Raw genomic sequence first — 115,343 nt, 5'->3', positions numbered from 1 at the left:
AAATTGTAACTGCATCAACTCTTGCACCCACGCTCCAATATCTGGGTCTCGCTGTGCCCTTGCTAAACCATCTTGCAGTAATGCTGCAACAACCGGCGAGCGCTCCATCAAGGTGACTTTGCATCCTAACGAAGCAAACACAAAGCTGTCTCGCCCTAAACCTGCGGTCGCATCAATTATGTGGGGTAAGAATTTACCTTTTAAGCCAACAGCCTTTGCTATCGCTTGACCTTTACCACCACCAAACTTGCGACGATGAGCAACAGCGCCAGAGGCAAAGTCAACAGCCACAGCGCCTAACTTAGGCTCATCCAGTTTACGTAACTCAAGCTGGTCAAAGGTTAAAAATAACGCCAGCTCATCTTCGGGTAAGGACTGCAGACGAAATCCCCACTGGTGAGAAAGTTTCTCTACTTCGTGGCGCAATTCTTTGGATTCAGGGATCAGTGGTAGCACGGCAATGATTCAATCAGTAAAAGCGCCATCATACTAGTCCATCGCCAACGAGACCAGCGCCATCATCTCTATCGGCATGGGTTTACCGAGGTGGTAGCCTTGGGCATAGTCCACACCAATTTCAGACAAGCGCATCAATACTCGCTCGTCTTCTACGCACTCAGCAATGGTTTGCTTACCCATTAACTGGCTCACTTCATTGATACTGCGTACCATGGCGTAATCCATCTCGTCGTCGGCAATATCTCTGACAAACAAGCCATCAATCTTGAGGTAATCGACAGGTAAGCGTTTCAAGTAACCAAAGGAAGAAAGGCCAGTGCCAAAATCGTCTAGGGCCAATTTACAGCCCAGCTTTTTCAGCTCTTTGAGTAAATGAGATGCGTGACTAAAGTTAGCAATGGCAACCGTTTCCGTCACTTCAAAACAAATTTTGTCCAAGGGCACTTTCGATTCTTGTAAAGCTTGTACTAAGTACTCAACAAAGTCTTTGTTACCAATCGATTGGCCAGACAAGTTAATCGAACATAAATCCAGTTTAGCAACGTGGTCTGGGTGACCTGCTAACCATAACAAGGTTTTATCTATGATAAGGCGATCAAGTTTATCGGCCAGGTTGTAGTTTTCAGCGGCAGGAATAAATAAGCCAGGAGGAGCCAACTTACCATTCTCGTCGATCATTCTTGTCAGTACTTCGTAATGTAAGTACTCCTCTTCTTCCTGAGAAATGCGTTTAATAGGCTGCGCATACAAACAAAACCTTTGCTCTCGCATCGCTTGTTGTACCTTGTTCACCCATTGCATCTCACCATGGCGACGCTGTAGCTCTTGGTCGTCATGCTTAAATACGTTCACTCGGTTACGGCCTTCATCTTTTGCCGCGTAACACGCAGTGTCAGCACAACTGAGGACATATTGCTTGGTGCCACTGGTGTTATTCAGCTCAACCAAACCAATGCTGACCCCCAATGAGAAGGTCTTTTCTTCTGAAATAAAATGGTGTTCGGCAACAGCATCAATGACACGGTGGGCATGAATCAGTGCTTCGCTCGGTTCACAGTTGGTGATCAGTACGCCAAACTCATCCCCGCCTAAACGGGCTAATAACGCCGTTTGGGGCAAACTGTCCGTCAATAACGTCGACAGCTGCTTGAGTACTTCGTCGCCAGCGCTGTGACCACAGGTATCGTTGATCACCTTAAACTGATCCATGTCCAGATACATTAAGGCATGAACCTGGGTGCCTTCATTAGCCGACTCAATATAACTCTCAAGTTGCGCTTCAAAGAAATTACGGTTTTTTAAGCCCGTTAAGAAATCATGTGATGCTTGATAAGACAATTGCTCAGATAGCAGCTTTTTCTCGGTAATATCTTCACAAACTAAGAAAAACTGTTCTTTGCCTGGTACTTTACGAGTGGTCTCTTGCAGCCAAAGTGTTTCGCCTAAGCGAGTCTGATATTGGATTTGCCTCGTTAACAAGCCTTCAGCGTTACTAGCACACTGACTTAAATAAGCCATCTGCTGGTCAATGCTGGTATTGATAGTGTGCAATAGGGTGACATTTTTACCCACTAGCTCATCCATCGAGTAAGCTAACAAACGAGAACCAAAGCGGTTACAAGATAAAATCAAGCCCTGGGCGTTAATCGTCAACAGCATTGACGGATTTTCATCGTGCAATACACGGTAACGCGCTTCACTCTCTCGCAGCTCTATCTCGGCTTGTTTACTGCCGCTAATATCACGACCTTCTACTAAAATCAGTTCTAGCTGGCCATTACCATCAAACACCGGCTTTAACGACAAATCAATGATGGCGGTCGCTCCGGCGCTGTTGACCTGTCGACTTTCGTAACGAACAAATTCCCCCATGTTCACTTGCTCAATGGCTTGTTGCAATCGATGCATTTCATTTTTACTGTGCTGCCACCAAGGGGTTTGCCAAATTTTCTTCCCCATTACGTCTACTTCGTTAAGGGATAATAGGCTAAGTGCAGCTTTGTTGGTTTGAATCACCTTGGCTTCACTATCAAGCAAAATGTTGATTTGGAAAGCTTCATTAAACAGCGCGGAAAAACGGGCTCGGCTAGCACGCAATTCGGCATGAATGCGCTTTTGCTTTACCACGTTGAACTGTAACAGCGCAATGATGATACACAGACACACTATCACCGCGAGTACGATCAAAAAGTTCTCTTTGTAATTGTCGTACTCGTCTATCTGCTGATTAATGATCAACGATTCTTTGGGAAGGTCAGCGGTACTCAGCTGCCAGCGTTGCAACTGAGTCGCGTCAAAGATGTATTTGTTATCTGGCTTGGTATCGATGAGAACGGCTTCCACCGGCACCCCATTGAGGACGTCTAACGCTTTACGAGCCGCTTTTTCGCCTTGGCTAAAGCCACTGATCATTTTTCCGCCGACGACGCCATGACCTAAGGTATAGTCCCAAGATGCAAAAATGGGCACATTGGCCACATCATGCAGTGACTGCACCATTTTATCGTATTCCACAAAGTTGCCATCACGATCTCTGGAGAATGTAGTGTAGAAAATGATGGCGTCGCCTTTCACTTGCGCCACTTTTTGCTTCAACGTCAGGAAGGTTTCATCGTGCAAGACGTGCACCCTAGGGTATATTTGTGGCTCAATACGGTCTAACTCGCGTTGCAATAATTGTCCCGAGTTAGTGTCATCCACGATGACATAAATATCTTTGGTTTTGGGCATCAGAGATAAGGCTGCTGAAATGGAGTCGAGTAACTCAATAGACTCAACCACACCCGTTACCTTTTTCATGCCATCAATCAATGCCGGGGTGTAATGATTGATACCGGTAAATACCACGGGCGTATTCGGAAATAGACGCTCACCATAGTTTTTCGCCAGCATTAAGGCATTGTTGTCACTGACAATGACCAAGTCAAAATCACGATGTGCGAATTTACGGGCAAATGCTTCAGTTAACAACTCCATGTACTCATCGCTGAAATAGCGCTTACTGTCGAGGTAAGACACATACAAAGCGATATCTTGCTCGCCCAGGATCGATTCGACCCCAGCTTGCAGGTCTCGGGTCCACTGATAGCCTTGGTGATAAGAATGCAGTACCAAGACTTCTTTTTGTTTAGCATGGGCGAGCGGCATGGTCAGAATCAAACTGCAAAGAAATACACACGCCGCGCTGAACTTACCAAGGTAGGTATTAAACATTAAATAGCTTATTCAAATATCACTCTATCGGCTCACCAGACTACAGTGGCCACTAACTTAGGGTCAAGGCGCACCCCACCAGTATTTGCAACGGGTCACGTAACGTTTCACTCAAACTTAAGGCTCTGGACTCAAAGCATGATTTGCTTCCACACCCGGTAAATGTAAAGTTTGCGTTGGGAAAGCAAATTCAGCCTCATGAGACTCAATAATCGCCATCACTTTGAGCAAAATTTCTTGCTTCACTTCATGAAAATAGACCCAATCTGTGGTTTTAGTGAAGGTGTAAATGAAAAAATCCATTGAAGAAGCATTAAACGCATTAAAATTCACTATTAAGGTTTGCCTGGTGTCTATCTCTGGATGCTGCTGTAGCATAGCTTTCACCTCGGCCACTATAGCCTCAACTTTTGCACTGTCAGCAAAGCGAATGCCCAAGGTTTCGTAAATCCGGCGGTTACTCATGCGCGAGGGGTTTTCTACCGCTATGTTCGAGAAGATGGCGTTTGGCACGTATAATGGTCGCTTATCAAAGGTGCGGATTTTAGTCACCCGCCAGCCAATATGCTCTACCGTGCCTTCAATGTTGCGATCCGGCGAACGAACCCAATCACCCACTTTAAAGGGGCGGTCTAAATAAATCACAAAAGCGCCGAAAAAATTCGCCAGTAAGTCTTTTGCAGCCATGCCGACTACTAAGCCACCCACGCCACCAAAAGCAAGTACCCCTGAAATACTAAAGCCCAAGGTTTGGAAAATTGCCAAAGCGCCGATGACCAACACCGCGGCTCGCATTAGCTTACCTAGCGCTGTTACTGTGGTTTCATCTCGCCCTATCGTGATAAATCGCTTTTCAGAATGACCAATAAAACGCAGAAATCCCCAACAAATCAGGCTCGTTAGCACTAAAGTTAACGCGGTAGGGATAAATTGCTTGACCACAGATTGCTGCGCCTGTGCGTATACACTGGCGACCATGGCCAAGCCTAAAGTTAAGATGGCCCAATTAATGGGTTGCCATAACGCCGCCCAAATAACATCATCCCAACCGTTCCGCGTTTTGGCGACAAGGCGTGTCATGCGTTTGGCAAACATGCGCCAGAAAATAAACGCAACGCTGGTAATACTCAGAATGATGGTTACATCAAACATCCAGTTATTGGTTTTAAAGCTCTCAATCAGCTGTGACACCCATTCCATTTGTCGCACCTTACCATCAAAAGTCGTTGTTTATTGATTTCACAGCAAATACTAACCAATAACGCTATAAAAATCATTGCGCACCATAACGAAAAATCCCCGCACATGGCGGGGATCCGGTGTTATCGGTCAAGTAATACGGTTAGCTTAAGCAGTAATGCCACTGTGGCGTAATAAAGCATCCACGCTTGGCTCGCGGCCCCTAAATGCTTTAAATAATGACATAGGCGACGCCGAGCCGCCTTTCTCTAGAATATTAGTCATAAAATCGGCGCCCACTTGCGGGTTAAAGATGCCCTCTTCTTCAAATCGAGAAAACGCATCCGCCGACAAGACTTCGGCCCATTTATAGCTGTAATAACCGGCCGCATAGCCGCCTGCAAAAATGTGGCTAAAACCATTTTGAAAACGGTTATACGCTGGTGGTATCGCTACTGCCACTTCTGCCCGCACCGCGTCTAACACTTGCTGCGGGTTCGTTTTCGCTTCAGCGTCGTATTCCAGGTGCAACTTAAAGTCGAACAATGAAAATTCTAATTGACGTACCATCATCAAGGCTGAGTGATAGTTCTTTGCAGCTAACATTTTATCAAGCATGTCTTGGGGTAGCGGCTCACCCGTTTCGTAATGACCGGAGATAAACGCTAACGCTTCAGGCTCCCAACACCAATTTTCTAAAAACTGACTCGGCAGCTCTACCGCATCCCATGGCACGCCATTAATACCAGATACGCCAGAGGTTTCTATTTTGGTCAGCATATGATGAATGCCGTGGCCAAACTCATGAAATAACGTAATAACTTCATCGTGGGTAAACAACGCCGGTTTGCCGCCCACAGGCTTATTAAAGTTACAGGTTAAAAATGCGATCGGCTTTTGCAAACTGCCGTCCCCCCTGCGACGACGGGTTTGTGCGTCGTTCATCCACGCCCCGCCTCGCTTGTGTTCACGGGCATATAGGTCGAAGTAGAAGCTGCCTCTAAGCTCACCACTGGCATCAAAGATATCGTAAAAAGACACGTCTTGATGCCAAGTATCCACGTTTTCTCGCGCGGTAATCGTCAAGCCAAATAGTCGTTTGACCACCTCAAATAAGCCGGACACCACTTTTGCTTCAGGGAAGTAAGGGCGCAGCGCCTCATCTGAGATGGCGTACTTATGTTGCTGTAATTTTTCACCGTAATAGGTTAAGTCCCATGCCTGTAGGTCTACCGAGCCATCCAACTCTTCGGCATAAGCTTTTAGCTCTGCCATTTCTGCGGCAGCCTGAGGTTTAGACTTTTTCGCCAAATCAGTAAGAAAACCAATCACTTGCTCAGGGGTTTCAGCCATTTTTGTGGCCAAGCTATCGTGCGCAAAGCTGTCAAAGCCCAGTAAGCTGGCGGCTTCTTTTCTTAATGCTAGGGTTTCGGCAATGATCTCGCTGTTATCCCATTGATTGGCATTAGGGCCTTGGTCTGACGCCCGAGTCACAAACGCCTGGTACATTTCTTGACGTAAACTGCGGCTATCCGCATATTTCATCACGGGGAGGTAACTAGGAAAGTCCAACGTAAACAAATAACCGTCTAGCTCTTTTGATTGCGCCAGTTCTTGCGCCGCTTGCATCGCACTTTCAGGCAAACCGACTAACTCAGCTTGATCAGTAATGTGCTTTTGCCAACCTAATGTCGCATCTAATACATTATTGCTAAATTGTGACGCTAATTCAGACAAACGCATTTTTACCGCAGCAAAGCGTTGCTTGTCCGCATCATTTAACGCAATGCCTGATAATTTAAAATCTCGCAGGTTATCTGTAATCACCTTTTGCTGTTCGCCGCTTAAACTCGCGAACTCGGCGCCTTGAGCAATCGACTGATAGGCTTGGAATAAACCTTCATGCTGACCAACAAAAGTGCCGTATTCTGACAGTAAAGGTAAACAGGCATCATGGGCAGCGCGTAATTCATCATTGCTAACAACGGCATTCATATGGGAAACCGGTTGCCACGCTTGAGAAAGCTTGTCACCCATATCGTCCAAGGGCTGCACAAAATTTTGCCAGGTATAAGTGGTTTGCTTAGCCAACACCTCGGCAATGAGGGCCTTACTGTCTGCAATTAGTTGCTCTATGGCTGGCTGAATATGGGCCGGTTGTATTTGGCTAAAAGGCGCTAAAGCTGTTTCAGTCAGTAATGGGTTACTCATATCGAAGATTCTCTTGATGAACAATTATACTTATTAACATGAGGTAGCCAGGTCCAGTTATCAAGGCTAAGGTACAGATAAAGACAAAATTCATTGTAATTGCCCCGTTAACTAACAAATTGATCTTTATTGATATATTTTTAAGGTAAATGAAAATCGATGAAACTGGTTTTCAATTAGAATTAACCTTGTAAATGCGCGATCTAACGCAGAATTCAGGTCTTCAAGGGGCAATAACTGTGTTACCCAGCTGCGGGAGCAGATATATTGTTTCACAGGTCGCCATTTTGCGATGAATGACTAAACTCCCACAGAGGCGTTAGTGATTTTTACTGCAGGAGGCAGAACTCACGGTGGTGACAGTTCAATAGTTACTGCCACGCCAATAAGCACTTGGTTGATGGATTAAAGCACCATGCTAAACGCATTCTCAAAACTCAAACAGTCAGCATCTCAAAATAGTCTCTCGTTTCGACTGCTGTCTTATATCTTACTGTGTAGTACTGTGCTCGCGGTGGTTATTACCATGGTTCAATTATTGTGGGATTACCACAAAGATGTGGGCCAAATTGAAGACAGTATCGGTCAAATTGAAGCCAGTTTTTTACACCCCATAGCCGCCAGTTTATGGAACTTAGACGAAGAACAAGTCCAAGTGCAGGTCGAAGGCATTATGAACCTGCCTAACATGCAATATGTGCTTATCAAAGAAATCTTAGGGCCTTCCGAGGTGCCTTTAATTGAAAAAGGCATGCAGAAAAAGAAGTTTGATATCAGCCGTGAATTTGACTTGGTTTACCAAGGGGAAATTGTCGGTAAACTCTTGGTAGCGGCGTCGCTGAATGAGGTTTATCAAAGGCTTATAGAAAAATCCATGATCATACTGATCAGCCAAACCATTAAAACCTTAGTGGTGTCTGTTTGTATCTTGTTGATCATATATTACGTAGTGATACGCCACCTCAATCGCATTGCTGAGTATACTCGCACGCTCAACCTCGACACCATCACCAAGCCTCTCGATCTAGAAGGTCGAGACGATAAACCCGCCAATCCTGATGAATTGGACGCCCTCGCCTCTACCTTTAACCAGATGCGAGAAAAAATATATGCCGAATTAAGCGCTAAAGAACAAGCTAATAGCGAATTGGGCAAAGAGCGCGACTTCTCAGCCACTATCATTAACTCATCCACAACGGTGATTTGCTGTTTAAACCTGCATTTAGACATAGAGTCCATCAACCCTGCGGGTGTTCTGCTTACGGGTTACAGCCAAGATGAGATGGAAGGAAAGAGTTGGCTAGAACTGTTTGTGGATCCAAAACAGCGAGACAATATCAAAGAGTCATTACGTAAATACCGTGAACAAAAAGACCTAGAAATCGCCATGACCGACCAGCTTGGTGAAAGTAACACCTTGCTCTGGAACTTTGTCCCCTTTTATCAAGGCGAAACATTTAAGTATCTGATTGCTTTTGGTTATGACGTTTCTAGCTTAAAACGCATTGAGCAAGAAATTAAACGCCTCAATGACCAGCTGGAAGAAAAAGTGGTAAAACGCACCGCCAGCTTAGAGCAGAGTAACAACCAGCTTGTGGTGGCTTTCGATGAATTACAAAAAGCCCAACAGACCTTGGTTGAATCAGAAAAAATGGCTTCTCTGGGGAGTTTGGTAGCCGGTGTTGCCCATGAAATTAATACCCCGATAGGCATCAGCGTAACAGCCTCTTCTTACTTGCAAGACCAAACCCGTAAACTTAAAAACAAAGTGGCTGACGGCCAACTTTCTCGTAGCTTTATTGAAGAGCTCACCAATAACATGGAAGAGTCCAGCGAGTTACTGATTAACAACTTACGTCGCGCCTCTGATTTAATCAGCAGCTTCAAACAAGTGGCGGTAGATCAATCCAGTGAGGCCAGGTATGCCTTTAGCTTGCAAGAAAACCTTAACCAAGTGGTAACGTCATTAAGTCACAAGCTTAAAAAGTCACGCTGTGAGGTCAATACTCACTGTGACCCAGATTTAAAAATGAACAGCTTCCCAGGCAGCTTTACCCAGATATACTCCAATTTGATCATCAATAGTATCAAGCACGGCTTTGAAGATTGGGACGGTGAGCGCGAGATTTCTGTGTTTGTCAGCCTGCAAGGTGACCGCTTATTGATTGATTACCGAGACACGGGGCGCGGTATTGAACCAGACATCGCTGAGCGTATTTTTGATCCTTTTGTCACCAGTAAACGCGGCCACGGCGGCAGTGGTTTAGGTACCCATGTAATGTATAACCTAGTGGTACAACTGCTCAAAGGCTCAATCGAATACAGCAGTAACGGAGAGCACGGCGTGCATTTCCATATCGACTTGCCATATATTCCAGCCTAACCCCAGCCAGAGCAAAATCGCTGCCAAAGCGGTTTTGCTTGTCTTTCCCAATTGACTCCCTACAATCAGTAAAAAACAGCGATGGAAACGTATCATGACAACACATTTTGACTATATCTGTATTGGCGGCGGCAGCGGTGGCATTGCCTCTGCAAACCGTGCGGCTATGTATGGCGCCAAGGTTGCGCTAATTGAAGCCAAAGACTTGGGCGGCACGTGTGTTAACGTGGGCTGTGTTCCTAAAAAGGTTATGTGGCACGGCGCGCAAATTGCTGAAGCCATTCACCTTTACAGTAAAGACTATGGTTTTGACGTTGAGCAAAAAGGTTTTAATTGGCAAACCTTGGTAGACAGCCGTGAAGCATACATTGGCCGTATTCATCAATCTTACGACCGTGTTTTAGGCAACAACAAAGTTGAAGTGATTAAAGGCTTTGCCAAATTTGTGGATGCCAAAACCGTTGAAGTAAATGGCCAACAATATACCGCAGACAATATTTTAATTGCGGTGGGCGGCGCGCCAACGATTCCTGATGTGCCAGGTGCAGAGCACGGCATTGACTCAAATGGCTTTTTTGAACTCACCGAACAACCTAAACGAGTAGCCGTTGTCGGTGCAGGTTACATTGCGGTAGAAATTGCGGGTGTACTGAATGCACTTGGCAGTGAAACTCATTTATTTGTGCGCAAACACGCGCCACTTCGAACCTTTGATAACATGATCACCGACACCTTGGTGGAAGTGATGGCCGCAGAAGGCCCTCAGCTGCATACTGACAGTACGCCAAAAGAAGTGGTAAAGAATGCCGATGGCAGCTTAACCCTTTCATTTGAAAACGGTAACAGCACCACGGTGGATTGCCTAATTTGGGCAATCGGTCGCCATCCATCCACCGCAGCAATCAATTTGGATAAAGCCGGCGTTGAGACTAACACGCAAGGTTACATCAAGGTAGATGAATACCAAAATACCAATGTGCCTGGTATTTACTGTGTTGGTGATATCATGGAAGGCGGCATTGAACTCACACCCGTTGCAGTTAAAGCGGGCCGCCAATTGTCAGAACGCCTGTTTAATGGCAAAACTAACGCCAAAATGGATTACGACTTAGTGCCGACCGTGGTCTTTAGCCATCCACCGATTGGCACTATTGGCCTGACGGAGCAAGAAGCGCAAGCCAAATACGGTCAAGACAATATCAAAGTATACACATCTGGCTTTACCGCCATGTACACCGCCGTTACCGCACATCGTCAGCCTTGTAAAATGAAGCTGGTTTGCGCCGGAGAAGAGGAAACCGTAGTGGGCTTACACGGTATTGGTTTTACCGTAGATGAAATGATTCAAGGTTTTGCGGTAGCCATGAAAATGGGTGCGACCAAGGCCGACTTTGACAGTGTTGTAGCTATCCACCCAACAGGCTCTGAAGAGTTTGTGACCATGAGATAAAGAAATTGTGTAGGAACAACTTCTTGCACACTCATCCATCTGGAACATCATCAATCACTGACCACACCTCCGCGGTCAGTGATTTTTTCATTGAGCTTATCTCACTCATACCATCACGGCAGGTCTATCATCCTACAAGACCAAACGAGCGATCTCTCTGTTTTAATTAGTTAATATACTTATTGAAAAATAGCCCTATCTCTTTTAATGCATCTTCCGACTCTGGCATTTCAGTTACTGAGCCAATCATATAGTCAGCATGCGCTTGGCCGTCATAAACGTGTAATTGAGTATCCACATCTGCCGCTCTGAGTTTACGGTGCATTCTGACGGTGTCACTCAACAACAAATCTCTCGTACCAGAGATAAAAATCGTAGGTGGGAATGTTTTAATATCTGCGTAGACAGGTGATATCAATGGGTTATCTAGCTTTTCACCTCCTGCATAAAGTTCAAACGCAGCGCTCAATGCGCCTTCTCTCTCACCTAGCGGATCTAACCCTTTAAGTGTGTGCCACGAGTCTGATGTCTCTTTTAAATCCACCGCAGGGGTGCCAACAAAAAGTGCTCCCGGTGTCGGTAAGCCGAGTTCTTGTAGTTTGAGCGCTGTGGCTAGCGTGATATTGCCTCCCGCTGATGTGCCAAAAATAGCGGTCGACTCTGCACTCTGTGTTTTAGTAAGCGCTTTCCAAACCGCGACCACATCGTCAATAGCGGCTGGATATGGGTGTAATGGCGGCTTGCTATAATCAATCGAAATCACTTTAGCGCCAATGCCATCAGCCACCCAACTTGCTTCACGTAAAGCCGCTTCACCTCCACCCAATACAAAAGCACCACCGTGGATATGTATCAGCCATTTATTGGCATATTCTGGTGCGATGGTTTCAGGGGTAACAAAAAAGGTGTCAACACCCGCATATTGTTTTGCTTCATAGCTGATGTTTAAACGCTCGACGACCTCTTTGGCGGTTTCAATTGCGGGTTGGTCGGCTATTACCTGTGCCTCTAGCCATGCTTGCGTATTCTTTGGCACTGGTACATGAGGTGGCATCACTCGGTTTTCAATGATGTTAGCAAGCTCAGAAGAAATGCCAACGGGTGTAGGCACTTCTCTTTTTTCAACCTTTGAATTAGCCATCGCTACTGTGCTAATGCTTGTAAGAATCAACGCTGGGAGTATCTTGTTTAGTTTTTTCATTTTCATGAGTTTTCTCACTGATCAAGTTAAATAAAGGAGCTTAAGACAAGCTGACTCTATGAATGAGAATCTCAATAGTATCGGTGTACTGAGCGCCCATCGTTTAGAGGCTAAGAAGATCTTTAACCACGTATGGTCACCAATCACTCCTGCTTTGTGTGCTGAGTAGTACTTTATAAAATGCTATTTTGTAACTCAATGCATTTGAATTGATGCAATATTGCATCGCATTTTGCATGCTCAAGCAGATTTAATAACCCTTTCAAAAAGGGCCAATGCCCACCTTAATTTGGAATGAGCAAGTAGCCCTGCAATGAAAGCCCCAATAAAACCCGGGGCTAAATATTACTGCTTCAAGACTGGCGGTATTTGCCATTCTCCATTGATGGCGGCATCATTAGGCGCATAAAGGCGCAGCACCAAGTAGATGTTATCCGCTGGCGCTGGTAACCAGTTTGCACTTTGTTCAAGAGTGCTTGGTTCATCATGTTGCACATAAACCGTTAACGAACCGTCGTCAGCATAGTGCAACCCTTTTGTGCGATCACTGACATTGACTCGCTCTAGCGGGTTTGGATACATCGCACCGGTGTTTGCATCATAGACGGTCAGCGACCAGAACCAGTTAACTGGAGGTAACTCGCCTTTAGCAAAGGTAACGGTATAGCCAGTAGTGCCCACTAATTGCTCTCCACTTGCATCCCTAAAGGTTTGCCCATAAGCAGCATGTGCTGGATCGTTAGGATAGATGTTGCGTAATGCAATGGCAGCGCGCAGTGTATAGTCAGTGCCGAAGCGACTTAGATCTTCCGCCCCCGTCCAATTCCAGCCGTTGAAATCTTCAGTTAAGTCTTGCGCAATTTTTTCCATCTCTTGATCAGCTTCTGCAATGCCCGCTTTCATCGCCGTCACAATCTCTGGAGACAAACCATCCGCAGAAAACGGCTGACCCGGCACCACTCCAATTTTTGAAAATCTTGCCATTAGGTCATTCTCATAGGTGGCAGCAGGGTGCCAATCAAGGCTCATGTTGATGTAGGAGAACACACCTAAACCACTCGCAGCCTTCTCGTCCCATGGAATAAAATCAATTGCTTCAGGCTTAGCTGGCGCTTCTTTGCCGAGAAATTCGCTAAGAGGCTGCATCACCAAGCCGTCTTGAATGGCGAATACAGGAGCAAGGTCATCAGGGTCGAACACAATTGTCCTGCCGAGCATCATAATCAGCTGACCGCGTGTGGTGATCACGCCATCAAAATGTTCTGCCTCAATCAGTCCCTGATAATCAGGTCCCACCAGCACATAGTTACCTGCCTCGTTGTTTGTCGTGACCGAACTAATATAAGGTAAGGTCTCGGTGGAGGTATCTCCCATCTGCAGCATGTAAGCCTGACCATCTGGCACTTGTGGTACTGAAATCACCACAGGCTCACGCCTCAGGTCAATCACACCGACGGAATATACGGTGTCCTGCTGCGCCGTATCTGGTGTGTCTGCTGGAATAAGCGACTTCATATGTGCAAACTCGTTAAAATCAGCCCCCATCATCAATGGGTCCTTTGTTAACAAGCGATCAATAAAGACACGGTAGTTGGCGACAAAAGGGAAGCCAAAGGTATAAGCTTCTTTGGCAATTTGTTTGGCTTGCTCCGCAGTCATTTGCGTCACGGCATTTGCGTCAGCTTGTTGAGTATCTTGTTGTTGACCGCAACCTGCCACAAATAGCGCTAATAATGGAATGAAGGCCATTTTAAATATTTTAGATTTCATTATTTAATCCTTCTTACTGTGGGTGTTGACCAGTTTTCGTATTTATCGAGATCAGGGATGTATAAGCGCATTTGTGTATTCATATCGATATCGCCGCGCTGAATAGGCAGCCAATTTTCAACGGGTACATCCTCGGGGCGCTCTGCTGAAACCACAATGCGGATGCCACCATTTTCATCGAGTTTGTAGCCAGCATTTTCACCTACGCTGTATTTCTTTTGCTCGTTAGGGATGAAAAAACCGTTTTCCAAGTCATACAAGGTCAGCGACCAAAATGCTTTAGCGGGCGGCAGCTCGTCGGCCGTCATCACTATTTCGTAGTCGTTCATGGCATTCATCACTTGCTTATCTTCAGTAATAAGTTGCGGGTACAAGGCTTCTTGAGCCGGTACGCCAATGGGGCCGACAACGGATAGTAGTGCCAACAATTCAGGACTGATTTCTCCTTTTGGCAGAAAGATGTCATCAAGGTTGTTGGCAACGAATTGCGCATCGCCTATTTTTGCTAGGCTCGATGTTGCAAAACGTTGTGCCGCTTTACGCAGGGCAACCCCGTCGATGGCTGCGGCATCTTTTGCATCAAAGATATTACCCGGCTTGACTCCTAAGGGGGCAAGCGCCTTGAGCAGTGCCTGATCGGCGGCGTCATTTGCATCAAAGGTAGTGTGGTTTACGACAAACTGCATGACTTCCACAAACCGCTGTTCAAAGATCTCAAAATCAGAACCGAAGTTAGGGAAACGCGCCTTATCTTCTTCTAAGCTCAGGGGGTTAGTGGTGACGTCTAGGGGCGACGATGCGGTAACAGCACTTTGCTTATCGAGAAATTCAGGCAGTGTTTTAAGACTAACGCTGGTGATTGCAGCTTGGTTTGCTGCTAGGCGATCAGGCTCCACCATATGCGGCATCACACGCAATGCAGCGCTAATAAAATCACCCGACACCTCAAAAACCTGATCGATCCCCTCGATTGGCGCGCCATCGTAACCTGGTGTACGTTCGCTGTAGAACAGGATATTAGCCGGCTCGCTGAAATCACCTTGTGATACTGACATCGGAATATTGACGTAGTGATCATAGGCGGTGACCATCAGTGATACATAGTTAGAGTCAAACGCTGGAAATTGCATTATCACCGGCTGCTCAGTCACGTCAACCATAGCAACCCCGTAGAGTGTGTCGTTGTTGGGTCGCGCAATCGCTTTTAAAGTGTGATCGGCCAGTGTGGTGTTGGCATGGTATTGGTTATACCCGCCAGTAGCTAATGGATTGCTTTCATCCAGCGCAAACTTATTATTAACATTGAACATGGCAACGTACGGGTAAGCACGCATCACCAAGTTGTCCATCTGTTTGCTGGTTAACACAACAGGCTCTGCAGCTTGCGCCAACCCAGTGAAGAAGATGCCAGACGCCAGTGTCAAAGTGGTGGTAAATTTTTTCATGTCGAACTCCTTTTATTGGCCACTAACGGGCTTGATGTCAGGGAAGGTCCAACTGCCGTCGAGAATTGATTGTTGTGGTTGATAGGCGCGAATATTGTAGTTCCAGCCTTCAGTGATAGGGATACAGTTAACCCTGCCGTCATCACAGCCTCCGAAATTCAGCGTAATGGAGCCATCTTCGTTGGCTGCTGCGGTAACGTTGTTGTAACTATTACGTCCTAGCTCATTGGCCTCTAAAAAACCCTCTTGGTTGTAGACAGTGATCGACCAGAATGCGTCAACCGGCACGTCTTTTACGGTAAAGGTATGCGCAGTGACACCATCGTTGGCATCCACTGTGCCAAGTTGATACAACGCAGCAGTGCGCGGGAGTCCTGCCCAACCTGCGCCCGTGCCAATCAAATGATCAATTGCTCGAACTTCCTCTTTGCTACCAAAGGCATAGTGGCTGCTCCAACCAAGTTCTGAAAGGCTGTTTAATGCCTGACGCGCTTTTCTAATATCATCAAGGTCCCAGTTGGGCGCATCGTACGGCCCCTCGCCACCGCCTTTGACAACAATTGAGTCCTGTATGCGATGCACTAACGCGATATCGTCAGGATCATTGGCATCAACAAAGGTGCGAAAAGCAATTAACGCAAAGCGGGTACCGACAAGCTCTTCGGTCAATATATAACTCCCAGACTCATGCTCTGCGAACATGTAGTGGTCTTGGTTAACAATATGCATCGACATGTAGCGGTCACCGATATCAGGCATGATCACTTCAACCGGCTGGGATAAATCCAGTACGGTGCCAGAATAGAAGGTGTCTTGGTTCATCCGAATGACTGGGTTGTTATCCGCTGTTACGGGCGTTCGTGTATGGGTCATTTCCATGATATCGCCGCCAAATGACGCGATAACACTCTGAATCATATGGTCGCTTTCTGCGCGCACATAAGTGTCGAGCGTAACATTGACAGTTGGTTCATCGGCGAGCACAGCGGGCGTCGTGATGGTGCATGCGGCAAGTAGCGCTGCTGCGAGCGCGTGGGGTTGATTCATTTTTTATTTCCTCTCAGTACTGAGTAATGCGTCGTTTTTGATATCGATTACTTTCTGAAAGTCACTTTAATTGATGCAAATATGTACAGCAATGCATTGCGTTTAATGCATATTCGCATTACACATTAGCGCGTCATAACCAAGCGGCAGTTAAAAATGCAGGGCAAGTTAATGTGGGAGGTAGCAGTAGCGACTAACCAAAGGGCAGAAATACAGAATCTGTCTGCAACATTGGCTATTTGAAGTAAGAGTGACGCTAGCTCGGCATATACCGAGCTCGCGTTAAGCGACTGAAAACGCGTTTATTCTTGCATGATTTCAATCATTTTCTCATCTAAATACTGGTAAAGCGCTTGCTCGCGTAGGCTGTTTGGGTAAACGCTAAAAATACTCAGAGGGGGGCCTTCTGGGAACTCTTCTGGCGGCGGAAAAGACTGTAGCATAGGATCTAAGTTAGCAAAAAAAGGGGAACCATTGGTAAATATGGCGTCGTCATATTTGAGTAAATCAACCAGAGCATGGGCATCATCGGTTTTAACACATATTCGCTCGTCATAGCCTAAGTTGTGTAAAGCACGCTCTACGAGCGAGCTTTCAAGAGTATTCACCTCTGGCATGTATAACCGCACCATCGGATAAGCACTCATTTTTTCCACCGTTATTTTACCCTTAAAAGCAGGATGATTTTGTCGCGCAATAATGGCTGTTTTAGTTTCGCATATGGTCGTAGTGTGCAGGCTTTTGGGTAACTTCATTAAATTGAGCTGAATACCATAGTGATACTCTCCTTTAAGAAGCTTCTCTTGTGACGCGCTATTCCAGCTAACAAAAGCAAAATCAACCTGTGGCAGTGCGCGGGTTAATTGCAGCGCCAACTTTGCGCCGTAAACCGTTTGAATGACTTGATTAACCACAATGTTAACCGTGCCTCGATACGTTAAAGGATCAAATTGTCGATATTGGTTTTCAACATTTTTTAGCTGGTCGAGCATCTGGTCAATGACCGCGGCCATGTCTTTGGCCAACGGAGAAGCTTCAAGCCCATGGGGGGTACGCTGAAATAAGCTATTTCCATAGGTTTCTCGCAACCTCTTAAGGCTACGGCTGACGGTCGATTGATTAATGCCAAGTTGACGAGCACTACTATGAGTCGAGCCGGTATGAACCAGAGAGCATAGTATTTTCAACAAATTGAAATCGTATTCTTTTAAAAATTGTTGCATCAAAGCTGCTCGCTGTCACCGGTATAAGGCTTTTGATAATACCAAGTGTTTACCATAGATGTAACGCTATAGAATGTTAGCTCTAGCACAAAGCAGTACAACGGGATACTTGCGGTAATGCTCCTTTAAACCATCAACATATATAGCTGAGCGGCAAATCACATGTAATCCCTCAAGATGGCCAGGTCATCATACTGTAGCGATAACTCTCCCCAGCTACAGATTTCTATGGAGTACTATAAAAGCTTAAATTCACTTGAAATAGGTAGCCATGCAAAATGGCGTCATACCTCGCTGACCACGTTTGGCTAGCAAGTATCCTTTAAACCGCCTATTTGGAGTGCGCCCGATGAAAAAGTACCTTATTGCCGCCATGATTACTCTATCAAGCCTTTGCGCTATGCAGGCACAAGCCGCCTCTATCATTCCTATCAAGCGCACCATTCAATTTATGGTCACCGCAGCAAAATTCAACATGAATGAGTTCGAGACCATCACCACCAAAAATGGCGAAACCTTTCACCTTCATGCCTCGCTGGAGAAACCTAATCGGGTATTGATCATGGACACGTCTTGGTCACCCATTGCCGAGTTCACTACCACCATGAATGAAGATAAAGGGCGCGCAGCAGGACTTGAATATGCTAAAAACCTAGGCATAACAGTTGAGCTGGTGAAGCCAAGTTATTATTACCACAACGGCGCTTATGGTTACGCTTTCACCGTTAAAGACCTGGATAAAGCAGACGGTTAACTACTATGGTTTGCCTGTCACGCGGCTGAGTTATGCTTGTTCCTGGCAAAGCATAACTTGTTGCCATTATGGGATTTTTCGCTTATTTAACGAGACTAAAGTAAGCTTAATATATGTACTCAACTCAAACACATAGACCACAGCCAATAATAAGGCATAAGCGCCAGACAATTTGATCCCATGATTCACACAGGGCGTAATAGATAAGTAATGAACGCAAAGGATGCTCAATGAAAATGTTTCTTTACAGCGCAAGCTTGCTACTGGTAATAACTGTTGCCTTTTTCGCCTTAATCTATTGGCAAAATAGCCAAGTACCAGTACTTGGGGTGCTAGATGGTCAGTTTAAACCATTGAAAAACAGCCCAAACGGCGTCTCTACCCAAGCTACCGACACCAGCAAACGCGTTGCTCCTTGGCCATGGAAAAGCGACTCAGCCACCACTATGAAAGCCATCCAAGCGAGTGTGCAATCACTGGGCAATGCACGCATTGTCCAACAAGAATCGAATTATTTGTATGCGGTATTTACCACTCCGACAATGAAGTTTCATGATGATGTCGAATTCTGGCTGGAAGCTTCTGACAAGACGGTACAATTTCGCTCACAAAGCCGGGCTGGTAAAAGCGATTTGGGGTTAAACCAGCAACGCTACCAACAGTTAGAAGCACAATACCTAACACATGATTAAAAAAACAGCATCGTGAGCACGCTCGAAACACCTCAATCAAGCAATCACTAAGGCAAGGTGATATAAACGCTCGCATTGGTTCTCTCCATTCATTAGGTTTTTCAGTATTAAATCTACTTCACACCAAGGCCGTGTTGACCTTTCGCGGTTTAACTTTGTTCGGGATAAAGTTGTTTTCATCGGGCCAGCACTATATAGCCTAGCTATTCAAGCAAACATGACTGCGCAACAAAAGTAAAACGATGTCAGCCGTCCCTGCGGCAGCGTTGCTTGCTTATAGCTAGTGCATTGCCCCTCTTTTAGATGGAATAGCAACACCTGAAAACCTCTGGCCTTGTATAAAAACCCAGCAAACTACCGCTGAAATCAACTCAAAAGGTCAACACGCCCTAATAGTTAGACTCAAATGCGCCAATATCGGGTTTCGAGCCATGGTAAGGCAAACTAATACCCTGGCCATAGGTCCATGATAGGGGTTGATCGAGTGTTAATTGGTTTGAGTCGTGCTCTATGTGAAGCACTCGAGCTTGCGACGAGGTCCCCTCCAGTTGAATCGTGTCTCCGGCATATACGGGACTATTCGCGACAAAATATCGCGTGTCATGAACATTAATAGTATGCCCAGATCCTGTCGAACTTGCTGTCGTTAAAAAGCTAGCGGCATCAATAAGCGGACTCGAAGGAGATAACCTGAAGTCATAGCTAGCTGGATCTACCATCAATGAAGGCACACCTAAATTGTCAGTAAACACTTGCTGATAAGGTACTTCAGGTGACTCTATGCTATAGGAAACCTCAGGTCTTGGAGTCTCATCATTAGGATAAATTCTCACCACGTCGTAACCATTAGTAGGAGCGTTACTATATACATTATTGGTCATAAAACTCACGTCCGTTGACCGAGCAACAATTAGCTGTACAGGCTTACCATCAAAGTCCATCCAAGATAAGAATTCTCTTCGATGATCCTGAAAGTCATTATCCTCGAATAGATTGTTCTTCATTATATTGTCTTGAAATTGATGCGCTTGATTGCCAGAGACAGTCATTCCACCAAAATGGTTTTTGTAAAACACATTATGATAGATACGATTCCTACTCGTGAAAGTGGCCTCATACTGATAACTCGTAAGCTCTATGCCAGTGCCTGCATTTTGATAAAATACATTGTTGCGAATAACCCCGTCTTGGCCGGCATATTGAATACCTTGATAGGGGTTATTCGACGAAGCTGGCGTATAAGCAAAAACGTTGTTTTCAATCACGTTAAAGTGAGCGTCATTGGTGGATGTAAGGTTAAAGAATGGCTCATCTTCACCGTAAACAGGATCATTCGCGTCCATTACTTCACCGATTTTTTCGAGTTCATTATGAAAGTAATTATTACGAATGAAATTATGGTTGCCGCTCTTGATCGTCCAAAGCGTGTGTCGACCGCTTTGAATATCATTACCAGAAATATCATTGTGATCAGAAGCCAGTAAAAAGACATTGTCGTGACCACGATGAATAATATTGTCTACAACGGCATTATAGTGGCTATCAATCAGCTTTATGCTGGCGCGATTTCCGGGTGCACGTGCATCCAAAAAGCGATTATTTTTCAGAGTAATATGATTAGCACGAACAAGGCGAGCCCAAGCATCCATATCTTTGAAAGTGATGCCTGAGATATGAATATACGATTTCTCCCAAATGTAAATTCCGACCTTTAACCAAGACATATCATGATATTCACCAGCAGGTAGCACCTTCATCATAGCGCCAGACAATTCACCAATCACGACCGATTCCTGCTCATAAGCACTGTAGGTAATTTCTTTTCCGGGAGCTCCCGAGCGCTGCGGCATAATGGTTTCAGAATAATGCCCTTGGCGAATGCTGATTTTATCTCCCGGCTCTGCCCACTCAGAAGCAGAGAAAATGGTTTTAAAAGCGGTCTCTTGACCACTCGCACATTGACGGGTTTTAAGGTCATATTGGTTAAAACAGTCAGCACTTAAGCTGCCATCAACATAACGCTCTCGTCCATCAAATGGGGGACTTGGTGGCACAGGAGCAGCCGAAGGCTTAGTTGGCTCAGGAGTAACAACCGTTTCACGCCGAGCCGTCTTACCTGAGCTGGCATTGTAAGGGATCACTTGAAACACATCCTGCTCAGTCACTTGCGTTAAATCGACTTCATATTGATCCACATTTCCTAGGATTGCCAATAACGTGTTGTTCTTATAGATGTAATAACCATTAACCCCTTGGTTTTGCGGATGCGGAGCCCAACTCAAGATGCGCTTTTTATTAACCGTTTTTACTTGTACCGCGTCCAGGTTTGCAAAGTAAATCGGTTCAACTTCCAAACCTAACCAGGTCGGCGCCGACGGTACATTCGACTCAACAACTGCGCCATTTACCACCTTGAACTCATAGCTTTTACGCTCTGCGGTGAGTTCCGCAGACATGGAAGCCGCGAGACTGAGAGTGTATACATCATCGGCCAAGTTATCAGTCAAGATCTCAATGGTACCAATACTGATATCATAGGGGTTATCAATCGAATTCAACTGCTGATATACAACCGGTTCGCCACCGCTATTTGTAAGGGTAAGGTTGTCTAATGTTCGGTACACGAGGTCACGTCGAGCAGAGTTCGTTTTGGCATTGTTAGCCCGAAGCCAAATATTAATTCGGTCGATATTTTCCACAGTCCCAGGCAAAGGATAAACAATATCTGTCCACGGTTTTTCTTGCGCCAAATCCAAGCCACTGTCTACCACGGTGAAATTTAGATTAAATGCCGCTGAAGTTGCGCCATAAATATCAACACAGGTCGCGGCAATAGTATATTCACCAGGAGGCACTTTATCCTCTTTGAACTGGATCCCTGTAAACATGAATTCACTGCCAAAAGGTAAATATCCACGCGGTCGCCAACCACTGTGTTCTCCCGAAATGCCGGCCTGCCTAAGAGATTTTCCATTCCAAGTAACAGCCATTTGATTATAAATCCGACCATTGCTCACGCCACTATTATCTTTACAAAAGAAAAATACGTCCCGCACTTTTTCGTATTCAGCGCCGTTAATAATATTACTGCCAAGAATAGTCGGAGCCATTGCAGGTATCACATCCAATGTGACACTTTTAGCGACTTGATGTACGCCATCACTGGCCTTGACCGTAATCGGATAACTGCCGAGGTCAGATTCAATGACAGCGCGTTTGGTACTCAATGAAATACGTCTAAACTGGTTAACGCCAGCAGCATTGGTTATCTCGTTAACTTGCAAAAATGTGGGTAAACCATCAACAGAGAATTCAATCAAATCATTGATATCATTATCTTTAACCTCAAAATACAGGTCATTGTAAGTCGCCTGAATACTGCCACCGACTTCCAACTTATATTGCTGCTTATCTATTTCTATGTATCCAGATTCAGCTTTTGCCTTGTATTGCTTAATCACAGGCGAATGCTTACCACTGACGGATCGATCAATCACAAGGTCTTTAGTAAAAGGCGCAAACTCGCCCGTAGTGCGGTCACTTTCAATGTACTTAACGGTTACTTGAGATTGGTTTATCGCCACATGGGCGTATTTTTTGGTTGATAAAATATATCCGGGTTCTAACTCGTAAACAGCAGCGTAAACGCCTGAAGGATCCGCTACCCACGTTTGGCTTGAAGTATGGTTGTGCCCCATCATGGTGGCTGTTACTTGGTACTTAGCGAGAAGAGTCCAAAAACGATCACGCATTGGTCGAGTATTATCAGGCCCGCTATTACCGGGGGCTTTTGAATTATCTAAGCTGTCTCCAAAATGACGCTGACCAGGAGGTGGAAATGCGCCTTCATGAAAAAATATGAACTTATGTTCTGCTTGTGTTGTGCTCAAGCTTTGTTCAAGCCAAGTTAACATGTCTTCTGAAACATGAGAAAAAGGGCTATATGAATAAGGGTCAGTTCGGTCGTGAAATTTACCATCGCCGGTTGGTACATCTTTATCACGAAAATAGCCGTTAAGAACCATAAAGTAAGCATTTTGGTAATCAAAGGAATAAGTTAACTTAGTATCTTTGTACCCGTTCGCATAAGTATCGTAGGGCCCTTCTAAATAATTTCGCATACCCGGTAAAGCACTTGCCACTTGCTCACCCAGTACTTTAGAGGCGTAGTGAACATCTGTAGGGACCTCTATATCATGATTTCCTAAGCCATTAAAAATTGGAACAAAGCGAGAGTCTGCCGTTGGGTGATTCATCCAAGCATTTGTATAGCTTCGATAATTATCGGCTAAACCGGAACCCCAGCCATTATCGGGAACCGTAAACACCATTTTTAAATCATCAATGCTCTTTCTCGCATCTGCAATCGCAGAGTGCCCTTTATGGCCATTATCATCGCCCATGAAAATAAATGAGAATTTATTTTTTGTGCCAATATAGTCTTGATTACTGAGTTCAAAATTAACACTGCTGATTGACGTGTTTGCAACCAGTTCTAATTTATACTTCAACTCTGTTAGCGGCATTTTCACAGGCATATCGAAGATCGCGTCATAGCTATTCGTCAACAAGTGCCAGCGTTCATTTTGCCAGACTGAAACCTTTGTTGAGCCGGGACGAGTCTCGTCGATATTCACTTTTAGCGTATTATATGCACCATTCTCGGCATTAGATTTTGGAAGTGGAACTGCCTTGTAAACCACTTCACCACGATAAAACGCCCCCTGAAAAATCTCTTGCACTTTTTCAGCACTCAGCGCTCGCTTGTAAACTACTAATTCATCCATTGCGCCATAATAGTGGCCAGAATTGGTGCTCGGCGTTGTACCTACAAGTAATGAGACGCCCATACCCTTTACGCCAAAGGGGGAATCGGCACTCACTGAGGCTTCTAAGTCACCATTAAGGTAAATCTTTGAGCTTTTCGAGACCGGATCATAAACAGCGGTAACATGCTGCCATTGATCTGACTTTAACGCTGTGGTGCCTGTAACAGTGACAGATGCACCTTCATCAGAAGCATATGAAAATGATAAGACACCTGAGCTTAATATTCGTAAGCTTGTGGTGTGTCGGAAATAGGCTCCAGAACTGATAAGTCCAGCTTCGACTGACAAATCATCAGGCTTTACCCATACCGAATAACTAAAACCCGTTTTTCGCGCTTCACCCACTTGAAGGCCGTATAATCCCTGTCTTAAAAAACCACCGGAAAAGGTTAACCCGTTACCTTTTTTACCCGCTCCAAGATTAATCCCTTCTGGGTTTGAGGCTTTTGCATTGTCAAAAGCATTAACTAAGTTATACGTTTCGGTGATGACTTTTGGCGCACGCTGATAATTGTATGAATTGGTATCGTATGCGTTCATAGGAAGATAGGAAATAACATCAGGATCTTTTGTGAAATCATAGTCTTCAATTAATTTCACTGCGCTTATCAAAGCCTTCCCTGCGTTAATTTCTACGCCAGCCTCAGACTCCATAGCGGAAGCCTGAGAAAAAGCCATGTCTAAGCTAACATAATCCGTTTGCGCAGTGGCATTGAAACAAAGGGTTGAACAAGAAGCCAATATTAAGGATTTAAGTTTTAAAAGCACGCAGCAGCTCCATCTCGATCTAGGTGGCATAAAACTAAAGAATCATGACACTTGCTACATATTTCCTATTGAGTTAGGAAACTAGTCACAAAATGATCGAAATAGAGTTTTATATTTATTTTATAATTTGTATATTAAACAAATATAAATATGAACTTAAGTTATCTGCTCTATTTTTGAGAGATGAGGCAACTAAAGAGTTTTTATACCTTAGCCTTTTAACCCTAAAAAAGTGAACGAAATACATGTTTTCGCGCTCCTCATACCTCAAAAAAACAATATTACTGTTGGCTGGCCTGACTCTTCTCGCTTGTACCGAAGAATCATCAGAAAATAACACTTCAGATTACATAGCTCCCAGCGCCAATGACTTAGTCCCCGAACAAGAGGCCCAACCCGGTGAATCATCTGATTCACCGAACAGCCAACCAACTGCCAAGCCCAGCAATACCGAAGCAAGCGAGCCCACGCCAGCGACTCCCGTCCCTGAGTCAGACAAAAATAATGATACCTTCAGCCCAGAGCCAACCTCAATTCCAGCAGAGCAAGGCGCAACGCTGCCCCCAACAGTAGCGGTAACTGAGCCTCCTTCAACGGCACCGACCGCTGCACCAACAACGTCACCTACCGCTGCACCAAGCGATAACGTCATTGTCATTCCAACCTCATTACCGAGTGAGGGAGCTTCAGGTTTAAAAGAGTTTACCCGCACAGAAAATAGAGATATTACGTTAACATGGCAAGATAAGTCGGATAACGAAATGGGGTTTATTATTAGCCGTAATAGCAATAAAGGTGAGTTTTCCGAAATAATAAAGTTACCAGCTAATGCTACAAAATTTACTGATAGAGAGTTGCCAACAGAAACAGAATACTGTTATAAGATTAGTGCCTATAACATGACAGGCTCTGCTTTATCAGAGAGTTACTGTGTATTTTTAGCTAGCGTATTCACTGAGTAGTTGGCTTTCTTTTAAGGTAAATATTTGAAATATATTTACCCAGTTTTAATGGTGAAATATTAGAAATAACCTCATCATTTATCTAATATGCCTGAATATTTCAAGCCGAATTAAAGAAGCAATTTTATCCTTAAATAATCGCCGTAATTGCGCAAAGGGGCTCTGGAACCGCCCCCTTTACCCACTGTGCTCCTTGGAAGATAATACTGACCGCATTTAAGGTAATGGAGCCCGAAGCGTATCCGCGCTCCATGCAACTATCATCAAGATTGCTGGTTAACCGCATTTAAAATGGCGGGAATGACTTTATGAAATATCCCCAATGCCATTCGCGGTGTTTCTGTTTGTGGGTAGCCACCATTCATCGCAATCACTACGCCAGAAGCCTTATCCATGGCAACCACTTGACCGTGGATCCCCACCATAGCTAAAATTTGATGGTCGGCAACATTCAGTACTCGAAACTGATCAATATACCAACCATCAGCCAACGCAGCTTCTTTGCTTAATTTCCAAGCCGCGCGCACCTGATCATTACCTGCCAGCATTTGATCGATAAACGCTTTGGGTACCACTTGCTCACCCAAATAGTTTTTACCATCGTTTAACAGCATTTTTCCTATTCTTGCTAAATCACGGGTCGATGCGTTTAAGCCCCCACTTGCCATGGCACCACCAGCATGATCAGCCATCAGGTAGGCATCATTTTCCAAGCCGACTTTTTGCCAAAGTTGTTGTTCATACAAATCGGCTAACTTTTCCCCCGTGGCTGATTCCACTACTTTGCCAAGAACTTCAGTATTGGCACATTGGTAATCGTATTTATGCCCCATGGGGTGATTAACATTTTTTACCAGAGGCAAGTAATCACTGATCCCTTTGGGATAATCAGCCACACCCGTATCTGTGTTATAAGATTGTGAGGTGGTCATTCGGTCATCCCACGATGCATGAGGCGGCGTATCTATAATCAAAGAGGTTCGCATGTCAGAAACCTGTTGTACCGTAGCCGTGTGCCATGCGCTGCCTTTTAATTCAGGCAAATAATCTATCACCCGCTTACGCATATCCAGCTTGCCTTGAGCCACCGCGATCTGTGCCACCAGAGAAGTAAACGACTTAGTGACCGACATGTCTAAGTGCAGCGACTGCGGGTTCATATTGTTCCAATAGTGCTCATGCAGCAAAGTATCGCCTTTTAGTACCACCATGGCATGATTTTTAAGGCGATCACGCAAAAACACATAGAGGGGAATATCACCTTCAATGTCTGAAGTGCTGATCGAGGCGAGATCTAACTGACCTCGCTTAAACTGCTCAGGCACAATCACGTCTTGGTCACTGCCAAGTAAACCGCGACTGATTCGGTAACTGTGAGTGAATTTATAAGCATGGGGAAACGTGGAGGCCGAGTTCTCAGCAGAGTCCCAATCATAAATAGAAATGGCGTGTTGTTGCGCAGCCTCAACAAAAACCTCATCTCGGCCTTGAAATTCCGCCGCCTCTGCGCTGACAGCGAGCCCCATGCATAAGCTAAACGCTAATAGTGTCTTTTTCATGAAAATACCCTTGAGTTTACTTCAATAATCCAATCGCGATAGCTTGCAACTTAGTTGCTAAGGACCATCACGCCAGCAATAAAACTTACAGTGAAGGATGACAAAAAAGGGATTTCTAGGCTTTTCTAAGTGAGATAACAATGCGCCTAAATGCTCAATGCAATAACACTTGATGATTATTCAACAACGACCAACCTATTCCACCAAAATATAACTCTTACGCATATCTAAAGATTAATCGCTACAAAGCTTTTCTATAACCGAGCATTACACTCAATTAAATCCATCTATAATAAATCAACAAATAGCATAAAAAACATATGGTTAAACTTAAGTATTAGAGATCTCGGTTACAAATTATGTTGTTTAACATTACTTCAAATAAAAATATTGATACCCTTTAAAACTCAAAAAAACATCAAAAGGGATCATGATGAAAAACTTCATTTTATCTGCTTGTGCGGCTTCTATTTTAATAACAACAGGCGCAACAGCTCGCAATAACACCGAGTACTCTCACCAAAATGGTTTGGTAGAGCGTATTCAAGTCTATGGCGAGTCGCTAGAAAACAACGTCACAGGGGCGTATCCGAGCCGTGAGGTAATGGTTTATCTGCCGCCTAGCTACTACGAAAATGACGAAATTGAATACCCAGTAGTTTATGCCTTGCATGGCTTTGGCGGTGACGCAGCCGATTGGTTTTATACCGGTAATGTGCACCCAGATATTGATGCAAATATGGATAAATTAATTGCTTCAGGTGACGTCAATGAAATGATCATTGTTGCTTTAGACGCTAAAGACGCCATGATTGGCAGTTGGTATCAGAATTCAGAAATTACCGGTAATTGGCAAGATTATATCTTACAAGACCTGATTCCTGCGATTGATGATAAATTCAGAACCATAGATGACGCTGAGGGCCGTGGCCTAATTGGCTTCTCAATGGGCGGTTACGGCGCCATTACAACCGTGCTCGAAGCGCCAGAGATGTTCTCAGCCGTTGCGGCGCAAAGCCCGACTGATTATGTGCTCGACAATGATGCGACCACTTGTGGTTACATATATTTAGGCACAAGCACCTACCTTAATTCTGGCGAAATCATTGCAGGGTTTGACGTCTTTAAAGACTTTACATACCTTTATCGCAGCATCATGTCCGTGACGTCTGCTGCACCGAATAACCCGCCAAGTTATGTCAAATCACCAGATATGCTCTCTTTTGCAGACTTTATCCAATGCGACAACTTTGACTTACCTTCTAAGATCAAAATGGTTGATTCAAGCTCAACAAGCTTTGAACACATTGCACTTCGTACAGAAGTGGGCAACTTAGATTTACCAGGATTTGGGTTAGTAGAAGCAACGGCCGCGGTAACAAGCTCTCTCGGCCAATTAGGTATGCACGCAGAATTCCATGAGTTTGATGGCGGCCACTTAGATAAAAGAAGTGAAACCATTGACGCAAACCTTATCTTCTTAAGCAAGCACCTCGCGGCGCCGCAACAAGACGATTAATAAACCAACCTCTCACTTATAGCGGCTTACTTAAGCCGCTATTTTTTTAACCAAAAACAATATAAAGGAATATTACATGGCAAAGATCTTACTGCTCGCCGGTGATTTTGTTGAAGATTACGAAATCATGGTGCCCTTTCAAGCGCTACAAATGGTAGGACACCAAGTGGATGCAGTCTGCCCAGATAAAGCTGCCGGTGATACCATCAAAACCGCCATTCACGACTTTGAGGGTGACCAAACTTACACCGAAAAGCCTGGCCACAACTTCACCCTCAATGCAGATTTTTCAACGGTACAAGCCTCGCAGTACGATGCTTTAGTCATTCCTGGCGGCCGCGCACCTGAGTACTTACGTTTGAATCCAGAGGTGCTGTCACTGATCCAAGCGTTTCAGCAACAAAATAAACCCATTGCTGCCATTTGCCATGGCGCACAATTACTTACCGCGGCAAAAGTGGTGCAAGGTAAAGCCATATCTGCTTACCCAGCCTGCGCCCCAGAAGTTGAAGCTGCCGGTGGCCGCTACCAAAACATCGAGATGGATCAAGCCCATACTGACGGTAACCTAGTGACGGCTCCAGCTTGGCCGGCTCACCCTGCTTGGTTAGCGCAATTGTTAAAGCTGTTGTAACAAGGTAACAGTGCCCCTTACAATGGCGGTAAAGCGATTGTAAGCGGCACCCTATTGGCAAATGGCTTTCAGTTATGTGTCTTGCTGCCGCTTGCCACTGTCAACATAGCAGTGAATAACTCATTCAAAGGATAAGTGGCCTCAGGCCATTTCACCCACAGCAAAGAACTGGCCCATGATACGCTTACTGACCTTAAACCTGCTTAATTACGTGGCACCGCCCTATGCGGCATACGAATTTGAAAATATTCTTGAGCCAGAGCAATGGCAAAAAAAGCAAAATTGGCTCAAAAACACCCTGCAACAAGCTGACGCCGATATCATTGCCATGCAGGAAGTGTTTTCAGGGCCCGACCTTAAACAACTTTGTTTCGATCTTGGTTACCCTTACTTCGCCTTTACCCCAAGTGCTTTAGAGCCCGAAAGTCATGTCTATCGCAAACCTGGGTTGGCCATTGCCAGCAAGCACCCCCTGCAGCCATGTGACATAGACGAGCAATGCGCTGCTACGTTTAGTCGCGCACCATTGCTGTGCGAAGTTGTATTGCCTCATATTGGCCCCACTCACATATACAGCGTGCATCTTAAATCAAAGCGCCCGCTATTAACCCCAGAGCAAGAGGCGGCGCCGAAAGAGCTAGAGTGCTACCTTGGCCGCTGGGCTTCGGATAATTTACGTCATCAAGAGATGGCGGCGTTAATGGCTGATATTTGCCAACGTCGCAAGCAAAGTAAATTGCCCGTGGTCATTATGGGAGACTTTAACGACGACCTGAGTAAAAATGTATTGCCGTTAGCTTTTGTTGTTCCTGAGCCCAATCGGCAAGACAGCGAAAGGCTCTGGCGCTTACACGACGCTTTTAACCTGAGCCTTTCTAATGAAGACCGTCCACCCAGCCACTATTATGGCGGTCAAGGAAATGTTCTGGATTACATCTTATTGTCGGCGGAATTTAGTCCCGATTATGATCAACAAATCGCAACGGTTGAGCAGTATCAGTGTTTTGACCGCCACCTAACCCACGCCAATTATGCCACCGACAGCCAAGCTAGCGATCATGCTGCCATTGTCATAAACATACAGCCTCGAGGCTAACTCAGCCAGGTTTCGAAGCACGCCGACAAAATATATTTAGAAAGGAATTCTTGCATGAAGAAAATAGCAGTAGCCATTGGCTTAAGCCTCGCCATTACAGGTTGTGCATCGAACGAAATTGAAAGCGTAACTCGTGGTGCGGTTAATGGCATTTTGGATTCAACAGGTACTAGCACAAAATCATCAGCGATGGATGTGCCAACGATTGGCGAGACTACAGTGTCTCGAGGCAGTAAAGCTGGCCGTGAGAAGATCAGGACTTCCTCCCCTACCCGCTCTAGTCGTGATTATGGCACAGTGACTGTCGCCGAAGTGGTTGCTAACCCTGAGGGCCTAACCAAAATTGCCTTTCGTAACTCCACGCATTTAGACAGCGGCGGTAACTTGGAAGGCACTATACACTATTTCCCAGTGTCCCCTGAAGGCTTTCTTATCAAGGATTCAGAGTGGCTGAGAAATGGCTGGAAAGAGATCGCCAATAGCGGTACCTACTATATTAAAGCCAAGGCAACCGCCACCAAAGCCTACGCCACCGGTGAAGTTACCCTTACCCGAGGTAAAACCAATATTATTGACGTTATTTTAGAATAGTGCTGCTTAACATATCGCAGACTTATTTAAAGAAGGCTTACCGCAAGGCCTAGCCTTCTTCATTTTCCGCAGTTTCTGCATCCCTATTTTATAACCTTAAGCTTGCCGCGGTTGCGGTTTATCGTGTTTGGTACATTTCTACCTTTATCTTTATCTTTATCTTCAGCAACTCTCAGTTTTGCCGCTACCAACAATGACGAGCCTCTTTTATTTACAGCCGTATTTAGCTTATTTAAGCCCCTTGCCACCTCAAGTTATAAACACTATCAGCAAGGCCATATTTTCCTGTCTATATTTGTATTAGTAGCGTCATTACTTGCTGGCAAGGATTAGTTAATCAGTATTTAAAACCATTATTGATTTAAATATGACTCTAAAACACCACTTAAAAAGCCTTTAGCAGGTGATTTTTTCTACCATCTATATAATAATTAGTTATCTAAACTCCATCCCTTATTCCAATATTGGATGTTGATATAACTAATAACACTTCAATCATAAGAGACTGCATCCCATGAAAAAACTGTTTACCCCTTTTATTGCTGGGCTGATTGCACTGACTAGCTTACTGACAGTGCCCGCATTCGCCCAAGATGTTGTCAAAGTCGGTATGTCTGGCCGTTACTTCCCTTTCACTTTTGTGCAAAAAGGTGAACTGCAAGGTTTTGAGGTTGACGTATGGGATGAAATAGCCAAACGCCAAGGCTTTAAAGTGAAATATGAAACGGCCAATTTCTCAGGCCTGTTTGGCATGCTTGAAGCTGGCCACATCGACACTATTTCAAACCAAATTACAGTGACCGATGCTCGCCTGGAAAAATACAACTTTGCCAACCCTTACGTGGTTGACGGTGCTCAAATTGTGGTGAAAAAAGGCCGCACAGATATTCAAAGCATTAATGACTTAGCGGGTAAGAAAGTGGGCGTAAACCTCGGCAGTAATTTTGAGCAACTACTAAGGGCCCACGATAAAGACAAGCAAATCGACATTGTTACTTATGATTCCGGCTTTGAACAAGACGTGGTATTGGGTCGAACGGATGCGTTTGTCATGGATCGCGTATCATCGGCCCAGCTAATCAAGAAATCAGGCCTGCCTTTACAGCTGGCTGGTGAACCATTTGAAACCATCAAAAATGCCATGCCATTTGTGAAATCGGCTAAGCAAGACACCCTGCGTGAAAAAGTAAATGCCGCCCTTAGCGAAATGCAAGCCGATGGCACGCTCAGCAAGATTTCTCAAAAATGGTTTGATACAGACATTACCCAATAATGAATGATTTTGAAGTAAGCTTCGACTTTGCTTATACCCTAGAATTACTGCCGACGTTACTCAAGTATCTCGGCGTGACCATGGAAATGGCGTTGCTTGGCTTCGCCTTTGCGCTGGTATTGGCGGTGGTTATCGCCATTATTCGGGTATTTAAGCTGCCAATTTTAGACCCGTTGAGCCAGCTGTTTATTTCCTTTTTCCGAGGAACGCCGCTACTGGTACAACTTTTCTTATTCTATTACGGTTTGCCTCGCTTGGTGCCCTTTCTGGTCAATATGGACGCCTTCACGGCTGCTGTCATCGGCTTGTCACTGCACTTTTCCGCTTACATGGCAGAGAGCATACGCGCCGCTATCTTGGGCATAGACCGCAGCCAGATGGAAGCCAGCCTCAGCATTGGCATGACCAAGCTGCAAGCCATGCGACGGATCATTTTGCCCCAAGCCACGCGTATCGCCACGCCGTCATTGATGAACTACTTTATCGACATGATAAAAAGCACCTCACTGGCCTTCTCCCTCGGCGTAGTAGAAATGATGTCAGCCACGCAAATGGAAGCGTCTTCCAGCTTTAAATTCTTTGAAAGCTTTGTCGCAGTGGCGCTCATTTATTGGGTGGTGGTCATCATCTTCACCCGGCTGCAGTATATGCTCGAAACTTACTTAAATAAGGCTTATGTAAAATGATAAAGGTGAGTCAGTTAAGTAAAAAATTCGGCGACCTAACCGTACTAAAGCAGATTTGTTTTGAAGTGCAGCAAGGTGAAATCGTCGTCATCATTGGGCCATCTGGCACCGGCAAGTCGACCTTGCTGCGTTGCCTAAATTATTTAGAAGCCCCCACTACTGGGCAAATCACTATCGGTCCGGCAGAGGTGGACGCCAGCCATGCCAGCAATAAACACATTCACCAGTTGCGTAAACAGAGCAGTTTTGTATTTCAAAACTACGCATTGTTTGCCAATAAAACGGCATTAGAAAACGTTGCAGAAGGCTTAATGACAGTATGGCGCGAGCCGAAAGCACAAGCCATGGCCACCAGCCAAGCTATTTTGGAAAAAGTCGGCTTAGGCGACAAACTTGGCCAGTATCCTGCGCAGCTTTCAGGCGGTCAACAACAGCGAGTCGGCATTGCCCGCGCCATGGCGGCGAAGGGGGAAGTCATCTTATTTGATGAGCCAACCTCGGCGTTAGACCCTGAGTGGGTCGAGGAAGTGCTTGCCGTAATGCAACAGTTGGCGCAAGAGAAACAAACCATGATAGTCGTCACCCATGAGATGCAATTTGCCCGTGAAATTGCTGACAAAGTGATTTTTATGGAGGGCGGTGTGATTGTCGAGCAAGGCCCACCGGAGCAAATCTTTGAGCAACCACAAAGCGAGCGAACCAAAGCGTTTGTAAGCCGAGCGACTAAGCCACTATAGCACCGCGATTGATAGTGCTAGTAAAGCTCTATCAATTTATGATGTTCAGGCAGGCTCTTATACTTTACGGTGCGCCACATAGCACCGTGGGGTTTGTCTCCATCATACTCGGAGCATGCTAAACTCGGTTCATGATAGCGGCCTTCACGCAGCAGCAATGGCCGACTGGTTTCTTTTGCCGCCATCACAATCCACAGCTCGTCTTGGCGAAAACGCAGCCGACAAATAATAAAGCCGGAAATATTGGCACGCACCGAGACAATTAAGCCGCGCTCTTCTCGCACCTTTTTCAAATACACTTGGTCTTTGCTAAAAGGCTTTGCCAACACAGCAAAACTCATGCAAACCATCATTGCGCTAATCAAGAGTCCTTTAAGCCGTTTCATTTGCCGCCTTTGTGCCCTCATTTTACGCTACTGAAAATGGCAGTTACTTGCATGTTTTACTCGCCGTTACAATGGATCTTGTATACTGTAAACGCAGACAAACATGACGCTTAGCCTGCCAAATGAAAAATGTCGATGACAATCAAACCGGCAACACGTCATCCTTATTCATAGCATAAGCAATAGTGAGCATGAGCGATACTTTTGGGTTCGGTTTTACAACTTAAGGTGCAAAGATGGAAAAAACGTGGTTATTAGCAGCAGATCTCGACACCCTCGACGCTCGCTTATTGCAAAAACTGGACGTATTCACTCCACCCAACGCCGTTGAGTGCCTACATGTGGTAGAGCCTCACTTATTAGAATCTGTGCTACATCGCCAACAACACGCATGGCAAGACGCTGAGCCAAAGCTAAAACAGCAACTTGAAAAGTCGGCACTGCCTATTTCGCTGCACCACATTGAGGGCAAAATCGTGCCCAGTATCCATGCTCGCGCAGCCGCCATCAATAGTTTAGGTATTATCTGTCACCACCGTCGCCACAGTGGCCTGCACCCGCGTTTAAGTGGCCACTTAGTGCACCTTATGCAAGACCTACAACATGACTGTTTAGTACTGGGCCATAAAACCGGAGTGTTAAGCCCCAAGTCTATTTTGGTTGCGCTGGACATGACAGAAGTCAGTGAACACGTGTTACAACGCGCCAAACAGTTAGCCAAACGCTTGCACTGCCCGTTGGAAGTTATCACCATCATCGACTTGCTACAACATGCCGAAATCAGTGATGAGCTAATGTTAGAGCAAGAGAAATTACAAGCTCAACTGACCCTTGATGCAGAAGCCAAAATGGCGCAGCTGATCACAGACAGCAAAGCCAATGTCAGCAAGGTGCATTATTTTATCGGCCAACGGGATCAACACTTGTGCCAACAAGTATTAGCGAGCCAACCCGGCCTTGTAGTGATGGGCCAGCACATCCATCGCGAAATTTTAGAGGGCAACAGCCCAGACCATGTATTACATAAAACAGACGCCGACCTGTATTTGGTTGCGCCTCAATAGCACAAGGCGATTACTCTGTTAACTGAAATGGCCAACGAGCCAACTCTTGGCCATTGCAGTGTACAGTGAGCAAGTGCTCACCGGGATAGTATTTACGGGTGCTAATGGCTTTAAACGAATGCTGCTTGCCCACACGCATTTGCTGTCCTTGTTGTAAGTGAACATTTTTCAACTTAAATACCTTAGGGCTCAACTGGCCATTCGCTTTGACAAAATGAATGCAATAGTCAATCACAGCTTTTTGCGAAGGCGCAAGCCCTGTTAGCGCAAATGAAAACGCCAACCCTTGACCCATGGCCACGTGATTATCCGCCTGCCAAGCAGACAACTCAATTTGCGGCTGCTCGCTGTAACCTAATAAGCTGAACGCCGCTGGCATCCCCTGCTTCACCAAACTACGACAAGCATGCCTGATTAGCCAGTCGGTCTGATCTTGCTGCAGCAGTTGCCATTGCTGACACAATTCAATCACACGTTGTGGGTGATCTTTACTAATGTCATTTAAGTTATTAGCGACCGAGCGCCGCACGTACAAACTGGGATCCGCATTAAGCTGGGTCAAAATCGGTATGATAGGCTCAGGATCTTGCACAAACTGTTGCAACCGTAACCCCCAGGGCAAACGAGGTCGACAGCCTTCCGAAGCCAAGCGCCTTACATGCTCGTCTTTGTGCTGAGTCCACTGCAGCATTTGAGCCAGCGTCTGCTGTGGGTATTTCTCAATAAATGGCCGCACCGCAAACTCAGCCGAAAACATACGGGTTAAGGTCGCCAAGGTGTCTAACGCAACTTGAGGGTGCGCTAAGCCATAATCGGCGACATAATCTATTAATGGCCAAGCGGCAAATCCCGCCATTTTATCCTCTGCGTCAGCCACAGGAAACGCTGCAGGAGCTTGCTGTAAAATCGCCGCAGCTTGCAAGAAATCAGCGGGTAAGCAGTGATGAATGGCTGCTATCAAATGTTTGACCCGCTGCTTTAACGACAGCGCTTCTAACCCTGATAAGGCTTGCTGCTTGAAACTAACGGCATCAAAAGGATGCCCGCACTGCTGTAAGAAAGCACCTTCAAGTCTTTCAAAACACTGACTTATTCTATTAACTGCAGTCTCTGATAAATGCTCTTTAAGTGCCGTAGCCATATCCCCTCCTAATGATTCATCTTCAGCATACTCAATAAGTTCCAAGATGCGACCACAATCAACATTGAATTAAATTCATGTTAAACCCAAAAAATATGAGTTTGATTAAACTGAGTAATTAAACAAGAATATAGCCATCTAAACGGCTAAATATTCAAGGAACCAATATGGCTCAGCTAAATAACTTAGGTTACCCACGTGTCGGAGACTTCCGTCAGTTAAAATTCGCACAAGAAAGTTACTGGGCTGGAAAATCTAGCCTCGAAGAACTGCAAGCAGTAGGAAAAAAAATTCGTCATGACAACTGGCAAACTCAGCAAGCCGCTGGGGTGAACTTAGTCCCAGTGGGCGACTTTGCTTGGTACGATCACGTGCTGACGTTATCAGCCACTTTTGGCGTTATTCCAGCGCGCCACCAAAGCAAAGATGGCAGCATCAATCTTGATACCTTGTTTGCGATGGCCCGTGGTACCACAGGGGAGAGCAGTGAGCACAGTTGCTGCGCACCGCAATCTGCGGCATGTGAAATGACTAAATGGTTTGACACCAACTACCACTACTTAGTGCCAGAGTTTAGCGCAGACCAAACATTCCAACTTAGCTTTAGCCAATTAATTGATGAAGCCAAAGAAGCCATTGCCGCAGGTTATCAAGTAAAACCTGTATTGCTTGGCCCAGTAACTTACCTTTGGTTAGGCAAAGCACAAGGGGACTTCGATCGTCTGTCTCTGCTGGATAGCCTGTTACCCGCCTATCAAGCGCTGCTGGCAGAATTTAAGGCCCTAGGCGTAGAATGGGTCCAGCTCGACGAACCCGCGTTAGTACTCGATTTACCAAAAGACTGGCGCGATGCTTACCAAGTGGCGTATCAAGCGTTGAGCAACTCGGGCCTTAACATCTTACTGGCCAGCTATTTTGACAGCCTTGCGGACAACCAAAGCTTAGCATTAAGCCTACCAGTAAATGGCCTGCACATTGATTTAGTCCGAGCGCCGGAGCAGCTCAAACCCGTTTTAGCTAACCTGCCAGAAGGTTGGGTGCTCTCTGCCGGTATTATTAATGGTCGCAATATTTGGAAAACAGACCTGCGCAGTGCGGCCGCAAAACTAACAGGAGCCGCCGCTCAGCTTGGCGAAAACTTGTGGATTGCACCTTCTTGTAGCTTATTGCACAGCCCTGTCGATTTAGATTCTGAGCAAAAGTTAGACCCGACGATAAAATCATGGCTGGCGTTTGCGAAACAAAAGCTCAACGAGTTAGGCCAGTTAAAAGCCATCATTGAATCTCCCTCTGCCAGCGAGAGCCAAGCAGCCTTGTTAGCCAGTGATGAAGTGGTCACTTCACGGGCAAGCTCGGACAAAATTCACCGTGAAGACGTCAAGCAACGCGTCGCCAACTTAACCAGCGAAGCGAGCCAACGCTACAGTGACTTTGCCAATCGTATTAAGCAACAACAGGCTCACTTAAACCTGCCCGCTTACCCAACCACAACAATAGGCTCATTCCCACAAACCCCTGAAATTCGCCAAGCCCGCGCCGCCTTTAAGCAAGGTAAGCTGAGTGAGCCTGAGTATATTGCGGCCATGCAAGAGGAAATACGCGACGTAGTTAAGGCCCAAGAAGCCCTAGATTTGGACGTATTAGTTCATGGTGAGCCAGAGCGTAACGACATGGTTGAATATTTTGGTGAACGCCTAGACGGCTTTACTTTTACCCAGTTTGCTTGGGTACAAAGCTACGGCTCTCGCTGCGTTAAGCCGCCGATTATCTATGGTGACGTTAAGCGCAGCCAAGATTTATCCGTCAGCTGGACCGAGTTTGCTCAGTCCCTCACCAATAAACCAATGAAAGGCATGCTAACAGGCCCTGTGACCATCTTGTGTTGGAGCTTTAATCGTGACGACATTAGCCGCGAAACCTGCGCTAAACAAATTGCGCTGGCCATCCGTGATGAAGTGGTGGCGTTAGAGCAAGCCGGTATTAAGGTGATTCAAATTGATGAGCCTGCGCTGCGTGAAGGGCTACCTCTCAAAGCCTCACAGCAAACCGAATATTTAAATTGGTCAACCGAAGCATTCCGCATCAGTGCCAGCGGCGTCAAAGATGAAACGCAGATCCACACTCACATGTGTTACTGCGAATTCAACGACATTTTACCGTCTATCGCGGCGATGGATGCAGACGTAATTACCATTGAAACATCGCGTTCTAACATGGAGTTGCTCGAAGCGTTTAATACCTTCAGCTACCCAAATGATATAGGCCCTGGCGTGTACGATATTCACTCGCCAAACGTACCTGAAAAGGAATGGATGGTTAACCTGATTAAAGCGGCGGGTAAACGCATTAATCCAGAGCGACTATGGGTGAATCCTGATTGCGGCCTAAAAACACGCAAATGGCCAGAAACCAATGCCGCCCTGAAAAACATGGTCGAAGCCGCTAAGCAGCTGCGCCAAGAACAAGCTTAACCAAAGCTCTCTTAACAAGGCCACTACACAGTGGCCTTTTTTATTGCTAAATCACCCCCCTATTAAGGCGTAAAAAATTGCGTTATTCGCCCTTGCTCAACCAAGTAACAATCCATGCCAGCGGCTTTTGCTGCCGCTACACCGGTGGCGGTATCTTCGAAAACCACGCAGTCTTTTGGCTCAAGGCCTAACTGCTTGGCGGCCAACAGGAAGGTATCAGGCTCGGGTTTATGAGCTGAAACTTGGTCTGCATGCACAATCGTGTCAAACCAAGGCCCTAGTGCTAAGGTGGAGACAATAAAATCTGTGGTACGGCCATCGGCCCCCGTGCCTATCGCCAATTTTTTAGCACCATGATGCACTTTCACCAGCTCAAAAGTGGCGTCAATGATACTGACTTGATGACGAATTTGGTCAAAGTACGTGCGCTTTTGTTGCACTAGCTGCTGCGGGTCGAAATTGGTACCTTGACGAACATTTAACTGCTTAGCTATGCCCAAAGTGGGCGTGCCACCTTTGCTATAAAGCCAATCGTGCTCATAATCAAAACCAAACTGCTGCGCGGTGAGTTGCCACGCTTTTAGGTGCAATGGCATGGAATCCACCAAGGTGCCATCCATATCAAAAATAATGCCTTGGTAGCGCTGTAAATCAATCTTCATAAAAAGCCTATTGAAAAGAAAACGGCCCCGCTACGCTATCATTCACTGTCCTCTTCATACAATACCGTTTGATTGCGGCCGCCATTTTTTGCTTGATACAAGGCTTTATCCGCAGAGTTGATTAAGTCGTCAGGGCGATTATGTTGATAAGCAAAGCTGACGCCTATACTCACGGTGACCGACATCGCACCACCCGAGACGATATATTCGTAACGCCCTATGGTGCTGCGTAAACGCTCAGCACAATTAGTCACAATATCGGCATTGTCGTTGGTGATAAATATCATGAACTCTTCACCGCCAATACGACAAGCAATATCTTGCTGGCGTAAACACGCTTGAATTTGCTTCGCCACTTGAATCAAAACCTGGTCGCCAAAACCGTGGCCATAATTATCATTAATGCTTTTAAAGTGATCGATGTCTAGCGCCAAAACTGCAAAGCCTTGCTGTTGACGATGCTGCCATAAACTCACCAAGGCCAAATCATAATGGCGACGGTTATACAGCTGAGTTAACGGGTCTAAGCTAATTTGCTGGCGTAAGTGGGCACGACCTCTTATTACCTTGATGAGGTAAAAGGCGCCGCCTAATAGAAAAATACTTAAAATAAACATGGCAAAATAGAACCGCTGCTTTTGCCGCAACGCGCTTTCAAGCTCTAACTCTTGCAAGCGATTATTCTTTCTCAGCAGCTCGGCTTCAAACTCACCTCTTTCGACCCGGTAGCGCACCTCTAATTCGGTGCGCACTTTATCGAGTTGGCTGTGCTCATCAGACAAATAGAGTTTGATAAATTTATCTAAACTGTCGTAAGCCGATTTATACAAACCTAAAGCCGCAAAGACTTGGCTTTTGGTTTGATAATATTTTTGCCAACGCCCTTTCTCATCGTCTGGATTAGCTTCAATGATGTCGTAAGCCTGCTCTATATGCTTTAGGGCCACATTCACTTCAGCTTGATGCGCATAAGCCTGCGCTGCAATGTAGTGCATTTCCAAGGCGATATTATCGCCTGAATCTTTTGGCTGCATCATGATCGCTTGATTGATATCAAGCAACGCTTGATGATAGGTTTTTTCTGATAAATGAAACCGGGCTTTAGCCATGTAAGAATAAAATTGCTGGGTCGGGGAAGCGTTTATCTGACTTTGTAACAACATGTTAATCAGCGCTTCTTGAGCCGACTCCATATCGCCTTGTCGAGCGTAGAGAATGGATAGGTTGTGATAAATTTTATGTAATAGAATCTGATGGTTGACTTCTTTCGCCAGCTCTAAAGCCCGCAAATACGACTGCTGCGCCAGCTCAGGTTGTTGCGTTTTCAGGTAATAATTACCGAATGAGTTTTCCAACACGGCAAGCAAGGGCGAGTTCAACGCTTGCGCTTCTTCGTAAGTAGTTTGTAGCAGCTCCAAGGTACCTAATAAGTCTGGGCTAGACATTTTCAAACTGATAAGATCAGACAGCGCGAGGAAATAGTGATATTGCAAACCGCTGCGCTGGGCTAAGGCAACTGCTTGACGCAAAATGCCAAGACTTACCTCAAATTCAGTCACCATTCGAGACTGAACAATTAAAAAGCGAAAATGCCCAAGGTCGGTGGTCAAAGTGCTTTGCTCTACTGAAGAAAACAATTTTTTCGCGGCTACGTGGCGGCCAATATCATCATAAATTTTCGCCAGAAGTAACACTTGGCGTGGATTCGGCCGTGGTTCGCTCTGCTGGACTACCGACTCCAACTCTTGCACTTTTTGTTGCGGGTTTTGCCACCAAAATTGAGTCGGCTCAGCCAGTACTGAGCAGGCAAATAACCAACAGCTAAGTCCCCACAAAAATCTCAACACGGCAGCTCTCTTTTTCAGTGTTAAGACTCACTATACCCAGTGAGCCATGCAAAAGTGAAATAATCTCTCAAAATTTAGGCGATGGATCATACTGATAGATAAAATCATGCTCTGGCAGGATTTACCTTACTTCACCTATTTGTAAGCGTAGTCGCTCTAGGATCAAGTTGTTGTGGTATGTTTAATTCTCTTTTTCATCTACGTGCAAGCTCATGACTCAAAATGCCTTTGACGTAAAACGTCGCTTTATCATTAAGTTGGGAACCGCACTGCATACTTTTGGTACGCCAGCCTATCGCCTTGAAGCACATTTGCGCAAAGTGGCTTCAACCATAGGTTTGCAGGGCTCTTTTATGGTCACGCCTACTATGCTGACATTTGTCTTGTGGCAACCCGGGCCAGAAGAAGACGACGATAACCAGCAAGAAAGCACCCATATTGTGCGTGTAAAACCCGGTGAGATTGACCTTGGTAGCCTAGCTCGAACCAATGAACTGGTGGAGCAAGTGTTGCAGCAGGAAATGAATTTACCGCAAGCATTGGCCCGCTTAAAAGAGATCCAACAAAAGCCAAACCCTTACCATCAAATTTGGGTCGCCCTCGCCTTTGTCAGCAGTGGCGGCGCATTTGCTATGTTGATGTCGAGTAACTGGGACACCACGCTGTGGGCAGGGGTATTAAGTTTAGTCGTCTATTACTTAACCGCTCGCGCCGAGCGTTCGCGTCGAATAAGTGAATCTCTCGAGCCTTTAGTCGCGATCATTACGGCCTTTCTCGCCATGGCGGTGGCCACGTTTGAGCCTAACGTAAACGTCTCCGTGGTAGTACTTTCCGCCATTATTATCTTTATACCTGGACTATCACTCACCATGGCTTTGAGTGAGCTGGCTTCTCGCGAACTGGTCTCTGGCACCGCCAGGATAATGGATGCCAGCATGGTCATGTTTAAGCTCTATTTTGGCGCCGTGCTTGGTATGTCTCTGGGCGCTATGGCATGGGGGCCGGCGTATCCGCCCGAGGTTTTCAATATGCCTATTTGGGGTAAGTGGTGCGCCGTTATGCTGTTATCTTCTGGCTTAGCCGTGGTGTTTAAAGTCCGAAAAAAAGACATTATTTGGGGAGTCATTGCCGGCTTACTCGCTTTCAGCGCCAGTTCGTTAGGTAGCCATTACTTGGGCGAAGCGCTGGGTCCCTTTGTTGGTGCGTTTGCTGTCGGGGTGTACGGTAATTTATACGCCAGCATTCGTAAATCTCCGACTTCGGTGGTGTTACTGCCCGGCATAATATTACTGGTGCCAGGCAGTAAAGCCTACATCAGTTTAAACAGCATGGTGCTTGGAGAAGCCATCGTCAACGTACCTAACTTGGGCTCACAAACCTTTTTAATCTTTATGTCGTTAGTGGCTGGATTGGTCTTTGCCAATGTTGCCATTCCGCCTAAAAGCACCTTATAAGCCTCTATCCGTTATTCCACCCATCTTGCGGCGACGCTTTTCGCCGCAATCCCGCCAGGCTTGCGCTAGATCACAAAGCGGTAACAAAAGCCTAACACCAGCTTCCATACTGGCCTGCGAGTAAATATATAAACCATTGAAATAAAACAACATAATCAAGATTCTCCTGAGGTTATATGTAACCGCCCAATGACACTAAAGGTTTTCCCCAACTATAAGCCTGACTCCCCATTTATATAATCCCAAAGAGATAGGCAATAGCACCAATAACAGCCTGCCGGAACATAAAAAAATTCAATAGCGTCCCAAGTGGAGGACTTATGAAAAATGAGATAACCGCAAATACAGACCTCAGTGCCAATACGTCAGAGAGCACTGAGCTATCTGCCCAGACGTGGAACAAGGTCGATACCACTTGGGTACTCAGCTTGTTTGGTACCGCAGTAGGTGCCGGCATTTTATTCTTACCCATTAATGCCGGTTTAGGAGGGTTTTGGCCGCTCGTGATGATGGCCATCATTGTCGGCCCCATGACTTATCTCGCACACCGGAACCTCTCTCGCTTTGTCCTCTCTTCTAAAAATCCAAATGCTGATATCACTGATGTAGTGGAAGAACACTTTGGCACTGGCGCAGGCAAACTGATTACGCTGCTTTACTTCTTTGCCATTTACCCTATTTTGTTAATTTACGGTGTCAGTATCACCAATACGGTAGAAAGCTTTATGATCCACCAGCTTGGCATGGCCGCGCCAGCACGCTGGTTGCTCTCTATTGTACTGATCATGGGCATGATGTCGGTGATGATTGCAGGTGAGAAGCTGATGCTAAAAGTGACGCAGTTTCTGGTTTACCCTTTGGTTGTCATCCTTGCCGGCATGTCTTTATACCTCATACCAGGCTGGAATTTTTCGGCCATTAGCCAAGCGCCTTCAGCGTTTGATTTCACCACGACCTTGTGGCTCACCATCCCAGTATTGGTATTTGCCTTTAACCACTCACCCGCGGTCAGTAGCTTTGCGATGAAACAACGCGAGCAGTACGGTAAAGACGCGGTCGCAAAATCTGACGCGATACTGAAGCGCACTTCAGCCATGCTGTTAGGTTTCGTTATGTTCTTCGTATTCTCTGTGGTATTAAGCCTTACGCCAGAAATGCTGGCAGATGCGAAAGCACAAAACTTGCCTATCTTGTCTTATTTGGCCAATGTGCACGGCAGCCCACTGATTGAATACTTTGGCCCTATCGTTGCATTTGTTGCCATAGTGTCTTCTTTCTTCGGTCACTACTTAGGCGCTCGAGAAGGCATGAACGGCATCATCATGAAGCAAGCAAAAGCCATGGGTAAAAAAGTGGATGAGAAGCAAGTTAACCTGTTCACTATTGGCTTTATGATTGTCACGCTTTGGATTGTTGCCATCATCAACCCAAGTGTACTGGGCATGATTGAAGACTTGGGCGGCCCAATCATCGCAACCATCTTGTTCTTAATGCCGATGTACGCCATCAAGCGTGTTCCTGCAATGGCTAAGTACCAAGGCACCATTGCCAACGTGTTTATCACTTGTATGGGCTTGGTCGCTATCTCAGCCATCTTGTTCAAACTTATCGCTTAACCCGTCAGCAATCACGATAACGGCTACCGGGCCAGTCAACAGGCTGGCCCTATGATGAAGGAATACATTATGTACAGTGCATTTGATATCTTTAAAATTGGCATCGGCCCTTCAAGCTCACACACGGTGGGCCCAATGAAAGCCGCTAAGCAATTTGTTGACGAATTAGATCAACAAGCACTACTGCTTAAAATAGATGCCATCACGGTAGACGTGCACGGCTCGTTATCTCTTACAGGCAAAGGCCATAACACCGACAGCGCTATATTGCTTGGCTTGGCAGGGTTTAGCCCAGATAACGTTGATATTGATGCGATTCCAGCATTTCTGGCCAAAGTCGCCAACGAAGCGGTATTGCCCATTGCCCTCAATAAACATCAAGTGCGTTTTCCGGCTGCGGCCATGAACTTCATCGACGCGGTCCTGCCACTGCACGAAAACGGCATGAAAATCCACGCTTGGCAAGGTGCTAACTTGGTTTATAGCAAAACGTACTACTCTACTGGTGGCGGCTTTATCGTTGATGAAGAGCACTTCGATCAGGTGCAAACCAGCAAACACACGGTAAATTACCCATTCAGTAGCGCGCAAGAGCTTATTGATCAGTGCGTTATCAACGGCATCAGTATTAGCAAGCTAATGATGGAAAATGAAAAATGCAGTCGTAGCCATGAAGCCATCATGACCGAGTTTGGTCAAATTTGGCAAACCATGAAAGAAGGCATCGATCGAGGCTGTCGTACTGAGGGCTTATTGGCTGGTCCCCTGCGTGTGCCGCGTCGAGCACCGGCTTTGCACCGCCAGTTAGCAACCGCGGGTCAGTTAGCCAGCGATCCTATGATCATCGTGGATTGGGTCAACATGTTTGCCCTCGCGGTAAGTGAGGAAAATGCTGCTGGTGGCCGTGTAGTGACTGCGCCCACTAACGGCGCTGCGGGTATCATTCCTGCGGTATTGGCTTATTACGACAAATTCATTGAACCTGTTGGTGTCGAGCAATATTCGCGTTTCTTCTTAGCGTCTTCTGCCATCGGCATTTTATACAAGCGCAATGCATCCATTTCCGGCGCTGAAGTCGGCTGCCAAGGCGAAATTGGCGTGTCTTGCTCAATGGCTGCGGCCGGTTTGACCGAATTGATGGGCGGCAGTGCCATGCAAGTCGCCGAAGCGGCTGAAATCGCCATGGAACACCACTTAGGACTCACCTGTGACCCTGTAGCTGGCCAAGTGCAAGTGCCTTGCATTGAACGTAACGCTATTTCTGCCATGAAAGCTATCAATGCCTCCCGCATGGCTCTGCGCCGAAACTCTGAACCACGGGTTTCTTTGGACAAGGTAATTGAAACCATGTACGAAACCGGCAAAGACATGAACGCCAAATATCGCGAAACGTCACAAGGTGGATTAGCCATTAAAGTCGCTTATACCTGCACCTAAGCTGTTCTTAATTCTCGCCTTATCATAGCCAAGCTAACGCTTGGCTTTTTTTATACCTTTTAATTACTTTATCAATTTCAAAAGCTGTACTTAACTTAATAAAAACTAAACAGATTTGAAATTTGCATTTGGAGTTTTATCGCTAGGATAAAAATTATTTGTTGTTCATTTTTGCAACCTAGTTGTAGTTTTCGCTTCGACAAATACACCCCATTAATCAGGTAACTTAATAGGCAAAAATATGCGCATTGCAATCCTTTCACGTAACGAAAATTTGTACTCTACTCGCCGCTTAAAAGAAGCGGGCGAAGAACGGGGCCACCAAGTCGATATTATTGATACATTGCATTGCTATATGGACATCACCAGTAACTCTCCTAAGGTGCGTTATAACGGTGAAGATTTGCCACTTTACGACGCAGTGATCCCACGCATTGGCTCATCCATCACCTTCTACGGTACCGCGGTGGTGCGTCAGTTTGAAATGATGGGCACCTTTTGTGTCAATGAATCTGTCGCCATTAGTCGCTCTCGAGACAAGTTACGCTCGTTGCAACTCTTGTCGCGAAAAGGCTTGGGGCTTCCTCGAACTGGCTTTGCGAGCCGCCCTGATAAAATTCAGGATTTAATTCGCAACGTTGGCGGCGCGCCTTTGGTCATTAAATTACTTGAGGGCACGCAAGGCATTGGTGTGGTACTTGCTGAAACCAATAAAGCAGCAGAGAGTGTCATTGAAGCTTTCATGGGCATGAAAGCCAATATCTTGGTGCAAGAATTTATTAAAGAAGCAGGCGGCGCAGATATTCGCTGCTTGGTGGTCGGCAACAAGGTGATTGCGGCGATGAAACGTCAAGCAGGTGAAGGCGAGTTTAGGTCGAACCTGCACCGTGGCGGCACTGCCCAGTTAGTACGCCTTACCAAAGAAGAGCGGGCGACGGCGATCAATGCTGCCAAAGCCATGGGTCTCAACTTTTGTGGCGTCGATATTTTGCAATCGAACCGCGGCCCCGTGGTAATGGAAGTAAACTCATCGCCCGGACTGGAAGGCATTGAAAACGCAACCGGCAAAAACGTCGCGGGATTGTTGTACGAATTTATTGAAAAGAATGCGAAACCCAACGCAAACCGAACCAAAGGGCAAGGCTAAATGGCAAACCTACTTGAGATTGCAGGGATAGAAATAGCGCCAGGAGAAGAGCGTCAGCTAGAAATTCCAGTGGCTAAGTTGTACACAGATACGCAAGTCTCAATTCCCGTGCACGTTTACCGTGCCAAGAAAGCCGGACCCACAGTGTTTGTTAGTGCTGCGGTGCACGGCGACGAGCTCAATGGCATTGAAATCATTCGCCGCCTGATCAAAAGCAAACTAAAGCTGAAATCAGGCACCTTGATTTTAGTGCCCATGGTCAACGTGTATGGCGTGCTTAACCAAAGCCGTTATATGCCCGACAGACGCGACTTGAACCGCTCTTTTCCGGGTTCAAGTAAAGGCTCCTTAGCGGGCCGAGTGGCGCACCGCTTTTTAAAAGAAGTGGTCAGTCACTGTGATTACGGCATCGATTTACACACAGGTGCGATTCACCGTTCTAACTTGCCGCAAATACGCGCCAATTTAAAAGATGAAGAAACCAAAGAGCTGGCAACTGCGTTTGGCGTGCCAGTGCTACTGAACGCAGACATCCGCGACGGTTCATTGCGGGAGTCTGCGGTAAACAAAGGTTGCCGGGTATTATTGTACGAAGCAGGCCAAGCATTGCGTTTTGATGAACTATCCATTCAAACTGGGGTAAAAGGCACGCTTAAAGTATTGGCCGCGCTCAACGTTATCAGTAAACGCCGCGCACGCAATAAAATAGAGCCGTTTATCGCCAACCGCAGCGAATGGCTCAGAGCCAGCGCCAGCGGCTTTGTGCAAGAGTTTGTAAGCCTTGGCCAAATGGTTGAAAAAGGCGATGTTATGGCAGAGATTAATAGCCCCTTAGGAGCCTTGATCGACCAAGTTGTTTCGGCTCGCTCGGGCATTATCATCGGTAAACAAAACATACCGTTAGTGCAAGAAGGCGACGCCATGTATCACGTTGCCTACTTCGGCGATATTGACGATGACAGCTTGGTCGAAAACATAGAGCTAATGCATGATGCAGTGAGTGATATCACGCCGTCGGCAACCTTCACTGAACAACCAAAGTAAGGGAAAATAAGGTGGAAAGAACAATTATTGGCAACCTTGAGGTTGCGGCATTACCTGAGCTTGGCATCAGCAACTTAGAAGTGCGCGTAGACACAGGGGCGAAAACCTCTTCGCTGCATGCTGATAATATTAAACGCGTGCGTAAAGCGGGTAAATGGCATGTGCAATTTGATTTGCACCCAGACATTTATCACCTAGAAAAAGTGGTTAAGTGTGAAGCGTTAATCATTGACTCCAGAAGGATCAAATCTTCCAATGGCGTTACCGAACAACGTTATGTCATCCGCACCGAGTTTCAATTAGGCAAGCTCAATTGGCCAATTGAAATTACCCTTAGCGATCGCACCGAGATGACTTACATGATGTTACTGGGTCGTGAAGCTATGGGCGACAGAGTTTACGTTGATCCGAGTCAGGCCTTTCTGTTGGATTAAGTAAATTATGTCGGCATAGAGGGACTTTTCTTCTATGATTACAAAGAAATAAAACCAGTAACAGCAAGGACTTAAAATGGACGTAAAGGTTTTCCAAACCTTTTTAGAGGTGGCCAAAGAGCAACACTTTGGCCGCGCTGCCGACAACTTGTATATCACTCAAGCCGCCGTCAGTGCCCGCGTCAAGCAATTAGAAAGTTACTTTGATAACAAGCTGTTTGAACGTCATAAAAACAACATCCGCTTAACCTCTGCGGGCGAGCGTTTAGTCAGCTATGCGCAAACCATGGTCAGTACCTTGCAGCAGGCTAAAGCCGAGTTAGCGATGACGGAGCAGCACAGATTACAACTGAGTATCGCCGGCAGCGCCAATATCTGGGACGCCTACCTGCACCATGCTTTACTGCAAATTACCAAGCACTTAACTGGCTACGGCTTAATTGCCGAATCTCTCAGCCGCGAGCAGGTGAATCGACAATTACTCGATCGTACTTTAGACATGGCCTTGTCGATGGACCCACTCAAAGCCGATGAATTTTATTGTCAAACCATTGCCGAGCTAGAACTGGTGTTGGTCAGTACCGTATTAGGGGAAGGTGCCACGCAAGTGCCTTATGTGTTTGTTGATTGGGGCACTGCATTTGCGCACGAGCACGCCAAGCGTCATCAAAACAGCTTAACACCGTTTATGCGTACCTCCACCGGGCGCATTGCGTTGGATTATATTTTACAACAAGGCGGTTTTGCGTATTTGCCGCGCTCTATGGTGCAGCCATTTATAGACGCTAAGCAGCTATTTTATGTGGCAGATACTAGCAATATCATCAAGCCTATTTACCTTACTTATCGCCGCCAGAGCACGAGCCAGCAAGCGATAGAACAAGTGCAACAACTGCTGCAGCAACTCAACCCGGCGGCGGCTTTGGTATTGCAGCAAGCGGCTAATCAAGGGAGTGAGCAGTAATTTTTGCCTCTACTGCTCAAGCGCGTCGCTCACCATCTTAGCGAAAGACTCTGCTGCAAATGGCTTTGCCAGTTTTTCCCGGTAACCCGGCTCAGCGCCGGGTTCCGTCTGCTCGTGACCGGTCACGGCTACCACGGGCAGGTCATCTCGATATTGCTTAATTAACTTAATTAACTCCGCCCCGGTGACTTTTGGCATCATTAAATCGGTCACGACCAAGTCAAACGCTTGCGGTTGCTGCTTAAAACTCTCTGCCGCCGACACGCTACATGAATAAGCGCTGACTTGTGCTTGGAACGAAGTCAACAGCTCTTCCATATACTGCAAAGAACCTTTTTCATCATCGACCAATAAGACGTGTTTGCCACTTAAATTTGGCACGTTGAAAAGAGCATTAACCGCTTCACTTGGCTCAGCAGCCATCGCCACAGGCTCGGGTTGCTGCACTGGAAAGTAAACATGGAACTGACTGCCATGGCCAACTTGACTGTGCACACGAATATGACCGCCCAGATTATGCACTAAGCCATGGATCACTGATAATCCCATGCCAGTGCCCTTGCCAACTTCTTTGGTAGTGAAAAACGGTGAGAATATCTTGCGTATAGTGGTTTCTTCCATACCTTGGCCGCGGTCTTTCACTATTAGCTCCAAATAATCACCAGCAAAGCTCTGGCGACAAGAACGACACTCGATCTCTTCAAGATGCTCAAGGTGGCGCAAATGCACTTGGATTTCACCTTTACCCTCCATAGCATCACGGGCATTGATCACCAAGTTCATCAAGATCTGGTGGAATTCCGTGGCCGAGATCTTCGCGTATACGTCATCTCCTGCGTCTACTTGATGTTGCAGCGACACGTCAGGCCCTAACGTAGTCGATAATAAATGACAGCCCTCATGCACGCCCATGGCTAAAGACAGACAAACGGGTTCATCAGCTTGTAGATCCTCGGGTCGGCTAAAGGCCAACATTTGAGAAATCAGGTCACGGGCTCGACGCCCTGCCACCACCACTTGGTTGAGGTAATCAGTGACTTTAGGCTGGGAATCGCCTAGTTTCATTAACGACAGTTCACTGAAACCTAATACGCTGGCCAAGATGTTATTAAAGTCGTGGGCAATACCCGCCGTTAGCTGGCCAATGGATTCCATTTTTTGCGTTTGAATCAGCTGAATCTCAAGCTGTTGCTTGCTGGCAACGGTCTGGTGATGCTGGGTGGATAAACTGATATCAATGCCCAACTGAGTGAATATTTCAACGTCATCTTGGTCAAAATAATGGGCCTGTTCAGAAAACAAACACAATACGTCCGTCACCCCGTCGTCATCTTCAAGGGGAATAATTAACAGGGATTTATACCCTAACCCTAACAACTGATGGCTCGCAGGCAAGTTCAAATAATTGTTAAAATCATGCACCACCTGAGTTTTACCTTGGCGGCGAGCGGTGTGGTAAGGCGGCATATTTTTATCGTAATCTACGCACATTAATGCCTGTTCAGCCAATGCTTGCTGGTGGCCTCCGCAAGCCAATAGCTGCAATTGCTCATGCTCATCAAAACGGGCAAATAACACCAAAGAAAACTTCAGCTGCTCACCCAAGGCACTGCAAATATCACGATATAACTGCGACAAATTGCTCGGGGCCACCAAGGTGCGATGAATGGCATTAAGGCCATTCAACGTATTCACCTTTTTCACCAAGGCTGTTTTGGCTTGCATCAGCTCAGTCACGTCGGTCGCGACTTCTAGCGTCATGCCTTGATGGCGACCGGACTGCACATAGCTAGAGCATAAGATCTCATGAAATACTTGCTGACCTTGTCTGGTCTGATACTCGCGTATTTCGCGCAGCGTTTCACCTTGCTTAACCTTGGCTGCCGCGAGCACCGCCTGGGAAGTGTGCGATACTTGTTGCAAGTTTTCTAATTGCGCCGTAAAACCGCGAGCCGCTTCGTTCTCCAAGTTCAAGCGATGCTGTTGGTCACGAATACTGATTAGGTGCGGAATGCTGTCAATTAAGTCCAGCATGGTCTTTTGCTTGTCTTTGATGGTTTGCGCTTGTTTCTTCAAGCGGATTTCCGCCTCCACCACTCGCGCAGCCAATCGCAATAAATTAATGTGGTCGCTAAAGGTACCTGAGGTTTCACTCATGGCACACAGAGCAGCCGTAACTTGACCACTGCTGTCAGTCAAAGGCACGGCAATAAACTGCTGTAAATTGACACTCTTGATATATGGGTCATGGGCAAATTTATGTTTACCTTGGGGACCTAACAATATCTCGTCGCCATTGTGAAACAAGTTATACAACGGACTGTGGATAAGCTCAGCGTCACCATGGAAATACTGTCCTTCGCAGCCCGCTAACAAAAACAAACGCTGTTCTTTTGGGTCTTTTTGCAAGATATAGACCCAAGGCATATTCAACGCTTGAGCTAAACGATTACATAACTGCGGCAGTGCGTCAGCGGTCCAAGAGACTTTTGCTAGCTGAGCGATAGCTTGCTGTAAATAGCGCTGTGCTGAGGTTTCTTGTAGGCAAATGACGTACTGGCTAGCGCTGTGTAAATGCGCCGCTAAATGCACCACGGTGCCGCGAATGTATTTGCTGTTTTGCTGATATGAATGACTGATGGTATCTTCAAACGTCATCGCCACGTGGCTAATTTGAGCTTGTTGAAACGCCTCATATAGCTGGCCTGACAAGCCCGGCAGGTGACTCAAGTTAAAGCTGTTAAGCGTTTCGGCAGAATAATCTAACAGCTCGCAGGCTGCAGCATTCGCCGCAGTGATCTTGCCACTGCTGTCCACCCATAAAATGGCCTCGTGCAATACATCATGTAACGACTGCTGATACTGCCGAGTTTGCTGTTGCTGTAATCTGTCTAGGTACTGCTGCTGAACCAAGCGATTAACCCCTTGGCTGATGTCTTGTAGCTCGGCAACACCTTGTTCTGTCAAAATTTTACGACGCTGATTATCGTCTTGTTGTAAAGCTTGTCTGACTTCGTCAAACGGCCTTAATAAGTACCAATACAGGCCTAATCCTAAGAGTAATGGCGGCACACAAATGAACCACCAAAACTGTTCTAAATGCAACCAAGCAAGCTGCCAAAAACCCGCCTCAGGGTTGAGATGCTCGTATTCAAAATACACGCTGATTTGATTAACATTGCCCGCCATCGGCAACTGATAGCTACGCACATATTGCAAAATGTTGTCATTTTGGTTCAACAACAGCTGCTTACGGGCACCTTTCAAGTTAAGTTGCTCTAAGTCTGGGTACTGCACTTGTAAATCAGCCACTTTTAACCCCAACCAAGCGCTGTTATTGGCATAAATAGCGGTTTGGTGTAGGTCAAAAATAATCAATTTACGTAAGCCAGAGAGCTTCATGGTTTGGCTGATTTCAGCCTTTACCTTGCCCGGATAGCCATTGTGATATTGTTGTAAAGCTTGCTTGAGGTTTTCAGCTTCGCTGTTAAACAAATGTAACGGTCGAAAATAATCAGACTGATGCTCTTTGGCAACATCCGACAATAAACTGAAGGCAAATAAAACCAAAAAGCTCATCACAACGATGAGCCCTGATAAGGTTTTTAAACTGACTAACGGCTTCATGAAGAGGTTACTGCAGTATGAATCCTTATGCGTGCGCTTGTTGCGTAAGCGGCGCTAAAATGGTGCGTAGAGCAGCAAAATCGATTGGCTTGCTCAGGCAAGTTTCAGCTCCAGCTGCCAAAATACGATTCACATTATGCTCAGAGCTGTAACCCGTCATAGCTACTACTTTGATATCACGGGTTTTGTTATCACGTTTGACGCGTTCGCAAACTTCAAAGCCGTTCATGCCCGGCATCATTAGGTCAAGTAAAATCAAGTCTGGGTGAACCGTATGAAGTAACTCACCGGCGCGGAATCCGTCCTCAGCTCGGTATACTTCCAATTCACTGTCTAGCTCACTGATAAACTCTTCGAGCAAGTGGCCAAGTTGAGCATCATCTTCTACGATTAATACTCGCTTGGGACCTGACTCTGAAGTCGTTAGATTGATACCCGAAGTTTTGGCAAATTCTTCGATATCAGAAGGTAGGTAACGACGATGTCCACCGGGTGTCGTTTGGCACTTTAGTTTACCACTGCTAGACCACTGTCTAACCGTGATAGGTGATACTTTAAACATATCTGCCACTTGTGTCGGCGTCAGATATTGCTGTTCACCACTTTTTTGAGAATTTCGCATATTCATCCCTGATCAAAATCTCGCTGGTATTAGTACATTAGTATAGTTAATTTCCAAATTATGTTTGAAGCATTAGTCTCTGTTTTTCCGACCTGCTGCACAGTCTTAGCCTTATTGATACGTAACAAAGTGTTTTCTTATCTTAACCTCGTCGTCATAAAGCGGTAAACTTGCCGCCTCGCGTAACCTTGCTATTACGCTGCTATTTACTAAGGATCTGTAGCATGTACATTCAAGTTCCCAACATTGTGCCTTTGGATAATATTCTGCCTGACGAACCGTTATTGATGATGGGTGCAGGACCTGTGCCTATTCCGGCTAAAGTGGCTTCGGCCAACTCTATCGTGATCAACCACCTTGGTAACACCATGGCGCAGATCATCGAGCAAGTAAAAGCCATGGCCAAATACGTGTTTCAAACAGAATCTCAACACATTCTTGGGGTGGCAGGTCCAGGCTCTGCCGCAATGGAAATGGCGGTGGTTAACTTGGTTCAGCCAGGCGATAAGGTACTCAGTATCAGCAACGGCTTTTTTAGTTCACGCCTTGCTGATATGGCTAAACGTGCAGATGCCGACGTGCACGTATACCAAGTTCCCAATGGGGAATACGCTGATGTAAGTGCAGTAAGAGCCTTGCTAGAGCAACACCAGCCTAAAGTATTAACGATAGTGCAAGGGGAAACCTCTAATACGGTTTACAACCGCAGCCTACCTGAAATTTGCCAGCTGGCAAAAGCGCATAATTGCTTGGTCATTGTCGACGCGGTTTGCACCTTAAGTACCATGCCGCTGGAAATGGACAAATGGAACATAGACGCCGTCATCACTGGCGGTCAAAAAGGCCTGTCGTCAATTCCAGGCGTGTCTTTGGTGGCCTTTTCTGATTTGGCCTGGCAAGTGATCAGTGAGCGTCAAGATACCTTGCGCCACTGGTGTTTAGACGCCAAACTGGCCGACCAATTTTGGTACAAAAAATCGTATCATTACACCGCACCGGTCTCAGGTATCTTGGCGTTACATGAAGCATTGCGTTTAGTGTGCAATGAAACCCTGCCCAAGCGCTTCGAGCGCCACCTGATTTGTTCATTAGCCTTGCAGGCCAGTATCGAAGCCATGGGCCTTTCTTTATACGTGCCACAGCAAGCACGCTTAAACTCTGTAGTAGGTATCAATGTACCGGCAGAGCTGAATGCGATGGAGTTACTGAACTTTATGTCAGCCACGTATAAAGTCGAAATTTCGGGCTCATTTGGCCCGAACATAGTACGCATAGGTCAAATGGGTGAACAAAGTCGTGCCCATAACTTATTTCGCACCGTACACGCGTTCGGCTCTAGCATGAAAGCCTTAGGGGTCAATGTTGACCTACCTAATGGTGTTGCAGTGCTAGAAAGTCAGTTGCAACAATTGAGCAAGCAAATACGCGGCTAACCGTTATTGGTTACTTACTGATGACAAAGGCGACCTCGCCTTTGTCAACGTTAACTCAGTAACCAAAGGCGCACGCTTACTGTAAGTTTGCTTGTCGCAATCGCGAATATCCACGCTCATCGCGGCGACATCAGGAAAGCTCTCAGTCAATAAAGCCAAAATGGCATTCGACAAAGTTTTCTTCTGACTAAAATCACGCCCTTGCCACATCACTACTTCGACATGAATAAATCGACTGTGCTCTCCACCTATGATGGCGTGGCAGCAATCACGCATGCGCACTTTGATGTCTTGCGGTTGAAACAAATCACTGCTGACTAACACTTGATGAACGTCACTCATTAACGCGGCGTGACTCAGTTGTGATTCCAGTTGTTGTGAATATTCGATAAGCACGTGGGGCACAAGTATTTCTCCGGCAATTGGGCTGACAATATGCTGCGCAGTCAATAAGACAACTTGATGGCAGTTCAATTAAGGATAGACGTCATTAGCAGCACCACACTGCAGATAATTGCTGAAAAAAGAGGGGCTCAGTAAACGGCTACAAGCAGAGTTTACGTGCTCAAGTAACGCCTATTGTTGTTGCAGCACTTTAATACGTTGCGCACCTTGGTGATACTCAGGCAAGCTTGAGGTGACCGCGGCATCATCCATGCAGCCTTCGCACGCATTCAAGCAAAGTTGCCAAATTGCCTGTTTCGATTCTGCGTCCAAACAACGGAACTCGGCCGCGCACAACGCACCTTGCGAAAATAACCGGGCCAATACTGCCACAGGAATATCTATTTGCACCCGCTGAGATGCATGACTGGGGGAATTCATCATTAAGGTGCTCCAAAGCTAATAAAGCACCATACTAATGATAATAATTATCAGTTACAAGTTAACTTTGACGACTCAGTGCGGTCACGTTGAGCCACAAGTTACCTCCGGCTATCAACATATTGATACCAAACATGACGCCAATCAACCAGGCTGCGCCACTCGCGCCAGACAAGACTAACACAAGGCCTAACACCGCGGTTACTAGGTGCGTAAGCTTGTACCATAACGAACCATTGATGACTCGGCGTTCAGCCAACCACCCCATGACCCCAGAAAAAATCATGCCGCCACCGATGATAAAACCGGCCACGGTTAAGGTCAGCTGAGGCATAAACAGCAGTAAAGCGCCTAACACTACGAACAACCAAGGAATCATAGTGCCTGTTACCGACACGCCTTGATTACGTAACTGTTTAAAGTACAACACCCCTAACAGGCCACTACACAATACCGCGACGCCTAAAATCATCACCGAAAAAACTGCGAAATAGAAAGGCAATAAAATCGACAACGCGCCAATAAACATCATGGCGATGGCAGCCCCTTTGGCCTGACCTCGAAATTGCGCAGGTACGTCCGCTTGCAGTTGCATTAAAAGTCCTTGTGAAAATGAATATTCAAATTAGCTCAAAAACAACTCACACTGTGCGTCTTGCACCTTGATAATGAGCGCTTGCTTACCAGCTTGCTTGGCTTGTTTTAACCAGTTTTTCGGCAATACAAACGAATGGCCGTCATAACCAAATAATTCCGCTTGTTTGTTTAACATGGCTTGACCATCACTGGGCTTGCAACCCTCGGCAAAACAAATCATGCCACGTTCGATGGGAGAAATGTCACCTGCCACGTTATTGATAATGTAGATACCGTGTGGGCCTTCAGCCATTAATATTAGCTGAGGCTTGATTTTGTTAGCTTCAATTTTTTGCCAATCTGGCCAGAATTCACCGCCATTTAAGACCACTTCGGCTTCGGTTTCCCCGTATTCATTCAGCAGGTCACCGTCGGGATAAAGTTTTGCATTCCACAAATCGTCATAAGTGGGTGTTAGCTGTTTAGCTTGTTGGGCTTCTGCAGCCATGGTTTCTAGGCGGGTTAGGTCAAAGGATAACTGGCTCATTAAGTGGCACCATTAATCAAATAATATGGCCAAATTATTACAGAAAAAGCCACACTTAACAGCCCGAGAATTACAACAAATAGTCGTCATGTGGATCTTTTTTCAACTGCGGAGCACTAAAGCCATTAAAGATGGCAAAAAAGACCCAAAACAAGACAAACAGTATGATCAAAATACCTTGCCAGTTATGGCCAATGGCTTCTACCGGGGCGCTGAGTGAAAAGTCTTCAATTTTGAGGTTTTGTAGTTGCGGAAAGAAACCGCTAATGAAAATAACCAAGGGGTACCAGAGGCATAAATAAAAGAACAATCGACCCGACCCAATAAAGCCAATCACCAACCCCAGTACCGCGCCAAACATCAGGGCGTACACACCGGCGGTGACGCTGGTAACCAGCCAATACATGGCTTGCTCTGCCATCAGGCTATCAAGATACTGGTTAAAGAAATTTAACAAAGGTTTGTTAGTCACAAGCCACACTTGCACTTCTTGTACATAACTAATGTCGAGGTATGCATAGCAATACGGCAAGGCGATACCAGTTAATAACGCCAGTGCAATGACTATCGCATTTCGGACTATAAACATACGCGTGACCTTTATTTTTGCTTGCCTTCATTGAAACAGTTTTTTTTCTTTAGGTCATTATTTCAACCGTTTAGGCGAAGAATTTGTGAACCATGCCGCGATTATTTTTGCCATTTTGAGCACCGCGAATACTTGATAAAACAATCATTTATTTACATCAATATGTTCACAAAAGTGTTAAGCCTATAAGCTAAGGTTAGTTAATTATAAATCAAAGTCACAATCATTAAGAAAAGCTCACTCTGAGTTCAGGCCTTAGAGTGACTAATATCAAATAACTTTTATACTGAAAATTGTATAAAAATAACTTAGTTATTCCTTTTTTTTCAAAATACAGGCGTCCTAATGAAATTCACCTCCCCACATCCACTGATGCTGCTACTGTTTGCCTTGTTCGGTATGACAGCTTGCAGTAAGCAAGAGCCCCCTCCGCCAGGCCCAGATTTCAGACCGGTAAAGGTAAAAGAAGTCTTATTAGGCGGGAAATACCAAGAGCGCGTGTTACCCGGTGAAGTACAAGCCTCAGACAGGGCTGTATTATCCTTTCAAGTAGCCGGTGAAATTGAAAGCATCCTTGTTCGTCCGGGTGATGAAGTTAAAAAAGGCGACGTTTTAGCCCAGCTAGACGACGAAGTTTACCAACAACAGCTCGAAGTGGCACAAGCCGAATACAATCTGGCAAAAGTATTGTTTGAGCGTTCAGCCGAGCTGGTCAAGCGCGGCGTTATCTCGAAAAACGATTTTGATAAAAGTAAAAGTAACTACACGGTTGCCACTGCCGCTCGCGACCGTGCTCAGAATAACTACGACTACACCAAGCTTTACGCCCCTTATGATGGCTTGATTTCAGTTCGTCACAAGGAAGAGTTTGAGTTTGTGCAGGCCAAAGAAAGCATCTTAGGCATTCAAGTTGAAAATCTGGTCGATGTTAACTTCCAATTACCTGAACAATATATCGGTTCCTACCAGCTGAGAATGCAGCACCAAACTGCGGAGCCGCATACGGTGCATGCTCAAGTTAACTTTAGTGGTAAAGACCATTGGTTTGACGCCGTAGTCACCGAGCTCAGTACCGTCGCCGACAAGAACACCGGCAGTTACACCATGGTATTACGCTTACCTATGCCAGAGCACATTAATGCATTTCCCGGGATGACGGCAAAAGTCAAACTGCAGGTGCCAACCAGTGACCATACACAAACCCCCGCAATTCATGATAGCGCCTTGGTGGAAGAAGATGGTCAACAGTTTGTATTTGTGCTGCGACCCGATCAAAAGAAAGTGGAGAAAATCGCGGTAACCGTCACCGATGGCAAGCTGCAAAGTGGGCTTAAAGACGGCGACCTGCTGGTGATTGCCGGCGCCGCAGAATTAGCGGATCAACAAAGCGCAGTGCGCTGGGTCAAAGAGAGAGGCCTATAATATGACATTCCTTAAAACACTCAGCCTGCCCTTACTTTGCTTGTCTTTATTTGCCTGTGAAAAGGTACAAATTGACGACAAGCCAGCGACGCAAATCAAAACCTTTACCTTGCCGGAACACACCACAAGCAGTCAGCGAGAATTTCATGCGGTAGCCCGAGCTCAAGATTTGACCGACTTGTCGTTTCGTGAAGAAGGCAAAATTGCCAATATTTATGTCACCAATGGTCAAGCCGTCACACAAGGGCAATTATTGGCGGTGCTAGACAAACGCGACTATCAGGCGACGTTGAACGACCGTACCGCGCGTAAAGAAGCCAGTTACAACCAATATCAACGAGCCACTTCCATGCTAGAGAAAAAGCTCATGGCGCAGTCTGAATTTGACCAAATGAAAGCACAATACTTGGTAGACAAAGCTCAGCACAGAATGGCCGAGTTAGGAGTTGAATACACTGAACTGCGCGCACCGTTTGACGGCGTAGTGAGCGACGTTTACCTCGACTCATTTGAAAATATCCTACCCGGTTCGCCTATCTTGAGCATGCACAAGTTGGACTTCATTGAAGTGGACGTGCAAGTGCCAGATTCACTGGTTGCCGTCGCCAAACGCAGAGAATACCGTGAGAAAAAGCGCGAGTATAAAGTTGTGTTTGAAGCTTACCCAGACAAAGAGTTTATGGGCACTATTTTGGACCTTAACTCAGAAAAAGACCCCAGTACTCGTAGCTTTATCGCCACCTTAACTGTGCCCCTTAACCACCAATTCAAGGTACTAGAAGGCATGCCAGCACGGGTTTTTACCGATTTAAGTGACGTTACTTATACCCATGATGATCATTTCTTGGTACCACTGGAAGCCGTCGTAGCCATTGACGGCTCAGTGCTTGATGCTGGCCCTGCTAGCGTTTGGATCTATCATCCAGACACGCAAACGGTCACCTCGCGAGCGGTCAAAGTAGGCGCCATTATTGGCACCCAAATCGAAGTCCTTGAGGGCTTAAAAAATGGCGAAATCATCGTCACAGAAGGCACCAACCGCCTGACTCAAGAGCAACCTGTCAAGCTGATGCAAGGATAATCAATCAACATGAATATTGCTGGATATTTTATTAAAAACACCGTTATCAGCTGGATGTTCTCTCTGATCTTGCTGATTGGTGGTAGCTTTGCGTTTTTAGGCTTGGGGCAATTAGAAGATCCTCCCTTCACCATTAAAGACGCTGTCATTATTACCCTCTACCCTGGCGGTACCGCTACTGAAGTAGAAGAAGAAGTCTCCTACCCAATTGAAAAAGCCATTATGGCACTGCCTTACGTGGACGAGATCCGCTCTTTAAATACCTCGGGATTGTCGCAAATCACGGTGACCATGAAGAACATTTATGGTCCGGAAGAGCTGCCACAAATCTGGGATGAACTGCGCCGCAAAGTTAACGACATGCAAAATCAGTTACCACCAGGAGCCGGTAAGCCCTTGGTTAATGATGATTTTGGCGACGTCTTTGGCATCATGCTGATGGTCAGCGGTAATAATTACAGCTATAAAGACTTATCGGACTACGTCGATTATGTGACCCGAGAGCTTGAACTAGTGCCGGGGGTCAGCAAGGTGTCTGCAGCCGGTAAGCAGCAAGAAGAAGTGTTTATCGAAATTTCTTTAAACAAGCTGGCCAGTGCCAACATCGACCCTAACCTCATCATGCAATTGCTTAACTCGCAAAACATGGTGGCAGAAGGCGGCGATATTCGTATCGACCGTCAAAACCTTAAGCTGCGCCCGAGCGGCGCGTTTCAGTCGGTTGAAGAACTGGAGAATTTAATCATTCCTGGCACCGCTGGTAACAAGCTTATATACCTTAAAGACGTCGCGGAAGTCAGCCGTGGTTATCAAGATATTCCGACCAACTTAGTCAGCTTCAATCAGCATGAAGCGATTAACTTGGCCATCTCATTTACTTCAGGCGTTAACGTCGTAGAAGTAGGTAAAGCCATCGACACCAAACTGGCAGAAATTGATTTCGCTCGCCCAGCTGGCATGATCATCGAAACCATGTATAACCAGCCCAATGAAGTCGACAAATCGGTCAGCAGCTTTGTCTGGAACTTGGTTGCAGCGGTAGTGATTGTGGTCGCAGTGTTGTTGGTCTTTATGGGCTTTCGCAGTGGCGTATTGATAGGTTTGATTTTATTTCTCACCTGTCTCGGCACCTTCATGCTGATGCTGCAAGCTGAAATCGAGCTACAACGTATTTCACTGGGCGCCTTGATCATCGCATTGGGTATGCTGGTTGATAACGCCATCGTGGTGGTAGAAGGTATTTTGATCGGCCGTCAACGCGGTCAAACCACCTTAGAATCAGCGCAAGCCATCGTCAAACAAACCATGTGGCCGCTGCTAGCTGCGACCGTGATTGCCATTGCCGCTTTTGCGCCTATCGGCCTATCACCAGACTCTACCGGTGAATTTGCCGGCTCTTTGTTCTGGGTATTATTGTTCTCGTTATTCCTTTCTTGGATCACTGCAATCACCATCACGCCATTTTTTGCGAGCCTATTCTTTCCTGACAAACCGGGTCAAGGCGAAGTAAAACAAGAAGCAACAGACAGCACCGATAACCACGACCCTTATGGCGGTGCTTTTTTCACCGCTTATAAAGCCCTCTTAAACGTCTGCATGCGTTTTCGTTGGTTCACGGTGGCAGTGGTCTGTGCGGCTTTTGTCCTCTCTGTTCTGGGCTTTGGTTACGTAAAGCAATCTTTCTTCCCGCCTTCTACCACACCCATTTTCTTGGTGGATGTATGGATGCCTGAAGGCACGGATATTCGCCAGACCAAAACCACGGTGTCAGATATGGAGCGCATGGCCACAAAGATTGACCAAGTCGAATTTGTAGCGACCACCGTAGGTAAAGGCTTCCAACGCTTTATGCTGACGTATACGCCAGAAAAAAACTACGCCGCTTACGCGCAAATTGCGGTGCGAACCGAGTCGTTTGAGTCCCTCGGAGACGTGATGCAAACCTACCGCGAAATGGTAGAAGCCGCTCACCCTGAAGCGCAACTGAAGTTTAAACGATTGGAGATAGGCCCTTCCACCGACGCTAAAATTGAAGCGCGTATCATAGGCCCAGATCCGGATGTTTTACGCCGCATCGGCGCGCAATACATGGCCGTCTTTAATGCACAGCCTGGCACGGTGAACGTTCGCCATGACTGGCGCGAACGAGTGAAATACATCGAGCCTCAGTTTAACGAAACCCAAGCTCGTCGCTTAGGCATCAGTAAAGCGGACGTAGAGCAAACCCTTAACTTTGCCTTCTCTGGCGCGCAAACAGGGATTTACCGCGATGGCACGACGTTACTGCCAATTGTCAGCCGCCTGCCAGATGATGAGCGAGTGGACATCGAATCACTGGCCAGTTTACGCGTCTGGAGCCCGGCCCTAAGCGCATATATTCCACTGCAACAAGTAGTAGATAACTTTGAAGTGAAATTTGAAGATCCTATTGTGCAACGTAAAGACCGTAAGCGCACTTTAACCGTGTTTGCTGATGCCGACTTTCAGTATGACATTTTACCTGCGGCGTTATTTGTGCAGCTAAAACCTCAAATAGAAGCGGTTGAACTGCCCGCCGGTTATGAACTGCAATGGGGCGGTGAATACGAGTCGTCAGGAGATGCACAAGCCGCATTATTTGCCAGCTTGCCGCTGGGGTACTTGTTCATGTTCTTGATCACCGTGTTCTTGTTTAACTCAGTGCGTAAACCTTTGGTTATTTGGGCCTGTGTGCCTCTGCCATTGATTGGTATTACCATGGGTTTATTGGTGTTAGACAAACCGTTCAGCTTTATGGCCTTGCTAGGTATGCTGAGTTTGACCGGTATGTTAATTAAAAACGGCATCGTCTTAGTGGACCAAATCACCATTGAGATAGATTCAGGCAAAGAAAAGTTTGAAGCCATTTTTGATTCAACCGTAAGCCGGGTAAGACCTGTGTGTATGGCAGCGGTAACCACTATTTTAGGTATTTTACCTTTGATTACCGACGCTTTCTTTGAGTCTATGGCGGCGGTGGTGATGTTTGGGTTAGGGGTGGCAACCATTCTCACCTTGATCATCATCCCTGTGCTTTACACCATTTTCTTCAAAGTGAAGTATCGAGATTATAAGACGTTTGAATAAACCTTAACGCCTTCTCCATAAGCAAAAGCCAAGGTGACGACCTTGGCTTTTTTTTGGCTGATAAAAAAGAAGGTTATTTCAACATTCTTAACTCAACCCGTTTATTGGCAGTTTGACCTGGTAAGGTGTCATTAGTGGCTACAGGCTGAGTTTCACCAAAGCCTTTAAGCGTTAAACGCTCAGCCAGTACACCTTGTGACACCAAGAAAGCTTTGACCGCTTCCGCTCGCTGCTGCGACAGCAACAAGTTAGCCTCTGGGGTACCAGTATCAGAAGCATGGCCTGCGACTTCTATAGCGTTGTCAGTTTGTACTAAGCGCGCGGCGACGGCTTCTAAAATGGTTAAGGCTTCAGGGGTTAGGTGAGCAGAGCCTTCTTCAAACACCACCGCGGGCAATAGCTGCATTTCTGCATAAATGCTGTTGATGTCATTTTCAACATGCTTTAGGCCACTCGCCAAATAATCATAACGTGCGCCGCAGCTTGCATCTACTTCTGCCCGAGCCGCTACAGCCACTTCAGCCGCTTGCTGGGCTTCGGCATAATTGGCTTTATTCATTTTGCCATTTGGCGCATTTGCCACTAAACGGTCGGCGTAAGTAATCGCTTCCCCGGCTTGATGAACCGCAAGGATACAAGCACCTTGTTGGTCTGCTTTAGCGGTGGCTACTTGCTCAGCAATCGGCTCAACACTTTGCGCTGAACAACCGGCTAATACAGCTAATGAAATGGCAGTAAGAATAATTTTTTTCATTCGGCTCTCGCTTATTTTGATTATTAATAGGTGTCGCTGCGGCGCTTCCCCCTCAGCTGATAATCAAACTATACAAAAGCCACTCACCAATTAGTTACCTTTTTGCGACAATGTAAAATTAAACTCAATAAAGCTTCAACATCTCAACAAATAATTGCCTGCAAAGCTTCTGCTCAACATCATTTTCAATCTCGCTACTTTTTGCCGTCACAACGACCTAAAAACATCCCATGTCCACTCTCTGAGGCACAAAAAAGCCAAGCGAATGCTTGGCTTGGAATAACAAATAGGCACACTTGTGATTAACTGGAAATCGTTACTAATGGCAAACCATCACGACCACCGGTTTCGGTTAACGAGAACAAGATCATCAAGAAAGCAAAGGTGCGTTTGGACTGAAAGTCGGTATCGTCAATCCAAAACCAATAGTCTTTGTACTTGATGGCAGAAAAAGCATCCGCTGGCTTTTCTTTACTGTGACGAATGTTGATCAACCGATCACTGTGGTTCGCTTTAGAAGCAATGTTAGCCACCGTTCGACCTTCGTCAACATGCACCTCTGGTACGTTGACCTTTCCGGCTAAAGTGATCATCAACTGCAACATAGAGCGAGTCAGCATGGCAAGCTCTCCCTCATTGCTGGCAATCAGACCATAACGAATGGTTAGCTCGCGCACGTCCGGGTTAATACGCAGTAAGGCATTAAGTTCTTTGGTTTGCTGCTCTACTTCAGGCTTAATCAAGTCACTGTGATAAAACATTACCGTGGTATCACGTTTCGCACCTTGTCCTTCAACGATGCGCATGCCCACCGCCCCTGAGCGCTGTATGTCTGTGAGCAAATCAATCGCTCGATAATACGCGTCATCACCTAAGCGAGCGCCATTACCCGCGCTTTTTTCAGCTCGTAAGCCATTGATAGAATCCACGGTTAAGGGTAAAACTAAGTCCGCTGACCAGCCTGATTGCATCATAAATAAAATGGCTTGAGGCGGAATGGGGGTCATAAAATTTTTGTTGAACTGCTGACCGGTTATGGGCGTGTAAGTAATAGTTGGTCGGTCAGTAAACTTACCTGACGCACCTGCGGAAGCAAAGTCACCCGGAATGTCGGAAGCCAAAGTGCCCGATAAGTTGACTGAGCTTTCTAACGAGTAACCATTAACAATCGACGCCACTTCCACAAATAAAGGCATATCGGCATAGCGCAGCTTAACGATGTTGAGCAAGGTTTGCTCTTTCCACGAGTCTGCAATAGCGGTGTTGTAATCAAACCTGTCTTGCGCCACCGTTTGTGGGCCAATACTGGTACAAGCTGAAAGCGCCAACGTCGCGCTTAATACGGCGGCTTTCGCCATACACGTTAACTTCATTGTTATCCTTGTGGTCTTTACCTAACCCGCGCTACGACTTTTTGTTGCGCCAGAAATCCCAAATATCGTCCTCGGTCACCGCAGCTTGCGCTTTTTTACGGTGCTTCTTACCGGTTCCTGCTGGTTTAGCCTGAGGTTTTTCTTGCCTTGAAGGGCAATCCTCCGGGGCTTCATCGTCTGCTTCAAAGCCGGCGATTTGTTCGCGTTTTAAGCGTACCTTATTCTTTTTCTCTATCACTTTAAAGTGGTGATACTCATCGTGTGAGATCAGCGACATTGCCAAACCGGATTCGCCGGCGCGGCCACTGCGACCAATTCGGTGCATGTAATCCGCAGGGCTGCGGGGCAACTCAAAGTTAATCACCACTGGCAGTTTTTCAATATCGATACCCCGAGCAGCAATGTCGGTGGCAATTAATACTTGGGTTTGTCCCTGCTTAAAGCCGTCTAAAATTCGCTGACGAGTCGCCTGCGCCTTATCACTGTGGAACACTTCTGCGGCAATACCGGCCTGTTTTAATTTTTTCGCTAATCGGTCACAGCTGCGCTTAGCGCTGGCAAAAATTAATACCTGACGCCATTGATATTGCTCAATTAAATGCCGTAACAAAGCGCCTTTTTGGTTCTTATTTACCGTGATAACCCTCTGAGTTAAGGTACTTTCTTTGGCACTTTGCAATTCTACTTGCAAAGGTTGATGCAATAAGCCGACCGCGAGATCAGCCACTTCTTCCGGGTAGGTAGCGGAAAATAAAAGGCTTTGTTTGCGTTTGGGCAGTAAGGCCAATACCTTGGCCAACTCATCGGCAAACCCAAGGCTCAACATGCGGTCTGCTTCATCCAATACTAAATGTCTAACACGCTTTAAGCTGATCGCATTTTGTTGTACCAAGTCCAATAATCGACCCGGCGTAGCCACCAGCACGTCACAACCGCTGCGCAATGCCAACATTTGTTTATTGGTTGAAACACCGCCATACACAGCAGTGACCTTTAACTGGCCAGAAAATGCCGCCGCATATGACATACAAGCGTCGGCCACCTGTTGCGCGAGCTCCCGCGTAGGCACCAAAATCAGAGCAAATGCCGCATTACTGCGATCACCATAATCGTGTTCGTGTAAACTTTGCAGCACTGGCAAAGCAAATGCTGCGGTTTTGCCTGAACCAGTATTGGCGCCGGCCAGTACATCTCGCCCTTCTAGTACCGCTGGAATTACTTGGGCTTGAATTGGCGTAGGCTGCTGATAATTTAGGTCATTTAGTCGCTGCAAAAGCGCTGGCAATAACCCAAGACGAGAGAAGTTGCTCGAGGCCGGTTTAGTCATGACATTGTCTGATGGTAAATAATGACCCTATTGTACTGAAAACCCCACGACTGCACGACGTTATTTTAATGGCCAGTGCCATAACCAAGCTGCTAGGAACGAAAATTGCAGCGCAATGATGAGATAAGTCAGCGCCAAAAAGCGCCACTTACGAATTTTATGACGAAAGTAATATTGCGCAAATAACGCTCCTAAACAGCCACCCAATAACACTAATAGGTATAAATAGCGTTCAGGAATGCGCCACTCACCGCGCTTTGCGCGGCGTTTGTCGAGGCCATAACAGGTAAAGCATAATAGGTTTATGAGCCATAAATACGACACTATCACGTAGGCCGTCATAACCATTGCGCCGTGCTAATGCGAGCAAGAAAAAGCATGATCCAAAACCCTTATCAGTGGTGACAGTAAAAGCAAATTATTGAATACTAAAAACATCATTAATTATTAACGGCAGGAGGCAAGCATGCATCTCAAACAACAAGGGTTTACCTTAGTTGAGCTGATCATCATTGTCATTGTCTTGGCAATACTCGCTGCCTTTGCCGTTGAAAAATTTGTATCGCTGCGCAATGACGCCGAAATCAGCCAAGCCAGAGCCCTTAGGGCCGCGTATCAACAAAGCGTCGATTTTTCCCATTCACGCTGGCTCACATTGGGCGGCCAAGGCTCACAAAACGACATGCCAGGATTTGCAGGCGGCCAACTTGATATAAATTTGCAAGGCTACCCCCTCGGAATCGATAAACGTAGCCCAATGACAGCACCCAAAAATATTGGACGCCGCGACAAAGCGTGCGTTGAATTGTGGCAAACCCTGCTCGACACAGCTGAAACAGTAAGCTTGAATGACGACGGCAGCGATTATCAAGCCTACCGCCATGAAGCCCCTGTAAACCCAGACGGCATAACTCATTGCAGCTATGTGCTGCGCAGCCTCGGCGATGACAAAGGCAGAGAACAAGCCGACCACGTTATTATTTACGACTCGCGAGAAGGCACCGTAAATTTTCAGCAAAATTAATACCGCCATCAGCGTGCATTACGCCTGCAAATACAATCAAGCAAAATTCTGAAAATTTGCAGTAAAGTTACGGTATTGCTTGATTTGTAATCAGTACAAACTAGATTACACTGAAAATTAGGCCTAACTCATACTTTATCGTTATAAGTCATTAAGTATTTCAGAGGGATGCCGATATTACTTACCTAGGGATTAGCACCGTTATCGGTCATGGACTGGCCACACACAGGAATTGTTAGATGAAATTTATACACAAAATCGTTGCGGCCAGTGGTGCGATTATTACCGCTTCGCTGCTATTTGTCGGTGGTTTCCAGTACCTACAATTTAATAATTATATTGATGACACCCTAGCCACCAATATGCATGAATTAGGCGAACAGGTGGCAAACCTGGTTGATAGTGAGCTTCAAGGCAAGCTTGCGGTTGCCAATTTAGGCACAGAGTTAGCCACTTTAGACACTTCAACAGGAGCGCTGCAGACACTTTTTGCCAGCAAAACCTTCAAACAAGAATTTGTCACCTCAGGTTATGGCGCCGAAAGTGACGGCGCTATCATCCACAATGACTATGGCTGGACGCCTCCAGCGGATTGGGACTCTCGCACACGACCTTGGTATAAAGACGCAAAAGCCAGCGGTAAAAACGTAATCACAGACCCTTACGTGGATCAAGGCACAGGGGCGGTACTGATATCCATGTCGCAACCTGTGGTGAAAGACGGTCAAACCGTCGGGGTCACCTTTTTTGACGTCAGCTTACAGCAGCTTTCTGAACTCATTAACAACGTTGAAATCAACGGTGGCTTCTTATTTGCTGTGGATAAAGACGGTAATGTCATATCTCACCCTAATGGCAAGCTAAATGGCAAACACATGAGTGGCTTTTTGGGTGGTTTCAACAAAACAGCAGCCAAAGCTGAAGTCATTACCGTGGATGGCAAAAAATACTTCCTGAATTTTAGCCCCACTCAAACGTCTGATTGGTTTGTGGGTGTATTGATTGATTACGACGTAGCGCTTGCAGCGCTGAACGAGCAAGAAACCAAAGCATTGATCCTGATCCCGGTTTGCTTAGTGCTGACCATTTTAAGCATGCTGTTTATTATTCGCTATCTGATGCGACCTTTGGACGAACTCAGAGACGCTATGAAAAATGTGGCCTCTGGTGAAGGCGACTTAACCAAGCGCCTCGATACCAACTCTGACCAAGAGTTTGCTGAAATCGCCCAGTACTTCAACCAATTCACGGAAATGCTGCAAAACATTATCTCTGAAACGAAACGTTTGTCTGATGAAGTACTTAAGGTGACCCATGCTGAAGCAAAAGCGTCACAAGAATCTTCGCAGCGCCTAAACATGCAGGTGCAAGAAGTTGAGCAACTCGCGACCGCGATGAACGAAATGTCGACCACAGCTCAAGACGTGGCAGGTAACGCACAAAACGCGGCACACTCAACTCAAGACGCAGATAACGCGGTTGAAGAAGGCGTGGGCATCGTTGCGAGTACCACCAGCTCGATCGCCACCTTGTCCGACCAAATAGACAACGCGGTTCGTGTGGTGAAAGAACTCGAAGACGCCTCTGACAACATTGAGTCTATCTTGTCGGTAATTACAGGCATTGCAGATCAAACCAACCTACTGGCCTTAAACGCAGCAATTGAAGCCGCTCGAGCCGGTGAGTCTGGTCGAGGTTTTGCGGTGGTAGCGGACGAAGTTCGCACTCTAGCGCAACGCACGCAAGAATCCACCACCGAAATTCGCCAAATGATCGAACAACTGCAAGCTGGCACACAATCGGCAACCTCGGTGATGCAACAGAGCAAGGAGCTCGCCAACGAAACGGTTGCGAGCGCCACTTCAGCCAATGAGTCGCTAATGCGTATTCGTGAAGCTATCAGCCTGATTTCAGACATGAACTTGCAAATTGCTTCTGCCGCTGAAGAGCAAAGCTTGGTGGCGGAAGAAATCAGTGGCAATACGGTTAACATCAAAGACCTGTCTGACTTAGTGGCTGAACAAGCCAATAGTTCAGCCGAGCAGATGACGCAACAAGTGAGCCGAGTAGAGCAACAAGAGACATTGTTAAGCCGCTTTATCGTATAGTTCACGCGTACCCTTCAATAAAAAGGCGGACTATTTCATTAACGCATCCACTTGTTGCTGATATTTTTTCACTAAGCTTAAGTCTGCGGGCTCCACGGCTGATAAACCCGTTTTGGCAAGATCATACGCCTCGAGCACCTGCTTTTTCATTTCTGGGTCTATCATATCGTTAGCCTCAACCATGGCTTTCATTTGTTCCATCTGCGCTAACTCTTGTTCGCTTAATCCGGATAACTTTTGCGCCAAGTAGGCCTTGGTAATACGCAGTTGCACTTCCATAAAACGCTCAGCCGACATGCCGCTTTGTTCCATCGCACTGAGCAAGGTTTTTGCCTGCGCGGATTTAGACAACTGAGCAATCGCCTGCTGAGCACTTTGCTCTGGCGGTAACTTCATCAACTCAGCAAAATCAATGCCGTCTAGCGCTTCATCTTGTATTTTGTCAAATTGTGCTAATTGTGGCATGGTTTTTAACCACTGTTGCATTTCTGTGTCCGTCACTGCTGCGGCATTGGCCCATAGGCTGGTCATCAAAAGACCTGCGGCTAACATCATCGTTTTTATCATCACTGCACCTTTTCTTGAATAAAAAAGCGGCTCATTGCCGCTTAATTTTATAGTATTGGAGCAAAAGCAAGCTTATGGTTTGATGAAGTGCCTAGCCAGACCTTCACCTAAGAAATACAACCATATTTCACTTGTCACACTACTCCATTACATCCAATTGTTGCTGGTATTTTCGCACTAAGCTTGCATCTGTCGGGTTTACTTCTGCTAGACCAGCGTTCATCATCTCGTAGCTTTTTAAGATTTCCTTTCTTAGTTCAGGATCCTTCGTATTGGCTATTATTTCTTCGACTTCTGCCGATTGTTGTGCTCTATTACCCTCAAACTGCTGCGCCATCTGCACCTTAATAATGCGAAAAAACACTTCCATAAAACGTTCTGCAGACATGCCATTTTGCGCCATCACTTTCAGCGCATCTTTTGTCGACGGCGATGCTGAAATATGAGCTATTGCCTGCTTCGCACTTTGCTCTGGCGGTAACTTGAGTAGCTCGCCCATATCCATACTGTTCAATACGTCATCATGCTTATCTCCAAGTTGCGCCAGTTGCGACTGGGTTTTCAACCACTGCTGCATGTCAGCATCCGTTAACGGCCCGGCATTGGCCCACAGGCTAGTCATCAACAATCCCGCAGCTAGCATCATTCTTTTTATCATCACTTTCCCTTTGTCGAATAAAAAGCGGCACTTTGCCGCTTGTTTAAAATTATTGGAACTAAAACAGCCCAAACTTAAAACATATAAGACACACCCAAAGCTAAGCCACTGGACGCCATATCAAAAATCAGCTTATTCGACTTGTAGTCAATATCCAAGTAACGATAGTTGTATTTCAAGTACCAATTTTCGCTGAGCTTATGGTTTAAGGTCGTGCCTATGCCCCAAGAGAAGTCTGAGCTGGAGCTTAAGCCAAAGCCCGCCATGTCGAATTGCGTGTCTAAATAAAACGTAGAGTTTATTTGCCAGCGATTTTTAATGCCCAGTAAAGGGTCCACCCAGTCATCACCAAAGCCACGGTTTTTATAGCGATTATCTGTGGTGGTGGTCAGGCTATTATCTACATCAGCAAACCGAGCACCAAACACGCCATACCAAGCCATATTACCTTGGTTATAAAAACGGTATGCCGCCGTCACGTCTATCAGGTTCTGTTTGCCTTCTACCGTGGCACGGCCATTATTACCAATGTCACCTTCGTTTTTAAGCTTCATGTAGACGTAGTTAACTGAAAAGGCCCAATCCCCCTTCGAAGCTTTAGCGTCCATCAAAAATGCGCTATCAAGGTTGTCCCAAATATCACCAAAACTCATGTCCATGTCGGTGATAATGTCGTTACCATTGTCGGTTTTAAAGCCGGTTTTACCGCTTTGACCCACAGCCCAAAGATACGGGGAAACTTCAAAGTGCCAAGGTTCAGCTTGAACCAAGGTTGGTAGGCAACAAAGACCAGCCGAAGCCAAAGATAAGGAGCGAATAAATTGCATGTATCCTCACGCGCATTAAATTGATGACTTTGATTTTAGGTCAGTTTATCGATCTACTCCAATCGCAAATACAAATCTAACGCCGCAACACAGCTCTCATCATCACAGAAAATATAACACCAGACTCAAACTGAACATGCTGACCACGCTAGACAATAAAATACTACTCGCAATCGTTGCCGCCACTTGTTGGTATTGTTGGGCAAAAACGTATGCGCTGAGCCCCACAGGCATCGCCGCCAGCAGTAAAATGGCTTTTGCCCAAATATCGGGCAGTTCAAAAATATAAAACGCAAACACGCCAACCAAAATGGGCAATAGCACCATATTCAGTAACATCAGCAAAACTGCGGCGGGCACTTGGCCTCGTAACTGGTATTGTGACAACGCTGCGCCCAAAGCAAATAACGCCAACGGCACGCCCGCTTTGGCTAATAGCTCAACGCTAGCCAATACTGGCGGGTACCAAGGCATGGCAGTGATATTAACGATTAACCCCAAGAGCAAACTGGCAGTGATCGGCGTTTTGATGAGTTTTAAAAAAATTTGACCCAGGCTGGATAACAGCTTATTCCACGATAAACGTTGCCGCTCAGCCAGCACAAAGCCCAGGCTATACAACACCAAATTATGCACCGAAATGATGATCAGCAGCGGAAATAACGCCGCCTCCCCTAACGCAAATACGGATAAGGGTATGCCGACTATGGTGACATTCGAGTAGCTCGCCCCCATGGCAAAAACGCTTTGCTGCTGTGGCTGATACCCAAATACCAATTTGGCAACTAACCAAGCCACGGCAAACACCATAAGCACAGGCACAAAATAACTGGCTAATAAGCGCCAAGGCAAATGACTGGGTAACTCGGCTTTAGCGGTACTGATAAACAACAGTACCGGTAAAATAATATTAAATGCGAGTTTCCCTATGACCTTCACTTCGTCATGCTTGAGCGCCCCAAGGCGGGCTGCGCCATAACCAATGAGGGCAACAAATAGGATGGGTAAAACGGTACTCAGCACGTCCATGAAAGTCGGTTATTTATCAAACTTGGCAATAAATAGCAGTCTACCACTAATTAGGTGGCACGGCCGATAAACCGCATCAAGGGCCCACTTAAAGTGCAAGTAGGCCCTTTCCCTTTAGCGTAATCGAGGCATCAGCTCGATCAAGGTTTGGTTATTGGCATTATCAAACATGTCTTGGGTGGCGGCTATTTCTTGCTCGGTTAAATCGAGATTAAATACCGCTGCGGTCATCTCATAGCCGGTGATTTTAAAGGTACTAGGTACCGCACCAAGGTCATATACCTTGTCCAAATAGTGCACTGGGTCAACGTATTTACCCATCAAGCTATCTTCAAGGATCACTGGCGTAATACCTGCCGCTAACAGCCTGCGTGTCGCACGCATCAATTCAGACTGGGTCACTACACCGGAAATAATGGCTTGATTTTTCCCCGCCTTCCTCATGCCTTTAATAACCTTGGCAATGTTGTCTACCGATTGCAGGTTTGCAGCTTGCTTAAACTCTGTGCTCACAGGTTTGTCAGCCGCGTTCAAGTGAAAAGTCGCCATCCCTGATGCTGGCGCAAATGCGTAACTCACGTAGTTGGTCCACTGGCGGTTGCGGTATGTAACCGCTGCTTTGTTATCGTGCTCAGCCTGCTTTAAGTTTTCGGTATCAAAGTTAAACGTTAGAGCTGCCATTTTACGACGATCGCCTTGATAAATGTCGGCGCGACTTTGAATCGCGTAACGCGGGCTTAAAGTAACTTTGTGGCTGCCATTCATCGCCGCCATCACCTCATCCGCTTTTGCTAAAGCGACACCCGCTTGCTGCAAGCGTTTAAATGATGGTCGCGTATAATGTTCCGTCGAAAACACTGCATCACTCACCACGGTGACGTCAAAGCCCATTTTCTTTAAACCCAGTACGGTTTGCAGTACACACACGTCCGTCTCTGCCCCAGCAACGATCACTTGATGAATGCCTTGCTGTTGTAATTGTCGCATCGCCTGCTCAATACCGGTTTCTTTGGTAGCATTAAAATACGCTTTAAAGTGACGCAAGCTAGCAGCACTTAACTCTTGTTCAATCGATGCAATCATCGGTGAGTGAAACGCTTCCTCACCTTCATAAGTAACTTGAGTGGTAACCTGCTTTTCCTTTGCTAGTCGCACCAAGTCGGCGATGCGTTGTATTTTATTACCCATCTCAGGATCCACATTCTGCACTGGGATGGGATACTCAGGGAAAAACACCGTTGGCCAAAACTCAGGGGTACCGGGCACATAAGCTTGCTGTGCATCAATCACCAACAATGCCGTATTTTGCGCCGTAAACGAGACATATTTTTCTACCGCTACCTGTTGAGAGGCCGACTTGTGATACCCCCAAGAGGCATGCTCTGGGGCATTTGCCATCGCAGTGCTACTGGCAAATGCGCCAGTCATAACCATTCCTGTTAATAAGGTTTTAATGGTACCTTTCATGTTTTTACTCCTTGTAAGTTAACCGCACTCAGATCATTGAGTGCAGTTAATAATTACCAATAAACAAGGAGTTGGACGTTCAACCTTATAAAGCTGAACCTTTTAATTACGATAAACCCAACTTAACTCATGACAACCTTCGCTAACGCCTGCTTACGAAACTGCGATGGCGTTAATCCGGTGTCTTTTTTAAACGCAGTGTTAAAGGTCGACTTACTGTTAAAGCCATTGGCAATAGCAATTTCTAAGATGGTGATTTGTCCAGCTTGATGACTTTGCAACTGTTTTTTAATTGCCGCTAAACGGTGACGATTAACATAGTCAAAAAAGTTACATTGATAATAATCGTTGATCACTTGACTGATATAATGACTAGGTAAATCGACCTCTTTTGCCAGCTGAGGTAAGGTTAATCGAGATTGGCGAAAAAGCCCCGCCGCCATCTGCTGTTCAATCAACTCCGCAATGCTGCTTTGTTGCTGCCGACTGAGCTTATTATGCTGATACTTTTCTTGTTGCGTCTTCATAGGCCGGCGCAATATCTCACCAACAACAGGTTGCGATTCACTCAACGTGCTTTGCGAGGGGTGACTATCAAGATCCTGCGCTGCGGTGCTTGCATCTCGCGTTGTTATCTCAGCTAAGTTGTGGCTTTGCGTTAAGCTTACGTGACTTGCTGATTGCGACCGAGTATCGTGGCCGATCGCCAACTGCTTTAAGAAGATTAAACTGAGGTATGCCACTAGGTTAATCCAAAAAACCGTGGGCAGGTAGCTCACCATATATAGCAATACAGGTGGCAAAGGAATATACACTAAGCCAAAAATGACCGCGCACCACATCAAGACATGTAACCCCAACATACACTTGAGCCAGCCAAGTCGTAAGCTGGGTTGAGTCTGCTTTTTAGCCTGCCAATAAAATAAGTACGCCAGTGCTAAAAGTGTGTATAAAGTAGGATACCAAAGCATCAATGACTGTAAATGCATCACTTCGGGTGTGAAACTCACCCATTGACCATGATTCGCAAAATCACTAATAGCCTGAGCTTTTTCGTTTGCGTCAAAGTCCCACACTTGGGGCAGTAACAAACACCAGAACAGCATTGCAGGAACAAAATGTAAAATATGCCACCGCGATAGCCCCTGCTTTGAGGTCAGCCTTAACACCCATAAAAACAGCAATGGACCATACACCACGTCAAAGGTGATCCAAAAACCAAACCATTGGCTTATCGATGGCCAGATGCCAAAGTTAAGTAATACCTTGCTGCTGATTTCGACGGTAAATAAAACCAACCACAACGCCAAATAATATTGCCGCTGACGCAGCGTGGCTATCGCAAAAAAGCTGGCTTGCACCGCGCCTAACGACAGCAAGGTGCAGGCGATAATTTCAATGCTGATTAATTCATCCATAAATACAATCAGAAAAAATAAAATCGCATTATTGGTTGCGGCTTACCATAGCTCAATCGCGGCAATGGAAAACCCTACTTTCGCCTGAGCTCGATTAGGGATTATCGAGATCTTGATCAGACCATACCGCTAATTCATTGCCACTGGGCTCAATAAAATGAAACCGTTGACCACCGGGAAAATCAAAGATAGGTTGGCTGATACGACCACCCGCTTGCTCAATTTGCGCTTGGGTCTGGGCTAAATCATGGCTGTATATCACCACCAGACAGGCGCCTTGTTGACTATTTGAGCAAAACTTAGACAAGTAAAACCCACCAGCCAATCCCGCCCCAGAAAATGCGCTGTATTCATTACCAAAGTCGCTAAACTGCCATTGAAACACAGTATGGAAAAACGCTTTGGTAGCAGCCAAGTCTTGCGCTGGCAGTTCAATATAGTTGATTTTATTGTGGTTATTCATTGTAATCCCTAAAGCCTATGAAATTATCATAGTCTAGGTCAGATACTTTTTCGTAACCAGCGAATATGGGTTGCCATTCCCACGCTTTGATAGAAATGCCGGGCAGCTTGGTTAAACTCCCACACTTCTACAAAAATATCAGTCGCTTGATGCTGCCGGCATAATTGCTCAAACTCAGCCACCAGCGCCTTACCTATGCCTTTGCTCTGATGCTTAGGCTCAACGTAAAGCTCATCAATGGAGCCGATTTTTCGTTGCGCAGAGATGGGGGATATCAGGTCACGAATATGACACAACAACATGCCAATCGGGCGCTCATTTAACTGGGCAACAAAGCCAAAGCACATGTCTTTTTTACCGTATAAAGAAATGTCTTTTTGTTGCCTGATTTCTGCGGCCGGTTTGAAATACTCAGGCACGGCTTGATGGTGTAAATCATTTAAGCGGTCTAAAGCGGCCGTCAAATAAGGCAAGTCTTCGGGCGTGACCGTTCGAATAGAAAAAGGCATAACAAAACCCTGCATAATACAAAGCCCAAGTATGCAATAAAGTCAGAGCCATCATTGTCAAAAATAGGCACAAAAAAAGAGCTAATCAGCCCTTTTTTACCTGCCAACCATAACGATTAGCTTTTACCGCGGTTTTCTACCGGTTTAGCGTAAGACGCCAGCACTCGCTCCGTTAACTCGGCCGGAATGTTGGTCATATAAGCTTGAAACGCCTGTTTATCCGCTTCAGACAATTGTTCAACGGCAGGATCTTTGGCCGCAATCAAGTTTGAAGGGTGTAAGTGGAAGTTTTGGTAGATGCTGGCATCAATGGCCGCTGCCACGCTGTCGGCATCTGCAAAATCCGCCGTTAGGGGTTGGCCAAACGCCACGTGCACGTGGCCTTTTTGCCCCACAATGCCTTCAACGATACTGGCAATGTCTTCAAACTCTGCCTTTTCATATTCGCCGTGCTGCTCGGTGTGCGCCAACTCTTTGGCTTTGGTCGCGGCGCCCGCGTCAAACTCGTACGAGATAGCCACGGGTACAATTTGTAATTGCTTAATGTAATCCGCAAAACTTTGCTTTTGCTTTTTGCCGTTCATGTAGAACATTTTGATGATGGCCGGATCGGTTTTATCAAAGCCGTCTTTGGCACGGCCTTCTTTTTGTGCAATCCATATATTCTGGCCTTCTTCAAGAGAGTGCTTGATATACGCTGATAATTTCGTAAATGCCGCCATCATGGCGCGGGGAGCAGTCGCTGAGCGCTTAACAATGAAGCTTTTATTTAGCTTCATTAGGTCGGTAACGTATGGCTTTTGCAATAGGTTGTCACCAATGGCAATACGCACAGTATTGAAACCATTGTGGTACAAACCCCAGTTAACAAAAGCCGGATCCATGGCAATGTCTCTGTGATTAGAAACAAACAAATATGCTTTGTCTTTACTCAGTTGGTCTAAGCCAGAAAAAGTGACTTTAGTGGTGGTATTGCTCACCATCTTTGCCATGTATGAGGCTACTTCATCCTGCACGCTGGCCACAGAGTCGAGCTTTGCCCACTTACGCTGCAATACACTTCGTACTAAAGGTTGCACTAGCCAAGGTGTCCATTGGCTTAATCGGGGAAAGCGAATTTTGGCCATGGCCTCAATAAACTCGTCGTCAGCGGTAATCCGAGTGATGACCCCATGGATCTCGGCGTCGTTATACGGCCGAATATCACTGTAGATATCGTCTGATTGTGGGTTTTCTGTTGCCATTTTTACCTCTAAAGCCCTGACATGCGTGCAAAAAATCGCCGCATTCTACCTTAAATCGGTTTTTGGGGCTAATCTTTCTGTATTTAATCCCGACGTACTCTCAAGCAGCGATCTCGGGTTGACCAAATAACGTTGCAGTAAGTTTAATAGCACGCCGTAAAACGGCAAGAAAATCAGAATACTAATCACTAGTTTAAAGGCGTAATCCACCGCTGCAATTTCCAACCAATGCTGCGCCATAAATGCATCGCTGGAGCGAAAGAAAGCGACAAAGAAAAACACCGCAGTATCCAGTAAGTTACCTATCACCGTCGAAGCCACAGGGGCCACCCACCAAGCAGGTAGCTGACGCAACCGGTGAAAGATTTTAATGTCCAGCAATTGGCCTAAGCAATAAGCCAAGAAACTGGCTAATGCAATGCGCCCCACAAAGGCATTAAAGCCTAATAAACCCGTTAAGCCTTGGTATTCACCTTGGTAAAAGATCACCGACAAAACATAGGAAATGAGCAAAGCAGGCAGCATCACTAAGAAAATGATTCGTCGTGCTAAGCTGGCGCCAAAAATGCGCACAGTGAGGTCAGTCGCTAAGAAAATAAACGGAAAAGTGAATGCCCCCCACGTGGTATGCATACCAAAAATAGTAATAGGTAGCTGCACTAAATAATTGCTAGAAGCAATCACGAGGACGTGGAAAACACAAAGCGCCAATAAGGCGAACTTTGCCTGAGCAAGAGTATGAGTGGTCATATTGTACCTTTTTAGTTGGTTTGGGGTGAGGGAACCCAAATTTCGAGGCGCTATTATACAAATTCGTTACCGTGGCACAATCAAATTCGTATAAAAAATACGCACTCTAGTGTTTAGCTTAAACTGCCTTGATTCGACTCTGCCAGTAGCCCAGTCAGCAGTTCTCTGAGCCAAATATGCGCCGCACTGCGCGTAGTACGTTTATGCCAAATGAGGTTATGCACTACAGGTAAAGTGGTAAAAGGCAAAGGTAACACCTGTAACCCCAAAGTGTCGGCAAACTGAGCCGCCGTTACCTTGGGCGCTAAACTCAACACTTGGCTATTGGCAGCCAAAGCCATACCGGTAAATAAAGAATCGCATTGCAGCGCTACCTTGCGCGCTTGCATCACCTCGGTGCTGAGGTAATTGATCGCATGGTGCCCTGCCCGGCGTAGCGTCAACGTCACATGGTCTGCTTGGTAATAGGTTTCTTGGTCAATGCTGCCTTGTACCTGCGGGTGATTTTTAGCACACACCATCATCATGGTGTCATGGTGCACCGGCTTAACCTGAAATGAATGATGCTCAAGCTGGCCGATGTCGATAGCTAAATCGGCCTGCTGCATGGTGAGTTGGTGTAACATTTCTTGCTCTGTTGGCGGGCTTTGCACCAGTTGCACGCTGCAATTACCAAGCTTTGCCGAATGGTCTAGCTGCGGCTGCAGCAATAATAACATCGGCTCTGTCACGACCACCTTAAACGTTCTGGCTTGGCTAATATCAAACGCTTTTAAATTATCCAACGCAGACAACACGGTATTCAGTGCCGGTTCAATGTCACTCGCTAGCTGGATTGCAGCTTGTGTCGGCACTATACCACGGCCTTCCCGTACAAACAGTTGCGTATCCAACTGCTCACTGAGGCGCTTCAATGCACGGCTCACACCCGGTTGGGTTGACTGCAAAGTATCTGCCGCCAAGGTGATCGAGCGCAAGCGGTAAACCTGCATGAACACCTCAAGTAAATTGAAATCCAGTTTCTGTTCCATCGCCACCACCAAACATAACAATTTGTCATGTTAAATATACCAACCCATCCATATATTGTCATGTCTCTATATCCAATAATAGCCCCATCAAAACGCAAACTTACTTCATAAAGGTGGAACCCATGAGAACATTTGCCAAACTATCTTGCATTACCGCAGCGATGATTTTCTCAACCTCAACGCTTGCCGCTGATCCTATGACGCAATACAGAACTCAGCCAACCAAGCCCGACCTAGAAAAGGTCAACAAGTACGAATATCACGAAGGTGAAACGCTCAAAGAATACCTCAGCCAACAACCTAAAGGTAAGTTGTACTCAAATGAGCAAGAAATCCTCAGCGTACTGATGGGCGGCGTGAACAATGGCGACTACCGCAGTAAAACCAACACAGGCTGGAAAGAAGGCTTAATGTTCGAAGGCATCGCCCCGTATGGCGACCACATGGTATCTGGTGCCAACTGGTTCCCCCGCACCGAAGAAGTACAACCTGATGAAATGCGCGTGACGTTTATGGGTACCTCACCGATGATCCGCCCAGGTCAAGCCAATACCTCTATTTATGTTGAACTGGGTAATGGTTCAAACTTTGTGTTTGATATGGGTGAGGGCTCAATCGCAAACTACGTAGGGGCCGGCGTAGCACTGAATGAACTCGACCATATCTTCATTACCCACTTGCACGTTGACCACTATGGTTCACTGCCGTACCTGTACCAATTTGGTGGCTGGAACGGACGTTGGGAAAAACCGCTGAACATTTATGGCCCAAGCGGTGCCACCCCAGAAGACGGCACCCGCCACATGATTGAAGGCATGCAACAAATGCTGCACTGGCATACCGATGCGTTTGACGTATTCCCATCCGGCAATGACATCGTCGTTCACGAATTTGATTTCCGTGATGATGGCGGTGTTATCTACGACCAAGACAACGTTGAGGTGATTCACTGGCGTCGCAGCCATGCTAAAGATGGCGCATCGGGTTACCGCCTAAACTGGACGCAAGACGACGGCCGCGTACTGTCTTTTGTTTGGACCGGTGACGGCCGCCCAACCGAGCTTGATTTAAAATACGCCAAAGGCGCTGACTTATTTATTACCGAACTGCAAACAGAGACCTTTGGTGTTTCATCCATCATTCAAGGGGTACCGCCTTTCTTAGCGCGCTACACGGTTGATACGCACCATACTCCTGCTTATGCCGCCGGTTACGTTGCTAACGAAGTGCAGCCGCGTCTGTTTATGACCACGCACATGGCTTTCGACCCTTACTTAAATGAAGAAACCGTGGCAGAAGTACGCCATCACTGGAAAGGGCCATACCACTTTGGTGCGCCAGACGGCATTGTTGTGAACATGACCAAAGATAACGCTTGGGTACGTGAAGGTATTTTACCTGACTTCCCGAATGCCAGGGCGCCGCAGTTTGATATGGCTGACGGTTCAGAGTTTAGAATTCCAATGCCGAAGAATCGCCGCGAGGATATTCAAGAGCAAGAAATTCGTGACTTAGAGTTGGATCCAAAACTTTACTACCCAGAAGGCTACCACCCAGAACTATTAACTGAGTGGCCAGTAGACAGAGACATCGTCATGCCTGCTGAGCAAGTGCCAGAAGCCATGAAGCAAGGCATGAACACCAAGCAAGAATATGTCGACCGCGTACGTGAACACCATGGCTTAGAGCGCAAATCGGTCACCCGTCCAACCGAGCCAGGTGAAGGCTCAGGTACAGACAAATAACCGCCAATGAACGCAAGGTGCAGCAAGGGCTTACTCCCTTGCTCACATCAGCCACCCCTTATTCAATTTAACGTTTTGGAGTTCATTATGAAAAAGCCCATTATTGCTACCCTCATCTTAGGCTTAGCTGCTGGCTCAGCTTTAGCAAACAGCCAAACCCCAGGGCAATCAAACGCCCACGACTACCACCCAGGCGCCATTAACAACACCGAGCGTTTAGGTGAAATTGACCCCAATTATCGCCTAACCCTGCCTTCTGAGCGTGACGGTTACACCGCTTACGACAATCCCTACATGGCAGAGCAAGGCACGTATTCGGATTACCACAAGCCAAACCCCAGTGACCCTGCTCACGTGGCCGACCCGGGTTCGATTAAAATCACCCATGGCCCAGGAGGCTTGGTGTCAACGGAATACACCATCAAAAATGGCGAGTTTAGCTTCTCAGTGATGTGTGGTTACACCTCTGGCCCTGCATATTGGAGTGATAGCAAGCCTGCTGAGGTGTGTCAGCAAGCACAGGCCATGGCAAAAGATTTAGAAGCAAAAGGTAAATGGCATGAGAAGCGCATGGCTTATACGGTGGCCCCCGCCAAAATCAAGGTAGATACCTCATCTTAATCTGCCACTCACCGCGCTCGGGGTAATCTGTTACCCCGAGCATTAGAACAACAGACCTCTGGGCAAACCGCAGCGAAATATGCCCAACGGGTCCCCCCATAATTAGGTGGAACTATTATGAAAACAGCAACATTTAAGACTCACCAAAAAGACATAAAAAACGGCACGTTGGCGTACGCTAAAAAAATATTGATAGGGCTCGCAGGTGCGTTATTGCTTAGCCCCAGCTTTGCAACAGCGGCAGAGCATAACCATAATCACAATCACTTTAATCCGGTACTAGAAGCATTGGGCAATGACATCATTGGTCTCACCGTATGCTACCGCAACGGTTATTTATCGGAACAAGACCAAGAACCCGCCTTCCAAAATTTAATTAACTACGCTGGCGTCGATGGTCAAGAGTTAGGCATGTATTACATGAACAGTTTGGGCGCTGAAGCAGAAAAAATAATGAGTGATGAACAAGACCGCGCGTTATGGACAAAAGACTATTGCGAGGAATTAACCACGGCGTACCTCTATCCTCACCACTTGATTCGTTGGCAACACAAAAACCATGACCACGACGGCCATGCTCATAATCACGCAGATATCTCTCCAGAAGTGTTGCAACAAGACATTGAGCGCGGCAGATTATTGCGCATCGAATGATGCCACGATTCCACCCAATGGGGGGCGGCGCTGCGGCGTTGCTCCCCATTTTTTATCGCAAGCAAATTAACCGTATTGCTGCTGTAAATACGCGGCAATATCCGCAGATTCAGGCATCCAAACATCGTCTTGACCAGCACGAGCAATGCGCAATACCGGCACAGTACCACGGCCTCTGGCAGCCAATAAGTCTTGTTGATGTTGTGGCTCGGCACGTGTATCGCGCAGCTCTACCTCAACGTCTAATTGCTCAATCACATTCATGACCATGCGGCAGTAGGGACAACCGTGGAAAAAATACAGGGCCAACTTTTCAGGCGCAGACATAGGTATTCCTTTTATTAATGATTAAAAATTCTCATAGCGTGTTTTCTTAATACTGGTTAAGCCAAGCCAACAATTGAGTAAGTAAAGCCTGATCTGGCTCACGAGTGACACTCAGCCAACAGCTCTGACTCATTTCTTCATAATTAAGCAAGAAAGTAGTGCTGCGCCATTCAAACACCCAGCAAAAGCTATCTGCCGCCGCATCTTTTTGCATAATGCGGATATCTGGGTGGTCTAACCAGCCCAAAGCAAATTCAGCAAACACATCATAATACAAAGCATCGGGGGACTTAGCTTGCCACAATAAAATGGTTTCTTGCTGCGGCCCTTGTTGCTGCCACTTTCCTTTAAACATTTCCGACATAAGGTTTCTTTTTGTTTGTTATCAAGTGTTTTCAGCTATCAAAATAGCTATCAACTCTGCCCTTGTGGGCTGATTCACTTGCAGTACTAAGGTGACATTAGCCATGCCATGTTCAAATCGGCACTGAGCGTGCATTGCAATATTGTCAGCAACTCCATAGTTATCGAGCTCAAGCAAACGCATCTCGGTGCAACTTTGCATTTTTCCTAGGTAAGCTGATTGCTGCATCAGCTGAGTTAAAGTGGCTCGATTAGCCGCAAAGTTACCAGGCGTCATCCACGCCTCAATGCGCGACAACTGCCAATCTTGGGAGATATCCGTCAGCAGTTCGGCAATATCAATGCCGTATTCCAATGCGAGCTGAACTTGACGAACCTGTTGATATTGCTGCCAACCTTTATAACCAACCCCAGTAAGCAGCAATCCCAGCAGTAGTGCTATCAGCCACTTTTTCATGGTTAATAGCCGTCTTGGTAATTGGCAATCGCATCTAAAAATGGCTCACCGTATTTGTCGAGTTTGGTATTACCTACGCCACTGATGGCCAAGAACTCGTGTTCATTGCGGGGCTGTAAATCGGCCATTTCCGCCAAAGTGGCATCACTGAAGACCACATAGGGTGGCACATCCGCGTCATCTGCAATGGCTTTTCGTAGCTTTTTCAAACGCGCAAATAAGGCTTTATCGTAATTCATAAAGGCCAGCTTGCTGCGGCCTTTGCTAGTGGTTTTACTGCTGAGCGGCTGGATCCTTGGCACGGCTAATTGTAAAGAGACTTCCCCTCTTAATAAGGGGCGTGCTGCCTCGGTGAGCTGCAACACAGAGCCTCGCGTAATATTTTGATGCAGTAAACCACAATGGATCAACTGACGTAAAATACTGAGCCAATACTCGGTGGATTGCTGCTTACCTAAACCAAAGGTCGACAGTTTGTCATGGCCGTGATCTTTTACCCTTTGATTCATCGAACCGCGCAATACTTCCACCACATAATTTAAACCAAAGTTCTGGCCGACACGATACACGCAAGATAAGGTTTTTTGGGCTTCTTCAGTGCCGTCAAAGGCTTGGGGCGGATTTAAACAAATATCACAGTTACCACACGGCTTGTCTTGGTGTTCTCCAAAGTAGTTCAGCAATACCTGGCGACGACAAGTTTGCGCTTCGGCAAATGCCGCCATAGCATTGAGCTTGTGCATCTCTACTCGCAGTTGGTCGGGGTTATTATTCTTCTCTAATAAGCCCCGCACTCGCGCAATATCGGCTGGGTCATAAAGCATCATGGCTTCCGCCTCCAAACCATCGCGCCCTGCTCGTCCCGTTTCCTGGTAATACGATTCTATATTTTTAGGTATGTCGTAGTGCACCACAAAACGTACGTTCGGTTTATTTATCCCCATGCCAAATGCAACGGTAGCAGCAACAATATCCAGCTCGTCTTTGATAAACGCATCTTGTACTTGTTGACGCTCGGATAATTCTCGCCCAGCGTGGTAATAGTCTGCTTTGTAACCTTGCAATTGTAACTTCAGCGCCACCTCTTCGGTACGCTTACGGCTGCCACAATAAATAATGCCACTTTGGCCTTTTTGTTGTTTTACATAAGCCAATAACTGACTGGTGGGCTTATATTTTTCAATCAGGTTGTAACGAATATTCGGGCGGTCGAAGCTGCTGATATTAATGTGCGGCTGAGCGAGGTTTAGGCGCGCTAAAATGTCTTGTTGGGTGGCATGATCGGCCGTCGCGGTCAAAGCAACCACTGGCACCTGTGGGTAACGACTTTTTAATTGTCCTAACATGGCGTATTCGGGCCTAAAGTCATGACCCCACTGAGAAATACAGTGAGCCTCGTCGACCGCCAATAATGCCAGCTCAATGTCAGCCAATTTGTCCATAAAATCTGGCTGCATCAAACGCTCTGGCGCCACATACAGCAGCTTTACTTCGCCATAACGAATTGCAGCCATGGTTTTCACTTGCTGCTCACGGCTCAACGTTGAATTCAAATACGCCGCCGGCACACCACATGCATTCAAAGCATCAACTTGATCTTTCATCAAAGAGATAAGGGGTGAGACCACTATGGTTAAACCCGACCGTAACAAGGCTGGAATTTGATAACACAGGCTCTTACCGCCACCGGTAGGCATAATCACTAAGCTATCACCGCCAGCAGCAAGGTGATCAATCACGGTTTGTTGACCCGGCCTAAATTGGTCGTAGCCAAACACCTGTTGTAACACAGCTTGACTTGAATCTGGCCAGGTTTGATTTTCGGCTAAAGTAAAAGCGTTCATGGGAGCTCAGTCGTAGTTTGAGCTGCGCATTTTAATCTGCTGACGCTGAATTGGCTAGGGCGGGTTACAGTTTCACGGTTAAATTATGCGCGTAGTCACTGCCGAAAAAAACTCAATACAGCCTCAACCCGCCATCAATTGCGTGCCGTTGATGGCCATAATGCCGCAGCTGCTCAGCCAGTGTCTTGCCTTGTAGAGCATTACAAGACGTTACCTATTGCCAGTAACAAAAAGCCAACAATAAAACAATAATTATATCGACAATCATTCTCAATTGCGGTTAAAATGCGCCGAATCAAATCTAATTGACAACCATTCTTAATTCCATTTATGGGGTTTTATAAGGGAATATGATGAAAAAAACGATCATCGCCATGCTTACCGCATCAGCATTTACTAGCTCAGCCGCTTGGGCTGTTGAATCGAAAGACGTAGTGAGCAACTACGCAGACATCGTACACGCTGTGTACGAAGATGCTGAGACAACTGCTAAAGCACTTGATAGCGCGATTGACGCTTTAATCAAAACCCCATCTGCTGAAACCCTTGCTGCTGCCAAAAAAGCCTGGTTAGCTGCACGAGTACCATATCAACAAAGTGAAGTATTCCGCTTTGGTAACAGCATTGTGGATGATTGGGAAGGCCAACTTAACGCATGGCCGTTAGATGAAGGCTTGATCGACTACGTTGATAGCAAGTCTTACCAGCACGAACTGGGTAACCCTGGTGCCACGGCAAACATCATCTCAAGCGCATCAATCCAAGTTGGTAACGACAAAATTGACGCCAGCAAAATCGCCCCAGAATTACTGGCAGAGCTAAACGAGCTCGGCGGCTCTGAAGCTAACGTGGCAACGGGTTATCACGCCATTGAATTCCTACTTTGGGGCCAAGACTTAAACGGCACCAATGCCGGCGCTGGCGCACGAGCTTACACAGACTACCTGCAAGGCAAAGGCTGTACCAACGACAACTGTGATCGTCGTGCTGAGTACCTAAAGTCAACATCTACTCTGCTGTTAACTGACCTTGCTGAAATGAAACAAGAATGGTCAGCCGGTCAAGACAACTACCGTGCTGAACTGACCGCGAAACCAGCAAAAGATGGGTTGCGCATTATGCTATTTGGCATGGGCTCATTATCACTTGGCGAGCTGGCCGGTGAGCGCATGAAGGTGGCTTTAGAAGCTAACTCTCCTGAAGACGAGCACGATTGTTTTTCTGACAATACCCACAACTCTCACTTCTACAACCAACAAGGCATTAACAATGTTTGGTTTGGTCAATATACTCGTGTAGACGGTTCTAAAGTATCCGGTGCCAGCTTAGAAGAGTTAGTTGCAAGCAAAGATAAAGCGGCCGCAGAAAAAGCATCAAAAGCAGTAAGCGCAGCCACCGAGCAAGTGAAAACCTTAGTGGTTTCAGCAGAGAACGGTCAAGCGTTTGACCAACTTATCGCACCAGACAACGCCAAAGGTAACGCCTTGGTGAACGAGTCTATCGTGGCACTGGTAAAACAAACCGGTGAGATTGAAAAAGCGTCAAATGTATTAGGTATTTACAACCTAAACCCTGACACAGCTGACCATGAATTTTAAGTTCTAGTCGCAAATATACCCATGCGCTAGCTAGCGGAGAAGTCACTTCTCCGCTTTTTTCGTTTTTACAGGAAGCAAATAAAAGTCGAAGCCAATGAAGAAATTTACCCATAATTGCGCCCTAATAACCCTATTATCTATAAGCTTTTTTGCGTCGGCTAACCCTGCCAAACCGGGCGGTGGCACTACCACTAGCAAGCAAGGCCACAATGCTTTCTCGATGCCGGCCAGCAACCTGGATATGCTCAAACGCATGGACTTCAGCGTCGGCAACAGCTTCTTTCGTAACCCTTGGGTCATTGCCCCCGCAACCACGGATGCCCGTGACGGTTTAGGCCCCCTTTTTAATACCAACGCTTGCCAAGGTTGCCATATCAAAGACGGTCGTGGTAAGCCAAGAGAAGAAGGCGACAGCAACGCGGTATCCATGCTGGTGCGTTTGAGTATTCCTGCCACTACGCCAGAGCAGAAAGCAACACTGGTCCAGCAAGGGGTTATCCCTGAGCCGGTTTATGGTGGCCAACTGCAAGACATGTCAATTCCAGGCGTTGCCCCAGAAGGCCAGATTAATATCAGCTACACCGAACAACTTGTCACCTTCGCCGATGGCACTGAGGTATCGTTACGGCAACCCAAGCTCACCATTGAAAAGCTGAACTATGGCCCGATGCACCCAGACGTCATGATGTCGGCACGTGTGGCTCCTGTCATGATAGGTTTAGGCTTACTTGAAACCATCAGTGAAGCCGATCTATTAGCCCATGCTGACCCCGAAGATAGCAACAAAGACGGCATTTCAGGTAAGGCAAACCGGGTTTGGAATACAGCAGAAAATAAAAGCACAATCGGACGTTTTGGTTGGAAAGCCGGACAACCAACCTTGATGCAACAAAATGCGGGCGCATTCGCCGGTGATATGGGTTTAACGTCAAGTTTTAACCTGGCAGACGATTGTACTCCAGCGCAAAAAGAATGCTTGGCAGCGCCTCATGGCGGTAAACACGAAGCCAGTGAGAAAGTGCTTAAATTTGTGGAATTTTATACTCAACATCTCGCGGTGCCGGCCCGCCGAAATATGAAAGACCCACAAGTTCAACAAGGCCAAGCGTTATTCCAACAAGCCCAGTGTCAAAGTTGTCATGTTGCCAGCTATACCACGGCGAAACGCGACGCCTTGCCAGCCTTATCAGAGCAAGTCATCTACCCTTATTCAGACTTGTTATTACATGATATGGGACCTGGCCTAGCAGATAATCGCCCTGAGTTTTTAGCCAATGGCCAAGAGTGGCGTACCCCGCCGTTGTGGGGTTTAGGTTACTTACAAGAAGTAAACGGTCACACTTTCTTGCTGCACGATGGCCGTGCCCGCAATATTATGGAAGCGATTTTGTGGCATGGTGGGGAAGCAGAAAGCGCCAAGCAAGCCGTGTTACAGTTTGATAAAGCTGAACGCGATGCGCTTATTCGCTTCTTAGAATCTTTGTAGGAGACGTGATGAAACGAATCGTACTACTGCCTTTGCTTGGGGTGAGCTTCACTGCATTAGCCAGCGAGGCAGCACCTGACGCTAGCCAAATAAGCCAGCGTCTTATCACCCTTAAGCAACAGCAAAGCCAACAGTTGGCGCAAACCAGTCGGACTCTGGCGCAGTTAACTCAACAGGTTTGCCAAGCGCCCAAACCTGCCAGCAGTAAAAAATTACAGCACGCTTGGTTACAAACCATGACGGCTTGGGTACCCTTTCAAGGCGAAAAACAAGGCCCGATACAACAGCTGGATGTAGCTTGGTCAATGCAGTTTTGGCCTGACAAGAAAAATCTCACCGGTCGCAAAGTGCAATCATTGCAGCAAGCAGATATTGCGCTTACGCCGGAAATTATTGCCCAGCGTAGCGTTGCGGTAAGAGGCTTAGGGGCCCTTGAATTACTCATTTATGAAGCGCCATTAGACGCTTCCAGTTGCCGACTCTTACAGCCTATTTCAAGCTTAGTGGCCGAAAATGCAGCAAAAATTCAACATCAATGGCAACACGACTACCAACAAGCCTTAACCGTAAGAGCGAAAGACCCACAAGCTGCTCCCATGGTCACAGGACAAACGGTGGCTGAGTTATCCCACCAGCTCAGTTTTATCAATAAAAAATTCTTTATGCCCCTTGGCAAAGGCAAGTACCCTAAGCCTTATCAAGCCGAGTCTTGGCGATCGGAAACGTCTTTATTACAGCTCAAAACCAGCTTTAGCGCATTACAGCTGTACTTTAACACCATAGTAAAGCCGTTTCTTCTGAGTAAAGATCAAGCGCCTTTGGTGGCAGACATTGAACAAGCGTTTGTCAATCTGCTGCAAAACTGGCCCCCGCAAACCAGCTTGAAAGCCATGCTAGGGGATGATAAAGGCTTGGCTCAACTGTACCGTTTGCGCATTGACATCGACCAACTCAGCTACCTGATCCAAGACGTGATGCCAGTTCAGCTGAAAATTGTGGTGGGGTTTAACGCCACCGACGGCGATTAACCTATGGCCTGGCAAAGACGTCAATTTTTGCAAGGCCTTGGCGTATTATCCTTAGGCATGGCGCTGCCTCAAACAGTATGGGCCCACACTGGGCCATTATTGCTCAGCTGCGCTCGTCAAGGTGATTCAGACTACTTAGTTGCGCACACGCTACAAGGCAAGCAAGTCAGCCAGTTTAAATTACCTCATCGAGGTCATGGTTTGGCACCAATACCCGCCAAATTTGCCACCCAACAGGTTGCCAGTTCGCTGGTCTTTGGTCGCCGTCCCGGCCGCTATATTGCTCATGTTAATTGCCTCGATGGCCAGCTTATCGATCAATATATGTACCCAGAAGATCGCCATTGCTATGGCCACGGCACGTTTGATGTGCGAGGTAACTTGTATGTATGTGAAGGGGTAAGTGCCTCCTCACAAGGTGTCATCGGCCTTTATCAATTGCAACACGGTAAGCTGAAGCGTCAAGGAGAGTGGTTGCTACCGGCGGTTGGCCCGCATGAAATTATTGTGCATCCAGACCAACGTCATTTGATCGTAGCGGTGGGCGGCATTCATACTCATGGACGTAATAAACTCAACCTTGATACGATGCAACCCGCGTTATTTTACCTTTCACTGAGCACCGGCCAAATTCGCCAAAGCGTGCACATTCCTGCCCACCAGCTCAGTATTCGCCACCTTGCTGCAACTCGCCAAGGCGACGTGGTTTTTGCATGCCAAGATCAAGCGGCGGACAACGAAATGCTTCCTTTGTTGTACCGTCATCGCTTAGGCGATACCAAGGCTGCTCCTTTACAAGCTGAGCCGGAGCAATGGCTACGCTTTGCGCAATACGTTGGCTCCGTCGCCATTTTTGAACAGCAAGTATGGGCCAGTTCGCCAAGGGGTGACTGTGTCGCTTGTTGGAACGTTCGCAGCGGCAAAATGTTGAGCCAAACCGCAATGGCCGATGCGTGTGGCCTTACCGCAAGTACCCAAGGGGTGAGTGTAAGTGCTGGCAATGGCCAACTGCGCCACCAACAAACATGGCAAACTCCCTGGCACTTCGACAATCATATGGCTCAATGGGGTTAACTAAAAGGTAAAGCGGTACTCCAACGACCATATAACTTAGTGGGATTAACGAAGAGGTAAAACGTCACTATGCCACTACCGACAGTCATATAACTCAATGGGATTAACTAAGAGGTAAAACGACACCTCGAGCACGCCTATCATCGCACCACTGAACCACAGACGGCACTACACTCTGCAACAAAATAACGGCCACCTTTCCCTTGGCTATACTGGTTCTATCATCACAGTGAATGCAAGGGACGATATGATTATCTCTAACCTGAGAATGGAACGTGATGACCAAGAATGCCGTATGGTCGCAGATATAACGTTTGAACAAACTGAAAAGCCCGATTTAAGTGTTTTCTTTGCCTTGCCTTTAGCGCAGCAATCTCTGTTAAGGCCGAGCTATGACGCTTTTTTATTTGCCGCCTGCCCCGCCGCCTTATTTTGTGGTGAACACAGGGTAGCCATTATCGGCAGCATTTGTCCTGAAGCCCTTGCTAACGTGCAAAATATGCTGTCACTATTTCAACTTTGGTACAAACACAAACAAGTGCCCACAATCGAGTACCAAAGCCTCGCCACCGAAGACATGGTTCAACCCAACCAAGCCGCATGCTTTATGTCTGGTGGCGTCGATTCAATGGCTAACTTTAGTCGCAATTACCTGAACTACAACGCAACGCACCCGCACCGGTTTCATTATGCTATTTTCATTTACGGCATGGACTTAGGTGATCCTAATCTGGCAGAGAACAAGGCGACCTTTGATCGTACCGTCACCAGCATGGCGCCTTTTCTCAAAGAGCACGAGTGCGAGTTGGTTCCCATAGCCACTAACATTCGTTCACTCGAGCCCAACTGGCGCTTTTATGTGGATTACCAATATGGTTCTTTAATGGCTAGCGTGGCCCATGCCTTATCCAACGGTATTTCTGAGTTTAATATTGCTTTAGATAACCAACTTAAGAACTACGTAGCTCGCGGCTCTCACCCTCTATTAAACAAATACTTCACCAGCAGTTACTGCCAGAGTGTAGGCGTATTTGAAGCATATACTCGGCTGGACAAATACCAGTTTATCAAGCAACTGCCCAGCACAGTGCCGCTACTAAGAGTGTGCCAGCAACCTCCCAAAGACAGCGATTACTTAAACTGTGGCGTGTGTGCAAAATGTGTGCGTACCAAGCTAGAGCTTTTGGTGAGTGGGTTATTGGAGCAAACGCAAACCTTTGCCAACAAATCTCTGGATGCAGCGCAATTAGAAGCCGTGAGTTTAGGCAGTGTATTGGAGTTTGAGTTTTATGAGTCGTTAGAGCCCGCACTGCGCCAATCTGGCCATATTGAGTTTGCCAATATTCTGCAGCGAAAACTGAAGAAACGCTGGCTATTACGCTTTAAGTACCGCTTTTTGCAATTTGATAAGTTGTACCTTAACAACCGCATTCTAAAAACTCGGTTGTGGCTTCAACCTCGACTATCGTTTTAGCTGGGCACCAAAATGAGATGAAAGACGGGTCATATCGCAGGCAAAAAAAAGGGACAATACTCTGTGAGTATTGTCCCAGGTAGTCGTAACATCTTATCCTTGATGTACTAGTGCTCCCTGCACTCCTGTGACTAATAACCTAATCCTTAGGCTTTTTCCGCTTCCCATTCCTTTGGGGAGTCCTTACTTGACCATCCTGGTCTAACAAATCATCCTGATTTGCTTTCTATCTCCATCCTGGAGGTGTCCCTTTGCTACATCCTGTAGCGGTTCCTTTTGTCATCCTGACTGCCAGACATCCTATCCGACATTGAGACCCAACATCCTGTTAGTGCCTCGTTGCTTCCTAGCGGGGTTAAATATAAGGATTTTCATTGCCGACAAAAGCGCTCACAGCAAAAAAAATATGGGTTTTCCAGTACGCCAACTCTCACCAAAACAATAAGCCATTGATTTAAAATACAAAAAAGGAAATGGCGCAAGTAAATACAACAACACAAAGCATATTTATCTTAGCAATAAAATGCAGGGAGATTACATTAGCAATGGTCAATGTCTCACACGCCATTTTAGATTCACCAAGCAAATCACACCATTTATCGCCAATATCGTTTATTTAGCGCGAAAATCTACCGTTAATCAGATAGTTATAAAAATACTTTTGTGATCTGTGTCACTCAAAACATGGTTTTGCTAACGCCGTAATAAAAGCGTGCGAGATTGTGAGACTTTTGTGACAACTGTGTGACCGCCCTGCCACAGTTTCCTTCCACACTGGGTATAAATCAAATGCCAACCTGTGATGCGTAAGGAGAACACCATGAAACTATCAACCATTAGCCTGCTATTAGGTGCCAGCATGACGAGTCAGCTAGCTTTTGCTCAGGATATTGATATTAAAGTGCAAAATCTCAGCCAAGGGTTATATTTCACCCCGCTCGTTATTGCTGCCCACAATGACAGCGGCTATTTATTTGAATTAGGCCAAAGCGCCAGTGGGGAGTTACAAGCGATGGCTGAAGGCGGTGACATCAGCGGTTTAGTCAACATCGCCAATAGCATTGGCGCCAACGTCATCGAAAACCCTGCCGCTGGCCTATTAGCGCCGGCAGCTCATACTAGCGCGAGCGTAATGACCACTGATGGCAATATGTATTTGTCGGTAAGTGCCATGATTTTACCGAGTAACGATGGCTTTGTTGGCCTAGATCGTTGGCCAATCCCTGCCGCCGCAGGTACCTACCATATTTATCTTAATGCTTACGACGCCGGCACTGAAGCCAACAATGAGTTAGTGGTCGACGGCAGTGGTGCACCAGGAGTGCTAGGCATACCAGCAGCTCCAGGCATGGATGCAGGGAGCGGTGGCTCAGGAGTTACCAGCACCGAACAAAACACCATGGTACACGTTCACCGCGGCAATTTAGGAGACGATGACTTAACTTCAGGTCACAGTGATCTAGACAATACGGTACATCGTTGGTTAAACCCGGTTGCCAAACTTACCGTAACCGTGAAGTAAGGAGGCAATATGAAAACTTATCATCCCCTCATTCAACCCGCTCTAGCACTAGCCTTTACGGGCTTGCTGCTAGGTTGTGGTTCAGACAGCAGTGACACGCCAACGCCAGTCAGCATAAGTACAACGGCTAGCTATCATATCAGTGCCACTAACCTGACCAACAGTCAGCCCTTATCGCCTTTTTTAGTCACGCTGCATCAATCTGGAGGCTTGTGGCAAGTGGGAGAAACCGCGTCCAATGCGTTAGAAATATTGGCAGAAGGTGGTGACAGCAGCGCCCTTGCAGCCAACGCAGAAGTCATGGCCAGCGTTGCAGATGGCGCACCATTAATGCCCGGAGAAAGCAGTGAGCAAGTATTGTCATATCAAGGCGAAGCACATTTATTTTCTTTTGTTGCCATGTTAGTGAATACAAATGACGCTTTCACCGGTCTTACCCAATTAGACCTTCAATCGTTAGCGGTGGGTGACAGCATTGATTTGCAGTTACCCGTATATGATGCCGGTACCGAAGCCAATACGGAGCGAGCAGGCACCATACCAGGGCCTGCCGATGGCGGTGAAGGCTATAACGGAAGCAGGGATGACAAACTCGACGTGGTGACAATGCACCCAGGGGTGGTCAGTGCAGATGATGGTTTAAGCCAATCGGTTTTACTGCAGCAACATAAGTTTGCGAACCCTGTCGTTACATTAACCATCACACGACAAGAGTAGCCAGGCACTCGCCTTGCTACCGTGAGGCGAGACCATGACAGATAGCGTATTAGTAGTAGAAGATGACTTTGATATCGCGGGGCTGATCAAGCTGCATTTACAAGAGCTGGCGTTGCAAGTAAAGCATGTTAGCCATGGCGAACAAGCGTTAGCGCAGCTGGCCAATAATCAATACAGCCTGGTCATTTTAGACCTGATGTTGCCTGACAGTTCAGGCCTCGACATTTGCGCGCAAATTCGGCGGCAACGGCCTGAGCAAGGCATTTTAATTTTGACCTCTCGAAACTCAGAAACCGATCGCGTTGTTGGGCTGGAGCTGGGCGCAGACGATTACATGTGTAAACCCTTTAGCGCCAGAGAACTGCAAGCGAGAGTTCGGTCATTATTACGCCGAGTCCACCTTCTGCAAGACCAAGCGCAAGCCTCAGCCGCAGAGCTAAATGAAGTATTACGCATGGGAGCGCTAGAAGTAGACAAAACCAAACACCGCGCGCGCTACTGCCAGCAAGCACTTGATTTAACCGCGACAGAGTTTGAGTTGTTGCATTTTTTAACCTCCAAGCCAGACCGCGTATTCTCGCGCTCGCAGCTACTTGAAGCGGTATGGGGTTATCAACATGAGTGTTATGAACACACCGTCAATTCACATGTAAATCGCTTACGTAACAAACTGGAACGCAACCCGGCCAAACCCGAAATCATTCAAACAGTGTGGGGGGTGGGTTATAAATTCAACCCAGCAGGAGTATCAGCGTGAAATTGTCTTTATTCAATCGCTTAGTGCTAGCTTTTGTGGTGACCTTTAGCTTACTGATCATGTTGTTTTATCATTGGTCAGCTTATCTTGAAAGTTCAGTGCGGCTGGAGTCAGAACAAAGCTTACACCTTAACCTTGCCAAACATCTGGCTGCCGATAACCCCTTGTTACAAGATGAAAAGTTTGCCTACCAAGACCTAAGCAATTTATTTCATACCTTGATGATGCTTGGCCCTAACTTTGAATTTTATTTCGTTGATCCAAAAGGAAAAATCTTAGCCTTTTCTGCCGACCCCGGAAAAGTGAAATCCGAATTTGTTAATCTAACTCCCATTACAGACATGATAGCGCAGCAAAAGCCACTGCCCATTTTAGGAGACGATCCGCGCCAACCGCTGCAGCAAAAAATATTCTCTGCCGCACCGGTTTACAAAAACGAGCAACTCACTGGTTACCTCTACGTCATTATTGGCAGCGAAAAAGCCGCCAACCTTATCGCGTCATTAAAAGCCAATAAACTCAGGTGGCAACACTTTTTAATACTCGCCACCATATTACTGTTTGTCGCCATTAGTATGTTATGGGTGTTTTACTTGGTGACTAAACCCGTGAAACGTCTGGCCAAAGCGTTGAGCAATATCGACCCAACACAAATTGAAATGGCCGCCCTGGCGCCTTGGCTGAGTCACTCACACCATGAAGTCAATCAACTGGGCCATAGCTTCGCCAAGTTACTGCAGCAAAACCAAGCCTTGTTAGTAGAAAACCGTCAGCAACTGCAACAACTCGCGCAAATAGATCAACAGCGCCGCGAAATGCTCGCCGGTTTATCCCATGACTTACGTACACCGCTGGCCTCACTGCAAGGCTACGTAGAAGTATTGTCACAGTCATCGTCCTCACTCTCATCGCCACAACAACAGCAATACCTTGGCATCATCGACCGCAATAGTCAGCAGCTTAAAGACTTGATAGACCAAGTGTTTGAATTGGCTTACCTCGAAGGAGGCCAAGTGCAGGTACAACAAGAGCCTTTGCTACTGTGTGAATATTTGCACGATATCAAAGCAAAAATGCAACTCAATGCGGAACGAGCGGGTGTGCAACTGCATTTACAACACCAAGGTGACGACATTTTGGTAACCACAGACGTCGCCAAGTTAGAGCGTATTTTGACTAACTTAATTGAAAACGCCATCCGCCACACCCCACAAGGCGGTGATGTATTTTTGCAAGTACGCAAAATAAACGAACAAGGTAATCAGCTCCATTCGTCCATAGCACTCAGTATTGCCGATACCGGCGTCGGCATTAGCCCAGATCAACTGCCGTATATTTTCAACGCTCGTTATCGCGGCGCCAGTGCCAAGCAAGGGGAACCCTATCGAGCAGGCTTAGGGCTCACCGTGTGCCAGAAGCTGGCGCATTTACTGGGTTCAGACATCCAAGTGAGCAGCGCACCGGGACAAGGCAGTCGGTTTATGCTGCAACTGCCAACCGCTCCCTTAACTTGCTAACGACTTCAATAAAGCCATTGATAAGCCTTGAGTTAATAGTGAAAAGCGATATTATCCATTATCGCTCTTATATTTTAACGGTGAGCGGCCCTTAACGTACTGCAAAGGTCGCTGACTGAGTTTACTCAATCATATGATTTTTAGGCTTCATACAGGGTTATTAGCGTTACTCATAAGCGCCAGTAGCTTCGCACAAACACAACTATACACTGAGTCTTTCGCGCCTTTTTCTTATCAACAAGACGGCGTAATAAAAGGCAAGGCAGTGGCTATTGTGCGTCGTATGGCTGATGAAATTCAAGAGCCATACCAAATCAAACTATGGCCCTGGATCCGCGCTTACACTAAGGTCAAAAACACCGCAAATACGGGCTTGTTCTTAGTGGCAAAAACGCCGGCAAGAGAAAAACTGTTCAAGTGGGTTGGCCCCATCATCGAAGACCACATATACCTGTGTCAGCGTGCCACAGCCTCACCTTTGCCATACATGCGCTTGGATCAACTCAGTAAGCGAGCCAATATAGCCATTACCCGTGGTTTTCCAGAGCAAGAAATCCTTCAGCGACATGGGTTTAACAATCTAAAGTTAACCAAAAACCCCCTGCACGCGTTACAATTACTGCACCGGGGCCATGCCGATTATGTGTCTTGCACACCCTACACTTTGCCACAGCTATTAAAGGCCGCGTCGTTGCCTGCTGAGTCGTTTCAATATACCTCTATGAAGGTTTATCAAGCTGAGCTGTACTTGGCTTTTAACCAGCAAACTCCTGACGCCCATGTAGAAAAATGGCAACATGCGATGTTAAAGTTGCAGCGCGAAGGCAAGCTGACCAGCTTAACTCCGGACTATATACACCTCGAAACCCCACTCGAAAACGGCCATTAGCAAGCTCAGCCGGGTTAGCAATGCTCAGTCTGAATAGTATCGTCCGTCATCATTGCAAATCATAATCTTCGCCCGCCACAATCATTTTAAAGCTGGTTAACGAACTGCCTTTATAAGAATAACTTCGACCAAAAATAAACGCCTTGGGCATAAAAGAGTATTGATAGCCATAACTGTCGCACTTAACTTGGGTACCATCGGTAAACATGATGGTCCGCTCATAGTCACAACCTTCAAAAGCGGAGTCTTCGGTGCCATCTTCATCGATAAAGCCGCTGACGGTTTTAACCGATATCAGGGTCCAGCCCTCAAAATCTTCTAGCGTATTTTCTGAAATATCTGCGTAAGAAGGCATTGATACGGTCAGTAATAAAGCCAAAGCAGCAAGCGGGTAATTCTTCACCTTGGGCACTCCTGTTTAAAAGAAAAAGTACTCTAAAACAAAGCGGTGCAGAAGTAATGTCGAAAAAATAATCAAATCAACGGATAATAGTTAAATAAATCAGCAACCCTGAATAGGCCACTGCAACAAAGCGCGCAGTATTCGCTTGATTGACACTTAAATAACACTGACGTGCAAAGACAGCAAGCCCAGCGTGCGGTCGGGAAAGCTATAACGATTTAGGCTTGGGCGGTTTAGGCTTTGAAGTGCGACCCCAATTGAATCGCGCTAGCAACATTACGGGCGGTTTGCATGACGTTGTGCTTGGCTTGCGCCAAAGTAGCGGTTAGAGGCTGCACTCGCGGAACGCAAGAAAAGGCGGCGGAGATATGCTGATACACGGGCGCTATATCGGCACCTATGGCGCCGGCTATCGCAATAACAGGAATTCCTTGCTGCTGCGCCAATTGGGTAATACCCCAAGGTGCTTTGCCTTGCAGCGTTTGCCCGTCCATTTGACCTTCGCCGGTCACCACCAAATCCGCGCCTTGTAGCACACGGGCTGCGTTTAACAGTGCGAGCATCATCTCAATACCTGACACTATGGTCACATTAAACGCCATATTCAAACCAAGCGGTGAGCCTCCCGCAGCGCCAAAACTGGGACTGTTACTCTTGTCTAATCCAGCAATGTCGGCGCAAACCTGAGCGAACTGACGTAAACCTGACTCTAACTGAATGATTTGTTGTGGACTGGCGCCTTTTTGGGGCGCAAAAACCTGGCTGGCTCCTCGTGGCCCAAGCAATGGGTTACTGACATCACAAGCCAGCACCATTTCTACTTCGCTACAGCGGGCGTGCAGCTGACTAAGATCAATGCTGGCCAGCGCAGATAAAGCGCCTCCCCCTAGCTCAAGAGGCTGGCCTTGTTTATCAAGCAGCTTTGCCCCTAAGGCTTGTAACATGCCGCTGCCACCATCAGTACTGGCAGAGCCGCCTAAGCCCAAGACGATTTTTTCAGCGCCTTGCTCAAGTGCGGCTTGAATCAGCTGACCACAGCCATAAGTATGGGCAACTAAAGGCTGCCGCCGAGCAAGAGGAAGTTGCGCCAACCCCGCGGCCCTTGCCAATTCAATGTAAGCCGTCGCTTTTGCTTGCTGGCGATGAGCAGGCAGCCATAACCAGGAGGCAGTGACAGGCTCGCCAATAGCATTTAGCACGACCGAACTTTTTTCTTCACCAGACAAACATTGCTGCAGCACCGTCAATGTGCCTTCGCCGCCGTCAGCTAAAGGCAACAAATGATATTCGGCATCAGGAAAGCAATAGCGAAAGCCCTGTTCCATCGCTTGCGCAGCTTCAAGTGCTGACAAACTGTGTTTAAATGAGTCTGGCGCAATCACTATCTTCAATTACAAGTCCTGTTTCAATGCTGTCCGCAGTACAGACGCCAAGCCACGTCATTCACCTTGGGCGGTGAGTTGCCTACTCGAGCAAGTCTTCCATGGCAAAGAGCTTGACGTAGTCTTGTCCTGGCGTCACGCTGATTTCAAAGCTAAGTACTTGACGACAAACCTCTTTAAGGTGGTCATCCATTTTACTGTCATCAAACTCGTCGACCAAAGCAATCAACTGCTCACTGCTGTGTTGGCCGGCTAACCCGTCTTCACACAACACATCGATAAAGCTGGCCACTAAACCATAGAGATCTTTTTCTGCATCGCCTTCTAATTGCCACAAGTTAGGATCTGCGTACTGCTGCGCATAGTTGCTGGCCGCAATATCCCAGCCTATGCCAAAGTTTACCAATACCGCTCGTACCTGATTGATGACGATGTTTTTGGGGCAAATAGCACCATGGAAAATGTCTAAACTGTGCAAGTACTGCAAGCCCGTTAATAACTGAGCGAACCAGCGAGCGCCTTGCCCTTCTTCTACTTGCTCGACTTCATCTAAACTGCAACCCGGGATCCAAGCTCGGGCGATATAGATGTCTTGGCTATCTCCCAATTGGCCAAACGCAATCACCCGCTCCGTGTGGGGGTGGTATAAATTTGATAAGCTGCGAAACAAGTTGCTGAGTTTAAACCATTGGGCATCAACATTGCGGTAAATAGACAACGCGCTGTCATAGCGGCCTTGAATATGGCGCGCTTTCCACAACTCAGTATCTTGAGTTTTGTTAAGTAGACGGCACAGTTTATAATGGTGATCGATGACCGCCCCTGCTTCGGCTTTGACTGAACCACTGTCAACATCTGGAAAACGGCGACGGTAGGCTATCACTGCGCCGATGTCTGAGCGCACCGTATCGAGGTCAACCTCATGACCCGCTGCAGCTTGCTTGAACCATTGCCGAATGCGCGGTTCAAGTACAGCTTTTGCAATAGGATAAAACAAGGCCGCAAATGCGGTAATATCTTCGGCGAATGACAAGCTGTCTTTGACGTCGATAAACTCCACCGCGCCATCTTCAGCAACAAATACGCAATTTGCGTCCCAACCTGCTACGGTCATGCCTCGGCGATGAATTTGCTGCAATGAAGAAACGCCACAACGCAAAATTTCTAACAGTTCATTGGCAGGCATATCGGCAATGTCTAACGCAGCAATGGCTTGCCCTTTTGGCATGCGCACCGGCAGCACTAAGCGCTCACCGTCTTGTATCAAGGGCGCGCAATAAGGCACGCCAGAACAGCCTGCAAGGGTCTGTAAGCGGTAAAACTCTTTTCGCAGTAAGTTTTCGTGGTGTTTTTGGCTGGCTTTGTCATCAAAAGAAGACGGCACAATGATTTTCAGCAACCAAGGTGCGCTCCAGTCTCCTGGGCTATATTGTGCTTGCCATACTTCCAGACCATGCTGTAAAAATAAGCACTTCTTTTTCTCAAAATCTTGAATGCGGTTATTACGCTGCTCAACCAAAGCGACTTGGCCAAGGGTATCCAACACCATTTGCTTTTGCTTGGCTGACACCGGGTATTTGCGCGGCGCGGTTAAGCCCCACTCCTTGGTCAACGCTGCAATAATCTGCTTAGGGGTGTAAATAGACAAGGCACCGTCGGTTTTTTCTAACTCGATTTCACTGCCCTTTCGCCCAGTGACAAACACCATGCCCTGACACCATGGCGCATACACCCCCACCGGAACCTTGTGCTTGATTTTGCCAGCCAGCACCCGTGCCACATAATTGGCCTTTGCGAGGCTGTTATCAACGTCACGCCCATCCAAAGCCCAAGCATGTTGGCCGGCTTCCAAACAACCAATATAGCCTTTTACGTCAACAACATATATTCCCCACTCACCGACTACTAACGCATCGACTTCTAGCGCTTGGCCCGAGGGGGTGGGGATCTCAATATTGGTTAACAAGGTATAATCGGCTGGCAGTTCTTCTGCCAGTAATTTAAAAGCCCAACGCTCAGCGTCATTTACCGCTTCGCCAAAGGCAATTAACTTCGCCATAGTCACAGCATCCATGTGTCAGAATAAAGCTTAATACTAACCAGTTTTGATATTTAATTAAGCCTTTTAGCGCTATTTTTTGAGCCTGACGCCACCTTGGTGAAATTATCAACGTGAAGGTAATTAAAGCCCTTCATAATTGAGAATATCTGCCACGCCCGGCAAGGTTAATGCACTCGCGACATAATCTCGGATAATACTCTGAGGCGTAACAATACTCAGGTCATTTTGCAGTCGTAAGCTGTAATGCAAAGTCGGCAACAAGATAAAATCTGCAAAGCTTAAACTGTCACCAGCAATGTATTTATGCTTGCTCAGCTGACGTTCAACAACAGCAACAACAGCAAGGGCGTCGGGCTTATTACGCATCATTCTGGCGAAATCAGGCTTTCCATTTTCACCCGTTGGCATCACCAGCTCTAATAAGTAGCGGCGAATAATACCACGGTCTATTTCTTTCGCGGCCAATAATGCCCATTGTAACTGCACCGCTTGCTGCTGGGGATCATCGGCAATAATACGTTGCTGTGGGTCTTGCAGTGCTAAGTATTGGCAAATGGCAACACTTTCTGCCAATACAAAATCGCCTTGCAGCAAAACCGGCATCCTACTAAAAGGGTGAATGGCTAAATGTTGCTCGCTTTTCCACTCGATATCTTTGCCTTGGTGTTGATGGCCAATCTGGTACGTGACGTCAGTGAATAAACACGCTAGCTCTACGCTGCGTACAAAATTACTAAACTGTTGTCCGTAAATCGTTACGTCGGTCATTATTTGCTCCTTAGAAAACCGTTTAACTTGACTCCAGATTATCTCGCGCCACAATATGTTCAAGATCATATTTTGACTTTTTATTGAGGTGGCAATTTTGGCTTGGGATCCCGCACATAAATCGCAAACGCGACAAAAAATCTTACGCAGCGCAGGTGAGCTTTTTACCCTTAAGGGCTTTAAGCAAGTTTCAATTAATGATGTCATGACCCATGCAGGGCTCACACGAGGCGCATTTTATGCCCACTTTGATAATAAGTCCGAGCTATACGCCGAAGCCATTGTGTTCGCGGCCAAAGACGCCAAAAACCAACGCTTAGGCCAAGCGCAATGTGATCAGGCCAGCGACACCATGGCCAAGTTGCTGCAAGCCTATATCAGTATAGAGCACGCTCAAAAGGCGCAATCTCCCTGCCCTTTAGCGTTCTTAATTTCAGACATCGGCATTTCGCAACCACAGGCGCAGGCCAGCTACGCTAAAGTATTACGGGGCTTAATTGAGCAATTAAGCAGCAGCTCTGGGCAATCAATGCAACAAAGTATGCAAGCAGCCATCGCCATGATTGGCGGCGTTGCACTCGCCCGCGCAACCGCGGATAGCGAACTGAGCCAACAATTGATTGACGCTGCGTTGGCAAGCGCCAAAAGCGCCATTAACGTATGAACACGCCCAAGTAGCTAGCTGTGTAGCATGGTCTCCATGCATGGATGGCAAGAAAAGATAAGGCGAATAATGAATAAGTAAAACTGATATATAAAATCAGTTTTACTTGGTAATAAAATTACCGCTTTATTGACCTAGACAGGGGTTTTTGACGCCCCATTTTGAAAACGGTAACTAAGCAACGAGCTAAACCAACAAAAAAGCCCCGATTTTCAATCGAGGCTTTGGCTGTTATTTTTCGCTAACTGATTAAATCAATTTAGGAATACCAGGTAGCATACCTACCGCAGCCATGGCTACAGTACAGATAACAAATGCCAGGCCAGGGACCACAATACGGTCAGTAAATGACAAGGTTTTGGCTCTGTCTTTGTCGCCAATCAGACCGTTATTGTCCAATAACATGGTCAATGCCCATGCAAATACTGGGTTAGCCACGAATGCTGCAAAGATACAAATACCCGCAGACTGACTGCACTTGGTGTCTTTCACCATTTGCATACCTGCTTCCAACAATGGCAAGAATACACCCACCAATAGCGCAATTGACATTACAGGACGCCACACGGTGATATCCATCGGATAGCCAATGATAGCCACTAAGATACACATTACACCCAGTAAGATGGCGCCGGCTGGAATAGGACGCTTCGCAATCGCCGCAGGGATCATGTAAGTACCCCAGCTTGAAGTAATGTTACCACCACCCACAGCGGTACCAACAATCTGACGGAAAGAACACGTGGTCATGGTATCGTCCACGTCCATCAGTACTTTTTCCGTCTTTCTTGGGTAGTTAAGCTCTTGGAAAATACGGTGACCTAAGAAATCAGGTGACCACATCGCAACCGCTAAAATCGCAAAAGGTAACGAGGCAATAAAGTGCTCCATGTTAGGTAACCCTAACATCCAACCTTCGTCGGTAGAGCCCCACCAGTACACTGGGTTAAGGTTTGGCAAGCCAGGTTCAGTGACAAACTTAAGGTCTAGACCTGCACCTAAACCAAGGGCAATCACGATTGCAGCAATCGAACATAAAGGAATGGCTAACCAACGCTTACCTATACGCGCTAAGTAAGCGTACACCACAATGTTCACAGCCAAGATAATAAAGGCGACGTGACTGAGGCTGTAATCGATCGCGTGCTTGGCTTCTAAGCCTGCAGACCAATCAAATAACGACGTGATTTGGCTCTTGGCCCCCATGAACCCGAGGAACACCAGCAAACCGCCCGCAACCCCCTCACTGGTGAGGTTAACCAGTTTTGAGCCGCCTTTAAAGTAAGCTAAGAGCAATCCGAAAATACCCAATAATATGGCCAGGGCAAGTGGGTGAGCACCGGCCAGAGCAATGGCGCTAATCAATGGGATCATTGGGCCGTGGTTGCCGCCTAAGTTAGCGCGAGGGTTGATAAAACCAGAACTGATAATACAAAACAGCAAAGCAGGGATCAGCATTTCAACACGTACTACTTCAATCGCAAACTCTGCGCCTAAGGTAACGTGATCCCATTTCTCGGTTAAGCCTGCGGCCCACGCCTGCATGACCGCGGAATACATAACGGTAATACCAATGGTGCCGGCAATAGCGGGGACTAGATCCTCCCACTCAAAACGAAAATCACGACCCGGTAAATTCAGAGCCCAACGCTTGGGTTCCATAATCTGCAGTTCGTGATCAAGATAATCTGAGCGACTCTTAAATTCAGAAGCCGGTCTGTGCCGCTCCTGGTAAGAGCTTCCTTGAGCCTCTTCAGGCTTTGCTGTATCAGTCATAACATCCTCGAGATATTTAAAGATAAAAACTGTACTATCGGTAACTAATTAAAGTATGTTGCTAGCTTAGTTGCAAAATCCTTTGCCGAACCGATATTAATAATGAGCAAGACTAAGGAGATAAGGTAAACTAGTTAAACCAGTTTTAGTTATTTAACTTATCAATTTTTCTTATATGAAGTTTTCTCTTAAACAAATCGCCATTTTTGACGCCATTGCCGATACTGGCAGCGTGAGTGCCGCCGCCACTCAGATAGCCATTAGCCAATCTGCTGCCAGTATGTCTCTACAACAACTTGAGCAACAATTAGGTACCAAACTGTTTGATAGGCAAGGGAAAAAGTTGGTTCTCAACTCATGGGGTCTATGGCTGAGGCCAAGAGCCAAAGCCTTACTTCATGACGTGCAGCAAATCGAACTGGGTTTAACTGGCAAAGATTTGCTCAGTGGCCAATTAAGTTTGGCTGCCAGCCAAACCGTCTCGGAAAGCTTGATCCCTCGGCTGATAAGCAACCTCGACGCCAACTTTCCTAAAATGCAGGTAGAACTGAGCATTCATAACAGCCAGCAAGTGATTCAAGACGTTCGCACCTTCAAGGTGGATCTCGGCATCATTGAAGGTCGCTGTGACGACAGCAAACTTGTACAAGAGCAGTGGTGCAAAGACGAACTCATCATCGTCGCGGCTTCTCATCATCCTTTTGCCAGCCAAGGGGAAGTTTCTTATCGTCAGCTTGAAGCAAGTCAATGGGTATTAAGAGAGTTAGGTTCAGGCACTCGAGACGTGTTCGACGCGGCTATTTCAGGAAAGCTAGAGCATTTAGACGTCATTAAGCAATACGATCATTTACCGACCTTGATAGCGTTAGTCAGTTCGGGCGCGTATTTGAGCTGCTTACCAGCGCGAAGCTGTGACTTTGCAATAAAACAAGGCCAGTTGAAGCAGTTGAAAGTAACCGGGCTCGACCTTACCCGTCATTTCTCGTTTATTTGGCATAAAGACATGGCAGAAGACCCACTGAAAGATTGCTTAATCAAAGAAGCAAAAAGATTAGCACGCTAGTACTTTTTTCTTTAGCTATACAATCCAATTACTGCCATGTATCAAAATAGTAATGATTAAACTAAGTAATCCAATAACATACCTTGTTGCTTATTTTCTGTTCCTTGGTTAAACCATGCTTGTGATTGCTGAGTAGAATACTGTTTAATTGCAAATTGCATCTCCACGACCAAATCATCGAGCTCTTGCTGCAAAGGCGCTAACATGGCCTCTTTGTCACCCGGCTTGATGTCGCGACTAAAACGGATCGCGTCTATTTCATCTTTGACGCGTTGCATGCCTTCAAGAATGGTTTCTTGCTTGGGCGGCTGAGTACTTTCGCTATCTTCGTCCTTGTCTTGTTCATCATCCTTGTCAGACACTTCCGGCAATGTCACGGCGCCACCCGGCAAAGACGGCAAGGTTTCAGCGGCAACGTCCTGCTGCTTGTCCTCTTCTAAAGTCGCTTGCTCTTTGTTGAGTTGGCTCAATGCGTATGCGTTATAATTGCCTAAGGAATCAATATTCATAATGTTTGACCGTAAAATGCTTCAATCCCATGTGCTGGCCAGACGCTGGTCATCACAACGTAGGCGGTTGCCTACGTTATTTGTTCAATGCATTTAATATGCCACTTATATCACTCTCAACAATTTAATTTTGATGTTATCAAGTAAGTTCTCTCTTACTTTTTCCCAGCAATTAAACGTTTTGCGCTAAATGCTTAATTAATAAAAGCTTGATACGCCCGTTATAAATACTTCCCCCTATTCTTTGGATGAGCTTTGCCTCGTAGACTTCTCGGTATTGTAAATATTTGGAAGCCAAACATGAGCAAACGTCTTGTCGCCATTGCCGTATTAGCCTTATCTACAGCCGCTTACGCCTTTGAACACCAGGGCAATGCATCGGTGCATATATACCATCAAGGGCACCAAGGGCATATGGTCGCCAGCATCGACATGAGTGAAGACGGCCACCAGCGCCTTTACACCATCATTGACTTTCCAGGCCGAGACAGCTGTCGTTTAGGCCAGGATGCCGGCTTGCCGAGTGTTGCTAAATTCAACGGTCAACACGTTAAAATGCACAGCTTTTGTAATCACAATGGTCAATACAGCTATATTTCCGCAACACCTGCCAGTCCTCAAGGCATTCAATACGTGGTCAATGAATTTAAACGTAAGTCGCAGGTGCAGATTGAGTTTGCTGATTTTAACGTCGTGATGCCAGCAGCAGGGTTTAACCGCGCTTGGGGCCATTATGGCGGTGACGCAATATAACCCTTTTACTTGTAAGTGAATAAATAAAGGGTAACTTATGCCTTTAATGCCAGTGTGTTACACTGAATGCGCATAAGCATGGTCACGAAAGGTTCGTTATTTGGCTGTTATCTCCCTCAAGCAACATGAAAAGTTGGCAATTAAGCTCAGCCATCGCACGCCTCAAGGTTGCAGCCGCCGGCTTGATCTGTACTTTTCTCTGCCCAAAGAGATGAGCATCAACAGCAATACGCTATCTGAACACGAATACTTCAATGCCGGCATCACGGGTCGCCGGGCTTATTACACTCAAGGCTTGCATCTGCCCTTATTGCATACGCGTTTTGCTAGCCGAATGAAGCGTGGTCCAGAAGAATATAAAACCAACCTCAACCAATTTGCTTACCAATACATAGTCGCGCTTGATACCGATATTAGCGAAGCACTGCAACTTGATGACAGCGAGCAGGGTTATTATTTTTATGACGCCGCCTTAGTGTTAAGTGCAAACAGTTTAAAAATATTGAAAAAAATGCGCCGAAACGCACCCGATGACGAAAAGCTACAAGCCTTGTTTGCCAACGTTGATAACTACCTATCTTGGTATAGTGAGCAAAGCTTACTGGCTATGCTGGCTAAAAAACCTCGCCAAAGCGAGTTCGCCGATGAGCGTGCAGAACTGCTGGCCATGTACCAACAAGAGCATGACTATCGTCTTAGTAAAAACTATAACTCGGCAGCTACGCTCAAAGACCCCAACCGTATCGCCAATAAAATGCGCTTATTGCGCCGGTTAATCGAGCATAGCGTAATTTTCCGGGAGCAAACCAAAGCCTTGGGCACCATTCGGCGCAAGTTGGTCACAGGGGTGGCCACCGCGTTACTGATGATGCTGATTCTGACCTTAATCATTGAGACTCGCGGTGCCTTGCACAACCTTACCGCGCTGATGATCGTTGCGTTAGCCGGTATTTATGGCGTACGAGAAGTGTTTAAAGATGATTTAAAAAACATGTTGTTGCGATGGATCAGCAAAGGCAAACCTAAGTGGTCGAGACAACTCAAAGACAGCTTAAGTAAAGCGGACATTGCTCAACAGCTGGTGTGGCTTGATTACATCAGCTCCAAGCAATTACCCGCCAAAGCCAAAGAGTTACTGGCCAGGCGTCATAGTCAAAACAAACAAAGTGCGCAATTGCTGCATTACCGCAATGAAACCCGTGTCAGTCGCAAGCAAAAATTTCAAGCCGGGTATGAAACCATAGAAGAAACCTTAATTTTCAGCTTGCGGCCGTTGGCCCGGTATATCGAACGCGGCAGCGGCAAAGTGTACGACCAAAATAATCAACGTATTCATAAAACCACCATAGAGCGACGCTATCAGCTGAATATCGTCGTGGCGATGGATCAAGGTAGCACCCACGAAAGCTTTCAACGTTTCAAAGTCACCTTAAGCCGATCCGGCATCGTCGACATAGAACAAGCACGCACGCCTTCAGCCTGGTCGAAAAGCCAATAGCGATAGAGTCACTGTAGGTTTTTAGACTAGCATACTTGGTATTTTGGCCATCCTTATCTTCCACCGCAACAAACCAGCATTTGATAACCAGCAGCAAACTTTATGAGCGCAGTTTTAAGCTAAAGAGGGTATTGTTTTTGACCAATTTTTGATATTATCGCCACGCTTTATAGTTAAAGCTAGAGGTTAAAAATGACTTAGCCTTACGCAAGAAGTAGCATGGATAGACAATGACAAATTTAAAACCAAGCATCATCGCATTGACTTGCGCTTTTGCTATCACAGCATGTGGAGGTGGCTCTAGCAGTAATGATTCAACTCCAACGGAAACGCCACTCCCGACGCCGACAACCGCTCCTGAATTAACCGAGCAAGTGCTCAATATTACTGTTATCGATGGCTACCTTAATGGTGCGCAAGTATGGCTAGATCTCAACAATAACTCGGTCCTTGACGCCGGTGAGCCAAACACCTTCTCTAGTGAAGGAGGCATCGCTCAGTTAGTCATCACGGGCATTGAGAATGTGCAACAATTTCCAATTGTAGCCAAAGCCATTGGCGGACAAACGATAGACGAAGATACCAACCTGGCAGTTGCTACCGACTTTTTGTTAACCGCGCCTGCTGGAAACTACCTTCTCACTCCTATTACCACGCTGATCCAACAAGGCATCAAACAAGGCTTGAGTATCGAAGAAGCAAGTTTGCAAGTTGCCTCTCAGCTCCAACTGCCGTTAGAGCAATTGTCTCTTGATTATATAGCCCTAGAATTAAACGACGTTGCAACCGTTGCGAGAACACTCATTCGCCTTGGTATTATTCCTAGCACCTCAGCTCAAGCAGAATCAGAGCAATGGCAGAATAAGCACCAAACAACTTTAACAAAAGTTGGATCATTGATAGCGGAAGTAAAGTCATCGCCTACAAATATTAGCTTCAAACAAAAGACCATCATCATCAATCAGGATGGACAGCCAGAACTGAAAGATGATCAGGACGGCGATGGCCGCTGGGATTACTACGATGAAAATGATCAATTATATAGCGTAGATAACCCACCCAGCGTGTGGCCGGATCAAGCAGATAGGCACCCAACAGAAGCAGATGCTTGCTCCCATGATACTTGGAATGGCAACAACTGGAATGAATTAAAATGGAATTAATCAAGGATAGTTTAGAAATGAAAACTGCATTCAATAAGATGGTTTTAGCAATGAGCTTTGCAAGCTTTTCAAGCCTTGCACTTGCTGCTGAAAATGTGCCTTACGAATTTAAACCAGGTACGCCGGCAAAAGCAGATGAAGTAAACGCCAATTTTAATCACAATACCGCTCTTGCTAAAGAAGCATTAGCCATCGCTAAAGCTAATACAGGGTCGAATGGCGCGTTAGCAGCAGACAAAACGGTTCCCCTAGATTGCGCCGCCAATGCTTATGCACTTAAAGATCAAGTAAACCTTAGCCACGGCGCCCTTAATGTTAACTACCTTATTACCGGTGCCTGTCATGGCCCAATCGCGATCCGCCGTGATGGAGTAAGTATTACGGGTGACGGTAGCATAGTATTTGATTCAGCATCGGCAGATTCAGCACTGACAGGCCTTATCACCGCTTGGTCAGTTAATAGGTTGACAGTTAAAGGCGTGACCTTAGAAACCGCAGGCAGTGAGCTTGCGGGTGTTGCCGCTCATAGTTCAGGTGTTGCTCTCGAAAACCTCACTGCAACGTCTATTACTGCTAGAGCAAACAGTAGTATTCAGCTTGTTGCCGGAACAACGCTTTCTTCTGCACTTATCGCCAGCAGTTCAGCACTGACCAACACCGTGCCTTTAGGGCATTCTATTCAAAGCCTTACGGTATTAGATACGTCTTCTGTAGTACTTGAGGGTGTGACAATTACAAATTTGGTTGAAGCATACGGTAACGCAACCGTCATGCTCTCTGAAAGCTCTGTAGCCGCTTTGTCTTCAGGTGGAAATGCTATCATCAGCGTTTATGGTGGCAGCATCTCAGGTCCATATAACTTATGGAGTCGTTCTATGCTCGACAGCAGAGACACCACAATTCAGAACTGGTCAACCACAAGTGATGTTGGCTTAGCTGCCTCATATGGAGGCAAAAACATGACTATTGATGGCGAATATCGAGACGGATGGGGCTGGGGCAATGACAATATAGTAAATGCCCAGTATCAATTCGATAGTTTGAATAACCGGGTGAATACGTTAGAAGCAGCTAAATAAACTATCGTAAAATGCCTGCGCATAAGTCTCATGAGGCTTGTGCGCAGTGATACAGCAATTCTATCCTCCTCAAGTAACTCAATTCTCTAACTTTGACCTGACACAGGGTTTTTACGCCATAAACTGCTAGTGTTGATTTATCTCTTTATGAATGAGGAAACATAATGAAAGGCGCAGAGCTTATTTCCCCTGAGTTAGTAAATGACTTTAAAATTCTGTCTTGTTTCAACACTGATAACCACGAACAAGGTATCAAAATTCACAGTGAATGTGCCCCAGAGTTGATAGATGCTGCCAAGCGATTATTTGATAAAGGCTTGATTACCCGTGACGATGGTGGCTATTTAACCGATATCGGAGCCAAAACGGCCGAGGATCTCGAAGCACTACTGATCAAATTAAGATAACCTGTCCACCTAGTCGCCCTGAGCCCAAAGCTTAGGGCAAATTAAACGCACTCGTTCTTTTCACTTCACTTTGTCGTCGTAACTGATTGAGTTGCCTATTTTCCCCCTTCTTGTTTACACTTTACACTTCCACCTCTCTAGGCCAGCATGACGCAAGGAATCACAGTGACAGTGTTACGCCGTATCGCACTCGCATTGAGTTTAGTTTGCTGCCACAACGCGGCTGCAAGCGTATTTGATCAAATGATCGACCCACAAGACGGTCAGCTCGACATGAGCCAGTGGATCCTCAACAATGCACACGGTTTTATGCCGGTGCCGTTTCTGATTACCGACCCTGCTGTTGGCACTGGCGGCGGGGTGGCGTTAATCTTTTTCCACGAAACCCAAGAACAAAAAGACTACCGCTTGGCAAACCCGACTAAACAGGGGCATATCCCTCCCAGCGTCTCGGGAGTCGTAGCAGGAGGTACCGACAATGGCTCTCGCCTGGCTGGCGTGTTTCATGCGGGTAATTGGCAGCAAGACAGCATTCGTTATATTGGCGCGTTATTTTCAACTTCATTTAACCTGAAGTATTACCCCGAGCAGCGACCAGAGCCGAACAAATTCAATATTGAAGGTTTATTCTTTTACCAAGACATTGACCTGAGAATTAAAGACAGCGGTTTTTTTGTAGGGGCCAACTACACCTTTCTCGACACCGATACCCAATTCGATTTGTCTGATAACTTACCTGGCATCGATCCTTTCAGCCTCGACAGTCAGGATGCCTCACTAGGACTCAAACTCAGTTATGACAGCCTCAATAACAAGTTTTCTCCCAGTCAAGGCATTAAGGCTAAGCTGGAGACCAAATGGCACCACCCGAACCTTGGCGGCGACTTTGATTATCGAGAAATCAACGCATTAATTTTTCACTATCAAAAACTCAATCACGATTGGGGGTTAGCACTCAGGGGCGACGCTAAAGCCGTAAGTGATGACGCGCCATATTATGCCAAACCTTTTATTAACCTGCGCGGCATTCCAGCTATGCGTTATCAAGCGGAGCAAACCGCGCTCGCGGAATTTGAATTGAGTTACGCCTTGGCGCCACGCTGGGCACTTTTAGGCTTTGCCGGTAGCGGCAAAGCAATAGCAGAAAGCAGTAACTTTGCCGACAGTAAATGGCGCAGCGCAGCAGGCATGGGCTTTCGTTACCTCATTGCCAATAAACTGGGTTTATTGACGGGCTTAGATTTAGCAAAAGGACCTGAAGAATGGGCCTTATATATTCAATTTGGCACTGCTTGGCGCTAAGCTGGACGTTAATGATCTAAAAACGTCTGCCCACGTACCTCTACTACGCCCAAAACAAGGTAATCGTATTCATGAAAAAACTCTTACGCCTTTGCAGTACTTTTGCGCTTAGTTCATTAATGCTAGCTTGCACTGGCTTACCAGAAGGTGTCACCCCGGTTAGCAATTTTGATAGCCAACAATACTTGGGAAAATGGTATGAAGTTGCCCGGTTAGACCACTCTTTTGAGCGCGGCATGAGCCACGTAACCGCCACTTATAGTATGCGAGAGGACGGCGGTATCAGGGTACTAAACCAAGGTTACGCGCAAGATGACAGAAAATGGCAGCAAGCTGAGGGCAAAGCTTACTTTGTTGATAACGAAGACACCGGTCACCTGAAAGTTTCCTTCTTTGGTCCATTTTACGGCAGTTACGCAGTATTTGATTTGGAAAAAGACTATCAATATGCCTTTATTGCCGGTAACACCACTTCTTATCTCTGGCTATTAGCCCGCTCGCCACAAGTCAGTGAAGCGGTGAAACAAGACTTTATTCAACAAGCCACACAATTGGGTTTTGCTACCGAAGAAATTATTTGGGTAGACCAAAACCAACCTGCGCCGCAATAACGCCGCAGATTATTACGCCGGGCACCCTTCTAATTTATAAATGGCAAAGCCCTGGCGTTTCACTTCATCAGCAAACTGCGGCAAACTCGCCGAAGAGTAGCAAAACGCATACACGCTGCCACTGTATGTGGTAAGGCTGTATTTGTCTAATGGAGCCACACACTGAATTGCAAGACAATACTTGTCAGCTCAATGAGGTGAATGATGACTCAGAAAAGAGCTGATAAACGCTACTCGATAGAATTTAAAGAAGAAGCGGTAACTTTAGTGCGGGAACAAGGTTATATAACTTACGGCAACGAGGCCAAGGTCTGGTATTACACAATGACAGAGGCTCTTAATACTCGAGTAAGCAATATCGTAAGTTGCTACAAGCGTATGGCATGCGAACCATTATGGGGGATGCTGGAGCTTGCTGGAATAATGCTGTAGTTAAACGCTTCTTCGAACGCTTAAAGCATGACTGGCTATTGAAGGTTCATCAGCCAACCCGATAGCACATGAAGAAAGGCTTCATTCGGCGAATGATAATATCTCGCCGGTTAGATATGAAAATTATCTAAAGGAGGTGTGGTTGGAATTGACCAAAACACTTTGTTGAGCGCGGGCCAAACTCGCCACTCAGTAATCTTAACGCCATTGCTTTTCCATTACAGGAACAAAGCTACCTACAGGCAAATTTTCACCAACTTCATAACCTACCAGGTATGACGAAATACAGACATTAGCTTCATAATTCAGTGAGTTAAATGTCATTTCACCTTCTTCTAAGTCAAGCTTTTTAGTCCGCCCACGAGAACGGGAAGGAATAGACATTAATTTTTTCTGCTCTGCTTTTAACTGCTCATCATTCAAATGCCTGTAGTGCTTTTCACAATACCCCTGTGTGCCTCTCGGTGGGGTATCGGCAAAAATACCGGTGCCATTTCTCGCATCTTGTTTATGCAACATGGGGCAAAGCATGCTTTTATTGCCTTTACACGCCGCTTTAATCTTGCCTTCAATGGCTTGATCATACTTAAGCTGATAAGGATCAATGTAAGGCTTTATATCTTTCATCGCAGCTTGAGCTAGGCTAGGCAATAACAATGCCCCTAAGAGTAGTGATTTCATCTTCATCCCTAAAAGTTTGAAAAACTTAATGTGTTGTCTGGTACGTAAGCCGGTGCGCTATACTCAGCATCTAACCGCTCAACTTCTTCCTGCCAAGCTATAGCCTCTTTTGCATTCACATCATTGGCTAACTGATTATCGTGTTGCAGCATGATATTCATTTGACAATTTAACAGATTGACTTTATTAAACAAAGCTGTATTTAGCACCATCATACATGATTGCCAACTCGCTGTTGTCTAGCGTTCATATCATTAAAGCCCTCGGGAGCTTTAGACTGTGCCGCGCTCAATTGTGATTTTCTGTAACCATCCGAAGGTATTGATTGTGTCAATCCGGCAGCATCTTAAGCTGGGATACCCGCTGACACATTCGTAGCAGATAAAGACAACACCCCTGATAAAAAATACGCTCCCTGTTAGGACCTTCCCTTATTGACCTATTTAACTACAAGGTAGGTCGGTACTGCAAGGTGGGATTGTTAAGTTTCGCTCAATGATGTTTTTCTTTGACAGTTTAAAAACCGCATTATCATTTAGCTCTGAATGCTTTGTAATGTGTCCGTTGCACAAGTGCTCAACAAAACCACAAAGCTTAAGAGTAATTTCATGGTCACGGCCCCTTTGTGAATGAAACAAGCTTACTGTTATCATCGACAATCAAATAACTTTATTCACCAATTAAAACTAGCTAGAGCATCGAATATAGTCATCGCCAATACTGGTCAGCCATTGCCTAGCACAAGCGATCGCACGCTGTTCATCTTTTTCAGGCAGCAATACATCAAAATGTAAAATACGCCCGCTGCCACTGTATGAAAATGTATCAAAAACATGCAACGTCATTACGCTATCCTTATCTGTCATAAATCTTGCTTCATTTACCCTAAAGTAAGATGTGCCTGCGGCATTTAATAGGCGTTGTTGATCAAATAGTTTTCAGTGCGACAAAGGCTCATGCTGTTCACATTTCAGACCGCTGATTTTCTTTCAG

100 protein-coding genes and 1 pseudogene (1 of these 101 running past the window's edge) are annotated in these 115,343 nt (G+C 46.4%); 50 read left to right on the top strand and 51 right to left on the bottom strand.

Annotated features, from left to right (window positions below; translation table 11 throughout):
• The 4 genes from D1Z90_RS12510 to prlC all read right to left on the bottom strand — a co-directional run.
• Window positions 1-447: the 5' portion of a class I SAM-dependent methyltransferase gene (locus D1Z90_RS12510; protein ID WP_198419167.1), read on the bottom strand. Its footprint begins 303 nt before the window's first position; 447 of the gene's 750 nt are visible here — the first part of the coding sequence; it begins with the start codon at window positions 445-447; the stop codon falls past the left edge of the window.
• Window positions 448-489: 42 nt separating this feature from the next.
• The gene (locus D1Z90_RS12505) at window positions 490-3,672 is read right to left on the bottom strand and encodes an ABC transporter substrate binding protein (RefSeq protein ID WP_119911106.1); all 3,183 of its coding nucleotides are present in this window, start codon (window positions 3,670-3,672) and stop codon (window positions 490-492) included.
• A 117-nt stretch (window positions 3,673-3,789) separates the two neighbouring features.
• On the bottom strand, window positions 3,790-4,872 hold the full coding sequence (locus tag D1Z90_RS12500) for a mechanosensitive ion channel family protein (RefSeq protein ID WP_119911105.1): 1,083 nt from the start codon (window positions 4,870-4,872) through the stop codon (window positions 3,790-3,792).
• A 147-nt stretch (window positions 4,873-5,019) separates the two neighbouring features.
• A complete protein-coding gene (gene prlC, locus D1Z90_RS12495) occupies window positions 5,020-7,062 on the bottom strand; it encodes an oligopeptidase A (protein WP_119911104.1) in 2,043 nt (680 codons plus the stop codon).
• A 415-nt stretch (window positions 7,063-7,477) separates the two neighbouring features.
• Here prlC and D1Z90_RS12490 point away from each other — a divergent pair, with 415 nt between their 5' ends.
• Together D1Z90_RS12490 and gorA are read left to right on the top strand one after the other, a co-directional pair.
• Window positions 7,478-9,445, top strand: coding sequence for an ATP-binding protein (locus tag D1Z90_RS12490; protein WP_119911103.1), 1,968 nt, complete (start codon window positions 7,478-7,480; stop codon window positions 9,443-9,445).
• A 94-nt stretch (window positions 9,446-9,539) separates the two neighbouring features.
• Window positions 9,540-10,895 carry a glutathione-disulfide reductase gene (gene gorA / locus D1Z90_RS12485; RefSeq protein WP_119911102.1) on the top strand — a complete coding sequence of 452 codons (1,356 nt, stop codon included), beginning with the start codon at window positions 9,540-9,542 and terminating at the stop codon, window positions 10,893-10,895.
• A 166-nt stretch (window positions 10,896-11,061) separates the two neighbouring features.
• On the opposite strand, the gene D1Z90_RS12480 is transcribed toward gorA, so the two are convergent.
• The 5 genes from D1Z90_RS12480 to D1Z90_RS12460 form a co-directional block, all read right to left on the bottom strand.
• Window positions 11,062-12,036, bottom strand: a complete 975-nt coding sequence (locus D1Z90_RS12480; protein ID WP_232525255.1) for an alpha/beta hydrolase — start codon at window positions 12,034-12,036, stop codon at window positions 11,062-11,064.
• A gap of 405 nt (window positions 12,037-12,441) precedes the next feature.
• Window positions 12,442-13,866: a DUF1254 domain-containing protein gene (locus D1Z90_RS12475; RefSeq protein ID WP_119911100.1), complete on the bottom strand. Its 1,425-nt coding sequence runs from the start codon at window positions 13,864-13,866 to the stop codon at window positions 12,442-12,444.
• Window positions 13,866-15,311: a DUF1214 domain-containing protein gene (locus D1Z90_RS12470; protein WP_198419162.1), complete on the bottom strand. Its 1,446-nt coding sequence runs from the start codon at window positions 15,309-15,311 to the stop codon at window positions 13,866-13,868. The genes D1Z90_RS12475 and D1Z90_RS12470 overlap by 1 nt, the downstream gene beginning before the upstream one ends.
• A gap of 12 nt (window positions 15,312-15,323) precedes the next feature.
• On the bottom strand, window positions 15,324-16,358 hold the full coding sequence (locus D1Z90_RS12465) for a DUF1214 domain-containing protein (RefSeq protein ID WP_119911099.1): 1,035 nt from the start codon (window positions 16,356-16,358) through the stop codon (window positions 15,324-15,326).
• A 302-nt stretch (window positions 16,359-16,660) separates the two neighbouring features.
• Window positions 16,661-17,581, bottom strand: coding sequence for a LysR family transcriptional regulator (locus tag D1Z90_RS12460; protein ID WP_119911098.1), 921 nt, complete (start codon window positions 17,579-17,581; stop codon window positions 16,661-16,663).
• 349 nt (window positions 17,582-17,930) lie between these two features.
• On the opposite strand from D1Z90_RS12460, the gene D1Z90_RS12455 reads away from it, so the two are divergent.
• Window positions 17,931-18,335 (top strand): hypothetical protein, encoded by a 405-nt coding sequence (locus D1Z90_RS12455; RefSeq protein WP_119911097.1) that lies wholly within the window; start codon window positions 17,931-17,933, stop codon window positions 18,333-18,335.
• 230 nt (window positions 18,336-18,565) lie between these two features.
• Window positions 18,566-19,027, top strand: a complete 462-nt coding sequence (locus D1Z90_RS12450) for a DUF1499 domain-containing protein (protein WP_198419160.1) — start codon at window positions 18,566-18,568, stop codon at window positions 19,025-19,027.
• A gap of 389 nt (window positions 19,028-19,416) precedes the next feature.
• Here D1Z90_RS12450 and D1Z90_RS12445 read toward each other — a convergent pair whose 3' ends face one another.
• Complete coding sequence (locus D1Z90_RS12445; protein WP_158587127.1) at window positions 19,417-24,624, bottom strand: LamG-like jellyroll fold domain-containing protein; 5,208 nt, start codon at window positions 24,622-24,624, stop codon at window positions 19,417-19,419.
• A gap of 245 nt (window positions 24,625-24,869) precedes the next feature.
• Here D1Z90_RS12445 and D1Z90_RS12440 point away from each other — a divergent pair, with 245 nt between their 5' ends.
• A complete protein-coding gene (locus D1Z90_RS12440) occupies window positions 24,870-25,586 on the top strand; it encodes a hypothetical protein (protein ID WP_119911095.1) in 717 nt (238 codons plus the stop codon).
• A gap of 263 nt (window positions 25,587-25,849) precedes the next feature.
• On the opposite strand, the gene D1Z90_RS12435 is transcribed toward D1Z90_RS12440, so the two are convergent.
• Entirely contained in the window at window positions 25,850-27,145 is a 1,296-nt protein-coding gene (locus tag D1Z90_RS12435) for a serine hydrolase domain-containing protein (RefSeq protein WP_119911094.1), read from the bottom strand.
• Between the two features lie 433 nt (window positions 27,146-27,578).
• On the opposite strand from D1Z90_RS12435, the gene D1Z90_RS12430 reads away from it, so the two are divergent.
• The 7 genes from D1Z90_RS12430 to D1Z90_RS12395 all read left to right on the top strand — a co-directional run bounded on the left by D1Z90_RS12430 (window position 27,579) and on the right by D1Z90_RS12395 (window position 33,681).
• Window positions 27,579-28,664, top strand: coding sequence for an alpha/beta hydrolase (locus D1Z90_RS12430; RefSeq protein WP_158587126.1), 1,086 nt, complete (start codon window positions 27,579-27,581; stop codon window positions 28,662-28,664).
• Between the two features lie 76 nt (window positions 28,665-28,740).
• Window positions 28,741-29,298 carry a DJ-1/PfpI family protein gene (locus tag D1Z90_RS12425; protein WP_119911092.1) on the top strand — a complete coding sequence of 186 codons (558 nt, stop codon included), beginning with the start codon at window positions 28,741-28,743 and terminating at the stop codon, window positions 29,296-29,298.
• A gap of 175 nt (window positions 29,299-29,473) precedes the next feature.
• A complete protein-coding gene (locus D1Z90_RS12420; RefSeq protein ID WP_119911091.1) occupies window positions 29,474-30,394 on the top strand; it encodes an endonuclease/exonuclease/phosphatase family protein in 921 nt (306 codons plus the stop codon).
• A gap of 54 nt (window positions 30,395-30,448) precedes the next feature.
• Entirely contained in the window at window positions 30,449-30,985 is a 537-nt protein-coding gene (locus tag D1Z90_RS12415; RefSeq protein ID WP_119911090.1) for a hypothetical protein, read from the top strand.
• 514 nt (window positions 30,986-31,499) lie between these two features.
• Entirely contained in the window at window positions 31,500-32,258 is a 759-nt protein-coding gene (locus D1Z90_RS12405; RefSeq protein ID WP_119911088.1) for an amino acid ABC transporter substrate-binding protein, read from the top strand.
• Window positions 32,258-32,944: an amino acid ABC transporter permease gene (locus D1Z90_RS12400; RefSeq protein WP_119911087.1), complete on the top strand. Its 687-nt coding sequence runs from the start codon at window positions 32,258-32,260 to the stop codon at window positions 32,942-32,944. The genes D1Z90_RS12405 and D1Z90_RS12400 overlap by 1 nt, the downstream gene beginning before the upstream one ends.
• On the top strand, window positions 32,941-33,681 hold the full coding sequence (locus D1Z90_RS12395) for an amino acid ABC transporter ATP-binding protein (RefSeq protein WP_119911086.1): 741 nt from the start codon (window positions 32,941-32,943) through the stop codon (window positions 33,679-33,681). Before D1Z90_RS12400 ends, D1Z90_RS12395 begins: the two co-directional genes overlap by 4 nt.
• Before the next feature lie 17 nt (window positions 33,682-33,698).
• Here D1Z90_RS12395 and D1Z90_RS12390 read toward each other — a convergent pair whose 3' ends face one another.
• On the bottom strand, window positions 33,699-34,067 hold the full coding sequence (locus tag D1Z90_RS12390; RefSeq protein ID WP_119911085.1) for a hypothetical protein: 369 nt from the start codon (window positions 34,065-34,067) through the stop codon (window positions 33,699-33,701).
• Between the two features lie 236 nt (window positions 34,068-34,303).
• On the opposite strand from D1Z90_RS12390, the gene D1Z90_RS12385 reads away from it, so the two are divergent.
• A complete protein-coding gene (locus D1Z90_RS12385; protein WP_119911084.1) occupies window positions 34,304-35,131 on the top strand; it encodes a universal stress protein in 828 nt (275 codons plus the stop codon).
• 10 nt (window positions 35,132-35,141) lie between these two features.
• On the opposite strand, the gene D1Z90_RS12380 is transcribed toward D1Z90_RS12385, so the two are convergent.
• Window positions 35,142-36,272: a DNA alkylation repair protein gene (locus tag D1Z90_RS12380; protein WP_119911083.1), complete on the bottom strand. Its 1,131-nt coding sequence runs from the start codon at window positions 36,270-36,272 to the stop codon at window positions 35,142-35,144.
• A 167-nt stretch (window positions 36,273-36,439) separates the two neighbouring features.
• On the opposite strand from D1Z90_RS12380, the gene metE reads away from it, so the two are divergent.
• Entirely contained in the window at window positions 36,440-38,743 is a 2,304-nt protein-coding gene (metE, locus tag D1Z90_RS12375) for a 5-methyltetrahydropteroyltriglutamate--homocysteine S-methyltransferase (protein ID WP_119911082.1), read from the top strand.
• 62 nt (window positions 38,744-38,805) lie between these two features.
• Here the strand turns inward: metE and D1Z90_RS12370 are convergent, their stop codons facing one another.
• Together D1Z90_RS12370 and D1Z90_RS12365 are read right to left on the bottom strand one after the other, a co-directional pair.
• Entirely contained in the window at window positions 38,806-39,405 is a 600-nt protein-coding gene (locus D1Z90_RS12370) for a beta-phosphoglucomutase family hydrolase (RefSeq protein ID WP_119911081.1), read from the bottom strand.
• Between the two features lie 38 nt (window positions 39,406-39,443).
• Complete coding sequence (locus tag D1Z90_RS12365) at window positions 39,444-41,252, bottom strand: GGDEF domain-containing protein (RefSeq protein ID WP_119911080.1); 1,809 nt, start codon at window positions 41,250-41,252, stop codon at window positions 39,444-39,446.
• Window positions 41,253-41,464: 212 nt separating this feature from the next.
• Between D1Z90_RS12365 and D1Z90_RS12360 the strand changes: the two genes are divergently transcribed.
• The 7 genes from D1Z90_RS12360 to D1Z90_RS12330 all read left to right on the top strand — a co-directional run bounded on the left by D1Z90_RS12360 (window position 41,465) and on the right by D1Z90_RS12330 (window position 49,348).
• Entirely contained in the window at window positions 41,465-42,706 is a 1,242-nt protein-coding gene (locus D1Z90_RS12360; RefSeq protein WP_119911079.1) for a threonine/serine exporter family protein, read from the top strand.
• 320 nt (window positions 42,707-43,026) lie between these two features.
• Window positions 43,027-44,322, top strand: a complete 1,296-nt coding sequence (locus D1Z90_RS12355; protein WP_119911078.1) for a serine/threonine transporter — start codon at window positions 43,027-43,029, stop codon at window positions 44,320-44,322.
• 69 nt (window positions 44,323-44,391) lie between these two features.
• Complete coding sequence (locus D1Z90_RS12350; RefSeq protein ID WP_119911077.1) at window positions 44,392-45,759, top strand: L-serine ammonia-lyase; 1,368 nt, start codon at window positions 44,392-44,394, stop codon at window positions 45,757-45,759.
• A 241-nt stretch (window positions 45,760-46,000) separates the two neighbouring features.
• Entirely contained in the window at window positions 46,001-46,906 is a 906-nt protein-coding gene (rimK, locus tag D1Z90_RS12345; protein WP_119911076.1) for a 30S ribosomal protein S6--L-glutamate ligase, read from the top strand.
• On the top strand, window positions 46,907-47,950 hold the full coding sequence (locus tag D1Z90_RS12340; RefSeq protein WP_119911075.1) for a succinylglutamate desuccinylase/aspartoacylase family protein: 1,044 nt from the start codon (window positions 46,907-46,909) through the stop codon (window positions 47,948-47,950).
• Between the two features lie 11 nt (window positions 47,951-47,961).
• Entirely contained in the window at window positions 47,962-48,384 is a 423-nt protein-coding gene (locus D1Z90_RS12335) for an ATP-dependent zinc protease family protein (protein ID WP_119911074.1), read from the top strand.
• A 76-nt stretch (window positions 48,385-48,460) separates the two neighbouring features.
• Window positions 48,461-49,348, top strand: a complete 888-nt coding sequence (locus D1Z90_RS12330) for a LysR family transcriptional regulator (RefSeq protein WP_119911073.1) — start codon at window positions 48,461-48,463, stop codon at window positions 49,346-49,348.
• A 9-nt stretch (window positions 49,349-49,357) separates the two neighbouring features.
• Here D1Z90_RS12330 and D1Z90_RS12325 read toward each other — a convergent pair whose 3' ends face one another.
• Together D1Z90_RS12325 and D1Z90_RS21315 are read right to left on the bottom strand one after the other, a co-directional pair.
• Window positions 49,358-52,975: an ATP-binding protein gene (locus tag D1Z90_RS12325; protein WP_119911072.1), complete on the bottom strand. Its 3,618-nt coding sequence runs from the start codon at window positions 52,973-52,975 to the stop codon at window positions 49,358-49,360.
• Between the two features lie 25 nt (window positions 52,976-53,000).
• Complete coding sequence (locus D1Z90_RS21315) at window positions 53,001-53,597, bottom strand: response regulator (protein WP_158587125.1); 597 nt, start codon at window positions 53,595-53,597, stop codon at window positions 53,001-53,003.
• Window positions 53,598-53,821: 224 nt separating this feature from the next.
• On the opposite strand from D1Z90_RS21315, the gene D1Z90_RS12315 reads away from it, so the two are divergent.
• Complete coding sequence (locus tag D1Z90_RS12315; protein ID WP_119911070.1) at window positions 53,822-55,030, top strand: pyridoxal-phosphate-dependent aminotransferase family protein; 1,209 nt, start codon at window positions 53,822-53,824, stop codon at window positions 55,028-55,030.
• A gap of 3 nt (window positions 55,031-55,033) precedes the next feature.
• Here the strand turns inward: D1Z90_RS12315 and D1Z90_RS12310 are convergent, their stop codons facing one another.
• The 5 genes from D1Z90_RS12310 to D1Z90_RS12290 all read right to left on the bottom strand — a co-directional run bounded on the left by D1Z90_RS12310 (window position 55,034) and on the right by D1Z90_RS12290 (window position 57,567).
• Window positions 55,034-55,480, bottom strand: coding sequence for a 5-carboxymethyl-2-hydroxymuconate Delta-isomerase (locus D1Z90_RS12310; protein ID WP_147378763.1), 447 nt, complete (start codon window positions 55,478-55,480; stop codon window positions 55,034-55,036).
• Between the two features lie 126 nt (window positions 55,481-55,606).
• The gene (locus tag D1Z90_RS12305; protein ID WP_119911068.1) at window positions 55,607-55,858 is read right to left on the bottom strand and encodes a hypothetical protein; all 252 of its coding nucleotides are present in this window, start codon (window positions 55,856-55,858) and stop codon (window positions 55,607-55,609) included.
• A 58-nt stretch (window positions 55,859-55,916) separates the two neighbouring features.
• Window positions 55,917-56,450, bottom strand: coding sequence for a DUF308 domain-containing protein (locus tag D1Z90_RS12300; protein WP_119911067.1), 534 nt, complete (start codon window positions 56,448-56,450; stop codon window positions 55,917-55,919).
• Window positions 56,451-56,480: 30 nt separating this feature from the next.
• Window positions 56,481-56,978 (bottom strand): hypothetical protein, encoded by a 498-nt coding sequence (locus tag D1Z90_RS12295; protein ID WP_119911066.1) that lies wholly within the window; start codon window positions 56,976-56,978, stop codon window positions 56,481-56,483.
• 70 nt (window positions 56,979-57,048) lie between these two features.
• The gene (locus tag D1Z90_RS12290; protein ID WP_119911065.1) at window positions 57,049-57,567 is read right to left on the bottom strand and encodes a hypothetical protein; all 519 of its coding nucleotides are present in this window, start codon (window positions 57,565-57,567) and stop codon (window positions 57,049-57,051) included.
• Window positions 57,568-57,912: 345 nt separating this feature from the next.
• Between D1Z90_RS12290 and D1Z90_RS12285 the strand changes: the two genes are divergently transcribed.
• Genes D1Z90_RS12285 through D1Z90_RS12275 form a run of 3 tightly spaced genes read left to right on the top strand, consistent with a single transcriptional unit; the run spans window position 57,913 to window position 63,175 of the window.
• A complete protein-coding gene (locus tag D1Z90_RS12285) occupies window positions 57,913-58,989 on the top strand; it encodes an efflux RND transporter periplasmic adaptor subunit (protein ID WP_232525254.1) in 1,077 nt (358 codons plus the stop codon).
• A 1-nt stretch (window position 58,990) separates the two neighbouring features.
• On the top strand, window positions 58,991-60,070 hold the full coding sequence (locus D1Z90_RS12280) for an efflux RND transporter periplasmic adaptor subunit (RefSeq protein ID WP_119911064.1): 1,080 nt from the start codon (window positions 58,991-58,993) through the stop codon (window positions 60,068-60,070).
• 9 nt (window positions 60,071-60,079) lie between these two features.
• On the top strand, window positions 60,080-63,175 hold the full coding sequence (locus D1Z90_RS12275; RefSeq protein WP_119911063.1) for an efflux RND transporter permease subunit: 3,096 nt from the start codon (window positions 60,080-60,082) through the stop codon (window positions 63,173-63,175).
• 73 nt (window positions 63,176-63,248) lie between these two features.
• On the opposite strand, the gene D1Z90_RS12270 is transcribed toward D1Z90_RS12275, so the two are convergent.
• The 4 genes from D1Z90_RS12270 to D1Z90_RS12255 form a co-directional block, all read right to left on the bottom strand.
• Window positions 63,249-63,929, bottom strand: a complete 681-nt coding sequence (locus D1Z90_RS12270) for an OmpA family protein (protein WP_119911062.1) — start codon at window positions 63,927-63,929, stop codon at window positions 63,249-63,251.
• Between the two features lie 302 nt (window positions 63,930-64,231).
• The gene (locus tag D1Z90_RS12265; protein WP_119911061.1) at window positions 64,232-65,302 is read right to left on the bottom strand and encodes a hypothetical protein; all 1,071 of its coding nucleotides are present in this window, start codon (window positions 65,300-65,302) and stop codon (window positions 64,232-64,234) included.
• 31 nt (window positions 65,303-65,333) lie between these two features.
• Window positions 65,334-66,629 (bottom strand): DEAD/DEAH box helicase, encoded by a 1,296-nt coding sequence (locus tag D1Z90_RS12260; RefSeq protein WP_119911060.1) that lies wholly within the window; start codon window positions 66,627-66,629, stop codon window positions 65,334-65,336.
• 60 nt (window positions 66,630-66,689) lie between these two features.
• Entirely contained in the window at window positions 66,690-66,977 is a 288-nt protein-coding gene (locus D1Z90_RS12255; RefSeq protein ID WP_119911059.1) for a DUF1294 domain-containing protein, read from the bottom strand.
• A gap of 118 nt (window positions 66,978-67,095) precedes the next feature.
• Between D1Z90_RS12255 and D1Z90_RS12250 the strand changes: the two genes are divergently transcribed.
• Both D1Z90_RS12250 and D1Z90_RS12245 read left to right on the top strand, forming a co-directional pair.
• The gene (locus D1Z90_RS12250) at window positions 67,096-67,653 is read left to right on the top strand and encodes a prepilin-type N-terminal cleavage/methylation domain-containing protein (protein ID WP_119911058.1); all 558 of its coding nucleotides are present in this window, start codon (window positions 67,096-67,098) and stop codon (window positions 67,651-67,653) included.
• A 239-nt stretch (window positions 67,654-67,892) separates the two neighbouring features.
• Window positions 67,893-69,761, top strand: a complete 1,869-nt coding sequence (locus D1Z90_RS12245) for a methyl-accepting chemotaxis protein (protein ID WP_119911057.1) — start codon at window positions 67,893-67,895, stop codon at window positions 69,759-69,761.
• Window positions 69,762-69,791: 30 nt separating this feature from the next.
• Here D1Z90_RS12245 and D1Z90_RS12240 read toward each other — a convergent pair whose 3' ends face one another.
• From D1Z90_RS12240 to D1Z90_RS12190, 11 genes are all read right to left on the bottom strand, one after another.
• Window positions 69,792-70,328, bottom strand: a complete 537-nt coding sequence (locus tag D1Z90_RS12240; protein WP_119911056.1) for a hypothetical protein — start codon at window positions 70,326-70,328, stop codon at window positions 69,792-69,794.
• Between the two features lie 139 nt (window positions 70,329-70,467).
• A complete protein-coding gene (locus tag D1Z90_RS12235) occupies window positions 70,468-70,986 on the bottom strand; it encodes a hypothetical protein (protein ID WP_119911055.1) in 519 nt (172 codons plus the stop codon).
• Between the two features lie 74 nt (window positions 70,987-71,060).
• Window positions 71,061-71,813, bottom strand: a complete 753-nt coding sequence (locus D1Z90_RS12230; protein WP_119911054.1) for an outer membrane beta-barrel protein — start codon at window positions 71,811-71,813, stop codon at window positions 71,061-71,063.
• A gap of 102 nt (window positions 71,814-71,915) precedes the next feature.
• Window positions 71,916-72,842, bottom strand: a complete 927-nt coding sequence (locus D1Z90_RS12225) for an AEC family transporter (RefSeq protein ID WP_119911053.1) — start codon at window positions 72,840-72,842, stop codon at window positions 71,916-71,918.
• 114 nt (window positions 72,843-72,956) lie between these two features.
• Window positions 72,957-74,309, bottom strand: coding sequence for a cysteine hydrolase family protein (locus D1Z90_RS12220; RefSeq protein WP_119911052.1), 1,353 nt, complete (start codon window positions 74,307-74,309; stop codon window positions 72,957-72,959).
• 122 nt (window positions 74,310-74,431) lie between these two features.
• Window positions 74,432-75,727: a helix-turn-helix domain-containing protein gene (locus D1Z90_RS12215; RefSeq protein ID WP_119911051.1), complete on the bottom strand. Its 1,296-nt coding sequence runs from the start codon at window positions 75,725-75,727 to the stop codon at window positions 74,432-74,434.
• Window positions 75,728-75,821: 94 nt separating this feature from the next.
• Window positions 75,822-76,190 carry a VOC family protein gene (locus tag D1Z90_RS12210; RefSeq protein ID WP_119911050.1) on the bottom strand — a complete coding sequence of 123 codons (369 nt, stop codon included), beginning with the start codon at window positions 76,188-76,190 and terminating at the stop codon, window positions 75,822-75,824.
• Window positions 76,191-76,228: 38 nt separating this feature from the next.
• Window positions 76,229-76,699 (bottom strand): GNAT family N-acetyltransferase, encoded by a 471-nt coding sequence (locus D1Z90_RS12205; protein ID WP_158587124.1) that lies wholly within the window; start codon window positions 76,697-76,699, stop codon window positions 76,229-76,231.
• A 116-nt stretch (window positions 76,700-76,815) separates the two neighbouring features.
• Window positions 76,816-77,943 carry a 1-acyl-sn-glycerol-3-phosphate acyltransferase gene (locus D1Z90_RS12200; protein WP_119911048.1) on the bottom strand — a complete coding sequence of 376 codons (1,128 nt, stop codon included), beginning with the start codon at window positions 77,941-77,943 and terminating at the stop codon, window positions 76,816-76,818.
• 45 nt (window positions 77,944-77,988) lie between these two features.
• On the bottom strand, window positions 77,989-78,693 hold the full coding sequence (locus D1Z90_RS12195; protein ID WP_119911047.1) for a 7-cyano-7-deazaguanine/7-aminomethyl-7-deazaguanine transporter: 705 nt from the start codon (window positions 78,691-78,693) through the stop codon (window positions 77,989-77,991).
• A 113-nt stretch (window positions 78,694-78,806) separates the two neighbouring features.
• Window positions 78,807-79,724, bottom strand: a complete 918-nt coding sequence (locus D1Z90_RS12190; RefSeq protein ID WP_119911046.1) for a LysR family transcriptional regulator — start codon at window positions 79,722-79,724, stop codon at window positions 78,807-78,809.
• A 122-nt stretch (window positions 79,725-79,846) separates the two neighbouring features.
• On the opposite strand from D1Z90_RS12190, the gene gntH reads away from it, so the two are divergent.
• From gntH to D1Z90_RS12175, 3 genes are all read left to right on the top strand, one after another.
• Window positions 79,847-81,469, top strand: coding sequence for a guanitoxin biosynthesis MBL fold metallo-hydrolase GntH (gene gntH / locus D1Z90_RS12185; RefSeq protein ID WP_119911045.1), 1,623 nt, complete (start codon window positions 79,847-79,849; stop codon window positions 81,467-81,469).
• 87 nt (window positions 81,470-81,556) lie between these two features.
• Window positions 81,557-82,090, top strand: a complete 534-nt coding sequence (locus D1Z90_RS12180; protein ID WP_119911044.1) for a hypothetical protein — start codon at window positions 81,557-81,559, stop codon at window positions 82,088-82,090.
• Window positions 82,091-82,207: 117 nt separating this feature from the next.
• On the top strand, window positions 82,208-82,744 hold the full coding sequence (locus tag D1Z90_RS12175) for a hypothetical protein (RefSeq protein WP_198419158.1): 537 nt from the start codon (window positions 82,208-82,210) through the stop codon (window positions 82,742-82,744).
• Between the two features lie 66 nt (window positions 82,745-82,810).
• Here the strand turns inward: D1Z90_RS12175 and D1Z90_RS12170 are convergent, their stop codons facing one another.
• The 4 genes from D1Z90_RS12170 to recQ are packed head-to-tail and all read right to left on the bottom strand — an operon-like array spanning window position 82,811 to window position 85,735.
• Window positions 82,811-83,071: a glutaredoxin family protein gene (locus D1Z90_RS12170; RefSeq protein ID WP_119911043.1), complete on the bottom strand. Its 261-nt coding sequence runs from the start codon at window positions 83,069-83,071 to the stop codon at window positions 82,811-82,813.
• A gap of 46 nt (window positions 83,072-83,117) precedes the next feature.
• A complete protein-coding gene (locus tag D1Z90_RS12165) occupies window positions 83,118-83,435 on the bottom strand; it encodes a DUF3630 family protein (RefSeq protein ID WP_119911042.1) in 318 nt (105 codons plus the stop codon).
• A 21-nt stretch (window positions 83,436-83,456) separates the two neighbouring features.
• The gene (locus D1Z90_RS12160; RefSeq protein WP_119911041.1) at window positions 83,457-83,891 is read right to left on the bottom strand and encodes a hypothetical protein; all 435 of its coding nucleotides are present in this window, start codon (window positions 83,889-83,891) and stop codon (window positions 83,457-83,459) included.
• A gap of 2 nt (window positions 83,892-83,893) precedes the next feature.
• Window positions 83,894-85,735, bottom strand: coding sequence for a DNA helicase RecQ (gene recQ / locus D1Z90_RS12155; protein ID WP_119911040.1), 1,842 nt, complete (start codon window positions 85,733-85,735; stop codon window positions 83,894-83,896).
• A gap of 353 nt (window positions 85,736-86,088) precedes the next feature.
• Here recQ and D1Z90_RS12150 point away from each other — a divergent pair, with 353 nt between their 5' ends.
• From D1Z90_RS12150 to D1Z90_RS12105, 10 genes are all read left to right on the top strand, one after another.
• Window positions 86,089-87,333 carry an imelysin family protein gene (locus tag D1Z90_RS12150; RefSeq protein ID WP_232525253.1) on the top strand — a complete coding sequence of 415 codons (1,245 nt, stop codon included), beginning with the start codon at window positions 86,089-86,091 and terminating at the stop codon, window positions 87,331-87,333.
• Between the two features lie 94 nt (window positions 87,334-87,427).
• Window positions 87,428-88,819 carry a di-heme oxidoreductase family protein gene (locus D1Z90_RS12145; RefSeq protein WP_119911038.1) on the top strand — a complete coding sequence of 464 codons (1,392 nt, stop codon included), beginning with the start codon at window positions 87,428-87,430 and terminating at the stop codon, window positions 88,817-88,819.
• A gap of 8 nt (window positions 88,820-88,827) precedes the next feature.
• On the top strand, window positions 88,828-89,847 hold the full coding sequence (locus D1Z90_RS12140) for an imelysin family protein (protein WP_119911037.1): 1,020 nt from the start codon (window positions 88,828-88,830) through the stop codon (window positions 89,845-89,847).
• A 3-nt stretch (window positions 89,848-89,850) separates the two neighbouring features.
• Window positions 89,851-90,921, top strand: coding sequence for a DUF1513 domain-containing protein (locus D1Z90_RS12135; RefSeq protein WP_119911036.1), 1,071 nt, complete (start codon window positions 89,851-89,853; stop codon window positions 90,919-90,921).
• 247 nt (window positions 90,922-91,168) lie between these two features.
• Window positions 91,169-92,395, top strand: coding sequence for a hypothetical protein (locus tag D1Z90_RS12130; RefSeq protein ID WP_147378762.1), 1,227 nt, complete (start codon window positions 91,169-91,171; stop codon window positions 92,393-92,395).
• Between the two features lie 820 nt (window positions 92,396-93,215).
• Window positions 93,216-93,917, top strand: coding sequence for a spondin domain-containing protein (locus D1Z90_RS12125; protein WP_119911034.1), 702 nt, complete (start codon window positions 93,216-93,218; stop codon window positions 93,915-93,917).
• A gap of 9 nt (window positions 93,918-93,926) precedes the next feature.
• Window positions 93,927-94,634, top strand: a complete 708-nt coding sequence (locus D1Z90_RS12120; RefSeq protein WP_119911033.1) for a spondin domain-containing protein — start codon at window positions 93,927-93,929, stop codon at window positions 94,632-94,634.
• 34 nt (window positions 94,635-94,668) lie between these two features.
• The gene (locus D1Z90_RS12115) at window positions 94,669-95,391 is read left to right on the top strand and encodes a winged helix-turn-helix domain-containing protein (RefSeq protein WP_119911032.1); all 723 of its coding nucleotides are present in this window, start codon (window positions 94,669-94,671) and stop codon (window positions 95,389-95,391) included.
• Complete coding sequence (locus D1Z90_RS12110; RefSeq protein ID WP_119911031.1) at window positions 95,388-96,908, top strand: sensor histidine kinase; 1,521 nt, start codon at window positions 95,388-95,390, stop codon at window positions 96,906-96,908. Before D1Z90_RS12115 ends, D1Z90_RS12110 begins: the two co-directional genes overlap by 4 nt.
• Before the next feature lie 133 nt (window positions 96,909-97,041).
• Window positions 97,042-97,797, top strand: coding sequence for a substrate-binding periplasmic protein (locus D1Z90_RS12105; protein WP_119911030.1), 756 nt, complete (start codon window positions 97,042-97,044; stop codon window positions 97,795-97,797).
• 49 nt (window positions 97,798-97,846) lie between these two features.
• On the opposite strand, the gene D1Z90_RS12100 is transcribed toward D1Z90_RS12105, so the two are convergent.
• From D1Z90_RS12100 to D1Z90_RS12085, 4 genes are all read right to left on the bottom strand, one after another.
• The gene (locus tag D1Z90_RS12100) at window positions 97,847-98,200 is read right to left on the bottom strand and encodes a hypothetical protein (protein ID WP_198419156.1); all 354 of its coding nucleotides are present in this window, start codon (window positions 98,198-98,200) and stop codon (window positions 97,847-97,849) included.
• Window positions 98,201-98,433: 233 nt separating this feature from the next.
• Window positions 98,434-99,582, bottom strand: coding sequence for a glycerate kinase (locus D1Z90_RS12095; RefSeq protein ID WP_232525256.1), 1,149 nt, complete (start codon window positions 99,580-99,582; stop codon window positions 98,434-98,436).
• An 82-nt stretch (window positions 99,583-99,664) separates the two neighbouring features.
• On the bottom strand, window positions 99,665-101,641 hold the full coding sequence (locus tag D1Z90_RS12090) for an NERD domain-containing protein kinase family protein (RefSeq protein ID WP_119911028.1): 1,977 nt from the start codon (window positions 101,639-101,641) through the stop codon (window positions 99,665-99,667).
• A 123-nt stretch (window positions 101,642-101,764) separates the two neighbouring features.
• Window positions 101,765-102,412 (bottom strand): glutathione S-transferase family protein, encoded by a 648-nt coding sequence (locus D1Z90_RS12085; protein WP_158587123.1) that lies wholly within the window; start codon window positions 102,410-102,412, stop codon window positions 101,765-101,767.
• A gap of 97 nt (window positions 102,413-102,509) precedes the next feature.
• Between D1Z90_RS12085 and D1Z90_RS12080 the strand changes: the two genes are divergently transcribed.
• Window positions 102,510-103,076, top strand: a complete 567-nt coding sequence (locus tag D1Z90_RS12080; RefSeq protein WP_158587122.1) for a TetR/AcrR family transcriptional regulator — start codon at window positions 102,510-102,512, stop codon at window positions 103,074-103,076.
• Window positions 103,077-103,325: 249 nt separating this feature from the next.
• On the opposite strand, the gene D1Z90_RS12075 is transcribed toward D1Z90_RS12080, so the two are convergent.
• Window positions 103,326-104,852 carry a DUF3360 family protein gene (locus D1Z90_RS12075; protein WP_119911025.1) on the bottom strand — a complete coding sequence of 509 codons (1,527 nt, stop codon included), beginning with the start codon at window positions 104,850-104,852 and terminating at the stop codon, window positions 103,326-103,328.
• 175 nt (window positions 104,853-105,027) lie between these two features.
• Between D1Z90_RS12075 and D1Z90_RS12070 the strand changes: the two genes are divergently transcribed.
• Entirely contained in the window at window positions 105,028-105,915 is an 888-nt protein-coding gene (locus tag D1Z90_RS12070; protein ID WP_119911024.1) for a LysR substrate-binding domain-containing protein, read from the top strand.
• Window positions 105,916-105,971: 56 nt separating this feature from the next.
• Here D1Z90_RS12070 and D1Z90_RS12065 read toward each other — a convergent pair whose 3' ends face one another.
• On the bottom strand, window positions 105,972-106,424 hold the full coding sequence (locus D1Z90_RS12065; RefSeq protein WP_119911023.1) for a hypothetical protein: 453 nt from the start codon (window positions 106,422-106,424) through the stop codon (window positions 105,972-105,974).
• Window positions 106,425-106,724: 300 nt separating this feature from the next.
• Between D1Z90_RS12065 and D1Z90_RS12060 the strand changes: the two genes are divergently transcribed.
• The 7 genes from D1Z90_RS12060 to D1Z90_RS12030 all read left to right on the top strand — a co-directional run bounded on the left by D1Z90_RS12060 (window position 106,725) and on the right by D1Z90_RS12030 (window position 113,237).
• Complete coding sequence (locus D1Z90_RS12060) at window positions 106,725-107,177, top strand: hypothetical protein (protein ID WP_119911022.1); 453 nt, start codon at window positions 106,725-106,727, stop codon at window positions 107,175-107,177.
• Between the two features lie 100 nt (window positions 107,178-107,277).
• Window positions 107,278-108,675: a hypothetical protein gene (locus tag D1Z90_RS12055; RefSeq protein ID WP_119911021.1), complete on the top strand. Its 1,398-nt coding sequence runs from the start codon at window positions 107,278-107,280 to the stop codon at window positions 108,673-108,675.
• A gap of 230 nt (window positions 108,676-108,905) precedes the next feature.
• Window positions 108,906-109,838, top strand: a complete 933-nt coding sequence (locus D1Z90_RS12050; RefSeq protein ID WP_119911020.1) for a hypothetical protein — start codon at window positions 108,906-108,908, stop codon at window positions 109,836-109,838.
• A 17-nt stretch (window positions 109,839-109,855) separates the two neighbouring features.
• The gene (locus D1Z90_RS12045; protein WP_147378761.1) at window positions 109,856-110,917 is read left to right on the top strand and encodes a hypothetical protein; all 1,062 of its coding nucleotides are present in this window, start codon (window positions 109,856-109,858) and stop codon (window positions 110,915-110,917) included.
• A 164-nt stretch (window positions 110,918-111,081) separates the two neighbouring features.
• On the top strand, window positions 111,082-111,324 hold the full coding sequence (locus tag D1Z90_RS12040; RefSeq protein ID WP_119911018.1) for a TIGR02647 family protein: 243 nt from the start codon (window positions 111,082-111,084) through the stop codon (window positions 111,322-111,324).
• A gap of 165 nt (window positions 111,325-111,489) precedes the next feature.
• Entirely contained in the window at window positions 111,490-112,626 is a 1,137-nt protein-coding gene (locus tag D1Z90_RS12035) for a BamA/TamA family outer membrane protein (protein ID WP_232525252.1), read from the top strand.
• A gap of 71 nt (window positions 112,627-112,697) precedes the next feature.
• Window positions 112,698-113,237: a lipocalin family protein gene (locus D1Z90_RS12030; protein ID WP_119911016.1), complete on the top strand. Its 540-nt coding sequence runs from the start codon at window positions 112,698-112,700 to the stop codon at window positions 113,235-113,237.
• Window positions 113,238-113,249: 12 nt separating this feature from the next.
• Here D1Z90_RS12030 and D1Z90_RS21310 read toward each other — a convergent pair whose 3' ends face one another.
• Window positions 113,250-113,396, bottom strand: a complete 147-nt coding sequence (locus D1Z90_RS21310) for a hypothetical protein (protein ID WP_158587121.1) — start codon at window positions 113,394-113,396, stop codon at window positions 113,250-113,252.
• A 119-nt stretch (window positions 113,397-113,515) separates the two neighbouring features.
• Between D1Z90_RS21310 and D1Z90_RS21720 the strand changes: the two are divergent.
• Window positions 113,516-113,838, top strand: a pseudogene (locus D1Z90_RS21720) (hypothetical protein); the annotation flags it as partial.
• Window positions 113,839-113,867: 29 nt separating this feature from the next.
• Here D1Z90_RS21720 and D1Z90_RS12020 read toward each other — a convergent pair.
• The 3 genes from D1Z90_RS12020 to D1Z90_RS12010 form a co-directional block, all read right to left on the bottom strand.
• A complete protein-coding gene (locus D1Z90_RS12020; protein WP_119911014.1) occupies window positions 113,868-114,350 on the bottom strand; it encodes a hypothetical protein in 483 nt (160 codons plus the stop codon).
• A gap of 8 nt (window positions 114,351-114,358) precedes the next feature.
• The gene (locus D1Z90_RS21305) at window positions 114,359-114,502 is read right to left on the bottom strand and encodes a hypothetical protein (protein WP_158587120.1); all 144 of its coding nucleotides are present in this window, start codon (window positions 114,500-114,502) and stop codon (window positions 114,359-114,361) included.
• A gap of 534 nt (window positions 114,503-115,036) precedes the next feature.
• Window positions 115,037-115,195 (bottom strand): DUF2024 family protein, encoded by a 159-nt coding sequence (locus D1Z90_RS12010; RefSeq protein ID WP_158587119.1) that lies wholly within the window; start codon window positions 115,193-115,195, stop codon window positions 115,037-115,039.
• Window positions 115,196-115,343: the final 148 nt, after the last annotated feature.

This window comes from Motilimonas pumila, from assembly GCF_003596335.1.
GTDB lineage: Bacteria > Pseudomonadota > Gammaproteobacteria > Enterobacterales > CBDFNC01 > Motilimonas > Motilimonas pumila.
Note: the sequence above shows the minus strand (reverse complement) of the source record. Positions and strands in the feature narration are given on the sequence as shown.

Bases quoted from the DNA above. Each gene is read 5' to 3' on its own strand.
- D1Z90_RS12505 (WP_119911106.1), bottom strand. From the start codon at position 3,672: ATGTTTAATACCTACCTTGGTAAGTTCAGCGCGGCGTGTGTATTTCTT.
- D1Z90_RS12500 (WP_119911105.1), bottom strand. From the start codon at position 4,872: ATGGAATGGGTGTCACAGCTGATTGAGAGCTTTAAAACCAATAACTGG.
- prlC (WP_119911104.1), bottom strand. From the start codon at position 7,062: ATGAGTAACCCATTACTGACTGAAACAGCTTTAGCGCCTTTTAGCCAA.
- D1Z90_RS12490 (WP_119911103.1), top strand. From the start codon at position 7,478: ATGCTAAACGCATTCTCAAAACTCAAACAGTCAGCATCTCAAAATAGT.
- gorA (WP_119911102.1), top strand. From the start codon at position 9,540: ATGACAACACATTTTGACTATATCTGTATTGGCGGCGGCAGCGGTGGC.
- D1Z90_RS12480 (WP_232525255.1), bottom strand. From the start codon at position 12,036: ATGGCTAATTCAAAGGTTGAAAAAAGAGAAGTGCCTACACCCGTTGGC.
- D1Z90_RS12475 (WP_119911100.1), bottom strand. From the start codon at position 13,866: ATGAAATCTAAAATATTTAAAATGGCCTTCATTCCATTATTAGCGCTA.
- D1Z90_RS12470 (WP_198419162.1), bottom strand. From the start codon at position 15,311: ATGAAAAAATTTACCACCACTTTGACACTGGCGTCTGGCATCTTCTTC.
- D1Z90_RS12465 (WP_119911099.1), bottom strand. From the start codon at position 16,358: ATGAATCAACCCCACGCGCTCGCAGCAGCGCTACTTGCCGCATGCACC.
- D1Z90_RS12460 (WP_119911098.1), bottom strand. From the start codon at position 17,581: ATGCAACAATTTTTAAAAGAATACGATTTCAATTTGTTGAAAATACTA.
- D1Z90_RS12455 (WP_119911097.1), top strand. From the start codon at position 17,931: ATGAAAAAGTACCTTATTGCCGCCATGATTACTCTATCAAGCCTTTGC.
- D1Z90_RS12450 (WP_198419160.1), top strand. From the start codon at position 18,566: ATGAAAATGTTTCTTTACAGCGCAAGCTTGCTACTGGTAATAACTGTT.
- D1Z90_RS12440 (WP_119911095.1), top strand. From the start codon at position 24,870: ATGTTTTCGCGCTCCTCATACCTCAAAAAAACAATATTACTGTTGGCT.
- D1Z90_RS12435 (WP_119911094.1), bottom strand. From the start codon at position 27,145: ATGAAAAAGACACTATTAGCGTTTAGCTTATGCATGGGGCTCGCTGTC.
- D1Z90_RS12430 (WP_158587126.1), top strand. From the start codon at position 27,579: ATGAAAAACTTCATTTTATCTGCTTGTGCGGCTTCTATTTTAATAACA.
- D1Z90_RS12425 (WP_119911092.1), top strand. From the start codon at position 28,741: ATGGCAAAGATCTTACTGCTCGCCGGTGATTTTGTTGAAGATTACGAA.
- D1Z90_RS12420 (WP_119911091.1), top strand. From the start codon at position 29,474: ATGATACGCTTACTGACCTTAAACCTGCTTAATTACGTGGCACCGCCC.
- D1Z90_RS12415 (WP_119911090.1), top strand. From the start codon at position 30,449: ATGAAGAAAATAGCAGTAGCCATTGGCTTAAGCCTCGCCATTACAGGT.
- D1Z90_RS12405 (WP_119911088.1), top strand. From the start codon at position 31,500: ATGAAAAAACTGTTTACCCCTTTTATTGCTGGGCTGATTGCACTGACT.
- D1Z90_RS12400 (WP_119911087.1), top strand. From the start codon at position 32,258: ATGAATGATTTTGAAGTAAGCTTCGACTTTGCTTATACCCTAGAATTA.
- D1Z90_RS12395 (WP_119911086.1), top strand. From the start codon at position 32,941: ATGATAAAGGTGAGTCAGTTAAGTAAAAAATTCGGCGACCTAACCGTA.
- D1Z90_RS12390 (WP_119911085.1), bottom strand. From the start codon at position 34,067: ATGAAACGGCTTAAAGGACTCTTGATTAGCGCAATGATGGTTTGCATG.
- D1Z90_RS12385 (WP_119911084.1), top strand. From the start codon at position 34,304: ATGGAAAAAACGTGGTTATTAGCAGCAGATCTCGACACCCTCGACGCT.
- D1Z90_RS12380 (WP_119911083.1), bottom strand. From the start codon at position 36,272: ATGGCTACGGCACTTAAAGAGCATTTATCAGAGACTGCAGTTAATAGA.
- metE (WP_119911082.1), top strand. From the start codon at position 36,440: ATGGCTCAGCTAAATAACTTAGGTTACCCACGTGTCGGAGACTTCCGT.
- D1Z90_RS12370 (WP_119911081.1), bottom strand. From the start codon at position 39,405: ATGAAGATTGATTTACAGCGCTACCAAGGCATTATTTTTGATATGGAT.
- D1Z90_RS12360 (WP_119911079.1), top strand. From the start codon at position 41,465: ATGACTCAAAATGCCTTTGACGTAAAACGTCGCTTTATCATTAAGTTG.
- D1Z90_RS12355 (WP_119911078.1), top strand. From the start codon at position 43,027: ATGAAAAATGAGATAACCGCAAATACAGACCTCAGTGCCAATACGTCA.
- D1Z90_RS12350 (WP_119911077.1), top strand. From the start codon at position 44,392: ATGTACAGTGCATTTGATATCTTTAAAATTGGCATCGGCCCTTCAAGC.
- rimK (WP_119911076.1), top strand. From the start codon at position 46,001: ATGCGCATTGCAATCCTTTCACGTAACGAAAATTTGTACTCTACTCGC.
- D1Z90_RS12340 (WP_119911075.1), top strand. From the start codon at position 46,907: ATGGCAAACCTACTTGAGATTGCAGGGATAGAAATAGCGCCAGGAGAA.
- D1Z90_RS12330 (WP_119911073.1), top strand. From the start codon at position 48,461: ATGGACGTAAAGGTTTTCCAAACCTTTTTAGAGGTGGCCAAAGAGCAA.
- D1Z90_RS12325 (WP_119911072.1), bottom strand. From the start codon at position 52,975: ATGAAGCCGTTAGTCAGTTTAAAAACCTTATCAGGGCTCATCGTTGTG.
- D1Z90_RS21315 (WP_158587125.1), bottom strand. From the start codon at position 53,597: ATGCGAAATTCTCAAAAAAGTGGTGAACAGCAATATCTGACGCCGACA.
- D1Z90_RS12315 (WP_119911070.1), top strand. From the start codon at position 53,822: ATGTACATTCAAGTTCCCAACATTGTGCCTTTGGATAATATTCTGCCT.
- D1Z90_RS12305 (WP_119911068.1), bottom strand. From the start codon at position 55,858: ATGATGAATTCCCCCAGTCATGCATCTCAGCGGGTGCAAATAGATATT.
- D1Z90_RS12300 (WP_119911067.1), bottom strand. From the start codon at position 56,450: ATGCAACTGCAAGCGGACGTACCTGCGCAATTTCGAGGTCAGGCCAAA.
- D1Z90_RS12295 (WP_119911066.1), bottom strand. From the start codon at position 56,978: ATGAGCCAGTTATCCTTTGACCTAACCCGCCTAGAAACCATGGCTGCA.
- D1Z90_RS12290 (WP_119911065.1), bottom strand. From the start codon at position 57,567: ATGTTTATAGTCCGAAATGCGATAGTCATTGCACTGGCGTTATTAACT.
- D1Z90_RS12285 (WP_232525254.1), top strand. From the start codon at position 57,913: ATGAAATTCACCTCCCCACATCCACTGATGCTGCTACTGTTTGCCTTG.
- D1Z90_RS12280 (WP_119911064.1), top strand. From the start codon at position 58,991: ATGACATTCCTTAAAACACTCAGCCTGCCCTTACTTTGCTTGTCTTTA.
- D1Z90_RS12275 (WP_119911063.1), top strand. From the start codon at position 60,080: ATGAATATTGCTGGATATTTTATTAAAAACACCGTTATCAGCTGGATG.
- D1Z90_RS12270 (WP_119911062.1), bottom strand. From the start codon at position 63,929: ATGAAAAAAATTATTCTTACTGCCATTTCATTAGCTGTATTAGCCGGT.
- D1Z90_RS12265 (WP_119911061.1), bottom strand. From the start codon at position 65,302: ATGAAGTTAACGTGTATGGCGAAAGCCGCCGTATTAAGCGCGACGTTG.
- D1Z90_RS12260 (WP_119911060.1), bottom strand. From the start codon at position 66,629: ATGACTAAACCGGCCTCGAGCAACTTCTCTCGTCTTGGGTTATTGCCA.
- D1Z90_RS12255 (WP_119911059.1), bottom strand. From the start codon at position 66,977: ATGGTTATGACGGCCTACGTGATAGTGTCGTATTTATGGCTCATAAAC.
- D1Z90_RS12250 (WP_119911058.1), top strand. From the start codon at position 67,096: ATGCATCTCAAACAACAAGGGTTTACCTTAGTTGAGCTGATCATCATT.
- D1Z90_RS12245 (WP_119911057.1), top strand. From the start codon at position 67,893: ATGAAATTTATACACAAAATCGTTGCGGCCAGTGGTGCGATTATTACC.
- D1Z90_RS12240 (WP_119911056.1), bottom strand. From the start codon at position 70,328: ATGATAAAAACGATGATGTTAGCCGCAGGTCTTTTGATGACCAGCCTA.
- D1Z90_RS12235 (WP_119911055.1), bottom strand. From the start codon at position 70,986: ATGATAAAAAGAATGATGCTAGCTGCGGGATTGTTGATGACTAGCCTG.
- D1Z90_RS12230 (WP_119911054.1), bottom strand. From the start codon at position 71,813: ATGCAATTTATTCGCTCCTTATCTTTGGCTTCGGCTGGTCTTTGTTGC.
- D1Z90_RS12225 (WP_119911053.1), bottom strand. From the start codon at position 72,842: ATGGACGTGCTGAGTACCGTTTTACCCATCCTATTTGTTGCCCTCATT.
- D1Z90_RS12220 (WP_119911052.1), bottom strand. From the start codon at position 74,309: ATGAAAGGTACCATTAAAACCTTATTAACAGGAATGGTTATGACTGGC.
- D1Z90_RS12215 (WP_119911051.1), bottom strand. From the start codon at position 75,727: ATGGATGAATTAATCAGCATTGAAATTATCGCCTGCACCTTGCTGTCG.
- D1Z90_RS12210 (WP_119911050.1), bottom strand. From the start codon at position 76,190: ATGAATAACCACAATAAAATCAACTATATTGAACTGCCAGCGCAAGAC.
- D1Z90_RS12205 (WP_158587124.1), bottom strand. From the start codon at position 76,699: ATGCCTTTTTCTATTCGAACGGTCACGCCCGAAGACTTGCCTTATTTG.
- D1Z90_RS12200 (WP_119911048.1), bottom strand. From the start codon at position 77,943: ATGGCAACAGAAAACCCACAATCAGACGATATCTACAGTGATATTCGG.
- D1Z90_RS12195 (WP_119911047.1), bottom strand. From the start codon at position 78,693: ATGACCACTCATACTCTTGCTCAGGCAAAGTTCGCCTTATTGGCGCTT.
- D1Z90_RS12190 (WP_119911046.1), bottom strand. From the start codon at position 79,724: ATGGAACAGAAACTGGATTTCAATTTACTTGAGGTGTTCATGCAGGTT.
- gntH (WP_119911045.1), top strand. From the start codon at position 79,847: ATGAGAACATTTGCCAAACTATCTTGCATTACCGCAGCGATGATTTTC.
- D1Z90_RS12180 (WP_119911044.1), top strand. From the start codon at position 81,557: ATGAAAAAGCCCATTATTGCTACCCTCATCTTAGGCTTAGCTGCTGGC.
- D1Z90_RS12175 (WP_198419158.1), top strand. From the start codon at position 82,208: ATGAAAACAGCAACATTTAAGACTCACCAAAAAGACATAAAAAACGGC.
- D1Z90_RS12170 (WP_119911043.1), bottom strand. From the start codon at position 83,071: ATGTCTGCGCCTGAAAAGTTGGCCCTGTATTTTTTCCACGGTTGTCCC.
- D1Z90_RS12165 (WP_119911042.1), bottom strand. From the start codon at position 83,435: ATGTCGGAAATGTTTAAAGGAAAGTGGCAGCAACAAGGGCCGCAGCAA.
- D1Z90_RS12160 (WP_119911041.1), bottom strand. From the start codon at position 83,891: ATGAAAAAGTGGCTGATAGCACTACTGCTGGGATTGCTGCTTACTGGG.
- recQ (WP_119911040.1), bottom strand. From the start codon at position 85,735: ATGAACGCTTTTACTTTAGCCGAAAATCAAACCTGGCCAGATTCAAGT.
- D1Z90_RS12150 (WP_232525253.1), top strand. From the start codon at position 86,089: ATGAAAAAAACGATCATCGCCATGCTTACCGCATCAGCATTTACTAGC.
- D1Z90_RS12145 (WP_119911038.1), top strand. From the start codon at position 87,428: ATGAAGAAATTTACCCATAATTGCGCCCTAATAACCCTATTATCTATA.
- D1Z90_RS12140 (WP_119911037.1), top strand. From the start codon at position 88,828: ATGAAACGAATCGTACTACTGCCTTTGCTTGGGGTGAGCTTCACTGCA.
- D1Z90_RS12135 (WP_119911036.1), top strand. From the start codon at position 89,851: ATGGCCTGGCAAAGACGTCAATTTTTGCAAGGCCTTGGCGTATTATCC.
- D1Z90_RS12130 (WP_147378762.1), top strand. From the start codon at position 91,169: ATGATTATCTCTAACCTGAGAATGGAACGTGATGACCAAGAATGCCGT.
- D1Z90_RS12125 (WP_119911034.1), top strand. From the start codon at position 93,216: ATGAAACTATCAACCATTAGCCTGCTATTAGGTGCCAGCATGACGAGT.
- D1Z90_RS12120 (WP_119911033.1), top strand. From the start codon at position 93,927: ATGAAAACTTATCATCCCCTCATTCAACCCGCTCTAGCACTAGCCTTT.
- D1Z90_RS12115 (WP_119911032.1), top strand. From the start codon at position 94,669: ATGACAGATAGCGTATTAGTAGTAGAAGATGACTTTGATATCGCGGGG.
- D1Z90_RS12105 (WP_119911030.1), top strand. From the start codon at position 97,042: ATGATTTTTAGGCTTCATACAGGGTTATTAGCGTTACTCATAAGCGCC.
- D1Z90_RS12090 (WP_119911028.1), bottom strand. From the start codon at position 101,641: ATGGCGAAGTTAATTGCCTTTGGCGAAGCGGTAAATGACGCTGAGCGT.
- D1Z90_RS12085 (WP_158587123.1), bottom strand. From the start codon at position 102,412: ATGACCGACGTAACGATTTACGGACAACAGTTTAGTAATTTTGTACGC.
- D1Z90_RS12075 (WP_119911025.1), bottom strand. From the start codon at position 104,852: ATGACTGATACAGCAAAGCCTGAAGAGGCTCAAGGAAGCTCTTACCAG.
- D1Z90_RS12070 (WP_119911024.1), top strand. From the start codon at position 105,028: ATGAAGTTTTCTCTTAAACAAATCGCCATTTTTGACGCCATTGCCGAT.
- D1Z90_RS12065 (WP_119911023.1), bottom strand. From the start codon at position 106,424: ATGAATATTGATTCCTTAGGCAATTATAACGCATACGCATTGAGCCAA.
- D1Z90_RS12060 (WP_119911022.1), top strand. From the start codon at position 106,725: ATGAGCAAACGTCTTGTCGCCATTGCCGTATTAGCCTTATCTACAGCC.
- D1Z90_RS12050 (WP_119911020.1), top strand. From the start codon at position 108,906: ATGACAAATTTAAAACCAAGCATCATCGCATTGACTTGCGCTTTTGCT.
- D1Z90_RS12045 (WP_147378761.1), top strand. From the start codon at position 109,856: ATGAAAACTGCATTCAATAAGATGGTTTTAGCAATGAGCTTTGCAAGC.
- D1Z90_RS12040 (WP_119911018.1), top strand. From the start codon at position 111,082: ATGAAAGGCGCAGAGCTTATTTCCCCTGAGTTAGTAAATGACTTTAAA.
- D1Z90_RS12030 (WP_119911016.1), top strand. From the start codon at position 112,698: ATGAAAAAACTCTTACGCCTTTGCAGTACTTTTGCGCTTAGTTCATTA.
- D1Z90_RS12020 (WP_119911014.1), bottom strand. From the start codon at position 114,350: ATGAAATCACTACTCTTAGGGGCATTGTTATTGCCTAGCCTAGCTCAA.
- D1Z90_RS21305 (WP_158587120.1), bottom strand. From the start codon at position 114,502: ATGCTGCAACACGATAATCAGTTAGCCAATGATGTGAATGCAAAAGAG.
- D1Z90_RS12010 (WP_158587119.1), bottom strand. From the start codon at position 115,195: ATGACGTTGCATGTTTTTGATACATTTTCATACAGTGGCAGCGGGCGT.